The organism is Acaryochloris thomasi RCC1774 (genome assembly GCF_003231495.1).
Lineage (GTDB): Bacteria > Cyanobacteriota > Cyanobacteriia > Thermosynechococcales > Thermosynechococcaceae > RCC1774.
In genome coordinates this window covers 57,672-173,014 of the sequence record NZ_PQWO01000009.1, presented here as the reverse complement: position 1 = coordinate 173,014, position 115,343 = coordinate 57,672, and the positions used below count along the sequence as shown (strand labels likewise).

75 protein-coding genes and 3 pseudogenes (2 of these 78 cut by a window edge) are annotated in these 115,343 nt (G+C 50.2%); 54 read left to right on the top strand and 24 right to left on the bottom strand.

Annotated elements, in window-relative coordinates; all coding sequences use genetic code 11:
- The 3 genes from C1752_RS15250 to C1752_RS15240 form a co-directional block, all read right to left on the bottom strand.
- Positions 1-300, bottom strand: partial view of a DUF1501 domain-containing protein gene (locus C1752_RS15250; protein WP_110986979.1) — the beginning only. It extends 933 nt beyond the left edge of the window; 300 of the gene's 1,233 nt are visible here — the first part of the coding sequence; it begins with the start codon at positions 298-300; the stop codon falls past the left edge of the window.
- Positions 301-326: 26 nt separating this feature from the next.
- The gene (locus tag C1752_RS15245; protein WP_110986934.1) at positions 327-1,799 is read right to left on the bottom strand and encodes a DUF1800 domain-containing protein; all 1,473 of its coding nucleotides are present in this window, start codon (positions 1,797-1,799) and stop codon (positions 327-329) included.
- 95 nt (positions 1,800-1,894) lie between these two features.
- Complete coding sequence (locus tag C1752_RS15240) at positions 1,895-2,548, bottom strand: Fe2+-dependent dioxygenase (protein ID WP_110986933.1); 654 nt, start codon at positions 2,546-2,548, stop codon at positions 1,895-1,897.
- A gap of 223 nt (positions 2,549-2,771) precedes the next feature.
- Between C1752_RS15240 and C1752_RS15235 the strand changes: the two genes are divergently transcribed.
- Entirely contained in the window at positions 2,772-2,960 is a 189-nt protein-coding gene (locus C1752_RS15235; protein ID WP_110986932.1) for a hypothetical protein, read from the top strand.
- An 82-nt stretch (positions 2,961-3,042) separates the two neighbouring features.
- On the opposite strand, the gene C1752_RS15230 is transcribed toward C1752_RS15235, so the two are convergent.
- The 3 genes from C1752_RS15230 to C1752_RS15220 all read right to left on the bottom strand — a co-directional run bounded on the left by C1752_RS15230 (position 3,043) and on the right by C1752_RS15220 (position 7,853).
- The gene (locus C1752_RS15230; protein ID WP_233501620.1) at positions 3,043-4,413 is read right to left on the bottom strand and encodes a di-heme oxidoreductase family protein; all 1,371 of its coding nucleotides are present in this window, start codon (positions 4,411-4,413) and stop codon (positions 3,043-3,045) included.
- Between the two features lie 108 nt (positions 4,414-4,521).
- The gene (locus tag C1752_RS15225) at positions 4,522-5,682 is read right to left on the bottom strand and encodes an imelysin family protein (protein WP_233501619.1); all 1,161 of its coding nucleotides are present in this window, start codon (positions 5,680-5,682) and stop codon (positions 4,522-4,524) included.
- Between the two features lie 323 nt (positions 5,683-6,005).
- The gene (locus C1752_RS15220) at positions 6,006-7,853 is read right to left on the bottom strand and encodes a vanadium-dependent haloperoxidase (RefSeq protein ID WP_110986930.1); all 1,848 of its coding nucleotides are present in this window, start codon (positions 7,851-7,853) and stop codon (positions 6,006-6,008) included.
- A 292-nt stretch (positions 7,854-8,145) separates the two neighbouring features.
- On the opposite strand from C1752_RS15220, the gene sodN reads away from it, so the two are divergent.
- From sodN to C1752_RS15205, 3 genes are all read left to right on the top strand, one after another.
- Positions 8,146-8,616 carry a superoxide dismutase, Ni gene (gene sodN, locus C1752_RS15215; RefSeq protein WP_110986929.1) on the top strand — a complete coding sequence of 157 codons (471 nt, stop codon included), beginning with the start codon at positions 8,146-8,148 and terminating at the stop codon, positions 8,614-8,616.
- Positions 8,598-9,059, top strand: coding sequence for a S26 family signal peptidase (locus C1752_RS15210; RefSeq protein WP_110986928.1), 462 nt, complete (start codon positions 8,598-8,600; stop codon positions 9,057-9,059). Before sodN ends, C1752_RS15210 begins: the two co-directional genes overlap by 19 nt.
- A gap of 358 nt (positions 9,060-9,417) precedes the next feature.
- Positions 9,418-9,930 (top strand): hypothetical protein, encoded by a 513-nt coding sequence (locus C1752_RS15205; protein ID WP_110986927.1) that lies wholly within the window; start codon positions 9,418-9,420, stop codon positions 9,928-9,930.
- Positions 9,931-9,995: 65 nt separating this feature from the next.
- On the opposite strand, the gene C1752_RS15200 is transcribed toward C1752_RS15205, so the two are convergent.
- The 3 genes from C1752_RS15200 to C1752_RS15190 are packed head-to-tail and all read right to left on the bottom strand — an operon-like array spanning position 9,996 to position 14,938.
- On the bottom strand, positions 9,996-11,306 hold the full coding sequence (locus tag C1752_RS15200) for an MFS transporter (RefSeq protein ID WP_110986926.1): 1,311 nt from the start codon (positions 11,304-11,306) through the stop codon (positions 9,996-9,998).
- 2 nt (positions 11,307-11,308) lie between these two features.
- Positions 11,309-12,310 (bottom strand): ABC transporter substrate-binding protein, encoded by a 1,002-nt coding sequence (locus C1752_RS15195; protein WP_110986925.1) that lies wholly within the window; start codon positions 12,308-12,310, stop codon positions 11,309-11,311.
- 3 nt (positions 12,311-12,313) lie between these two features.
- The gene (locus C1752_RS15190) at positions 12,314-14,938 is read right to left on the bottom strand and encodes a TonB-dependent receptor domain-containing protein (RefSeq protein WP_233501618.1); all 2,625 of its coding nucleotides are present in this window, start codon (positions 14,936-14,938) and stop codon (positions 12,314-12,316) included.
- Positions 14,939-15,450: 512 nt separating this feature from the next.
- On the opposite strand from C1752_RS15190, the gene C1752_RS15185 reads away from it, so the two are divergent.
- The 11 genes and pseudogenes from C1752_RS15185 to C1752_RS15145 all read left to right on the top strand — a co-directional run bounded on the left by C1752_RS15185 (position 15,451) and on the right by C1752_RS15145 (position 55,601).
- Complete coding sequence (locus C1752_RS15185; RefSeq protein ID WP_110986977.1) at positions 15,451-20,550, top strand: type I polyketide synthase; 5,100 nt, start codon at positions 15,451-15,453, stop codon at positions 20,548-20,550.
- The gene (locus C1752_RS15180) at positions 20,547-25,412 is read left to right on the top strand and encodes a MupA/Atu3671 family FMN-dependent luciferase-like monooxygenase (RefSeq protein ID WP_110986923.1); all 4,866 of its coding nucleotides are present in this window, start codon (positions 20,547-20,549) and stop codon (positions 25,410-25,412) included. Before C1752_RS15185 ends, C1752_RS15180 begins: the two co-directional genes overlap by 4 nt.
- Positions 25,405-31,530, top strand: coding sequence for a hybrid non-ribosomal peptide synthetase/type I polyketide synthase (locus C1752_RS15175; protein ID WP_110986922.1), 6,126 nt, complete (start codon positions 25,405-25,407; stop codon positions 31,528-31,530). The genes C1752_RS15180 and C1752_RS15175 overlap by 8 nt, the downstream gene beginning before the upstream one ends.
- Positions 31,527-32,942 (top strand): annotated as a pseudogene (locus C1752_RS30625) (condensation domain-containing protein); the annotation flags it as partial. The gene C1752_RS15175 and the pseudogene C1752_RS30625, both read left to right, overlap by 4 nt.
- A pseudogene (locus C1752_RS30620) lies at positions 32,928-34,502 on the top strand (non-ribosomal peptide synthetase); the annotation flags it as partial. The pseudogenes C1752_RS30625 and C1752_RS30620, both read left to right, overlap by 15 nt.
- Positions 34,476-40,445 (top strand): non-ribosomal peptide synthetase, encoded by a 5,970-nt coding sequence (locus C1752_RS15170; protein ID WP_431193990.1) that lies wholly within the window; start codon positions 34,476-34,478, stop codon positions 40,443-40,445. The pseudogene C1752_RS30620 and the gene C1752_RS15170, both read left to right, overlap by 27 nt.
- Positions 40,446-40,448: 3 nt before the next feature.
- The gene (locus tag C1752_RS15165) at positions 40,449-43,553 is read left to right on the top strand and encodes a non-ribosomal peptide synthetase (RefSeq protein ID WP_110986920.1); all 3,105 of its coding nucleotides are present in this window, start codon (positions 40,449-40,451) and stop codon (positions 43,551-43,553) included.
- A complete protein-coding gene (locus C1752_RS15160) occupies positions 43,543-49,791 on the top strand; it encodes a non-ribosomal peptide synthetase (RefSeq protein ID WP_110986919.1) in 6,249 nt (2,082 codons plus the stop codon). Before C1752_RS15165 ends, C1752_RS15160 begins: the two co-directional genes overlap by 11 nt.
- Positions 49,788-50,843, top strand: a complete 1,056-nt coding sequence (locus tag C1752_RS15155) for a TauD/TfdA family dioxygenase (RefSeq protein ID WP_110986918.1) — start codon at positions 49,788-49,790, stop codon at positions 50,841-50,843. The genes C1752_RS15160 and C1752_RS15155 overlap by 4 nt, the downstream gene beginning before the upstream one ends.
- Entirely contained in the window at positions 50,843-55,300 is a 4,458-nt protein-coding gene (locus tag C1752_RS15150) for a non-ribosomal peptide synthetase (RefSeq protein WP_110986917.1), read from the top strand. Before C1752_RS15155 ends, C1752_RS15150 begins: the two co-directional genes overlap by 1 nt.
- Positions 55,301-55,367: 67 nt before the next feature.
- Entirely contained in the window at positions 55,368-55,601 is a 234-nt protein-coding gene (locus C1752_RS15145) for an MbtH family protein (protein WP_110986976.1), read from the top strand.
- Between the two features lie 12 nt (positions 55,602-55,613).
- Here C1752_RS15145 and C1752_RS15140 read toward each other — a convergent pair whose 3' ends face one another.
- Positions 55,614-55,880, bottom strand: coding sequence for a hypothetical protein (locus tag C1752_RS15140; RefSeq protein ID WP_110986916.1), 267 nt, complete (start codon positions 55,878-55,880; stop codon positions 55,614-55,616).
- A gap of 131 nt (positions 55,881-56,011) precedes the next feature.
- Between C1752_RS15140 and C1752_RS15135 the strand changes: the two genes are divergently transcribed.
- The 8 genes from C1752_RS15135 to C1752_RS15100 all read left to right on the top strand — a co-directional run bounded on the left by C1752_RS15135 (position 56,012) and on the right by C1752_RS15100 (position 66,718).
- Positions 56,012-56,788 (top strand): thioesterase II family protein, encoded by a 777-nt coding sequence (locus tag C1752_RS15135; protein WP_233501617.1) that lies wholly within the window; start codon positions 56,012-56,014, stop codon positions 56,786-56,788.
- 1 nt (position 56,789) lies between these two features.
- Positions 56,790-57,971 carry an HlyD family efflux transporter periplasmic adaptor subunit gene (locus C1752_RS15130; protein WP_110986915.1) on the top strand — a complete coding sequence of 394 codons (1,182 nt, stop codon included), beginning with the start codon at positions 56,790-56,792 and terminating at the stop codon, positions 57,969-57,971.
- The gene (devC, locus tag C1752_RS15125; protein ID WP_110986914.1) at positions 57,968-59,191 is read left to right on the top strand and encodes an ABC transporter permease DevC; all 1,224 of its coding nucleotides are present in this window, start codon (positions 57,968-57,970) and stop codon (positions 59,189-59,191) included. The genes C1752_RS15130 and devC overlap by 4 nt, the downstream gene beginning before the upstream one ends.
- Before the next feature lie 5 nt (positions 59,192-59,196).
- Entirely contained in the window at positions 59,197-59,628 is a 432-nt protein-coding gene (locus C1752_RS15120; protein ID WP_110986913.1) for a VOC family protein, read from the top strand.
- Between the two features lie 15 nt (positions 59,629-59,643).
- Entirely contained in the window at positions 59,644-60,222 is a 579-nt protein-coding gene (locus tag C1752_RS15115) for an Ntn hydrolase family protein (RefSeq protein ID WP_110986912.1), read from the top strand.
- A gap of 285 nt (positions 60,223-60,507) precedes the next feature.
- Positions 60,508-61,053, top strand: a complete 546-nt coding sequence (locus C1752_RS15110) for a PEP-CTERM sorting domain-containing protein (protein ID WP_158535108.1) — start codon at positions 60,508-60,510, stop codon at positions 61,051-61,053.
- Between the two features lie 30 nt (positions 61,054-61,083).
- A complete protein-coding gene (locus tag C1752_RS15105) occupies positions 61,084-62,331 on the top strand; it encodes a glycosyltransferase (protein WP_110986910.1) in 1,248 nt (415 codons plus the stop codon).
- 706 nt (positions 62,332-63,037) lie between these two features.
- Positions 63,038-66,718, top strand: coding sequence for an Ig-like domain-containing protein (locus tag C1752_RS15100; protein WP_110986909.1), 3,681 nt, complete (start codon positions 63,038-63,040; stop codon positions 66,716-66,718).
- 142 nt (positions 66,719-66,860) lie between these two features.
- Here C1752_RS15100 and C1752_RS15095 read toward each other — a convergent pair whose 3' ends face one another.
- A complete protein-coding gene (locus tag C1752_RS15095; protein WP_110986908.1) occupies positions 66,861-67,526 on the bottom strand; it encodes a Fe2+-dependent dioxygenase in 666 nt (221 codons plus the stop codon).
- A 504-nt stretch (positions 67,527-68,030) separates the two neighbouring features.
- On the opposite strand from C1752_RS15095, the gene C1752_RS15090 reads away from it, so the two are divergent.
- Complete coding sequence (locus tag C1752_RS15090) at positions 68,031-70,058, top strand: calcium-binding protein (RefSeq protein WP_110986907.1); 2,028 nt, start codon at positions 68,031-68,033, stop codon at positions 70,056-70,058.
- A gap of 173 nt (positions 70,059-70,231) precedes the next feature.
- Positions 70,232-71,323: a ferredoxin family protein gene (locus C1752_RS15085; RefSeq protein WP_110986906.1), complete on the top strand. Its 1,092-nt coding sequence runs from the start codon at positions 70,232-70,234 to the stop codon at positions 71,321-71,323.
- 498 nt (positions 71,324-71,821) lie between these two features.
- Here C1752_RS15085 and C1752_RS15080 read toward each other — a convergent pair whose 3' ends face one another.
- Positions 71,822-73,537: a hypothetical protein gene (locus C1752_RS15080; protein ID WP_233501616.1), complete on the bottom strand. Its 1,716-nt coding sequence runs from the start codon at positions 73,535-73,537 to the stop codon at positions 71,822-71,824.
- Positions 73,538-73,939: 402 nt separating this feature from the next.
- On the opposite strand from C1752_RS15080, the gene C1752_RS15075 reads away from it, so the two are divergent.
- The 6 genes from C1752_RS15075 (at position 73,940) to C1752_RS15050 (ending at position 81,118) form a co-directional block, all read left to right on the top strand.
- Complete coding sequence (locus tag C1752_RS15075; protein ID WP_110986904.1) at positions 73,940-74,593, top strand: MotA/TolQ/ExbB proton channel family protein; 654 nt, start codon at positions 73,940-73,942, stop codon at positions 74,591-74,593.
- Positions 74,577-74,978 (top strand): ExbD/TolR family protein, encoded by a 402-nt coding sequence (locus tag C1752_RS15070; protein WP_110986903.1) that lies wholly within the window; start codon positions 74,577-74,579, stop codon positions 74,976-74,978. The genes C1752_RS15075 and C1752_RS15070 overlap by 17 nt, the downstream gene beginning before the upstream one ends.
- 320 nt (positions 74,979-75,298) lie before the next feature.
- A complete protein-coding gene (locus C1752_RS15065) occupies positions 75,299-76,042 on the top strand; it encodes a histidine phosphatase family protein (RefSeq protein ID WP_110986902.1) in 744 nt (247 codons plus the stop codon).
- Positions 76,043-76,192: 150 nt separating this feature from the next.
- Positions 76,193-77,182 carry a helix-turn-helix transcriptional regulator gene (locus C1752_RS15060; RefSeq protein ID WP_110986901.1) on the top strand — a complete coding sequence of 330 codons (990 nt, stop codon included), beginning with the start codon at positions 76,193-76,195 and terminating at the stop codon, positions 77,180-77,182.
- 107 nt (positions 77,183-77,289) lie between these two features.
- Entirely contained in the window at positions 77,290-79,920 is a 2,631-nt protein-coding gene (locus C1752_RS15055; protein WP_110986900.1) for a TonB-dependent siderophore receptor, read from the top strand.
- Positions 79,921-80,002: 82 nt separating this feature from the next.
- Positions 80,003-81,118 (top strand): ABC transporter substrate-binding protein, encoded by a 1,116-nt coding sequence (locus tag C1752_RS15050; protein ID WP_110986899.1) that lies wholly within the window; start codon positions 80,003-80,005, stop codon positions 81,116-81,118.
- Positions 81,119-81,146: 28 nt separating this feature from the next.
- On the opposite strand, the gene C1752_RS15045 is transcribed toward C1752_RS15050, so the two are convergent.
- Complete coding sequence (locus C1752_RS15045; RefSeq protein WP_110986898.1) at positions 81,147-81,857, bottom strand: Uma2 family endonuclease; 711 nt, start codon at positions 81,855-81,857, stop codon at positions 81,147-81,149.
- Between the two features lie 112 nt (positions 81,858-81,969).
- On the opposite strand from C1752_RS15045, the gene C1752_RS15040 reads away from it, so the two are divergent.
- From C1752_RS15040 to C1752_RS15020, 6 genes and pseudogenes are all read left to right on the top strand, one after another.
- Positions 81,970-82,983 (top strand): helix-turn-helix transcriptional regulator, encoded by a 1,014-nt coding sequence (locus tag C1752_RS15040; protein WP_110986897.1) that lies wholly within the window; start codon positions 81,970-81,972, stop codon positions 82,981-82,983.
- 79 nt (positions 82,984-83,062) lie between these two features.
- Positions 83,063-83,266 (top strand): annotated as a pseudogene (locus tag C1752_RS30300) (DUF2887 domain-containing protein); the annotation flags it as partial.
- Between the two features lie 6 nt (positions 83,267-83,272).
- Positions 83,273-83,503, top strand: a complete 231-nt coding sequence (locus C1752_RS29325; protein WP_233501615.1) for a DUF4351 domain-containing protein — start codon at positions 83,273-83,275, stop codon at positions 83,501-83,503.
- 271 nt (positions 83,504-83,774) lie between these two features.
- A complete protein-coding gene (locus C1752_RS15030; protein ID WP_110986895.1) occupies positions 83,775-86,336 on the top strand; it encodes a TonB-dependent siderophore receptor in 2,562 nt (853 codons plus the stop codon).
- Between the two features lie 30 nt (positions 86,337-86,366).
- Positions 86,367-87,413 (top strand): ABC transporter substrate-binding protein, encoded by a 1,047-nt coding sequence (locus C1752_RS15025; RefSeq protein WP_110986894.1) that lies wholly within the window; start codon positions 86,367-86,369, stop codon positions 87,411-87,413.
- A 147-nt stretch (positions 87,414-87,560) separates the two neighbouring features.
- Positions 87,561-88,844 carry an MFS transporter gene (locus tag C1752_RS15020; RefSeq protein WP_110986893.1) on the top strand — a complete coding sequence of 428 codons (1,284 nt, stop codon included), beginning with the start codon at positions 87,561-87,563 and terminating at the stop codon, positions 88,842-88,844.
- 38 nt (positions 88,845-88,882) lie between these two features.
- Here the strand turns inward: C1752_RS15020 and C1752_RS15015 are convergent, their stop codons facing one another.
- From C1752_RS15015 to dpsA, 3 genes are all read right to left on the bottom strand, one after another.
- On the bottom strand, positions 88,883-89,182 hold the full coding sequence (locus tag C1752_RS15015) for a 2Fe-2S iron-sulfur cluster-binding protein (protein WP_110986892.1): 300 nt from the start codon (positions 89,180-89,182) through the stop codon (positions 88,883-88,885).
- A 45-nt stretch (positions 89,183-89,227) separates the two neighbouring features.
- The gene (locus tag C1752_RS15010) at positions 89,228-90,058 is read right to left on the bottom strand and encodes a YwiC-like family protein (protein ID WP_110986891.1); all 831 of its coding nucleotides are present in this window, start codon (positions 90,056-90,058) and stop codon (positions 89,228-89,230) included.
- 619 nt (positions 90,059-90,677) lie between these two features.
- Positions 90,678-91,205 carry a DNA starvation/stress protection protein DpsA gene (gene dpsA / locus C1752_RS15005; RefSeq protein WP_110986890.1) on the bottom strand — a complete coding sequence of 176 codons (528 nt, stop codon included), beginning with the start codon at positions 91,203-91,205 and terminating at the stop codon, positions 90,678-90,680.
- A 356-nt stretch (positions 91,206-91,561) separates the two neighbouring features.
- Between dpsA and C1752_RS15000 the strand changes: the two genes are divergently transcribed.
- The 5 genes from C1752_RS15000 to C1752_RS14985 all read left to right on the top strand — a co-directional run bounded on the left by C1752_RS15000 (position 91,562) and on the right by C1752_RS14985 (position 94,245).
- Entirely contained in the window at positions 91,562-91,825 is a 264-nt protein-coding gene (locus C1752_RS15000) for an Asr1405/Asl0597 family protein (RefSeq protein WP_110986889.1), read from the top strand.
- A gap of 128 nt (positions 91,826-91,953) precedes the next feature.
- On the top strand, positions 91,954-92,403 hold the full coding sequence (locus C1752_RS14995; RefSeq protein ID WP_110986974.1) for a hypothetical protein: 450 nt from the start codon (positions 91,954-91,956) through the stop codon (positions 92,401-92,403).
- A gap of 73 nt (positions 92,404-92,476) precedes the next feature.
- Positions 92,477-92,860 carry a class I SAM-dependent methyltransferase gene (locus tag C1752_RS29320; RefSeq protein WP_233501614.1) on the top strand — a complete coding sequence of 128 codons (384 nt, stop codon included), beginning with the start codon at positions 92,477-92,479 and terminating at the stop codon, positions 92,858-92,860.
- A 12-nt stretch (positions 92,861-92,872) separates the two neighbouring features.
- A complete protein-coding gene (locus C1752_RS29315; RefSeq protein ID WP_233501613.1) occupies positions 92,873-93,331 on the top strand; it encodes a class I SAM-dependent methyltransferase in 459 nt (152 codons plus the stop codon).
- Positions 93,328-94,245, top strand: coding sequence for an ABC transporter substrate-binding protein (locus tag C1752_RS14985; protein ID WP_110986888.1), 918 nt, complete (start codon positions 93,328-93,330; stop codon positions 94,243-94,245). The genes C1752_RS29315 and C1752_RS14985 overlap by 4 nt, the downstream gene beginning before the upstream one ends.
- A gap of 31 nt (positions 94,246-94,276) precedes the next feature.
- Here C1752_RS14985 and C1752_RS14980 read toward each other — a convergent pair whose 3' ends face one another.
- Positions 94,277-95,593 carry an MFS transporter gene (locus C1752_RS14980; RefSeq protein ID WP_110986887.1) on the bottom strand — a complete coding sequence of 439 codons (1,317 nt, stop codon included), beginning with the start codon at positions 95,591-95,593 and terminating at the stop codon, positions 94,277-94,279.
- Positions 95,594-95,721: 128 nt separating this feature from the next.
- On the opposite strand from C1752_RS14980, the gene C1752_RS14975 reads away from it, so the two are divergent.
- A complete protein-coding gene (locus tag C1752_RS14975) occupies positions 95,722-96,567 on the top strand; it encodes an Rpn family recombination-promoting nuclease/putative transposase (protein ID WP_110986886.1) in 846 nt (281 codons plus the stop codon).
- Between the two features lie 2 nt (positions 96,568-96,569).
- On the opposite strand, the gene C1752_RS14970 is transcribed toward C1752_RS14975, so the two are convergent.
- The 3 genes from C1752_RS14970 to C1752_RS14960 all read right to left on the bottom strand — a co-directional run bounded on the left by C1752_RS14970 (position 96,570) and on the right by C1752_RS14960 (position 101,460).
- Positions 96,570-97,541, bottom strand: coding sequence for an ABC transporter substrate-binding protein (locus C1752_RS14970; RefSeq protein WP_233501612.1), 972 nt, complete (start codon positions 97,539-97,541; stop codon positions 96,570-96,572).
- 174 nt (positions 97,542-97,715) lie between these two features.
- Positions 97,716-100,319 (bottom strand): TonB-dependent siderophore receptor, encoded by a 2,604-nt coding sequence (locus tag C1752_RS14965; RefSeq protein WP_199464412.1) that lies wholly within the window; start codon positions 100,317-100,319, stop codon positions 97,716-97,718.
- A gap of 133 nt (positions 100,320-100,452) precedes the next feature.
- The gene (locus tag C1752_RS14960) at positions 100,453-101,460 is read right to left on the bottom strand and encodes a helix-turn-helix transcriptional regulator (protein WP_110986883.1); all 1,008 of its coding nucleotides are present in this window, start codon (positions 101,458-101,460) and stop codon (positions 100,453-100,455) included.
- A 274-nt stretch (positions 101,461-101,734) separates the two neighbouring features.
- Here C1752_RS14960 and C1752_RS14955 point away from each other — a divergent pair, with 274 nt between their 5' ends.
- The 5 genes from C1752_RS14955 to C1752_RS14935 all read left to right on the top strand — a co-directional run bounded on the left by C1752_RS14955 (position 101,735) and on the right by C1752_RS14935 (position 105,967).
- Entirely contained in the window at positions 101,735-102,712 is a 978-nt protein-coding gene (locus tag C1752_RS14955) for a FecCD family ABC transporter permease (RefSeq protein WP_110986882.1), read from the top strand.
- Between the two features lies 1 nt (position 102,713).
- Positions 102,714-103,754 (top strand): FecCD family ABC transporter permease, encoded by a 1,041-nt coding sequence (locus C1752_RS14950; protein ID WP_110986881.1) that lies wholly within the window; start codon positions 102,714-102,716, stop codon positions 103,752-103,754.
- 67 nt (positions 103,755-103,821) lie between these two features.
- The gene (locus C1752_RS14945; protein ID WP_110986880.1) at positions 103,822-104,430 is read left to right on the top strand and encodes a TMEM165/GDT1 family protein; all 609 of its coding nucleotides are present in this window, start codon (positions 103,822-103,824) and stop codon (positions 104,428-104,430) included.
- 207 nt (positions 104,431-104,637) lie between these two features.
- Positions 104,638-105,072 (top strand): ferritin-like domain-containing protein, encoded by a 435-nt coding sequence (locus C1752_RS14940; RefSeq protein ID WP_110986879.1) that lies wholly within the window; start codon positions 104,638-104,640, stop codon positions 105,070-105,072.
- A 49-nt stretch (positions 105,073-105,121) separates the two neighbouring features.
- On the top strand, positions 105,122-105,967 hold the full coding sequence (locus C1752_RS14935) for an ABC transporter ATP-binding protein (protein WP_110986878.1): 846 nt from the start codon (positions 105,122-105,124) through the stop codon (positions 105,965-105,967).
- Positions 105,968-106,126: 159 nt separating this feature from the next.
- Here the strand turns inward: C1752_RS14935 and C1752_RS14930 are convergent.
- The 3 genes from C1752_RS14930 to C1752_RS14925 all read right to left on the bottom strand — a co-directional run bounded on the left by C1752_RS14930 (position 106,127) and on the right by C1752_RS14925 (position 107,923).
- Positions 106,127-106,920, bottom strand: a protein-coding gene (locus tag C1752_RS14930; protein WP_110986877.1) for an IS5 family transposase whose coding sequence is annotated in 2 segments (ribosomal slippage) — positions 106,127-106,581 and positions 106,581-106,920 — 795 coding nt in all. Because the reading frame shifts where the segments join, the coding sequence is not laid out codon by codon here.
- 259 nt (positions 106,921-107,179) lie between these two features.
- Positions 107,180-107,341: a hypothetical protein gene (locus C1752_RS30545; RefSeq protein ID WP_373276838.1), complete on the bottom strand. Its 162-nt coding sequence runs from the start codon at positions 107,339-107,341 to the stop codon at positions 107,180-107,182.
- 27 nt (positions 107,342-107,368) lie between these two features.
- A complete protein-coding gene (locus C1752_RS14925) occupies positions 107,369-107,923 on the bottom strand; it encodes a substrate-binding periplasmic protein (RefSeq protein ID WP_373276837.1) in 555 nt (184 codons plus the stop codon).
- Between the two features lie 116 nt (positions 107,924-108,039).
- Here C1752_RS14925 and C1752_RS28965 point away from each other — a divergent pair, with 116 nt between their 5' ends.
- From C1752_RS28965 to C1752_RS14910, 3 genes are all read left to right on the top strand, one after another.
- On the top strand, positions 108,040-108,294 hold the full coding sequence (locus C1752_RS28965) for a hypothetical protein (protein ID WP_199464411.1): 255 nt from the start codon (positions 108,040-108,042) through the stop codon (positions 108,292-108,294).
- Between the two features lie 630 nt (positions 108,295-108,924).
- Complete coding sequence (locus C1752_RS14915) at positions 108,925-110,328, top strand: ammonium transporter (RefSeq protein WP_110986876.1); 1,404 nt, start codon at positions 108,925-108,927, stop codon at positions 110,326-110,328.
- Between the two features lie 12 nt (positions 110,329-110,340).
- Positions 110,341-110,772 carry a hypothetical protein gene (locus C1752_RS14910; protein ID WP_110986875.1) on the top strand — a complete coding sequence of 144 codons (432 nt, stop codon included), beginning with the start codon at positions 110,341-110,343 and terminating at the stop codon, positions 110,770-110,772.
- 182 nt (positions 110,773-110,954) lie between these two features.
- Here C1752_RS14910 and C1752_RS14905 read toward each other — a convergent pair whose 3' ends face one another.
- Positions 110,955-111,665, bottom strand: a complete 711-nt coding sequence (locus C1752_RS14905) for a GntR family transcriptional regulator (protein WP_110986874.1) — start codon at positions 111,663-111,665, stop codon at positions 110,955-110,957.
- Between the two features lie 151 nt (positions 111,666-111,816).
- Here C1752_RS14905 and C1752_RS14900 point away from each other — a divergent pair, with 151 nt between their 5' ends.
- From C1752_RS14900 to polA, 3 genes are all read left to right on the top strand, one after another.
- Positions 111,817-112,755, top strand: coding sequence for a fatty acid desaturase (locus C1752_RS14900; RefSeq protein ID WP_110986973.1), 939 nt, complete (start codon positions 111,817-111,819; stop codon positions 112,753-112,755).
- Positions 112,756-112,778: 23 nt separating this feature from the next.
- On the top strand, positions 112,779-113,783 hold the full coding sequence (locus tag C1752_RS14895; RefSeq protein ID WP_110986873.1) for an alpha/beta fold hydrolase: 1,005 nt from the start codon (positions 112,779-112,781) through the stop codon (positions 113,781-113,783).
- 160 nt (positions 113,784-113,943) lie between these two features.
- Positions 113,944-115,343, top strand: partial view of a DNA polymerase I gene (gene polA / locus C1752_RS14890; RefSeq protein ID WP_233501610.1) — the 5' end (the start) only. 1,501 nt of this gene lie beyond the right edge of the window; only the first 1,400 of its 2,901 coding nucleotides appear in the window; the start codon lies at positions 113,944-113,946; its stop codon lies beyond the right edge, outside the window.

Below are 115,343 nucleotides of genomic sequence, written 5' to 3'. Positions count from 1 at the left end.
CATCAGTGCCTCAAGAGCTGGGTGCAGTCCAAACTGGTTGTTTAAGGGTAAAGCCCCCTGAGGCTGCCCAGGTTGAGGAATGGCTACGGAAGGACGGGCTTCATAGTAGGCCGACTCTCGATAAGGAACCACCACGTTAAGGCCATCAACGGCCCCGCGCAGCAAAATGACGATTAGACGCGGTGAGCGTCTAGACTGGCCCCACGCATGGTGCGGGAACCAGAGATCGCGGGTGCCGACGGCCAAAAGACTAGAGGCTCCCGCTAGGGTTCCGTATCGGAGAAAGTGACGACGGTTCATAGGGTTAAAAACAGGCATACAAATTGCTAGCGGTACATGAAGTCAGGGCTACCCAGCAGCAAAGCTGCACGCAGGCGCTCGGGGCTGGCATCAACCACGGTTTGGGTTGGGGACGAAATTTGATCTCCCAGCGTGTTGACTAACTGGGGCAGATCGGTCGGTCGGTTCTGAGATCCTCGATTTCTCGTGAGCGTCATTGCGAGACTAACGCGGCGAGTCACGGCCTCTGGATTTAACCATTCAGTCTGGGTATTCGGATAGCCATCGGGTGTCCGACAGCGATAGAGCGGCATACCAAGCTGGGCGAACATTCCTAGCATCTGCTGAGTGTTGAAATCTAGATCGCGCCCTTGGGCGCGTGTTGCTGAGAGAACATATTCATAGGGCGTTTTATATTTACGGCCTTTATACTTATCGTCCCAAAACTCAGGGCTGTGGAACAAAGTGTCCAGAACAGCCCGAATATCACCATCTGTCTTGAGGTAGCGTTGCGTGAGGCGCTTGACCAGTGCCTCTGGCGGCTGATCAGCAACAAAATATTGAGCCAGTTCATAGCTAATCTGCCGAGCGGTAGCGGGGTGACTTGCTAAAAGATCTAAGAGTTGTTCGCCAGCCACGATCCCCTGGCCCGTAATTTTTGTGCCCAGAACGGTCTTAGGACGAGGGTCATGTCGTTTTGCATTAAAGTAAAACCCCGTAGGATGCTGAGCCATCTGTCGGGGGGCTGGGATGCTCCAGCCGGTCAATAGTTCGGCGGTGGCAATGATATCTGCCTGAGTGTAGCCTCCATTCACGCCCAGAGTATGCAGTTCTAGCAGTTCACGGGCATAGTTTTCGTTAAGCCCCTGGAATCGCCCCCGAGCGCCTGGACTGTTGGGGGCAGTGTTGCGCCAGTTATCAAGATAAAACAACATTGCAGGGTGTTTAGCCGTGGCCCCCAACAGATCCCGAAAAGAACCCAGAGCATAGGGACGAATGGCATTCCGCTCGTAGTCTCCGATCCAGAATTTGACTCTGCCTTTTTCTGCCGAAACGTTGAAGTGATTAAACCAGAAGTTGACCATCACTTCTTCTAGCTGCCGAGGGCTAGCGATCGCCTGTATTATCCGGGCTTGCTCTGCTTGCTTCAAAGGCCGACGGGCTTTTTGGCGTGCGGCTTTCTGAGCTGCTGGCCTCTGTTGTTGTTGACGCTGAGGCTCGAAGCGCTGAATAACCTGAATGGGGGTAAGCTTCAATATCTTGAGCTGCTGTAGCTTTCGTTTGAGGTTTGACGGCGGCTGTAAAGATTTAGGGGAGAGCTGTTCTTTGATGTACCCTTCAACGCCGACGGCCTGAATGTGTTCCAGATCGCCTGGGCGAGGACCAAAGCTAAGACGGTTGAGAACGTAGATGGCTCGGGAGTCAGTGACGGCCTGCACGGGGACTGCTAACGGCCCCAGAAAGCTAATCACGCAAAGAAGGCTGATCAGAAGAGGGCGCCATAGGCCACGGTTAATCATGCTCACTTCCTAGAAACGAACGGCAATACGAAGAATTGCCGCATAACGCTTGAATGATGTATTGACCGATGCCTAAGAAGGGATGTTCCGAATCGTTAGTCAACCCACTGACGCAGCAGGTTGGCGTGACTTTTAGAGATCAGATCAAATTCGACGGTCTTACCTTCTCTAGCAAACAAGGATCGCCGTGCGGTGTCTAGATCAAAGAGCAGTTCTCGCTTTTGCGGATCGCGGATCAGGCTTTGTGCCCAGCCCACCGCGACTAATCGAGTGCCGTCCGTGACGGGTTCGACCCGATGAAGTGTGGAAGAAGGATATGCGATCGCATCCCCGACACCCAGCCGATACCGCCGTTCACCATCAGCATGCTCAATGACCAGCTCTCCGCCTTGATAGGCCGTCCCCAGAAATAGCGTGAACGAAACATCCGAGCGCCACTGCCCCATGAGCGCATTATCCACATGGCTACCGTAGGACATCCCTACTTCATAGCAGCTAAACAGGATGGAGTGAATTTTCTTGGGCCGCACCACAGCACTAAACAATGGATGTCGCCTGAGGGCTGACTCAACCACCTGCCGCAGGTCTGCTGCTTCTGGAGCATTCCGTTGCATCTGCAAGTTTTGCTTCACCTGCTTGGCATGCCAGCCTGCCGTGATCTTGCCGTCGACAAACTGAGCCTTTGAGAGCGCTGAGGTGAGGTATTCAAGCTCCTCAGACGCGAGCACATTTTCAACTTCAACAATCATGAGGATTTAACAGGTTACCGTAGAGAATCATAGTTTTAATATTTGATGGTCTAGCTTTTGATGCATTGCATGAGACGAGGCAACGTTTTCGCATCACTGCTATGGGCAGTGGTACCCTATATTTCAGTACCGTGCATGACAAATGCACCACTTCATGATTCTATTTTATGAAGAATCACTCTCATTTAATAAATGTGTTTCGGTAACAAACAGGAGAAAGTAAATGCGCTCAAAAGCAATTGAAGTCTTTTTGGCTCTGGGCCTAGCTGCAACGGTCACGGCCTGCGGAACCACTGGTGATGCAGGTGGCGAAGGTGGCGAAGCAGAGACAGCGCCCACAGATACAGAACAAACAACGCCAGCCGAGATTGAAGAAGAAGACGGTGAAGGCGGCGAAGGCGGCGAAGGTTAAGCCTAAGATTGAGTTCCTGATCGTTTAATAACGGCGTTGCTCTGCTAGGGCGACGCCGTTTAGCGTAGATAAGGCTCGAACACTATAGAGAGTGCAGGAACCGAACCAGAGCGTCTCGATCTTCTTCTGCCATTGCCATGAATGTTTGCTGAGCAGACTGGGCTTCACCCCCGTGCCAAAGAATGGCTTCCTCTAAGGTGCGAGCGCGACCGTCGTGGAGATAACTAGAGTAGGGTAAAACCGTCTGAGTAACCCCAATGCCCCATAGAGGTGAGGTCCGCCACTCACTACCCGTCGCCTCGAAATCAGGGCGATTATCCGCTAGCCCTGCTCCCATATCGTGCAGCAGCATATCTGTGTAGGGATGAATGGTTTGATTTTCTAGTTCAGCATATTCATGCTGACCCGTGCGCAATTCAGAAATGTGGCAGCTTGCACAGTTGGCCTTCGTAAAAAGCTGTTCACCTCGCTTGACCTTTTGATCTTTAATCAATGTTCGAGCTGGAACGGCCAAGGTCTGAGCATAAACCGCTGCTGCCTTCAGTGTCTGCGCATCAATATCGCTGGAGCCGTCCGCCTCTAAGAATAAGGGGTTGGTGACGCCCATATCGTTAAAGTAGGCCGCCGCGCTCTGCTGCAGGAGATTAGGCTGATTGGCCTTTAGCCCAAAGCGTCCAAGGGTTATTTTCTTCTGTTCCATGTCCCAAACTTGATTCGGGCGACCAGAGATGCCGTCGTTGTTGCTGTCTTTGGGATCAGCTAGGGCCAAAATATTTTTTTCGGGGACAGCCTCTAAGAGGCCTAAGCCAAACACTGGAGGTGGAATGCGGAGTGAGGTTAAGACTTCTGAGGGGAGTGGTTGCTCATTAGGAAGAGTGATTGTGGCCTGGGGCGATCGCAACTCATAACCCGTCCCATCCTGATACTGTCCTTTTTCCGCTTTCCAGCTAATCTCTACTCGAGCTTCAGGTGGATGTCCATAGATCGCCTGATCTTGAATCTGGGTACCAATACCAGGAACCGGAGGCGTATTCTCTGAAGGGGCTACCCTTTCAGCGTGGTAGTCGTCTTTGTCAGGGAGGTTTGAGGCATTCTCGGGATTGCTTACCCGAACCAAAAGCTGACCTTTCTCAGGCAGTCCACGCCCATTTCGCAGGTGACAGCCAGTACAGGAGGCATTGTTAAACTGTGGTCCTAACCCTGGATTGACGCGTGCGGGGGCCGTGACAAAGACGGCATCAAAGGCCAGATCACCTTCAAAATGCTCTTCATTACTTTTCTCGCTGAGGTTGGGAGCAGGATGTTCGTAGGCCCGTGAACTACGGCTAATCACGGTGGTGTCGCCCCCGGCCATCGCCGGAGGGACAGAGGAGGGGACGAAAAAGGTTGAGGCGAGGAAGGTTGAGATCGCAACCCCACCGGCAAGGACAAGAAATTTCGTCAGCTTACTCACTGACTTAAAACGGAACATAAGCGGCACGATGAACAATTATCTTGGACGAAGTCGACTCCTGGCCAAAACTGCCATTGACCAAGGAGAAAAGTGAATTGAACTGCAGGCTTAGCTGGACTCTACCAGCGGCAATACCTGCTCTTCGAAAGTCGAAAACGCAGTCAAAACAGCATCTTGGGCCGATTGCATTTGAGCCAACGCCGCCTCTTCTGAGATCTTGGGTTCAATGGGGGCCGGAATTGCGGCAACTGCATCAATTGCGGCCTGTAGTTCTTTCTGAATCTGAGCATCAAGATCGGCATCTTTTTCCGCAAGCCATGCGCTTAAGCTGGCACCACTTGTGCCCGCCTTCGACTTGCCTAGGTAAGCGTTCTGGGCGCCAATGAGGTTGTTTTTGAAATCAGTGGCAGAAGTGTGGCTAAACCGACTTTCTAGATCATCCGTTGTTTTAGCCTTGAGCGGTTCGCCAATTTTCTCATTCCCTACTTCATCTAGACAGCCAATAATGCCACCCACGATTTCCTCTAGAGCCGATTGAGACGTGGGATAGGCTGAGTTATCTTCGCTCCCCGCTGTTGCTAAAACAGTCTTGTAAGCTGGATTGCCGTCAATACCTTCAGACCAACTGGTCACCAAATCATTTGCCGTTTGGTCAAAAGCGGTGGCTAACTGCTGCACCAACTGCTTTTCACGGTCAGAAAAATCTGCTGCCGTTTTATTGTTGTCGGAGCCAAAAAGCAGTAGCTCAATAGTATGAAATCCTTTTTGTGTCGTTTGTAGCCCCTCAACCGTTTCTGCCGAGATGGGGGCCGCCCCCTTTAGCACGCCTTTAAGATCGGTCTCATTGACGGGCCAATCATCAAGATCGCCGTCATACCCCAAAGATTCAGCCGGGCCAAAGGCAAACGCTTCGCTCTGTTCCCAAGGTTCACGGGCCTCGGTCCAAGCGACTTGAGCAGCCTTGAGTGTCTCTACATTGGCATCGGCTGTGAAGGCATCAACTTTAGTCTTGAGAGTGTTTGACTTCTCTACTAACAGCTTGTACGTCGGAATGACAACTTGCTCTGGGAAATCACTTATCAGCTGTACGTTGCCGCCAGCGCTTGAGCTACTGCCGCCACTTTCCGAGGTTGTTGTCGTGGTTTCGCACCCGGTTCCCAAAAGCAGCACGGCGAGAACCGCACCCATTAGGGATAGTGTTTTTGGTGTACGACGCTGGACGACGGATACCTCTAGAGCTTGTGGATTAATCGTCTTCTTTGACAACACGTTTCAGTTAGCCTCCTAAAGGGAATAGATTGATTGAGCAATATGCGATCAAAAATACAGGTCGCTTTATCCTGAAGTACTTGTGTAGCAAGGGATTTACAAAATATCTTCTTTTTCGCAGTTGAGAAGTATTCCTTATTGTAGAGGAGAGTTGTCAAGCTATATTCTGAACGTTTGTAACAATGCCTCTCAATAAGTTGAGGGTAGAGCGTCGCAATCAGTGATGTATGGGCGGGAATGTACCCGTCAAACGTCTTTCAAGAGAAAAGGTCCCGACCCCAGAGCCGGAACCTTGTGAATTGTTTGTTCCCTGCAAATCGGCGTTACTCAATCGTTCCAATCACGACGGTCCCGCCATCATAAAGAGGGACGGTCATTGAAAATGGAAACTGGTGGCTGTTGTACGTCAGCGCCTGTTCTTCCAAAATGCCAAGGGCAATCAGCTCACCTAAGCGCAGAGACTCAATATAGTCCGAGAAATAGTGAACCCCAGCCATATTTCTACCAATGGAGATATTTGAAGCCAGTTTATTAAGTTCCCCTTCTACGGTTAGAGGCTTGCTGAGATGGACTGGGCATAGCGATCGCCCACCCGTACTAGGGTTAGCCTCATAGGCTTGATCCTGGAAGGGTTTGCCATTGTCATCCTTGCGACCTGGCTCGACAAGATTGTAGTCGTGTTTAAAGAAAGCCTTCAGTATTGTCACACAGGCCCCTGCTACAGTGGCATGACCGGCTCCATAGGAAGGATGCATGGGGGATCCTTCAGGAAAAGCCATTGGCAACAAATGGTTTTTCATGGGTAAAACGCCAGTATCTTGTAGCGTTGTCCAGAGTTGACGCACAGGTTCTAGTCTCGAATCGTTAGCGTTCTCTCGTAATCGATCCATCAAACCGCCCAGCGCCTCTGGTCTTGTGCGATTGTGGATATTAAATTTCTGAAAACGAACGGCTTTTAGCGCTCTTGTTGCGACTTCAGTGACCAGCGAGAGAATATGTGGGCCACCAAACTGAGCAAAGCCTTGTTGATTAAATCCATTATTGAATCGATTAAAACCTGGGTCTGTCGGCACACCCCGCTCCAGCATCAAAATACAGGCATTGAGATAGGCCTGGTAAAGTTGGTCGAAATGAACGTAGGTGGCTAAGTCCCGAGGAGTTGAAATAAAGCGATAGGCGGGACCATTGGGCTCATTTGGGTCGCCCGTCCTAGCGATGGGGGTATAGTCTGTTCGATTATAGTCAAAGCGGTATTGGCGATTGACGTTAACCCCATTTTGGACTGTTTTCCAATCGCAGAAGTCAGTCATGAAGTCAATGTTCTCTGTGGCGATGCGGACACGCTGATCAATGCTATGGGCGCCATAGGTAATCTTCCCTGCATTTTCTTGCCACTCGAACCGCGGCTCTGGTAGTGGGTTGGCCACCTCAGCGTCAGCACCACGGCTGGGATTTCCAATTAACAGAAATTGAGAAATGAAGGGACCGTTCTCGTCCCCCTCTGTGACGCCTCGAAATAGATTCCCTGGTGTAACTGATGCTCGCTCACGTCCGAGAAATCGCCCTGCTTGTTCACCGAAAATCTGCTCAACGTCGTACTGGCAAGTTGGCCGCTTTTGAAAGCCAGTGCCAAACCAACTGAATTTATTCAGCACGGTAATGCATTCAGAGACGGTGCCGCCTGCACCAAAACTAGAAAACCGAGTATCTCGTAGCTTCGCCATGGCATAAACTTCAGCCAGTTCTGCTGCTAGTTCTGCACTATCAAGCTTTGGGGCTGGCGGCATTGTGATCGCCTGAGCATCTGGGCCTTCGAGGTCAAAGACAAATCCTGTGCCAGGACTTTCCCATTTGCGACGCCCTTGCCCCATTGTGGGCGGGACCGGCACCGTGTCAAGCTCGTCAGGTAAGCCACTGCGAATGGCGCTGCGATAGGTCTGATAGTCTCTGGGATCTACCAGAAAACCATCTTCACTATGCTCTAGTCCTTTTCGGAAATTACCGGGCTGTCCGGCCAAGATTTCTTCCCCATTACTTTGATGCGTTGCATGGGGACGCTTGGCGGCTAAGACTGCAGCCTTCTTGCGCCGTAGCTTGGCTTCCGTTCTGCGATCAAACTGTAGATTTGAGTCATCGTGCCGATGCTGATCTTTATTTGGCTTGGGCCACATGGTTGATTGCTCCCGTTTTAATTAGACTAGATTCTTCGCAACCTGAAGGTTGGCGTATTTTTCAGAGGAATACGCCAAAAATCTTTTGATTACGTTGATTTACTAGATCTATCGCCCTGGGACCGCAGACTTATGCAAGAGCCCTCGACGTGTTTGTGCCAGAAGCTAGGCATAGCAGAGTTCAAACTGATTCTTAAGTTTCTTGATTGCGGGTCAAATTTGTTCCATGATCGCTAAAGACAGATACCATGCGGGTATACCCCAAATTGATCCATTCGAGGAACGATACGCTATGCTCAACGCAATTACAGCCAAAATTCAAGCTTGCTTCCCGGCTCCAGAGGTTCACGCCCACTGTGATGGCCCCTGTGGTGTCTACGATCCGGCTGCAGCCCGCATTACGGCTGAGGCTGTACTTTCGATGACGAAAAAGATTGTAGACCTGCAGCCTGCTGGACAAGATGCAGCGTCGATGGTGGCTTACAACAATACGCTGTCTCGCTACATCGCAATTAAGGAAGAGCAGGCCCAAAAGACCAAAGAAGACATTCTCATTCTTTGGACAGACTACTTCAAGCCTGTTCATTTAGAGAAGTATCCTGATCTGCATGATATTTTCTGGAAAGCTGCGAAGCTCTGTTCTGCCTGCAAGGTAGAAGTTAGTGTTGAGCATGCGACTGAACTGATGGCGGCAGTGGAGCAAATTCACGGCATTTTCTGGGCCACTAAGGACCGGGATGTCCAATGGGTCAAGGCCAGCTAGATCGGCCTTTGGCTGCTGTATTGAAGCCCAATCTCTTCGAGTTTGGGCTTTGGTTGTTTCGGCGGCGCTTTCGTTTCCGGGTGGTTGGGCTATCGATGATGCCGACACTCTATCCAGGAGATGAGGTTTTGGTTAACCACCACGCTTATCGGTCGAGTCTCCCTATTGTGGGAGATTTAGTTGTAGCGGAACATCCGGAGCGGCCTGGGTTGAAAATTGTGAAGCGGGTGGCTGCGATGACCGTCAGCGTACCTTTGAGTTCTTCGCAGGATTTATTGACTCCTGGATTGGTCTGTCGGTTATCGACCGCCGCCTCCCCTAATACCTATGTTCTCCTCGGCGATAATCTGGACGCTAGCACTGATAGCCGCTCTTTCGGTAACGTTCCTGCTCACAACATTTTAGGGAAAGTGACGAGTCTGTTTTACCGTATGCCTCGATAGTTGCAAAATCCTGCAGGAAGAGAAAGAAATGGACATCCTTTACAAACTGTTCTCAGATCCACGTCTATCGATTGTCCTTGCGCCACTTGTGATCTCTACTTTCGGTACCTTGTTCTTGCTAGATATTTTTGACCACCAAGATTAGGAGTCAGAAGGGGATTGTCAACTTAGCTGCAGAGTTCAAAATCTAGACGCTACTTTTCTGCGTTGGGCTCTGGGTGGATATTTACGCAGCAGTGATCAGACCTGTCAGCTCTAGCAGGTTCAATCGCTCTCAAAATTAGCATTCTGAAAGACTGCGTTTGAGATGCGGCAATTGTTTAGCTATTGTTAAACTACCTCTACAGAGATAAATGTGATGAGTAAAAAACTTTTTAGTCCTGGGGAAATTGTTGAGAATAGTGGACTATATCCAGTTGTCGGTCCCAGAGGTGGGGACAAAGGATACGAAGTTACTGTCGTGAAAGGCGAGCCATTTCCACCGCTTCCTGAGAAAGGGTGGGGATTTAGCGAACCTCGTTTGACCAAGACTGCTGCAGAGGATTCTGGCGAAGCGATGGTTGTGTACTCACCATCCGAACTGCCGGATCATCGTCCTGTTCATGGGGGCAATCCAACTCTAGTTCCGTCTGAGACACTCCCCAGTAGTCGCCCTATTCTTGTCGGAACCCGGCAGGTGACAAGCTTTGATCATTTACCTCAACATCGTCCCGTTTTTCAAAGTGATTTGGACATTGTTGCAATGTTTGGCAATCGCCCTGTTGTTCGTTTAAATTCGTCACTCACTCCTTCTGCATCTTTGCCGGGAAATCGTCCGATTGCAGATAATAGCTCTCTTTCAAGTGGAAACTTAATGGGTTACTTAGATTGATTCTGTGCCTCTTTGAAAAGCGCTTCAGACACAACTCATCATAGAGACAACACAAGCAGTTTTAATCACTCTCTTAGCGAAGGCTTAGAAACTTGCAATACGACCTCAGCATATCGAAGTCTGCGTATTCCATAGCCACTTAGGCCAATAACTAAGTTGCAGGTCGCAAAACACATTAGCTCTAAGGTGAGTCCCATGCCTTGTCCCGTTCCTAACCAAGACCCAACAAAACTCTTTGCTAGAATTCCTTGGTTCTGCATTGCAGGCTCAAAAATACGATCCGCAAGTGGACCTGAGATTACTGCGCCCAAAGGTGTTGATGCTTGAGCTAGTAGATAACGAGTTGCAAAAACCCTACCTTGTAGGGCTGGCTTCACCTTCGCTAACCAGATTGCTTGGTTTGATGCGCCAACGAGCGGTATGAAGCAAGCACTTAAGAAAGCCGCAACTATCCACAGCCCTTTAGCTTGCGTAACGCTCAAAATGAGCCAGCCTAATTGAGGTAAAGCAACACCTAAAAATAATCCATGAATACGTGGGGTAAAAACACCAAAGATTGCCAGTAGTAATGCCCCGAAGACACCTCCACAGCCCAATGCTGACTGGAACGTTGCTAATAGACCAATATCATTCTCGCTGCGAGCTAAAATCACGGCGGGTAAGATCGCAATACTGGCGCTCGTAAAAAAGTTAGCGCTAAATAAAAATATGAGAATGGCTTTGAGACCTGGTTGCTTAACAATATAGCGAAAGCCAAAGGTTAACTTTTGGCGAATCGTTTCTGGGCCGCTGATAGGCAAAGGCTGGGGAATATGGAGTACAAATAGGGAAACAGCCGCAAAACCGAAGGTTGCTAGATCAATCCCTAAAATGCCCAGTAAGCCAATGAATGGGTAGAGCGCCCCGGCGAAGGCGGGAGCAAAGACAAAGGCACCTGCACCTTTGAGTGAATCCATTGCACCGGCCCGTCCATAGTGATGCTCAGGTAATAGCAGCGACACCGAGGTCGAGAGTGCAAGGCTTTGAATATAGCTAAACAAGCCGTTGATAGCGCAGGAAAAGTAGAGATGCCAAAGGGCAAGTTGATGCGTCTGCAGCAGCACAAGAATGCAGATAGAGGATAGTCCTGCGATTGCGTTGCCCACGATCATCAATTTCTGGCGGCTATAGCGATCTACCAGCACACCAGAGAAAGTGGCCGCTGCAATTTTGGCGACTTGGGCAAAGAAAAATAGTAAAGATAGTGGTGTGGCCTGCCCTGTCTGCTCCCAGGCCCAGAGCGTGACGGCAAAGTTCGTCATGTTAGAGCCAAGCAGGGAAGCACATTGACCGGCCCAAAGCGTACCGTAGACTTTAACGCCAGGAACTGCCGACATCTTCAGGACTGATTCTCAGCAGAAAGAGCTGTCTCAAGATCCTTTAGGATCTCTTGGGCGGCGAGGATATTTCTACCCGCAGACCAAACCTGATTGCTGACTTCATAGATGCGATCGCGTTTCACAGCCTTCAGCTTTGCCCAGATAGGATCACTGACAAAGGCTTGCCGATCTAAGCTGGTATCAGAGCGCTGGTCTCGGACGAGAAAAATGATATCGCCATCAAGACTCTCTAAATCCTCTCGAGAAACAAAAGCTGCATGTCTTTTGGGTTTCTGCTGCGCTTTTGGTCGATCAACCCCTATATCTTGCAGGATGGAGCCGGCAAAGCTTTTGACGCTGAAAACGCCCACTTTCCCTTGGGCCGTTGCAACAATAGAAACGACCGTCTCACTGACATCTTTTGATTGGGTATTGAGAGCTGCAGCTTTATCTTTATAGTCCTGTAGAAGTTGCCAACCTTGCTGTTCTTTATTTAAAGCCTGGGCAAAAAGGATGAAGTTCTCTTGCCAATCGCCTGCTCTACCACTGCCCTCAGAAAAAACAGTCGGGGCAATTCGATTCAGATTCTTGTAAAGTCGCTTAGAGCCAACCTTGCTCCCTAAGATCAAGTCGGGGTTTAAGCGGAGGATTGTTTCTAGGTTAGGTTGATTTCCGTCTCCTACAGACTCAATCCCCTCGGTCTGCGACCCTAAATAATTAGGGAATTGCTCATAAATTACTGATCCCACAGGCTTTACGTCTAGTGCTAGAGATGCATCTAGAGCAGCCGTATCTACTACCACGACACGCTGGGGCTTTTGGGGAACTTGGCTCGTTCCCATTGCATGCTCAATGGTACGAGAACTGTTTTGAGGCAGTGGGGAACGCTGAGCCGCTAGATCTGGCAGGGGATCTTTTGTGCAGCTTGAAAGCAGAATAAATAAGAGTAGACCCACAACGAACCAAATTAGATGTCTATAAAGATTTACGGCATTTGAACTCAGGGCGTTATAGGTATTCATTGACTAAAACTCAAAGCTATAGCGAATACTGTAGGTTCGACCTTCGCCAGGGAAGCGACGGATTTCTTGAATGCCGGTTCGCTCTTGAGAGCTAACCGGCAAAAACTGGTTATCTAATAGGTTCTTAATTCCGAACTGAAGTTTGCCGGGGCCAAGCTTGACCGTGCTAAAGAGGTCAACGACGGTATAGCCAGTCACTTGAAACTGATCAACACCCGCATCAAAGGCGCGATCTCGTCCTCCAACAAACACAGCCTGGAGACGAGTACGCCAACCCGGTAGTGTTTCATTTTCGACATATACTGTTGCCTTGAAGGGCTGAATATCAATGGAACTGAGAGGAACAAAGCTGTCATCACCATCATCTTCAGGGTTGTTTTCACCTTCATTCCAGGAAAGAATGGTACCCAATCGCCAGCGATCGACCGGCTGCCAATCAGCCGTAAACTCAACCCCATAATTACGCTGAGGCGCTCTTACCTGACTTGTAATACCGGTCTGATCCACCTGGATTGTTGAGCCGAGGGAAGATGTACTTAAGAAACCCGCAAGGCTGAGCGTTAAATCGTCAAAGTTACCGCGTACGCCCAATTCGTAGTTGTTGACTTTCTGGGGTTCTAGCTGAGCGTTGTCCTCCAGGGTGCTGCCCTCCGCAACCAGACCTAAAGCAATTCCGACACTCGGTATGGAGAAACCCTGGGCAAAATTACCGTACAGACTAATCTGATCGGTGGCTTTGTAGACAATACCGGCATTAAACACAAAATCATCTACCGTTACCGATCCCCCTTCTACTTGAGCCGGGGGGAAGAAGCCAAAGAACCCCCCTGCAAAGGGACTGACTGTATAGTCATCAACGGAAAGACGAATATTCTCATACCGAGCGCCACCACTGAATGCAAGCTTGTCGGTTGCGTTCCACTGGAGTTGAGCAAAAGTACCCGCATTTCGCAGTCTGTACAGCGGAGACTGATTGAATTCTCGAAAGACATTGGCTTCTTGGTCATTATCAAAGGCGTCTGGATCAATGTCGAGAAAGAGCTGCTCATTCTCTTCATAGGAAACATCAGCGCCCCACAAAAGGCTCAACCGCTCTGTGATAGGTGTATCCACCTGCAGACGTCCCCCAAGCTCTAAAGCGTCTAGCTGTGTCTGAGACACAAGGGGCAAAAAGGGGTTGAATAACAAGGGGGCCAGAGCCGGATTCTGCCGAATATCAGTTATATTCTGGGTCAGGTCCGTCGTTCTCAAGAAAGCCTGCACATTGACTTCGGAATCAAAAACGTCTTGGTGGCGGTAGGTGATGTTGAAATTTTGCACCGTTTGAGAAGGCTCGTTATCACCAAATCGAATCTCACCAACCTCTAGGGCATCTACTTCTTGATTGCCTGGAGGGATGATGCTGGCTGTATCAGCAGTAAAGTCAGTCGCGAAGACATTATTGAAAAAGCTATAGGTAAACTGAACCCGCTGGTTTTCAGAAATATCGAAACCAGCCTTCGCTAAAACGTTGATGGCGCGATTGTCATTATTCAAACCATCTGTGGGAGGAATTCGATCGCCCTCGGCATCGAATGAGGGGTCATTGACATCAAAGGCCGCATTTAAAAGAAAATCAAACTTTCCTTCCTTGCCCGTGATGCCAGTATCGACTTTGAAACCCACGCCACCCTCTGAGAGATTATCAAAGTCGGGTCGAAGGGTGAGACCCAGACGCACTTGCTGGCCCTCTTCGGTGGGTGTGCGGGTGATGATGTTGATCACACCCCCTGTTGCGCCATCTCCGAAGATAGCGGTGGGTCCACGAACGACCTCAACACGCTCAATCGATGAGGGATCGATGGCCGATAGCTCTGTCCCGAAGGAGGCATTACCCGTCTGAGGAATACCATCAATTAAAATCTGAGCGGGACGACCCCGCAAATCAAAGACTCGAGTCCGACCATCGCTAGTCGGCGGTCCTAAGCCAGGAACTAGCTTACCGAGTGTGCTAGTGAGATCGCCCCCTGCAAGACCTTCTCGCTCAATGTCTTCGCGTTTGACGACAGTGACGGATCGAGGCACGTCTTCCGTTTCTTCTTCGGTGCGGGTCGCTGTGACGATAATCTCGAGATCATCATCCTCTTCGAACGGGACGTCAGCACTGGGTTCCTCGGTCCCCGGTTCTTCTGGGGAGTCTTCAGTTACGGGGACATCATCAGGCGTTTCCGTTGCAGGAGTCTCTAAGACAGTGGGGGCCTCAACCTGGAAGACCAATTGCTGCGCCTCTTGCTGCACCACACTGGTCAAACCGTCGGTCTCACCGACAACCGTGACGCGAACGCGACTGACATCTAGGGGGATCACAGAAACTGCGCGAATGCCGGGTGCTGGGTTTGCCTGCTCAAAGATTTCTCCACCTGGAAGATTCAACTGAGCGTTGCTGATATCAGCCGTGAAAGTTGATTCAGTACTAGATGTAGAAACCTCAAGATTTTCTCCATCTGGCACCGTCAGCACAATACTGAGACCTGTTTCGGTCTGCAGTAGCTCAACGGCACTAATGGAAACCGTCTGCGCCTGAGCTGGCTGGGCGATGAGAACAGCCGCAACCCCTAAAGCCCCACAAGGAAATAACCAATTTTGCACAATGACTCCTCACTTTGCTCTGTACTTTGATACAGGCGCGATCCCCACTTTATTCACAATAGATTCAATAGCCCTAGGCACTCAAAAGCCTTTTAGTTGAGAATAGTAGTATTTACTCACAACCATTACTATTCAGCCAAGCGAAGGATCATTTTGTCAAGTGGCAGTTAGATTATAGGCTGCAGAGAATTGGGAAATACTGTTTCTAGAGCTTTTCAGCCCCAAAACCTCGCGTAAAATCTCTGAAGTTCCTTCATAATAACAGGCACAGTTTTTTATCTTGGTCTCAAAACAAATTTATTTATTGAGAAGTAGTTGCAATTAATTTAAATGAGATATATTCTCAAAACAGATCAAATAGAGCGTCGCCCCATGTCCAGATTGAAGTCTAGGAGGGTGGCTCTCAGTTTTCATCGCATATTCTGTCTTTTTCTAATCGGAATTTCTGAAGCGTGGTAAACCACGTCACCCGCTTTTGCTGGCCCAATCTCTATTTTTTGCCAATTTTGAACATGCTCGAAGCTGAATCGTCAGAAAGAAAAGATATTCAGACACTTGTGGAGCTACTGATTTGGAGGGCGCAGTCGAAGCCTCAGCATCAGACCTATACCTTTCTGACCGATGGTGAGGCAGATGCGGTTCAGCTTTCTAACGAGAGTCTCGACCAGCAGGCTCGATGGATTTGCCAGCAGCTCCAGCAGTTTGAGGCCAAGAGGGAGCGGGTGTTGCTGGTGTTTCCGGCAGGGCTGTCTTACGTGGCAGCGTTTTTTGGTTGCTTGTATGCAGGTGCGATCGCAACACCTATCTACCCACCACGACCTAACCGCAGTCTAGAGCGTTTAAAGTCCATCGTTGACGACGCTCAACCCACGCTGGCGCTCACCACCACTGCCACCTTAAACCGTCTGCAACAGTTGCCCGATTTACCCTGGCTGCAAAAGCTAAAGTGGATCGTCACTGATGATGCGCAGAAGCCACAAGAACCCGTGCATATTGAGCCGATGGCTGGGGACGATGTTGCCTTTCTCCAGTACACATCAGGTTCAACCGCAGCCCCCAAAGGGGTGATGGTCACCCATAAGAACTTGCTGCACAATCTAGCCTGGATTGCTCGGCAGTTCAATCACACGTCTCAGATGAGCGTGGTTTCCTGGCTGCCGCCCTACCATGATATGGGGTTGATTGGGGGGATTCTTCAGCCTTTGTACTGCGGCGGTTCCGTTACGCTAATGGACCCAGCTCAGTTCTTGCAGAAGCCCCTTCGGTGGCTACAGGCTATTTCTCGATATCAGGTAACCACCAGCGGCGCTCCCAATTTTGCCTACGACCTCTGCGTCGAGCGAGCGACACCCCAGGATAAAGCCGAGTTAGACCTGAGCAGTTGGCGGGTCGCCTTCACAGGAGCCGAACCCATTCGAGCGGGAACGCTCTCAAACTTTGCCACAGCCTTTGCTGAATGCGGATTCCGACGGGAAGCCTTTTTACCCTGCTACGGCATGGCTGAAACAACCCTGATGACGACGGGAAAGCGGGCATCAGAACAACTCGTTTGCAAAACTGTTCAAGGCACTGCCCTAAGACTCAATCAAGTGCTTGAAGTTGATGCAACTGAGGAGGATGCCCAAACCCTTGTGAGCTGTGGATATTCAGCACTGGATCAAAGCGTCCAGATTGTTGATCCTGACCAGCTCACGCCTTGTTCCTCAGAACAAGTAGGAGAGATTTGGGTGTCTGGTCCCAGCGTGGCTAAGGGCTACTGGAATCAGCCGGAGCTGACGAAAGCGGCCTTCTGCGCCGATCTTGATGGCGATGGCCCTTTCTTGAGAACGGGCGATCTGGGCTTTCTCAGTGATGGTGAACTCTATATCACCGGACGCCGGAAAGACTTATTGATTTTTCGAGGGCAGAACCACTATCCCCAAGATATTGAGGCCACAGTTGCTCAGTGCCATCCAGCCTTGAAATCAGGCTGTGGCGCTGCCGTTTCTCAGTTTGTTGCAGGGGAAGAACGGCTGGTTATTGTCCAAGAAGTTGAGCGTAGCCATCGCCGCAGGCTCAATATCGAAGACATCATCATAACTGTTCAAAAGGCCGTTTCTCAACACCACGAGCTACAGATTCACGGTCTCTATCTGCTGAAGCCGGGGAGCATTCCTAAAACATCAAGCGGAAAGATTCAGCGGCAGGCTTGTAAGCAAGGCTTGTTGAACAACTCATTGACTGTACTGAGCGAATGGACTGCGGACAATCATCTACAACCCACTGATTTACAACCCAATGGGCAGTCTGGGAAGGCGAAGAGCAGTTTTCTCTCTCCTCACTCCAAAATTCAGGAGGCTCAGGCTGCTCGTGTAACGAGCGAGGCAATTGAAACTTGGCTAAGGAACCAAATTGCCCTGAAAGTCAGCGTTCCTTTTGCGGAGATTGATCCGCAGGTGGAATTTGTCAGCCTAGGCTTAAATTCTGCAACGGCGATTAGCCTTTCGGGTAAATTGGAAACCTGGCTCCAGCGTCGCCTGTCTCCCATCTTGCTCTACGACTACCCCACCATTCGTCAGCTTGCTCAGTATTTAGCGAACGAGACTACGACAACTGCGCCTTCAACAGCTCAAACGACGACAGACGGTATTGCCATTATTGGGATGGACTGTCGATTTCCGGGTGCAGAGAGTCCAGAAGCGTTTTGGCAGCTTCTGCAAGATGGCGCTGATGCAATTGGGGAAGTGCCTTGCGATCGCATCCAACCCATCAGCCCCACGTCCCAATATCCGGGCGGGTTTATCGAGGGCATCGATCAGTTTGATGCTGACCTGTTCGGGATTACTCCACGGGAAGCCGAAAAGATTGATCCCCAGCACCGATTACTGCTTGAGGTCGCATGGTCTGCCTTTGAGCGATCGGGACAGGCACAAAATATCAAAGATAGTCAGACGGGTGTGTTTGTTGGCATCAGCAACAGTGACTATGGTCGCAAACTAGCCCAATCTCAACAACACTGGGACACCTACGCCAGCACGGGTAATGCCTTGAGTATGGCGGCGAATCGACTCTCTTATCAGTTCAATTTGCAGGGGCCGAGTATTGCTGTTGATACTGCCTGTTCTTCTGCGCTCGTAGCAGTTCATCAAGCCTGTCAGAGTTTGCGGGTGGGGGACTGCGAACTTGCGATCGCAGGTGGCGTCAATGCCATTCTCTCTTCAGAACTAACGACAGCCTTCACGGAGGCTCAAATGATGGCCGCCGATGGTCGCTGTAAAACCTTTGATGCCGATGCCGATGGCTATGTCAGAGGAGAAGGCTGTGGACTGATTGTTCTCAAGCGATTGGCAGATGCCCAACGAGATGGCGATCCGATTCTGGCGATAATCATGGGATCGGCCATCAATCAAGATGGCCGCAGTAATGGAATTACAGCCCCCAATGGTTTAGCACAGCAACGGGTGATTGCTCAGGCGTTAGATCAAGCGGGTGTGGCTCCGGCAAAGATTCAATATGTCGAAACCCACGGCACGGGGACGCCATTAGGAGATCCGATTGAAGTGGCCTCTTTGCAAAAGGTTTTAGGGCAGGGTCGTGAACAGACCTGCTGGCTTGGGTCGGTGAAAACAAATATCGGTCACTTAGAGTCGGCTGCGGGTATCGCCGGATTAATGAAGGTTGTGTTGGCTCTACAGCATGGCTCTATTCCGGCACATCTGAACTGTCAGAAACTGAATCCCTATATTGAACTGGAGGGTTCAGGGTTTGCGATCGCATCCCAACCCCAACCCTGGCCCGCTTCTGATCAAAGGCGTTTAGCAGGCGTCAGTGCCTTTGGCTTCGGCGGTACCAATGCCCACGCCATTATTGCGGAAGCCCCGATCCAAACTTTTAAAGCTCCAGTCCCGAACGAGAGGCCGCAGCATTTATTGGCGTTATCGGCTCAGACTCCCGCAGCGCTGCAGGCACTGTGTGAACTGTATGTGCAGGAGGTCGCGGCCACCGTGAACCTTGCAGATCTTTGCTATTCATCTAATACAGGACGTTTTTCGCTTGGGTTTGGAGTTGCGATCGCATCCCACTCCACCCAGCACCTCAAAGAGCAGCTCCAAACCTTAATTTCTCAGGGTTACAAAAAGCATCCTCAAACACAATCTAAAACCATCGGCTTTCTGTTTACCGGGCAGGGATCTCAGTATGTGGGCATGGGGCGACAGCTTTACGACACTCAACCCACCTTCCGGCAGGCACTCAATGACTGTGCAGAGATTCTGCAATTAGAGCCTTCATTGCTAGATGTTCTCTATCCAGCTATCAGTACGACATCACTCATTGACGAAACTGCTCACACTCAACCTGCCCTCTTTGCCCTAGGATATGCCCTCGCAAAACTATGGCAGTCTTGGGGAATCGAGCCAGACGCACTCTTAGGGCACAGCGTTGGTGAATATGTTGCAGCCTGCATTGCCGGTGTCTTTAGTCTTGAAGACGGGTTAAAGCTAATTGCAGCCCGAGGTCGGCTCATGCAGGCTCTACCCGCCGAGGGTGAAATGGTCGCAGTTAGGGCTGCCCTTAAACAAGTAGAGCCGCTAGTAGCGGCGTATCAAAACGTCAGCATCGCCGTCATCAATGGCCCCCAAAACGTTGTGATATCTGGGCAGCGTTCAGAGGTCCGCAAGATTTCTGCTGAGCTAATGGCTCAAGGAATATCGCTCAAGGTGCTAACGGTATCCCATGCATTCCATTCGCCGCTGATGGAGCCAATCTTAGATGAGTTTCGACAGATTGCTGAATCGGTCAGCTTTCAACAGCCCCAGATCAAGCTAATCAGTAACCTGACCGGAGACCTGGCCCCCCCTGAGATTGCTACTGCCGATTATTGGGTGCAGCACGTTCGACAGCCCGTACAGTTTGCCGCAGGGATAAAAGCACTGGCAGATCAGGGATGTGAATTTTTCTTAGAGATTGGCCCTCAGCCAACCTTGCTAAGCCTCGGTCAACAGTGCCTAGGCAAATCATCTCACCAGTGGCTACCGAGCCTACGACCCAAACAGGATGACTGGACCTGCCTCTTAAAAAGTCTGGGGCGGCTGTACGAGTTTGGCTTTGAAGTGGACTGGCAAGGCTTCGATCAGGACTATCTTCGGCAGCGGATTGCTCTCCCGGCCTATCCATTTCAGCATCAGCGGTATTGGTTGCCGACGACAGAACCTTCGCTGAGGCTGGTTGACGAACAAGCCGATCATCCCCTTTTGGGTCATCGGTTAGCGTCACCTGCCCATCGAGCAACGGACTGGCTTTGGGAGGTTGCACTCGATCCAGAAACAATGCCTTACCTGAATGAGCATCGTGTGGGAGGAGCACCGGTTCTATTTATGGGAGCTTATTTAGAAATGGTGATGGCTGCAGCTCAAACGGCTTGGGGACAAGGGCAATATCCTATGCAGCAGCTCAAGCTACATATCCCGCTTTTTCTGACTCCCGGCCAGCCAAAAACAGTCCAGGTGTCGTTGGCGGCATCCAAACCCTCCGCCTGTTTTCAGGTTCATAGTCGGCAATCTGCAACAGCCCCTTGGACGCTGCACGCCTCTGCGATCGTCCTTCAGCCCAGTCGGGAAAGGATCGCAGCGTGACGAGTGCACTACAGACTCCCAGCCTTGCAACGGCTCAGATGGCTCAGACGGGAATGCAGTTTGGTCTGATGTTCTTTGCCAGTGGTGAAGATAACTTAGAGCAAGATCGCTATCGCCTCGTCATCGAAAGCGCCAAGTTTGCCGATCAAAATGGCTTCTCTAGCATCTGGATTCCTGAACGGCATTTCACGCCCTTGGGCTGTTTGTATCCTAATCCTGTGGTCTTACAGGCGGCGCTGGCCCGCGAAACCCAGAATATTCGCCTGCAGGCCGGGAGTGTCGTCCTGCCTTTGCACGACCCAATCCGAGTGGCAGAGGAATGGGCGATGGTGGATAACCTCTCCGATGGTCGCGTGGGCCTTTCTTTTGCCTCGGGCTGGAATCCGGGAGATTTTGCCTTCTTCCCTGAGCGCTACGATCAGCGGTGGCAGGTCATGGAAGAAGGGATTCAGACTGTCCAGAAGCTCTGGCGAGGCGACTCTATTTCGGTGCAGGGTGGTGATGGTCAGTTCCGTGAGATTAGAGTCTATCCGACACCGGTACAGAAGCAGCTCCCGCTATGGGTGACGGCGGCTAGCAACCCAAAAACTTTTGCTAAAGCAGGGGAGTTAGGTGCAAATTTACTCACGCATCTCTTTGATCAAGATTTAGCGACGCTAGCGCAGAATATTGCGCTGTATCGTCAAACGAGTGTGGAATATGGTCATTGCCCTGGCAAGGTAACGGTGACGCTGCACACCTACATGGGCCATGACTTGACTACAGTGCGGGAAGAAGTGCGGCATCCCTACTGCAGCTATCTGAAAGCCAATCTGCCGCTGCTGCAGGGGTTGAGCTACAGCCGAGGACAGTCTGTCGATCTGGGCTCTCTTTCTGAGACCGATCTTGATCAGATGACGGATCGGATTTTCGAGAAATTCTATAGCGAGGGCAGAGCCTTGCTGGGCACTTCTGAGAGCTGTCAGAGCCTCGTGGAGCAGCTTCATCATATCGGCGTTAACGAAATCGCCTGCCTCCTTGATTTTGGGCCGCATCCAGATTTAATTCTGCAAACCCTTCCCCATCTCAATCGGCTGCGCGCGGCCTGTAAAGAACTGACTGAAGCCTCTGTTAGCATTCCGGTTCACTTACCAGAGATGGCGGCAGATTCAGAAGACCCGGCTCAGGATGTTCAAGATCTAAAAAGGAACACGATTGCCGCTATTCAAGGACGCTGTGATGCGATCGCAAACAAGGCGTTCTACCAAACCTTAAAAGCGCGTGGGGTTGAGCTAGATTCAAGCTTTCAGGGGATTGAGCAGCTTTGGCGAACAGAAGGAGAAGCGATCGCAACGATCAAGCTCCCCGCTCATCTCAATGCCGACGACTACAGTACTCATCCCGCGCTGTTAGATGCCTGTCTACAGGTTCTTTGGGCAACGCTACCCGAAGCCGACACCGTTAGTTATTTACCCATTGGTCTCGGTGAACTCACCATTCTAGAGGCGCTTGACGGCCCACTTTATAGCCATGCAGTTCTCACCTCTCAGGCCGACGAACTGACAGGGGACGTGCGGGTTCTAGACGCTGACGGCACCGTCAAAATGACGCTTCAGGGCATTCGGCTGCAGCCGATGAGTATCCCTTGCTCCCAGATTGCAGACTGGTTCTATCAAGTGGAGTGGCGTCCTTGCTCTTTGCCGGAACTACAGGATACGACTCTAACCTTTGATTCTGTGTCCCAAATTGCTAATCAAGTGCGTCAGCAGACTCGTATAGAAAAGCTAGATGTCTATCGAGATCTATTGCCCCAGCTCAATACCTTGAGTCGAGATTTTATTCTCTGGGCTTTTTGGGATATGGATCTGAACTTGCAGCCTGGACAGCCGTTTCCTTTTGCTGCCCTACGGCAGCAGATCCAGCCCCAGCATCACCGGCTCCTGCATCGCCTGATTGAGGTTTTGACGGAGCAAGATATTCTCATTGCTCAAGGGGCAAACCAATGGCAGATCAAGAAGGTGCCCACCCTTGAAGCGCCAGCCCAGCGTCTTCAAGGTCTTCAAACTCATTATCCGGCTTGTCAGGCTGAGATCAGTTTGTTGGGGCGATGTGGACAGGGATTAGCGTCGGTTTTGCAGGGCCAAGATCCGCTCAATCTATTGTTCCCTGACGGATCGGTTGCCGATGTTGAGGCGCTGTATCAAGATTCTCCGGCGGCTCAGGTGGCGAATCAGTGGGTTGTCGATGCGATCGCAACCGCCATCCAAGATCTCCCTACAGATCGCACCATTCGAATTCTAGAAATTGGGGCAGGTACCGGCGGGACAACAGCCTACGTTTTGCCCCAGCTTCCCGGCTACAGGACTGAATATACCTTCACCGATGTCTCCTTTTTATTCACCGCCAAGGCAGAAGAGAAGTTTGCTGACTATCCGTTCATAGACTATCGGCTGCTGGATATTGAAAAGGCACCCAGTGAACAAGGATTTGAGTCTCAGTCGTTTGACATCATTTTGGCTGCCAACGTCCTTCATGCCACCGCCGATCTCCAGCAAACTGTGGAGCATATCCACCAACTCTTAGAACCGGGTGGTCTCTTGATTGCGCTAGAGGGAATGGAACCCCAGGCTTGGCTCGATCTGATTTTTGGTCTGACGCCGGGATGGTGGTCGTTTACCGATACTGATTTGAGACCCAGCTATCCGCTAATTAGTTCAGCACAATGGCAGCAACTGCTCCAGGCTAACCAGTTTGATGCTGAGATCATCGCAGCCAATCGTGACGGTCTATCTCAGCAAGCGGTGCTAGTGGCTTCTAGTCAACGCAGCCAACAGCCCGGAACTTGGCTTGTTTTTTGCGATCTCGCTGGTATCGGAAAAGCCTTTGCGGAATTGCTTCAATCTCGAGGGGAAATATGCCAAATCATTGAAACAGACTCAGCGGATCTGACCTCATTTCAGTCTCTGTTTACTTCATCGACCTCTGATGATTATCGAGGGGTGGTTTACCTATGGGGATTGAACGATCTGAATCAGTCACCCCTGGAAACGTCCTGGAATACAGCCACACCTGTAGCGTTAATTCAGGCGATGGAAGCTGCCAATGTTGAGACTCCACTCTGGCTAGTGACGCAGGGCAGTCAGTCAGTTGCGGAGAGTCAAACCAACGCCACGCAATCAATGCTGTGGGGCTTAGGCCAAGTGTTGGCGGTCGAGCAACCCCAGCGGTACGGCGGTCTCATTGATTTAGATCCAGCAGCGTCCGTCTCTCAAGCGGCAGCCGATCTGCTGCAAAGTATTCAGCCCCATCTTAGGAAAAAACCAACCAACTCCAGGCACTCTCCCCCCAGAATTGGAGGGCCGGGGGGGCCAACGCAGAGCGAAGTGCTTCCTGGGCAGAACTTAGAAATAGAGAACACACAAAGCAGAACGAATGATGCCTATCTAGATCGGGACACTTCCCGGCAGGATTTCACTGGCCCCCCTAGCCCCCCAATTCTGGGGGGAAAGCAGATGGACTCTCGGGTCTCTCCTTCCAAACCTGGAAGGACAATGCAGCATGGAAAAATCGCATTTCGCCAGAACCAAAGTTTTTCACCTCACCTCACCCCGTACCGAGCGGCTCTAGCCCAGAACTCAGCCCAGATCAAAGCTACCAGCTACCTAATCACAGGCGGTCTCGGCGATTTAGGTCTACGGGTCGCGACCTGGCTATCAGAACAAGGTGCTAAGCATCTGATCCTATTAGGTCGCACGTCTCTACCACCTCGTCATCAATGGCTGTCTCTCCCTAGCAAAGATACAGCTTTCCAGAAGATTCAAGCGATTCAGGCCATTGAAGCCCAAGGAACCCAGGTTCATCTCGCCACAGCAGATGTCGCGGACCCCGAGCAGCTAGCCCAAGAGATCGAGTCCGTCGATGTGCCACCTATTCAGGGCGTTTTTCACTTAGCAATGGAGCCACCCCAGCTTGCTCCAATAGAGCAGGTTGATTTAGAACAGCTAGACAAGATCCTGAGTCCCAAAGCTGCAGGAGCCTGGAATCTCCATCAGTATTTTGCAGAACAATCCCTCGATTACTTTGTTCTGTTTTCCTCTTGGGCAGGTTTACTGGGTTCCGTCGGGCAACAGCTCAGCGGCTACAGCATGGCGAATTCTTATTTAGATAGCCTTGCTCATCATCGACGGTCATTGGGTTTACCAGCCCTCAGTATTGACTGGGGAGATTGGTCTGAGATTGGGTTGCGATCGCGTTCCATCAAAGCCGGACAACGTCTCCTTCCCGAATCCTGGACTCTGACACCAGAGCAGGGACTTCAGGCATTAGGGCAACTCATGCACGAGCAGGGACAGATTGCATTCTTACCCGTGCCTTGGTCAGAGTTTTTTGATCTATTCCCTACTGCTAAATCACAACCCCTGCTTGCTGATGTTGCTAATCAAGCTTCAGCTTCAGACTCCCAACCCCCTCCAGCTCTACTTCAAGACTGGGAAGCCTTGCCCCCCGCAGCTCGACTACAGGCTCTCAAAAACCATGTCCAGGCAATTGTGGCTCAGGTGATGGGGATTTCGTCTCCGAGTGCCATCGATCCTGATCGCGGACTGTTTGAAAGCGGCATGGATTCGCTCATGGCCCTAGAAGTCAAAAATCACCTAGAAACCAGCCTGGGCGAAACGATTCCCGCCGTGGCCGCCTTTGAGCATCCCACCGTCAATGCTTTGGCGACCTATCTCGCCAAATCGACGCTGGGCTGGGAAGCACCGTCAGTTCCGGCAACCGCCCCCGTTGCGGAGACGACCTTAGACAAGATTTCACAGCTCTCAGACGACGACGTTGATCGGCTGTTTGACGAAAAATTTGCAAGGCAAGACCCCAGTGAGTGATTTTCTCAACCACATTAAAACCCTCTCTCCCAAACGGCTTGCGCTTTTAGCCTACGAGCTGCATGAGGAATTAGAGACTCTAAAGCAGCCTGAATCAATCGCGATTGTCGGCATGGGCTGTCGATTTCCTGGTGGCGTCAACGATCCAGAGGCTTATTGGCAATTACTCCAGTCGGGCCGTGACCCGATTACAGAAGTCCCTCAGCAGCGGTGGGATGTAGATGCTTATTTTGATGCCGATCCCAGCGTGCCTGGGAAAACCTACACCAGACATGGCGGTTTCTTAGATCAGGTGGATCAGTTTGACCCCGATTTTTTCGGCATTAGTCCTCGTGAAGCCACTGCAATGGATCCGCAGCAGCGCCTTTTGCTAGAGGTCAGTTGGGAGGCGCTTGAACGAGCAGGCTATGCACCACAGCAGCTCAAAGGGAGCCGAACAGGTGTATATGTTGCCATTGGCACCTCCGATTATGCGAATCTGCAGGCCAAGACCCCTGAAGGAATTGATGCTTACACGGGGACCGGAAGTGGTTTCTGTTTTGCTGCAGGACGGTTGTCCTATGTTTTAGGGCTGCAGGGCCCGAATATGGCCCTTGATGCGGCCTGTTCATCTTCATTGATGGCAGTCCATTTGGGTTGTCAGAGTTTGCGTAACGAAGAATGCGATTTGGTTTTAGCGGGGGGCGTGAATCTGCTGCTTTCGCCAGAATCAAATATCGTCTTCTCTGCAACCCGAATGATGGCGACAGACGGCCATTGCAAGACCTTTGATGCTGCTGCTGATGGCTATGTACGCTCTGAAGGCTGTGCGGTCGTGGCCCTCAAGCGCTTCAAAGATGCTCAAGCCGATGGCGACAATATCTTGGCCGTCATTAAAGGGACGGCCTGCAATCATGGCGGTGCCAGTGGAGGATTAACGATCCCCAATGGTGCAGCTCAGCAGACGGTGGTTCGAGCGGCGTTGGCACAGGCCAACGTGGCCGCTAGCGCGATTCAGTATGTCGAAGCACAAGGAACAGGGACGCCGCTGGGAGATGCCATTGAAGTTCGGGCGCTGAGTCAGGTGTTTAAAGAAGGGCGATCGCAACAAGACCCGCTCCACATCGCATCGGTAAAGACCAACATCGGCCACACCGAGACCGCTTCGGGGATGGCAAGCTTGCTCAAGGTCGTGCTATCGATGCAGCATCAGCAACTGCCGCCCCATCTAAATTTAAAGACCCTCAATCCTGAGATTGATCTAGGTGAAATTCCGGCCAAAATTCCCACTGAGCTAACGCCTTGGCCTCAGCATTCGGGGCCACAGCTTGCAGGTATCAACTCCTTTGGCATGAGTGGGACTAATGCCCATGCCGTTCTGGAATCTGCTCCAACTGTAACGGTTCAATCAGAAACACGACCTTTATATCTATTGCCTCTGTCTGCAAAGACTCCTGGGGCTTTGGTCGAGCTGATTCATCGATATCTTCAGTTTTTGCAGGCGCACCCTGAGACTGACTTGGGTCATCTTTGTTTTACAGCAGGGGTGGGGCGATCTCACTTCCTCCATCGATGTACATTTGTCGTTAACTCTATACCCCAACTACAGCAAGCGCTAGAGGAATATTTAGAAACTAATAATACAGCCCAGTACTCTAACGATGTATATAAATCACTAGAGGAAAACCAGTCAACCCTGCATTGCCCCCCTAGCTCCCCAATTCTGGGGGGAAAGCAAACCAACGTCAGCGACTCTCCCACTAAGGTTGGGGGGCCGGGGGGGCCAGCGCAAGCTCTTCAAGGTAGTTCCGAAACATCTTTATACACTGTAGATTCATCTTCTATACAACAAACAACACCCGACCTAATTTTCTTCTTCCCTTCAGAACAAAAGCAGAGCCTGACTTGGGGCCAACAACTCTATGAAACTTATCCGGTGTTCCGGGCCACCATTGACCAAGCCAACCAGATTTTGTCAGAGCTAAAAGCAGATCTGATTGATTTCAAATCCACGTCAGATCCAGACATTCTGAATTTTGTGTTGCCCTACGCCCTTGCTGAACTGTGGCAATCCTGGGGTTTTCAGCCGAGTGGATTGATGGGAAGCACAATCGCAGCCTGCCAAGCCGGATACTTCACCTTAGAGCAAGCCCTCCACTGGCTTATCAAAGCAACACCCATCGAACAACTGCAGCCTGCCACAGGCATTCTCTACAGCGATTCAACGGATACGCCCGTCGATACCGCCACCCTATTAGACTGGCTTCGATCTGGCGATCGGCAGACCATCGCACCCCCTCAAGGGCCAGAGCAGTTTCTGATTATGGGCAACCTGCCCCAAAGCTGGGGAACCTGCGACCACTGGACCATCGCAGCTCAGCCAGACAACATTCTGCTAAGCCTAAGAAAGCTCTATCAACAGGGGTTTACAGTTGATTGGGACAGTTTTTATCGCGGCTTTAAACATCAACGGATTCCATTGCCGACCTATCCATTTCAGCGGCAGCGGTATTGGAGCTATCTCGCCACCTCGGGTGCTAGGGTCAGCCCTACCCCATCTGCAAAAGTCACTGAGACCGCAATTTCGCGCGAAAGTTTTGCCTCTCTTAACCCTGAACAACGTCAAGCCGAATTAGAGCGCGATTTAAAGACACGGTTTGCCCGTGCCATTGGCATAAACCCAAAACAAATTACGGCCACGACACCGCTTAGTTCTTTGGCTGCCGATTCGATCATGACCACCGAGATCAAATTTGATCTAGAGAAGCAGTTCGGCTATTCAGTGCCCTTGGTTCAGTTCTTGACCAGTCCCACCATTGCCGACTTAGCGACTCAGATTCTAGCCAATTTAGATGGCATGGTCGAGACCTTACCCAACATTGAACTCAATCCCACGCAGCGTCACCAGCCGTTCCCGCTCAACGATATTCAGACTGCCTACTGGATTGGCCGAAGCGGTGCCTTTGAAATGGGGAACATTGCCGCCCATGTCTATGCAGAATTCGAGGGGCAGGAATTAGATTGCCACCGCCTGCAGCAAGCTTTCCAACAGGTGATTGATCGCCACCCCGTGTTGCGAACGGTGATTTTGCCTGACGGTCAGCAGCAGGTGCTCGCAGATCTGCCGCCCTACGAGATGAGCGTTCTAGACTGGCGTTCTCTATCTAGTGACCTGAAACAACAGCAACTTGAACAACTGCGCGATCGCCTTTCGCATCAAATGCTCGATCCCCACGCTTGGCCGCTGTTCGAGGTCTGCCTAGCCCGCTTGGATGAGCAGACCGTTCACGTTTTTCTCAGCATTGATAACCTGCTGGTAGACGGTGCCAGCCTCGGGATTATCTGTCGGGAATGGGGGCATTTTTATACATCGTTAGATAATGATTTACCCACGTTGAAGCTTTCATTTCGGGACTACGTGCTGGCGCTGCAGTCCTTTGAACCTTCAGAACGGTATTTACAGTCTAAAAACTATTGGCAGGCCCGACTCCAAGACTTACCTTCAGCTCCAGAACTTCCTCTAGCTGTAGCACCGGCACAAATAACTCGACCTCGATTTGTGCGCCGCACCGCAAGGCTATCTGCTGACCAGTGGCAGTTGTTGAAAGAGCAAGCAACACAACTGGGCCTCACACCCTCTGGGGCATTGCTGGCCGCCTATACCGAGATTTTAGCGATCTGGAGCAAGTCTCGACGATTCTGCGTTAACCTCACGACGTTTAATCGACTCCCTATTCACCCGCAGGTGCAGAGTCTTGTAGGTGATTTCACTTCACTGACTTTGCTAGCGGTTGACTATAGAGAAGTGGGGACTTTTGAGGTGCGATCGCAACAGCTCCAAAACCAGCTCTGGCAAGATCTCGAACACAGCCTCGTTAGTGGGGTCAGCGTTCTGCGAGAGATGATGGCGCAAACGCAAGAACAAGTTGCCATGCCTGTTGTGTTTACCAGCCTGTTAGCCAACCCACAGCTTCAAAACAGCTCTACCTTTAACACCGATTGGCTGGGCAAGCTTGTCCACAGCATTGCCCAAACGCCGCAGGTTTGGCTCGATCATCAAGTCTACGAAGAAGACGATGAACTGGTCTACAACTGGGACGTGGTTGAAGGTCTATTCCCCGACGGGATGGTGGATGCTATGTTCTCGGCCTATGGCCAACTGCTAGAAAAACTAGCACTCCATTCTCAGACTTGGCAGGAGACACAGCCGCTCCCCATCACTCACGTTCAGCCCCAAAGCACTCAAGCCCCCTTGACCACCGCGTTACTCCAGGACGGTTTAGTCTCCCAAGCACAACATCAGCCCCAGCATTTAGCTGTCATTACGCCCACGCTGCGGTTAACCTACGGTGAACTGTGCCAGCGCGCCCAGCAGGTCGGTCAGCGATTGCGTCGTTTGGGTGTGCAGGCCAACGAGCTAGTTGCTATCTCAATGGAAAAGGGATGGGAACAGGTCGTGGCAGTATACGGCATTTTAATGGCCGGTGCAGCCTATGTACCAATTGATCCGGCCCTACCGATGGAGCGACGTGATCACCTTTTGGATCAGGGCAATATCAAGTGGGTTCTCAGCCAAAATCATTTGCAGTCTGGAATGGCATGGCCGGTCCAAATTCAGATTATTGCGGTCGATTCTGAAGCGTTACGGCAAGAATACGATGCACCGCTCACGCCTCTGCAAAAGCCCACTGACTTGGCCTACGTAATTTATACCTCGGGTTCAACGGGCACCCCTAAGGGCGTGATGATCGATCATCAAGGAGCCATGAACACGATTGAAGATATCAATCATCGCTTTGAGATTACCCCTCAGGATCGAATCTTAGCCCTATCTTCCCTTAGCTTTGATCTGTCGGTCTACGATATTTTCGGCACTATTGCCGCTGGCGGAACATTGATCATTCCCGCTGCTCGGGATGTGAAAGATGCAGCCGTTTGGGTACGCCTGATTGAGAAACATCAGGTCACGATTTGGAATACGGTGCCTGCTTTGATGCAGATGCTGATTACCCGTGAGCCAGAGTCCCTGCAATCTTTGCGACTGATCCTAATGAGTGGCGACTGGATACCCCTGGCACTGCCAGAGAAGATTCGAGCGGTTTGCCCTGAGAGCCAAATCATCAGCCTCGGCGGTGCCACGGAAGCTTCAATTTGGTCTATTCTCTACCCGATTAACGAGATTGATCCAAGCTGGCGCAGCATTCCCTACGGTCGTGCCATGAGGAATCAGCAGTTCTATGTATTGAATGAGCACCTGAATCCCTGCCCAGTTTGGGTACCCGGACACTTGTATATTGGCGGTTCAGGTCTCGCTCAGGGGTATTGGGGTGAGCCAGAGAAAACCGCAGCCAGCTTTATTGCCCATCCTATTTCTGGAGAGTGCCTGTATCGAACAGGTGATTTGGGCTGCTATCGACCGGACGGTGAGATTGAATTTTTAGGCCGAGAAGATCAGCAGGTGAAGCTGCGCGGATATCGTATTGAGCTGGGTGAAATTGAGACGGCACTAGAGCAGCATCCTGATGTGAGTGCAGCGGCGGCCCTAGTGATTGGGGCTAGTCCACAAAAGCTAGTGGCCTGCATTGTCCTTAAAGAGTTGCCATCTGACCAGGAGCCTGGAGGACAGGACGGAGCCGGTGATCCAAGTTCGAGCGGGCAAGCCTCAGTGCTCACTCAATTTTTAGCTCAAAAACTTCCCGACTACATGGTGCCAGAAGGGTTCCTCTGTTTGGACGCTTTGCCCCTTAATGCCAATGGCAAAGTGGATCGCCGCCATTTACAAACGCTCTGGGTAGAGAGTCCCCTCGCTAGTTCTGTGGGCTATGTTGCTCCTCGAAATGCTTTAGAAACGGCGGTAGCGGACCTATGGGCTAATCTGCTCCAGCAGGACAAGGTGGGCGTTCTCGACAACTTCTTTGAGCTGGGGGGAGATTCCCTGCTCGCCACACAACTCATGGCTAGGGTCCGCCAAACATTTCAGGTGGAAGTGCCGTTGCGATTGCTTTTCCAAGACCCCACGGTAGCCACTATTGCGACCGCAATTGCTGAGGGGTTAGCAGCCCAAGTCAATGAGGAGCTGCTGGCGGAACTAGCCGATATTGCAGAGCCAGAAACGATCGCGCCAGGGAGCCAATCATGAGTAACTTAGCGAACCAGATTGCTGGACTATCTCCAGAGCAACTTGCTCAGCTCACTCAACGGCTGCAGCAAAAGCAAGCGTCGGGCGAGATTGCCCGCCAGCCCCGTGAGCAAACAGCATTTCCGCTCGCCTTTGCCCAGCAACGTCTCTGGCTTCTCCAGCAGCTACAGCCTGAGGGTCTGACGCTGCCAGCAGCGGTCAAAATTAAAGGACTATTAGAGATTGAACGCTTGCGCGACTGTTTTCAGCGGCTCTGTGAACGCCATGAATCCCTGCGAACTCAGTTCATCACAAATGAAGCAGGCGATCCAGTCCAAGATATTGTGGCGGCTCTAGATTGGCAGTTGCCGATGATTGAACTTCAGGACAATGGCTCACCGCAGGCGGTGGAGCGTCTGATCGTTGAAACCACAAAGCAGCCCTTTGATCTATCCCAAGCGCCGCTGCTGCGGACTACGATTCTCCGGTTGAGTGCTGAGGATCATGTCCTGCTCTTCAATGCTCATCACATCATTGCCGATGGCTGGTCGCTGGGCGTGTTGATTAGAGAATTGGCAACTCTTTACAGTGACTTAACAACCGATTTGCCATCTCTCTCAATCCAGTATGCAGACTATACTTTGTGGCAACGTCAGCAACTTCAAGGGCAGAAATTAAATACCCTTTTAGACTATTGGCGGCAGCAGCTTCAAGACGTGCCGACGCTATTTGAACTTCCTTCAGATCGCTCTCGTCCTGCAATTCAGTCGATGCAGAGCGGTAGAATCAGCGTCAGTTTATCGGCAGATCAGACTGCAAAGCTAAGGCACTTGGCACAGCAGTCCAACGCGACGCCGTTTATGGTGGGTCTCGCGGCTTTCTACACTTTGCTCTATCGCTATACAGGACGGACGGATTTGCTGGTGGGTTCTCCAGTGGCGAATCGTAACCAAGTGCAAACTGAAGGATTGATAGGGGTGTTTGTGAATACCCTCGCCCTTCGCGCCCAGTTGAAACCCACCTGGACCTTTCGCCAAGTCCTGCAGCAGGTTCGCTCTGTGGTGGCGGAAGCGAATGATCAACAGGATTTGCCTTTTGAGAAGTTGATTGAAGTTCTAGCGCCGGTGCGATCTCAAAGTTCAGCCCCCCTCCTGCAGGTGATGTTTGGCCTACAGGCCGATCCAAGCCAATCTTTTCGCTGCGCGGATCTGACCCTAAAGCCCGTCACCCTTGACCTACAGACCTCACCGTTTGATCTAGTCCTGCAGTTGTTTGAAGGGGATCAATCGATACAAGGATGGTTTGAACACAGCCGTGATTTGTTTGATAGGGCGACCATTGAACGACTCGTCGAGCACTGGAACATTCTGCTCTCAGATATTCTGGCTCAACCCGATCAGCCCATTGGTCAACTTGAGTTGCTCAGTTTCTCTGAACACCAGCAGTTTCAGGACTGGAATCAAACCCAAGGCCATTACCCACAATTTTGTATCCATGAGTTGATTGAGCGTCAGGCAGTGGAGAGGGGGAGGGAGGTTGCGATTTCATCCAAAAACCTACAGCTCACCTATCAAGACTTTAATCAGCAGGCCAACGATCTAGCGCGAGAGCTGCAAAATCACGGCGTCGGTCCAGAAACGCTGGTGGGCATCTGTTTAGACCGCTCTCCGCAATTGATGGTGGCGATTCTTGCGGTCTGGAAAGCGGGTGGAGCCTATATTCCCCTTGACCCGACCTATCCTGAACAGCGGTTGCAGATGATGGTGGCTGAGGCTGAGGTTTTGCTGACTCAGCCTGCCTATATTGATCTGTTTTCTAGTGATGGTCCTGCGTTGGCCCCCCCGGCCCCCCAATTCTGGGGGGAGAGTGCCGTTAATTTGTCTGTATCCACAGGGCTAGATTTGATTGTCCTGTCTAGAACAAAACAGAACTCAAAGTCCCCCACCAGTGGGGGGGTTAGGGGGCCAGCGCAGAATCCTCGCTCTCCTCAAACACTGGACCACTTAGCCTACGTCATCTATACCTCTGGCTCCACTGGCAAACCTAAAGGTGTCATGCTCACCCATCGCGGCCTTACCAATTTGAGTCAGGCTCAGCAAGATCTGTTTCAGCTCGATCCCGATAGTCAAGTCATTCAGTTTGCCTCAGCCAGCTTCGATGCCTCGGTCTGGGAAATGGTAATGACCTGGAGCGCTGGAGCCACCCTCCATATCGGAACGAGCGATCAGCTCTTACCCGGAAAGCCTTTACAGGAATTCTTGCTCAGTCGAAAGATTACCCATGCCACCCTGCCGCCGACGGCCCTAGCGCCCCTCGATCCGCAAGCGCTGCCGGACCTGACCACGATCATTACAGCAGGAGAAGCCTGCTCAGCAGAACTCGTCAAAAAATGGCGATCAGGACGGCGGTTTTTCAATGCCTACGGTCCCACGGAGACGACCATCTGCGCCACCGTGTACAACGCTGAAGACGATGCCCTACCCGCTATTGGGACGCCCATTTCTAATACTCAGATCTACATATTAGATCATCGATTTCAGCGACTCCCCGTGGGCGTTCCGGGAGAGCTATTTGTGAGCAGCGTTGGACTGGCGCGGGGCTATCTCAATCGTCCGGGGCAGACAGCGACTAGCTTCATTCCGAATCCCTTTAGTGCAGAACCAGGGGCACGGCTCTATCGGACAGGCGATCTGGCCTGTTATCGAAGTGATGGTGCGATCGCATTTCTAGGACGCCTTGATCATCAGGTCAAGCTGCGCGGTCTACGGATAGAACTCGGTGAAATAGAGACCCATCTTGTCCAGCATCCAGCCATTACAGATGCGATCGTTATTGCTGATGCTCAAGATAATGATGCTCAACTTTTGGCCTACTGTCTTTGTCCAAATGAACTGCAGATTCCAGCGGCAGAACTGCGGCAGTTCTTAACTGCTACATTACCCACCTACATGGTGCCCAGCCTGTTTGTGGTACTAGAGAAATTTCCTTTGCTCCCCAATGGCAAGGTGGATCGCAAAGCCCTTCCCCATCCTGAATACCAACCCCGAGAAAAACCAGTTGTAGCGCCTCGCAATCAAACGGAAACCGACCTTGTACAAATTTGGCAGCGTGTCCTCAATCGGCAAGACGTGGGAATCGAAGACTCTTTCTTCGAACTTGGGGGCCACTCCATGCTGGCAACCCAAGTGATCACCAATATCCAGACGCACTTTGGGATTGATCTGCCCCTTCGACAAATATTTGAAACCCCTACAATCTCTGGGTTGGCTGCTTCTCTAAATGTGCAGCACAGTCCTGCGGAAAGCAGGATTTCTCAAATCAATCGAGCGGGGGATTTACCTCTGTCTTTTGCCCAACAACGACTGTGGTTTCTTGAGCAACTCGAAACCACTGGAGCCACCTATCACATCACAACGAAGCTTCACCTACAGGGGCATCTGCAGCTCACGGCCCTCCAGCAAAGTCTAGACAAGATCGTAGAACGACACGAAATCCTGCGAACTCGGTTTATCGCCCACGAAGGTCAACCCACAGTGGTAATCGACCCAGCTAGACCTTTAGATTTACCGATCATTGATCTAGAGGGAGACTCTCGCCAGCAGCAGTCCGAACAGTTGAAGCAGCTCCTTGAGCAAGACACGCAAGCCTCTTTTGATTTAGCGCAAGGCCCACTGCTAAGAGTCAAAATTGTGCGGGTGGGTTTGGAGGATGCGATCGCAATTGTCACCCTCCATCACATCATCGCGGACGGCAGCTCCACTCAGATTTTCCTCAGAGAATTGACAGAGTTTTATCAGACATTTTCTCAAGGACAGGAGCTGGAAATTCCCCAGTTGCCCTTACAGTATGTGGACTACGCCCACTGGCAGCGGCAGAACCTTCAGGGTGAATTTTTAGCAACTCAATTAGAGTATTGGCAACAGCAGCTAACGCCTTTACCGGCATCACTGGACCTCCCTTTTGATCGTCCTCGTCCTCCCACGCAAACCTATGCCGGAGAGACCTTTAACTTTAAGCTGTCTTCCCCGACCGACCTTCGAGCGCTAGCTCCATCTGCAGGAACAACGCCTTATATGGTGTTGCTTGCCGTCTTCAAAGTGTTGCTCTATCGCTACACCGGGCAAACGGATATTGCGATCGGTTCCCCCATCGTGAATCGCAACAATGCCGACATTGAAGGATTAATCGGTCTATTTGCCAACACCTTAGTTCTGCGAACAGACCTTGCAGGCAATCCCAGCTTTTCAATGCTACTGCAGCGCGTTAAAGATGTAGCGCTAGATGCCTATGCTCACCCCGATCTTCCCTTAGAAAAACTAGTGGAAGAGCTGCAGCTCCCGAGAGATTTGAGCCACTCGCCGCTTTTTCAGGTCATGTTTGCTCACCAAACGGCTCCTGGACAAGTAACAGTGCCAGGATTAACGATTACACCGGATGCCCTTGCTACTCACACCGCTAAGTTTGACTTAACGCTGACCATCACAGAAACAGAAGCTGAGATCACTGGCGTTCTGGAATACAACACCGATCAATTTGATTTATCCACAATTGAGCGTCTTGCAGGGCATTATCAAACGCTTTTAGAAGCCATCATTAAGGAGCCGGAACAGAGCATTGGCAACTTACCGCTTTTGACGGCTCTAGAGCAGCAGCAATTTATCCAGGGAGCACAAACTCAGCTTCCGCAATGGTCGGGTTTACATCGTTGGTTTGAGCATCAAGTTGAGCAAACACCAGAGTCTATTGCGCTTGAATTTAAATCCCAAACGCTGACCTACGCAGAACTCAATGCTCAAGCCAATCAGCTTGCCCGATACCTACTCGTGAAAGGCATTGCCCCAGAAGATCGAGTCGGTCTACTGCTCAATCGCAGCCCTGAGATGGTGGTGGCTCTGTTGGCCGTTCTCAAAGCAGGAGGAACCTATCTCCCCCTCGATCCGGCCTACCCGATTGAACGATTGCGCTATATGGTCGCTGATGCTCAGGTAAAGGTTTTGATCACTGATGGTGAACCTTTGATTGAGTCAGAGGTTGTGATTAATGGGGCAATTGATAGAGTTGCGATCGCAAAACAAACAACCCAAAACTTAGGGCTGACAACCTTCCCTGAGCAACTGGCCTACGTGATCTATACATCAGGCTCCACAGGGAAGCCCAAGGGAGTCCAAATTACGCATCAGGCCGTCATCAATTTCCTGACAGCCCACGGTCAATCTCCTGGAATCACTGCAGACGATGTGATGTTCGCAGTGACTTCTTTATCGTTTGATATTGCAGTCCTAGAGCTGCTGCTGCCGCTGGTGAACGGAGCTAAAGTTCTGCTCGCTAGTCGTGAAATGGCTCTAGACGGGATTCAGCTAGGGCAGTCTTTGCAGCAGGCCACTTTGATGCAGGCCACACCCGCAACTTGGCGTTTGCTGCTCGCCTCGGGCTGGACAGGGCAGCAGCATCTCAAAATATTGAGCGGTGGCGAAGCGTTGTCGTCAGACTTAGCAGCGCAGCTCATTACCTGCGGGTCTGAGCTATGGAACCTCTATGGCCCCACCGAAACAACGATTTGGTCTACTCAGCAAGCCGTTTTAGCGAAGGAAGCCGTAGGGATTGGCTTTGCGATCGCAAATACGCAGGTTTATATCCTCGACTCTCACCTACAGCAGGTTCCCACTGGAGTGACAGGCGAACTGTATATCGGCGGTTTAGGTCTGGCACGGGGCTATCATCAGCGTCCGGGTTTGAGTGCCGAGCGGTTTATCCCCAATCCGTTTTCAAATAAGCCGGGAGCTAGGCTCTATCGAACTGGCGATCTGGCCTGCGTTCAAAAAGATGGTTCCATCCGGCATTTAGGGCGGATAGATGATCAGGTAAAGGTGCGCGGTTTCAGGATTGAACTGGGTGAAATTGAAACGTGTCTCAATCAGCATCCCCTCATTACTCAAGCGGTGGTCATCTCTGCAGAGGGTGCGGATACGCTAGTTGCTTACGGTCAGCTTCAAGAAGAAACAGAACCCAAGCTAAATGAGCTACAGCAGTGGTTGCGGATATCTCTGCCCGACTATATGATGCCAGCCCAATTCATCTGGGTGAGTGAGTTTCCGTTAACGCCCAACGGTAAGCTAGATCGTCGAGCCTTAGCCTCTACAGAGGGTTCGAATTCTAAACGCAGTCATGCCTTTGTCACGCCTCAAACACCGACAGAAAAGCAGCTCGCGCAAATCTGGATTGAGATTTTAGGGATTGAACAAGCAGGCGTTGATGACAACTTCTTTGAGCTAGGGGGTCACTCGCTACTCGCGACTCAAGTGGTGTCTCGAATTCGCAGTCATTTCTCCGTGGAGCTGCCGCTTCAGTTGCTGTTTAGCTCCCCTACGATAGCAACTCTAGCGACTCATATTGATTTAGCACCGCCGCTGCAGTCTGCTACTCGCCTTGTTCCGATCAGTCGTCAACAGCCGTTGCCCTTATCTTTTGCTCAGGAACGGCTGTGGTTTATGGATCAGCTCACTCCAGGAAACAGTGCCTATAACGAGCCTGCAATAGTGTTGCTTGAAGGCCGTTTAGATATTGCTGCTCTGCAGTCGAGTTTAAATGTAATTGTTGAGCGGCACGAAATTCTGCGGACGACCTTCTGCCTGGAGTCAGAGGTGTCTACTCAGATCTCGGAAATCCAGCACAGATATTTCACTGGCCCCCCTAGCCCCCCAATTCTGGGGGGAAACAAACTAACCTCTGAGACTCTCCCCCCAGAATTGGGGGGCCGGGGGGGCAATGCAGAAGGTCACGCATGCGTTGGTGGTCAACCTGTGCAGTTGATTGCTGAGTCGCTGACGCTCAATATTCCTGTCGTTGATTTACAGGATTTGACCTTAGACGAACAAGAGCTGGTATTGGAGAAACTTGCGATCGCAAACACTCAAACCCCTTTCACTCTCTCCCAAGGCCCCTTACTACGAACCAAGCTCCTAAAACTAGACCCAGAGAAACATGTGCTGCTGTTCACAATGCACCACATCATTGCCGATGGCTGGTCGAAGGGCGTCTTAATTCAAGACCTTTCGCAGCTCTACACCCAAATTGTTTCAAAGCGTGATGTCACTCTGCCCCCGCTCCCCATCCAATATGCAGATTTCGCCTTCTGGCAGCGTCAGCAAGACCTTGAACCACAGCTCACCTACTGGCGACAACAGCTAGGCGGAGACCTGCCAACCCTGGCGTTACCCCTGGATTCTCCCCGGCCTGCCCAGCGAAGCGATCAAGGCGTGACGGTCTCTTTGACGCTATCGCCCCACCTGTCTGAAGCGCTCGTGAAACTGAGTCAACAAGAAGACACGACTCTGTTTATGACCCTGATGGCAGGCTTCAAGATCTTGTTAAGCTGCCATACCCAGCAGCGAGACATCTGGGTGGGCACCGATGTTGCCAACCGCATTCGCAGTGAACTGGAAGGTCTGATTGGTTTCTTTGTGAATTTGTTGGTCTTGCGTACCGATCTCTCTGGTAATCCCAGCTTTAAAGCGCTACTGCAGCGAGTGAAGACCGTGGCGCTGGGTGCTTATGACCATCAAGATATTCCCTTTGCCCAGCTTGTCGATGTCCTACAGCCTGAGCGTCAGGAGGGTCTACTGCCTCTATTTCAGGTCTTGTTTGTACTCCAGAATGCACCGATGCCAGCGATAGAGCTGCCGGACCTGAAGATGACGCCCACCCAGCCCGAGGCTCAGGTAGCCAAATTTGACCTAGCGTTGTTTATTCAAGAGACACCTGAGGGGTTAGTGATCAACTGGAATTACAGCACCGATGTCTTTCAGGACACCACCATCAATCGGCTGGCGCAGCAATATACAGATCTTCTCCAAAAGTTAGTGGAAGCTCCAGAGACTTCGATTGAAGCCATCATTTCTCAGTTCACCGCGCCACCTCCTAAACGCAAGCGCTTTCAGCGGCAGAAAAACCGAGCCGTTTCCCCAACAGAAGTTGTAGGTTTCAGCACCCACCCCACTGGCGTTGGTCTCTATCAGCCCCAACTCCCGGCAGTGAATCTTGCCGCCTGGGCGCAGGAGCAACGACCACAGCTAGAGCAGCAGCTTCAGCAGTCTGGGGCGCTGTTGTTTAGAGGGTTTGATATCCCCGATGCTTCAGCCTTTGAAGATGTGGCAAAGGCCATGTGCCCTGAACTGTTTGGTGAGTATGGCGATCTGCCGCGCACAGAGGTTGGGGGCAAGGTCTATGGTTCTACACCCTATCCCGACGATCGGGCGATCTTGTTTCATAACGAAAGCTCTCACCTCGAACAGTGGCCGATGAAGATCTGGTTCTTTTGTGTTCAGCCTTCGGTATCAGGCGGAGAGACCCCGATTGTTGATTGTCGACAGCTCTATCAAAGGCTGCGTCCAGAGGTGCGCGATCGCTTTGCTCAAAAGAAGCTGATGTATGAGCGTAACTTTGTGCCGGGTCTAGATGTCAGTTGGCAAGACTTCTTTCAGACGGATGATCGCACCGTAGTGGAGTGGCGCTGTCAGAGCAAAGGGGTTGAGTGTATTTGGCTTGAGGATGGTGGGTTGAGAACTCGGCAGGTGAGAGATGCGATCGCAACCCATCCCCAGACCCAAGACCAAGTGTTCTTCAATCAGCTTCAGCTCCATCATTTCTCTTATATCGACCCCGAGACCCAAGCATCTCTGCGCTCTTTACTGGGCGGTGACTGCCTGCCGCGTCAGGTTTATTACGGCGACGGCTCTGAAATTGAACCAGAGGTCTTAGCCGAAGTCAACGCCGCCTATCAGGTCTGCGCCCAGCAGTTCACCTGGCAAAAAGGCGACGTGCTGATGCTGGACAACATGCTGATGGCCCACGGTCGCCAGCCCTACACAGGTACGCGCAAAATTGTCGTCGCCCTGGGACAAATGATCGACTCTCCATCTACTCAGTCAGCAACCTAACCCATGCAGTCTCAAACCCTCAGCGGATTTCAACTATCAACTCAGCAGCGCCAACTTTGGTCACTGCAGACAGAGCAGGCTCACTGCAATCAGATTCTTGTGTCATTGAAGGGAGACCTCGATAGAGGAAAACTTCGTCAAGCCTTGGAGACCGTTGTTAAACGTCACGAAAGCTTGAGGACGATCTTTCGCCAACCGGCCACGCTGACGATGCCTCTCCAAGTGGTGGAACCCCAAGCCCCTGTAAGTTTGCAGCGTGTTGAGGAAAACATCACTCTAGAGCAAGCCATTGCAGACATTCGCCAACAGCCCCACACCTTAGAACAGCTCCCGGTCATTAAAGCCGTTTTAGGAGGGCAAGCCAAAGAATATTGGCTACTTCTGACCGTACCCGCCCTCTGTGCAGACCATCACAGCCTGCATCTCTTAGTCACTGAGTTAGCGCAACATTATGGTGGACAGAGACTCACCGACTCTGAAGAGCTGGTTCAATTTTCTGAATTCGTAACTTGGCAGCAGTCCCTAGAGAATGATGAAGAAGCCAGCGCTGGACAAGATTTTTGGCAACGGCGAGTAGAGCTGCCATCGCTCTCGGCTCCTTTGAGTCGGAGGAATGCACCTTCTGACAATCAAACTGAAGTCCACAAAATTCAGCTATCAAAATCTGTGCAGGAACAGCTTAGTTCCTCGCCGAATTCTGGTGCAATTCTGCTTGCCAGTTGGCTAGTGATGCTGTGGCGGCAGACAGAACAACCCGATTTCACCATCGGAGTCATTCCCCAACATCGCTCTGACCCAGAACTTGAGTCAGGCATCGGAGCCTTTCAGCAACCTCTTCCTTTTCTGGGATGTCTCTCTGAATCGATATCCTTTGCAACCTTAGTTCAACACGTTCAACAAGAATGGGAGCAGCTTGAAGAATGGCAGGACTACTTCCCTGGCGTTGAGCAAAAGCATTCCGTGGGCTTTGAGTATCAGACAATTCCGCTTCTCTCTGCGGGAGATTTAGCGTTTGAGATTGACCGGATCTGGGGAAGTTGTAATATTCCTCTCCATTTAACCTGTACTGCCCAAGGTAATACCTTCAAGGCTGCACTCTATTACAGCTCCAGTTTGCTATCGCAAGAGGCCATCAAGATATTTACAAGTCAGTGGCAGGCAGTACTGACTCATGCGCTAGAGAATCCAGAACAATCACTTGGCAACATTCCTCTCACACTCAAGCAAGAGGAGCTGCCCAGCCCTATAAAAATTGATCCAGGAACCCAACTCCTCGACTGTTTCCATCAGCAATTTGCTCAGCAGGCTTTGCAGAAACCCAACCAAACTGCGGTCGTGTATGAAGAACAGCAGCTTACCTATCAGGCTCTAGAACAACGGGCCAACCAACTGGCCCATGCGCTGCAGCACTGTGGCGCTGGCCCCGATATCCCTGTAGCACTGTATTTAGAACGTTCGGTGGATGCCGTCGTCGCAATTCTAGCCATTCTCAAATCAGGCAGCGCTTATTTGCCCCTTGATCCGGCCTTACCAACAGCAGGACTAGCGTTTAGACTGGAGGATGCAAAAGTCCCCGTCATCATTACCCAAACGGAGCTGCTGCCCAATTTACCGTCTGATTCCCCCCCTATCTTTTGCTTAGAAGCAGAACAAGAACGGCTCCAGCAGTATCCAATCAAACCGCCGCAGAGTCAGGCCACGCCCGAAAATTTGGCCTATCTAATCTATACCTCAGGGTCCACAGGGCAACCCAAGCCTGTTGCAGTGGAACACCGTCAGTTAATGACCTATGTTTACGGCATCATTGAGCGCCTGCAGCTCCCTCCCTCCGCTAGCTATGCCTCTGTCTCTACGCTAGCGGCAGACCTTGGGCATACAATGCTGTTCCCGAGCCTCTGCCAGGGGGGAACGCTGCATCTACTGGCAACAGAGCGCGTCTGCGATAGCCAAGCTTTTGCCGATTACTGTCAACAACAACAGATTGCTTGCTTGAAAATAGTCCCCTCTCATTTACAGGCACTCTTAAAGGGGCCAAGTCCTTCTGGCGTTCTGCCGCAACAGCGACTGATTTTAGGGGGAGAAGTCTGCCGCTGGTCATTGATTGAGAGCATTATGGCGCTGCAACCCCACTGTCAGATTTTCAATCACTATGGCCCTACTGAAACAACGGTAGGGGTGATGACCGAGGCCGTAACGACCGAATCCATTGCAGAAGCCATCAGTGCCACCGTTCCCCTTGGCATTCCCCTTGATGGTGTTCAAGTTTATGTGCTAGATGCTCATCAAAAGCCCGTCCCCATCGGAGTGCCAGGAGAAGTTTATGTCGGAGGGCGAACGGTGGGGCGAGGGTATCTCAATCGCCCTCAGCTCACAACTGAGCGATTTATTACTCTTCCCGTTGGGATAAATAGTGCTGAAGAGCGACTCTATAAAACCGGAGATCGCGCTCGACTGCTGCCCGACGGTTCATATGAATTCTTGGGACGAATCGATCAGCAAGTCAAACTGCATGGTTTTCGGATTGAGTTAGGTGAAATTGAGGCCGTCTTGACCCAGCACGACGCCGTAAAAGAAACGGTGGTCGTGGTCCGTGAAGATCAGCGAGACAATCCGATGCTGGTTGCCTATGTTGTGAGGACCAAAACCGTGACGGATACGGCTGACCTGCGGCAGTATCTGCAGACCCAGCTCCCGGACTATATGATTCCGAGTTTGCTTGTAGTGCTGAAGATCTTGCCCTTGACCACTAACGGTAAGGTGAACCGTCAGGCGCTGCCGATCCCAGAGAAGGTACGGCCAGAGTTAAGTCAGAATTTTGTGGCCCCCAGGACTGAGACTGAGGTTGCGATCGCAACTATCTGGTGCGACATTCTCCAGCTCGAGACCGTCGGCGTCACCGACAACTTCTTTGACCTCGGCGGTCATTCCCTCCTCGCCACTCAAGTGCTGTCCCGCCTGCGGGAAACCTTTCAGATTGAGCTACCTCTAAGACGGCTGTTTGACGCCCATACTGTCGCAGAAATCGCCGACGTCATTGAAGAAGTCTTAATTGCGGAAATTGAAGCTCTCAGCGACGACGAAGCAGAGGAGCAGCTCAATGCCAGCTAATACAGCTCAGCTTTCAGCGGCCAAACGTGCCTTACTCGCAAAGCGACTCCGAGGAGAGAGGAAACCTCGCGCCATCATTCCGCAGCGGCCTTCAAAAACATCAGCACCGCTATCTTTTTCGCAACAGCGGCTCTGGTTTCTGACCCAGCTTGAACCCAATCATCCCTTCTACAACATTCCCACTGCTCTGCGATTAGAGGGAGATCTTGATATTGATGCCTTCCAGCAGGCACTCAATCAGATGGTGGACCGACACGAAATTCTGCGGACGACTTTTGCCACGGTGGACGAACAGCCTCAGCAGATTATTCATCCGCATCTAAATAATGATTTCAAAGGTGTTGCACTCGCCCCCCCGGCCCCCCAACTCTGGGGGGAGAGTACCGCAAGATGGGATTGCTTCCCTATTGAGCAGATCAATTTATCGAAGCTATCTCAAGCAGGCCAAGAACAAGAGATTGAGCGATTAGCCATTCTAGATGGTGCAAAAGCCTTTGATCTCAGTAAAGGACCATTGCTGCGCGTCACGCTGATCGGGCTTTCTGCCGCAGAATCAGTTCTGCTATTTACGCTCCATCACATCATTTCTGATGCCTGGTCAACAGGCATTTTTGTCCGGGAACTGGCGCTTCTCTACACCTCGGCTCTTCAGTCAAAACCTGTGGCTTTGCCTCCCTTACCGATGCAGTACGCCGACTTTGCCCACTGGCAGCGGCACCAAACAAAGCGTCTAGAAACACAGCTCGACTATTGGCGACAGCAGTTTGAAACCCTGCCGCCGGTTCTAGCTCTTGCAACAGATCGGCCTCGTCCCGCTCAGCAAACCTACCAAGGCGATTGCTGCACTATTGAGCTGCCTGAACCGTTGACAGCAGCCCTAGAGCAACTCGCTCAAGAGACAGACTGCACCCTATTTATGGTTTTGCTGGCAAGCTTTCAAGTCTTGCTGCACCGCTACACCCACCAGTCCGATATAACGGTGGGTACTCCCATTGCCAATCGCAACCAGATAGAAATCGAAGGGCTGATCGGCTTTTTTCTCAATACCCTGGCTCTGCGAGCCGATTTATCCGGCAATCCCACCTTCAAAGAATTGCTAGAGCAAGTTCGAGAGCGAACGCTAGGGGCCTACGGTCACCAGGATCTACCCTTCGAAAAACTCATAGACGAGCTGGATGTTCTGCGTAATCTTAGTCACTCGCCACTGTTTCAGGTGATGCTGATTTTACAAAATGTGCCCACCACCTCCTTAACCGTTCCAGGGCTGACCCTCACCCCCCTGCGCTACGACACCCACACCACCAAGTTTGATTTGACCTTGATTTGTATAGAGCAGAATAACGGCCTCACTGCTCTGATGGAGTTCAGCACCGATTTATATAGTTCCGCCACCATCAAGCGGATGTTGGCTCATTGGCATACTTTGCTGGAGGGAATTGTTGAGCATCCTCAAGCAAATCTTAGTGATCTGCCGCTGTTGACACCTTTCGATTTAGAACAGCGTCAGAAGTGGAACCAAACCCAGACCCGCTATCCACTTGATCAGCCGCTTCATGTTTGGATTGAACAGCAGGTTGATCGGACGCCGGATGCGATCGCAACCTCCCTCGCTTCTCTTGAAGAAAACGGAACCCAAAAATCCCTCACTTATAGAGAGTTAGATACTCGCGCCAATCAACTTGCCCACACCCTCAAAGAAAGGGGCATTGGCCCAGATATCCTGGTCGGGGTTTTCCTAGAGCGATCGCTAGATCTAGTGGTTGCGCTGCTCGGCATTCTCAAAGCAGGCGGTGCCTATGTCTCTCTCGACCCAGACTATCCGGCAGAAAGAATCGCCTATATGGTGGCCGATGCTCAGCCCGCGCTTGTCCTGACGCAGGAGACGTTGCGATCTCGTCTACCCGAGAATGTCCCCTGCTTGCCCCTTGAACAGGACCAGATTGCCACACAGCCCCAAACCCACCTCCACAGTTCAGTTCATTCAGCGAACCTAGCCTACGTCATCTACACATCAGGCTCCACCGGCAAGCCCAAGGGAGCCATGAATACCCATGCGGCCATCTGCAATCGATTGCTGTGGATGCAGGAGACCTTTGCTCTAGATGCAACCGATCATGTCTTGCAGAAAACCCCTTTCAGTTTCGATGTGTCGGTATGGGAATTTTTCTGGCCTTTAATGACCGGAGCCAAGTTAGTGGTGGCTAAGCCAGGAGGCCATCGGGATAGCACCTACCTGATCAACTGTATTAAGGCTGAGCAGATCTCTACAATCCACTTTGTTCCGGCGATGCTCTCCGCCTTTTTAGAAACGCCTGATGTTGAACAATGCTCCTGTCTCAAAACCGTGATTGCCAGTGGCGAAGCGCTACCCGTCGCTCTGCAAGAGAAGCTTCAACAGCATCTACCAGCCCAACTTCATAACCTCTATGGCCCTACGGAAGCAGCCATTGACGTTAGCCATTGGCACTGCCAAGCCAGCGATCAACAGCTCAGTATTCCGCTGGGATATCCGATCGCTAATATTCAGCTTCACGTTTTAGATCAGTTTCTCCATCCCGTCCCTATTGGTGTGCCGGGAGAGCTGCATATTGGGGGCATTGGTTTGGCGCGGGGGTACCTCAATCGTCCGGGTCTCACAGCAGAGAAATTCATCCCCGACCCCTATTGCGATCAATCGGGGGCACGGCTGTATAAAACCGGCGACCTAGTGCGTTATCTACCCACAGGGGTGCTGGAGTTTTTGGGCCGTATTGATCATCAAGTCAAGATTCGGGGGTTACGGATAGAGCTAGGCGAGATTGAAGCAACCCTACAGCAGCACCCACAGATTAAAGAAGTTGCGGTCAAGGTCCACACCGCGCCCTCCGGGGCAAAACAGCTTGTGGCCTATGGCGTTTTAGAGCGTGAACTGAAGATAGCGGAACTACAGAAGTGGCTAGCGCCCAAGTTGCCAGACTACATGGTGCCTGGGATTTTTGTGCCTTTGCTACAGCTTCCTCTCTCTCCCAATGGGAAGATCGACCGTCGGGCATTAGTACCGCCTCACTTTGAGTCAGACAAACGTGAGCAGCAGCCTCCTCAGACAACTGCGGAGCAATTGTTAGCTGATATCTGGTCACAGCTCCTGAACGTGTCCTCTATTGGCATTGATGATAATTTTTTTGAGCTGGGTGGAGACTCTATTCTGAGCTTGCAGGTGGTGTCGAGGGCAACCCAAGCTGGCCTGCAGCTCACGCCGAAACAACTATTTCAACATCAGACGATTCGCTCCCTCGCGCAGGTGGCAGGTACGGTTCCCGTGATTAAAGCCGAGCAAGCGGTTGCTGGAAACAGTTCACTTTTGCCGATTCAGCACTGGTTCTTTGAGCAGGCACTCCCAAATCCTGACCATTGGAATCAAGCGGTTCTATTGAAGGTGCCTTCGTCGCTGACGTTTGTTGAACTGCAGCGGTGTGTTGAGCGGTTAGTGCAGCATCATGATGGGTTGCGATCGCAATTCTCTCCGACACAATTTTCCCCGACCCAATCCCACTGGACCCAAACGATTCCAGAGTCCACAAACGAAATCCTCTGCCAGGAGATCAGCCTTACCTCGCTTCCTCCTGAACAGCAGTCCCTCGCCATCACAGAGACAGCCGCTCAAGTACAGTCCAGCCTTAACATCACAGTTGGCCCCCTCCTTCAAATTGCTCTATTCCGCACGGCCCCTCAAGAAGCAGATCGCCTTTTAATCACGATCCATCATCTCGTTGTCGATGGTATCTCTTGGCGCATCTTGCTCGACGACTTTCAAGCCTTACTCAAGCAGCAGAACCTTCCCCCTAAAACCTGCTCCGCTCGACAATGGAATCAACAGCTTAAGGGTTATGATGCCCTTGCTCAAAAGGACTTTTGGCTACAGCAAGGAGTAGAGGCAACTCCATTGCCCATTGATTTTTCCGACGGCAGCAATACCTACGCCACTCGAAGAACGCACGAAATCCAGCTTTCAACTGCAGAGACCACAACGTTATTACAACGAGTCCCCAAAGCTTACTCCGCGACTATTAATGATTTGCTGGTGGCGGCGCTGGTTCGCGCCATCACCCAATGGTCAAAACAGCCAACTCTCCGCATCGACTTTGAGGGGCACGGACGGGCAGACCTAGGGATAGATATTTCCCGGACGGTGGGCTGGTTTACGACGCTCTATCCTGTTCAGTTTGATTTATCAGATGCAGCGGAACTTAGCACTGCGCTAAAGACTATTAAAGAACAACTGCGGCAGGTTCCTGATCAGGGGTTAGGTTATGGGGTCTTGCGCTACCTAGCGAGAGACGCAGAACTCCAATCCCAAGCCCCTGCGCCTATTCGATTCAACTATCTGGGACAGTTTGAGCTAGGAACGGATGCTCTCTTTTCTGTTGCTCCTGAGTCGATGGGGCCATTGAAAGGGTTAGACAATCCCTGCACACACGCACTAACGGTTGATGCTGAAATCACAGCAGGACAACTAACTCTTCGGTTTGGGTATAGTCAAGCCCAGTACCGGGCTGCCACGATTGAAACGATGGCGATGTCTTTTTGTGGAGAGTTGCGATCGCAACTCTCCCACTGCCTTGATCCAAACAACTGCGGCTTTACCCCCTCAGATTTCCCCCTCGCGCCCATCCAGCAGCGGCAGCTAGATCACCTAATCACAGCAAAAGGAAAAATTGCAGATCTGTACCCCCTCTCGCCAGCTCAGCAGGGCATTCTATTCCACACCCTCTACGCTCCTAACAGCGGCCTTTACATCACCCAGTTTTCCTACAAGCTCAAAGGGAATCTGAACGTTAACGCACTCCAACAGGCTTGGCAGGCAGTGATTGATCAGCATCCTGCATTGAGGACAGCCTTTGTCTGGGAAGGATTAGACCAACCGCTGCAATATGTAGAGCCTCAGGTCAGTCTCCCTTGGACCACAATCGACCTAGTTCCTTCTGACGCTTCGAGTCGAGACGATCAAAATCCTCCAATTTTGGGAGATTTAGGCTTCGATATGAGTTCAGCCGAACGGGGCCAACGCAGCAATATTGCATCCCAGCAGCACTCTCTAGAACAGTCTCTAGGAAAAATTCTTTACGACGACCGAGTTGAAGGCTTTGCGCTCGACCAAGCTCCGCTCATGCGTGTGCAGCTTGTCCGCCTGAGCGAAGACACCCACGAATTAATCTGGAGCTTCCACCATCTAATTCTGGATGGCTGGTCACTTCCGTTGGTGCTGCAAACGGTCTTTCAGCATTACGGTGCGTTAGAGAAGAGCCAATCCTTTGCAGCCCTAACCCCATGCCCCTACCGCGATTACATTCACTGGTTATCAAAGCAGGACCAAGACCAAGCCACTCAATTTTGGCGTCAGTACCTCCAGGGCTTTTCAAGTCCCACCTCCCTCGGCGGAAAGACAAACCCCATTCTGGGCAGTCGTGCAGATCGCGAACAGGGTTATACCTGCCTTGAGTACGTTGTCAGTGAAGAGGTCTCAATCACCCTCCAGGAATTCAGCCAGCGGCACCGCCTAACCACCAATACCCTCGCTCAAGGAGCCTGGGGCATCTTACTGAGTCATATCAGCGCTCAGCAAGACGTTGTCTTTGGAGCCACCACTGCAGGTCGCCCCCCTGAACTCGTCGGTGCAGAGCAGATGGTCGGAGTGTTCATCAATACGTTGCCTGTGCGAATACAAATTGAGCCGGAGCTAGAAATCCTTTCTTGGTTAATGGCTCTGCAGCAGCAGCAAATCACGGTTCGCCAGTACGAATACTCTTCTTTAACTCAAGTTCAGCAACTCACTGCCGTTTCCAAGGGAACTTCACTTTTTGAGAGTCTTCTGGTGTTTGAGAATTATCCCGTTGATGCCTCAGCCTTTCAAAATATGCCAGCTTCCGTTAGGTTGCAGGACTTTCGCTCGACCTCTAACAACAGCTACCCGCTTACCGTCCGAGTGCTACCGGGTGCCTCTCTCAAACTAGAAATGATGGTGGATTTAACGAGATTCCAAACCTCACAGATTGAACGTTGGCTACAGCAGTTCGCCACAGTTCTTCGGCAGATGACAGATTCTCAAACGACGGTGGGGCATCTACTCAACAATTTGCAAGTAGAGCAGCAACAGAATCAGAATCAACAGATGCAAACGCTAGAAACCTCTAGCTTAAGTAAGCTCAAGCGAGTTCGACGCAAAGCGGTTGCCCCCGACAATCAGGAGGTGTCGTCATGATTGCAAAACCCTCTCTCAAATTATTAAAGACTCGCCGTCGTCTAGTGCAGGTCTCTAGCGAAGAACTAGTGCAGGAATCGTTTTTCTCTGAAACGCAGTCACTGCCTTTGATTTTCCAGCCTGCTGTGAGTGGGCTGAGCTTAAAGACTTGGGCGGGGCAGAATCGCGATCGCATCTCCCCTCTCCTCAAAACCCACGGCGGCATTTTATTCCGTAATTTCCTGATCAACGGAGCCTCAGACTTCGGAGAGTTCATAGAAGCGATCTCCCAAACCCCAATGACCTACAGCTATCGCTCTACCCCTCGCACCCAAGTAGAAGGGAAAGTCTATACCTCCACGGAATATCCTGCAGATCGGGCTATCCCACTGCATAACGAAATGGCCTATGCGCGCCAGTGGCCGATGACGCTAGCGTTCTACTGTGAACAGCCTGCGACGGAACAAGGCGAAACTCCGATTGCCGATAGTCGGCGCGTTTTAGCTCATATTCCTGCCGAGATTCAAGAGAAGTTTTCAAGGTTAGGCATTCTGTACATTCGCAATTATGGCGGCGGTTTAGATCTCCCTTGGCAAGAAGTCTTTCAAACAGAAAATCATCAGGATGTTGAGGTTTATTGCCAGCAGGCAGCGATTGAGTTCGAGTGGTGGGGGCAAGATCAGCTTCGGACTCGACAGATTTGTGATGAGATCGCAACCCATCCCCACACCCACGAAACCGTCTGGTTTAACCAAGCCCATCTCTTCCACGTCTCAAACCTAGGGGCCGCTCAAGAACAGCTACAAACCAGCCTTAGCCAAAAACAGTGGCCCCGCAACGCCTACTTCGGTGACGGCAGCGAAATCCCTGAAGAGGCTCTAGCGACCATTCGAGCTGCCTACGCCCAAGAAACAATTCTGTTCCCCTGGCAGGCCGGAGACGTTTTGCTGCTAGATAACATGCTCACCGCCCACGGTCGCCGCCCCTTCAAAGGCTCCCGCCGCGTCCTAGCAGGCATGGCCGACCCCTATAGCACTCATCAATTGAAGCCGTCGCCGCAGGAGAGTCCCTAATGTCTCAACAAATCGCAGGCTTTAGACTCTCGCCACAGCAGCAGCATTATCTATCACTGCGCCAAGCAAACCCCCAGTTCCCGCACTGGAGTCATTGTGTCCTGCTTTGCCAAGGTGAACTTAAAACGCAGCAGCTTGTCAAAGCACTCAATGCCCTCGTGGAACGCCACGAAATTCTGCACACCAGCTTTCAATCTTTGGACGGCATGAACGTCCCGCTAATGGTGATCGAAGAAGTCACCCCACTGCCCCTAAAGCATTGGCAAGCGAAGGGCGTCTCCACCGATCGCACAGAACTGCATCAATTTTTAAAGACTTGGCCCTCTGCTCTACCCGATCTCTCTTCAGGAGCCTGTTTGCAAGCCATATTGCTTCCCTACCACGAGCAAGCCTTCTTAGTGTTAGCACTCCCCGCACTGTGTACAGATGCCGCAACTTGGCAACAGCTCAGCCAAGAATTAGCCGATCTCTATGGCTGTGAGCAATTGACTCTAGCCACCGAACCCATGCAGTATGCAGACCTCGCGGAATGGCAAAACGAGTTACTAGAATCAGAAGAGACTGCTGCAGGCCGTCAGTATTGGGAGAGGCAATCCCCGGCTAAGAGTCTTAAATTACCCTTCGCCATCCAGCCATCCAGAGAAGTGGGGTTTACCCCTCAATGCATTTCGCGTACCTTAGCCCCGCATATCGTAGCTAAGGTCACTCAGTTCGTCCAGAATCAAGGAATTTCTACTCGGAGCATCTACCTTGCCACCTTTCAGCTCTTGATCTCGCGGTTAACCGATGCCGCCGACTTCAAACTAGCCCTTATCTTAGATGGGCGGAAGTACGCAGAACTAGAAGAAGTTGCAGGTTTGATTGCCAAAGCGTTACCTGTGCAGATCAATCTCACCGCCGGACAGTCTTTTACTCATGTGCTTAAGGATGTTGAAAGCCGCACTCAAGAACTAAAGCAGTACCAAGAATATTTCAGTCCTGGTGATTCTCTACCTCGCATCAGTTTTGAGTACACGCAATGGCCCACTGAAATCAAGACCTCTGAGCTATCGTTGCAGCCGCTCTTGCAGGCCAGCTACCTCCATCCCTTTGAGCTTCAGCTTCACTGTATTCAGCAGGGTGAGGCTCTGTATCTAGAATGGCATAACGATTTGCAGCAGTTCACAGAGCAAGGCATTGAGCAAATTGCCGTCTTGTTTGAGGCGCTTCTAGACGTTGCGATCGCAACACCTAATCAAGCCGTGGAACATTTGACCTTACCAGGTCTAATCCCGAAGCATTCATCCCAGACATCACCTGCACCTTTTCCAACGGTCCATGACTGGTTTGCATCCCAGGCTGCATTGACCCCCAATCAAACTGCGCTTGTCGATGTTGCCCAGCAGTTGACCTATCAGCAACTCGACGAACGATCGAACCAGCTCGCCCACTATTTGCAAAGTCTTGGGATTGGCCCTGAACATCGGGTGATCGTGTATGGCGATCGCAACGCGGATCTAATCATCGCCATCTTCAGCATCTTAAAAGCAGGAGCGGCCTATGTCCCTGTCGATGCTGGGGTTCCGGCAGTGGCCCTTCAGCAGCGCATTGAGATTGTGGAGCCGACATTGATTCTGACGCTGGAACAGTTTTGCGATGGCCTAAGGCCGGTGGTCGACCATCGCATCCCCCCAAACACACCCGTTTTCTATCTTGATCAAGATATTGCCTCCCTGGCAGAGCAACCCACCACACCTCCAAACACCAGCGCAACAGCAGAGAATCTGGCCTACATCATGTTCACCTCCGGTTCCACGGGGCAACCCAAGGGCGTCGGCGTTGAACATCGCCAGCTCACAAATTACATCCACGGTATTTCTGAACGCATCAACAGTCCCAAGGCCGGACATTGGGGATTAGCTTCTACCTTAGCCGCTGACTTAGGCCATACCATCTTGTTTCCCTGCCTTTGCCACGGTCACAGCCTGCATATTCTGGCCCCCGAACGCTGCTTAGATGCCGTGACCTTTGCCGAAGATATCCAGGACATTGACGTTTTGAAAATTGTCCCTGCTCATCTAAGGAGTCTCTTGGCCGGATCACAGCCCGTTCTCCCCCATCAGCAAATCATTTTAGGCGGCGAAGCTCTGAACTGGCGTCTGGTGGATCAGATTCATGCGCTGTCACCGAACTGCCAGATTCTCAATCACTACGGCCCCACTGAAACCACCGTCGGCGTTCTCACCCACATTGAAGACGATCACCCCCGTGATACTTTGACGATGCCGTTGGGGCGTCCCCTCGCCAACACCCAAGCCTACGTCTTAGATCAAGAACTCCAGCCGCTCCCTCCGGGCATTGCTGGAACGCTTTATATCGGCGGGCAAGGCGTAACCCGAGGCTATTGGCAGCAGCCTCAACTGACCGCCACAGCATTTATCCCTGATCCTTTTAGTGAGCAACCGGGGGCAAGGCTCTACTGCACTGGCGACCGCGCTCGCTACAGCTACGACGGCTCCATCGAATTTTTGGGGCGACAGGATCTGCAGGTCAAGGTTCGGGGCTTTCGGGTGGAGGTCGCTGAGATTGAAGCGGTGCTGCTCAATCATGAACAGATTCAAGAGGCCGCAGTGGTTTTAACCGCCCATGAACAGGGCCATACTCAGTTAGTGGCCTACGTCGTTCCGCAGGTTTGGCCGGGGGCAACCAGTGCAAATCTGAGACTCTATCTACAGAATCAGCTCCCGGAGCAGATGATACCAACGCAGATAGCCGTCGTCAGAACGCTGCCGAAATTGGCGAATGGAAAGTGCGATCGCAACACCCTAGCAACTCAACCCATCGCCTCCGAAACGCAAGAGTTCACAGCTCCCCGTACCAAAGAAGAACAAACCCTCGCGCAGTTGTGGAGCCAGGTCTTAGGGCAAGACTCGATCAGCATTCACGATAACTTCTTTGAGCTTGGCGGAGACTCCATCCTCTGCATACAAATGGTAGGCCGCGCCACCCAACTGGGCCTGAGGTTTACCCCCAAGCAGCTCTTTGAAAATCCCACCATTGCTGAATTAGCAACGGTCGTAGAGACCACCGTTGAGATTACCGCCGAGCAGGGACTTGTGACAGGAGCCGTTCCCTTTACCCCCATTCAGCATTGGTTCTTGGCCCAACAGAACCCCGATCTGCACCATTGGAACCAGGCCACTTTCTTACAGAGTGATCAGCCGTTAGTCATTCAACATCTAGAGACCTCACTCGATACAGTCCTGACGCACCATGATGGGTTACGAGCCAGCTATACGCTGACCAGTGAAGGGTGGCAACAGGAGATCAGAGCAGCGTCTCTTAAGCCAATTTTGTCGGTGGTGGAACTCCCTGACTTACCCCCAGAAGAGCACGGCCCCACCTTGAGCGATCAGGCCAGCAAAATCCAGGCTAGTCTTGACATCACCAAAGGGCCATTAATTCGAGCGGTCCTGTTCAAGCTTGGCCCTCAATACCCAGAGTATTTGCTTTTGGTTTGCCATCACCTGATTATTGATGGGGTCTCTTGGCGCATTTTTCTAGAGGATTTACTCCGCCTCTATCAACAGCTTCAGCAAGGGCAGCCGATTAGTCTGCCGCCAAAAACCACGTCATTCCAGACCTGGGCCACTCGCCTTCAGGACTATGCACAATCTTCAGCGCTACGGCAGGAACTCGGTTATTGGCTAAACCCACTCCCTTCTCCTCCACTATCTCAGGATTTTGACCAGGTAGATACCGATTTATCTCATCAATGCACCCAAGCGTGTTCTCTCTCAGCAGAATTGACCCAAGCCCTACTCAATAAGGCACCGGCAACCTATCAAACTCAGATTAACGACTTACTCCTAACGGCGCTGGTGCTGACCCTTGGGCAATGGACGGGCCACTCTCACCTCCGCCTAGATTTAGAAGGACATGGTCGTCAAGATATATTCTCTGATTTGGATGTCTCTCGAACGATAGGTTGGTTCACGACGCTTTACCCAATCACCTTCAGTCTCAATACACCTGATGATTTAGGAGCCTCCATCCAAGAGGTAAGAACAACGCTCAGGCAATTGCCACAGCAGGGACTGGGGTTTGGGCTGCTGCGCTATCTCTGTGCAGATGCCCAAATCCATCGGCAGTTTCAAGCTCTGCCCCCTGCACAAGTTCGATTCAACTATCTCGGACAAACGGATCCTCTTCTCTCTGAAACCGATACATTGGCAGCCGCTCCCTTCCTCCCTGGGCGAGGTCATGCGTCGTCGAGTCGGCGCATGTATCTCCTTGATATCAGCGGCATTGTTCAATCGGGTCAGCTCATGTTGCAATGGCGCTACAGCGACCGGCTTTATTGTAGTCATACCGTTGAGAGGCTAGCTCAAAATTATCTTCAGCAATTGGAAACGTTAATTGTGCATTGCCAGTCGCCTGAGGCAACTCTCGATCTGCTAACGCCTCAGTTGTCCTAATTCGCCTATCAAATCAGATGATTTTGCACATTTTGATCACCTATTGATGTACACCAAGGAACGTTTCATGTATTCAGAGGAAGCCAACGAGACTCAACGCTATAAGGTTGTCATTAACCATGAAGAACAATATTCAATTTGGCCCGAAGAGCGAGAAAACGCTCTGGGCTGGAAAGATGCAGGCTTCAGCGGCAATAAACAAGCCTGTCTCGACCATATCGAAAAAACCTGGACCGATATGCGCCCTTTGAGCCTGCGGAAAAAAATGAAAGCTCAGACCTCTGAGCGATCTATTCAGTAGTGTAATTTCAGTCTACAAATACTTAAGTGCAACGTTAGCCGCAACAATGATCACAATTCCAAGTAATGCTTTCCAGCCTAATCCATCGAATCTCTGTGCCAGGGCATCGACTTTATCAGAGAGGGATTTGAGTTCTTCTCGAACGTCTTTAAATTCCGCCTGTGTTTCAGCTCGGAATGCTTTGAGGTCAACTTTTACCTCATCAATGGCTTTCTCGTTATGGCGAACGTTCTCTCTAATTGCACCAAACTCTTCTTGACTGACAGTCGCTTGAGGCATGTGTAGCTGCTCCGTTAATCAACACCGCTTGCAAAGTACCGTGGTATGGCCTTTTTATCTTAGCCTGCACAAACAGCAAAAACTCAACGATAAAGACATCCGATTCTATGTAGGCATCTCCCAAAAACCCCATGACAACCATGATTAAAGCAGAACCGAAGAAGCTGCAGCCCTGGTTTCCTGAAATGCTCCGCCCAGGAGTTGCTCATCTCTTTTGCTTCCCCTATGCCGGGGGAAGTTCTGCAATGTATCGATCCTGGCAGACTCATTTATCACCTCAAATCCAGCTTTGTCCTGTTGAACTGCCGGGGCGAGGACAGCGGTTTAATGAAAGTCCGTTCCAAACTCTACCGTCCCTCATTGCAGACCTAGGCGCAGCACTTTTGCCCCACTTAAATCGGCCTTTTGCTTTCTTTGGGCACAGTATGGGGGCTTTGATTAGTTTTGAGTTAGCGCGGTGGTTGCGATCGCATCAGTCCCCTCTACCGCAACACCTCTTCGTCTCAGGTCGCTCTGCCCCCAGCCTGCCGCCAACGGCTCCCGCCATTCACACTGTATCTGACGAACAATTTATTGCTGAACTTCGTCATTATGCAGGGACGCCAGAAGCAATACTACAGCATCCAGAACTCATGCAGATTCTATTGCCTACGCTTCGAGCAGACTTTAAGCTACTAGAAACATACGAGTACCACCCTCAAGCTCCTCTTCCCTTTCCCATTACTGCACTAGGCAGCTTCGCCGATTCGGTTGCACCTCCTGCAACGCTGGAGGATTGGCAGATTGAAACCAGCGAACAATTCAACCTCCGCATGTTTCCTGGCGACCACTTTTTCCTACAGGGAGCTGAACCACCGCTTGCTGAACTTTGTGCCCAAGCCCTGTGCCCCGAGGGTCTGAAACATTAGCATGTTGCCTTTGTCCTTCTTACCCATCCCTCTCAAAGCCATCGGATTGTTGACCATTGGCTTAAGTCCTCTTATCTTTAGCTGTGGTCAACTCAAAGAGCCGCCCACTAAGGCCCAAGAGGTCAAAGCTCCTACAGCAGTTGTAGCGCGGGGCAAGATTATTCCTCAGTGGGATGTGATTAAGCTCTCTGTTCCCAATGCTGAAGACAGCCGCGTTAACCGGATTATGGTGAAAGAAGGAGATCGCGTCCAGGCCAATCAGGTGATTGCTATCCTGCAGGGGGCTGACCGTCGTTTAGCAGACCTCAAGGCTGCTCGCGCCAACGTCTCACTTCTGCAGGCCCGATTAAAGAAAGCAAAGCAGACAGATGCAAAACCGGGGGCGATCTCAGCTCAGCAGGCCGTTATTGAACGACTTAACGTGCAGCTTCCGGCAGAGCGCAAACAGCTACAGGCAGAGCTTGCCAGTGCCCAATCAACGCTTCAAGAAGCCTCTTTAGCCTACGGGCGACGCCAGATGCTTTTGCAAGAAGGAGCCATTAACAAAGCAGAGCTGGAAGCAGCCCGACAGGATTTTGAAACGGCTCAGGCGACCGTGGCCGCTCGACAGGCTGCCCTAGAGAAAATCGACACGACGCTCAATGCTCAAATCAGAGAAGAAAAGGCTCGACTCGCCGATCTGCAGCAGGTGCGCCCCGTCGATGTTTCCATTGCCCAAGCTGAACTACAGCAGGCTTTGATTGAGGTGGAACAGCGCCAAGCGGATCTAGAAGACACTCAGGTCAGAGCGCCCATCGGGGGCCAGATTCTGCGGATTAATACGAAGGTTGGTGAGCAGGTCAACACGCAGCTCGGGATTGTTGAGTTGGGTCGCACCCAGCAAATGTACGTGCAGGCCGAGGTCTATGAGACGGATTTAGCCAAGGTGAGCGAAGGTCAACAGGCCACGATGATTAGTGAATATGGTGGCTTTGCGGGTGAGATTCAAGGGCAGATAGAAACGGTTGCTCTCCAGATTGGCCAGCCCACCATTGCGGCAGATGAGACTAATCCCACCACTGATGATAATGCCAGGGTTGTCAACGTCAGCATTCGTATTGATCCTGACGATAATGAGAAGGTCTCTGGCCTAACGAATATGCAAGTTCGCGTCACGATTGCTTTAGCGTCAGATCGCCCATGAAGCCGAAGCGGCGCTTTTCCCTGCCATTCAAGCTAGCATCCTCTAGAGTCAATCTAGCCTGGGCGCAGTTGACCCACCAAAAAGTCAAGCTGGTGATTGCGATCACGGGGGTTGGCTTTGCCAATATTCTCATGTTCACTCAACTGGGTTTGAGGGCGGTCCTCTTTGACGGGATTACGCTGATCCACGAACAGCTAGAGGGTGAGCTGTTTATGATTTCGACCTATACTCGCGCCCTAGGACGTTCCACCTTCCCGCGTGTTTACCTGTATCAAGCGAATGCAGTTGCTGGGGTTCGCTCAGCCAGACCGCTATATATCGCTGAGGCCAACTGGGTCAGTCCAGAGAAAATCGGCAAATCAACAACTGACCCAGCCGACGACTCTATTTTCCCTGATGAGGTCAAAATACTGGCCTTTAATCCAGCACAGCCAGTCTTTAAATTACCGGGAGTGAATCAACAGCTCAATCGTCTAAGCGAACCGGATACCGTTCTTTTTGATCGGTTATCGCAGCCCTCCCTCGGACCGATTTCAGAACGACTGGCCCAGCAGGATCAGGTCCGCACGGTCATGGATCAGCGTCGAGTCTCAGTGATCGGTGACTTTCAGCTTGGCAGCACCTTGTTCACCAAGGGGCACGTGATCATGAGTGACTGGAACTATGCCCAGCGCTACGGTCAAGATCGCCTCCGTGACGTGAGCTTAGGGTTGCTGGTACTTGCGCCTGGTTCTGACCCAATCCAGGTGCAGCGACAGTTGCAGGCGAATTTGCCTGCATCGGTTTCAGTGTTTACCCGCGAAGAGCTAATCATAAAGGAGAAGACCTACTGGGAGTCTGACCCTAGCGGCATTGTCCTTAATTTCGGGGCGTTGATGGGGTTCATTGTCGGGGTGATTGTTGTATACCAAGTTTTATACACCGATGTTGCCGAACATCTGCCCGAATATGCCACGCTCAAAGCGATGGGCTATGCTGATCGCGCCTTGTTGATGGTGGTTCTGCAGGAAGCAATGCTGCTGGCAGTTCTAGGCTTCATTCCTGGCACAGCCGCTTCGGTGGGCGTCTATAGTTTGCTCAGCTACCTGACAAAGATTCCGCTGGTGCTGCGCCCTGATGTGATGCTGCAGGTTTTCTTGTTGACCTTTCTAATGTGCAGCTCGGCAGGTGCGATCGCAGTTCGCAAACTCAAAAAAGCTGATCCTGCCGATATTTTCTAACCCCAATGCACGAACTCCGTCCCTTTCATATCGCTTTCCCTGTCCACGATCTTAAGACCGCCCGAGATTTTTATGGCGGCCTCCTAAACTGCCCCGAAGGCCGTAGTGCCAAAAACTGGGTTGATTTCAATCTCTACGGCCACCAAATTGTGGCTCATTTAAGTCCCAAGGCTGAGGCTCACTCGAACCCCGTCGATGGCCACGCTGTCCCGGTTCCTCACTTTGGGGTGGTACTGACGCTAGAGGACTGGAAACAATTACGAGATCGCCTCCTTCAGGCCGGAGTGCAGTTTGAAATCGAACCCTACATTCGTTTTGAAGGGCAGCCAGGGGAACAGGCCACGATGTTTTTCCGCGATCCTTCCGGCAATGCCCTTGAGTTCAAAGCCTTTAGAGATATGGCCCAACTCTTTGCGACTGAAAAATCTCACTCATGATCAGGAGAACTATATATGTCGGTTGTTTGCGCTGCGATTAAGAATGGAGAGGTTGCGATCGCATGTGATACCCAAATCAGTTTTGGCTCCACCATCGCTACATCAACCCACATCGCCAATGCCAACAAACTGCACAAAGTTAACGACAGCATCATCGGCATTGTCGGCTGGAATACCCTCTCTGACATGGTGGATCACCTCATTCTCAAGCATCCCGACCGGTTTCAACTCTCAAATCGCATGGAGATTTACTCAACCCTGCTCGAACTCCATTCGATCATGAAAAAAGACTACTTCCTCAACACCAAGACCAGTGATAATAAGCAGCCCGTCGAATCCAGCCAGTTCAACGCCATCATCGTGAATCCTCACGGTCTCTTTGAAATCAGCAAGCTCAGAGAAGTCAACGAGTATCGGCAGTACTGGAGCGTCGGCAGTGGCCGCCAATATGCCCTTGGGGCCATGCATGCAGCCTATGCACAAAACGCCTCAGCTTCGCAGATTGTGACCGCAGGCATCGCAGCAGGTTGCGAGTTTGATCAAGGCTGCTCACTGCCTATTTGTATAGAAGTTCTCTATATGCATGATCATTAGTATGCCGACTTAGGCAGTAGTGACACACATACTCTCATCGACATGATCCTCAAATACTCTCGGCAGAAGAATCCTAGAACGCCAGGAGTCTTCCATTATAAAAAAAGCATTAATGTCTTATAGAAAACGATTGTCAATAACTTTTTCCTGTACACTGTTCAAAGATTCTTAGATTTTTACGGGCAAAGCCCTAACTGATAAATAGCTGAATTTGCGGTTTTCCCGTTCATCGGTGCCCAGCAAGCTTGGATTGATACAGTAAATCGCTCTGACATGGATATCTCTATGAACCCTACATTCTCCCTTGCCATTGGCTTAGCCATTTCTGCCACAGCCCTTGCGGCTCCTGCGGCTCGCGCAGCTTCTCTCTCCTTTAGTATTGATAACGTCACGGGCGATCTATCCGGCGAGAGTTTCTCTGGTTCCTTCGATTTTGACGACTCTGGACTCACCGGCTCGGGAGATGAATTTGCACCCGTATCCAATCTGTCCTTCGACTTCCTCGGCACAAATTTTTCTGAAGCCAATGCAGTCGCGGGTCCAGAAGCGGTTTTCTCTGACAACCAGCTCCTCGGGCTAAATTATGCCGCAGAAACAACAGGTCCGACCGATTTCACCTTCCTGTCCTTTGCGCCAGCTCCCTCCAGTGGAGAGCTGTCCCTATTTACCTATGACACAACGACCGTCAGCGATGGTTCCGTGACTCAGCTTGAAGGAACAGGAGAGATCAGCTATACCTCTGTCCCTGAACCCAGCACAGTTCTAGGTTCTGCTGCAATTTTAGGTTTGATGTTTCTGGTCCGCAGGCAAAGGCAAAAGTACGCTGCCTAACGCACTCTTTCAGATGTTTGCAAGGCATTCATGAAAGTCACAATTTTAGCCACTGGAACACGAGGGGATGTGCAGCCCTACGTTGCTCTGGGACTAGGCTTAAAAGCTGCCGGTCATCAGGTCCGAGTTGCCAGCAGTAAGACGTTCTCTGAATTTGTGGGTGCCCATGCTCTGGAGTTCCACCCTCTAGAGGTAGATGTTAAGCAGGTGCTGGGCAGCGAAGTTGGCGCAGACATTATGAAAAAAGGGTCAAACCCCGTTCAGTTTATCCGCCTCTACGGGAAACTGATGCGACCCTTTATTGAGCAGCAGCTTCATGACTCATGGCAAGCCTGTCAGGGGGCAGACGCCTTGATTTATTCGCCTCTCAGCTTTGGCGGCGCTTCATTTGGCGAAAAGCTACAAATTCCTCACTTCCTCGCCAAAATTCAGCCGGTTGGCATCACACGCGAGTTCCCTAGCCCCGTCATCCCGCCTGGCATCAAGCTCGGAGGGATGTACAACTTATTGACGTATAAAGTTGTCAAGCAGATTTCAAGACAAACGCTGACTCCTCCGGTTAAAGATTGGCTGCAGGCAAATCTACAAATTTCACCCGCTCGCTCATGGCGTCAGTTGCAGTATCAAAAAGCTCAGTTGTTTGGCTTCAGTGATGCCGTTGTCCCCAAACCCCATGACTGGCCCGACTCCTGGTATGTGACTGGGTACTGGGTTTTAGAGCAGTCGAACTGGCAACCTCCTGCAGAGCTGATAGAGTTTCTTGCCGCAGGACCACCGCCTGTTTACATCGGCTTTGGCAGCATGAAAAGCCAAAGCCCCGCAGCACTGACCCAGTTGGCAATCAAAGCACTATCTTTATCAAACCAACGCGGCATTTTGCTCACAGGTTGGGGTAGCTTGCGTCAAACAGACCTACCGAAAGATGTATACATAGTTGATTCGGTTTCCCATGATTGGTTATTCCCACAGATGGCCGCAGTTGTTCATCACGGCGGCTCAGGGACAACGGCAGCGAGCTTAAGGGCAGGCGTGCCAACGATTATCACCCCATTTGTTGCCGATCAGCCTTTTTGGGGCGATCGCATCCAAAAGCTCGGCATTGGCCCTGCTCCAATCCGACAGAATAAACTAACGGCTGACGCCCTATCTAAATCTATTTCTGCAGCGATTAACCATCAACCATTTAAAGAACGAGCCGTTCGCCTTAGTCAAAGAATTAAAGCTGAGAATGGCGTAGCCCAGGCCGTCGATATATTCAATCAACTTATCAAAGACTGAATGTTGGTATTGGCACATAGAAAGCCAATGAAATCAACATAAATTACGATCAAGAAAAAGCTTTGATTAAGCCACCGGATCAGATGCCCGTATTCTGAAATTCATGCTCGCAGTAAGATGCAATTTATTTGTCGGGTGTTATTCCATAAGCAGAAGCTATCTTTTTGATGAAAATAATAGGCAGCGCCTGTATTACTAAGAAATTTTTCAACTAAATAATAAAATCTTCTGATAATAGGCCGACCTCTATATCTTCTGCAGTCCTTTATTCAAAGTATTTTTGGGGAAAACGTGATCTAGGCTACCTGAATTTAAATGAGAATACTATTCAATAGTCTGGTATAAGAATATACAGGTGCAAATTAAAAACCGTGCCAATCGCTAAGCTAAATCTTTGTGGATTTACTCAATAGTAAGAGGCCTCATTGAGTGAGTTTTCCTATAAAGAATGGTTAGTGCTAGTCATCTGAATTGGACGCTAACTTCTCTTAAAGATAAACATTCACTAGAGATATTTATTTGCTTGGAGATGCTCCCTCTTCTAAAGGAATTACTCTAGTCTCTGCTATTAATTTCTGGATTTTCGCTTTAGGTAAGCATGGAATATCTGCATTTCAAGAGGCAGAATTTCTGATGCTCATTAATATTTTCTCTGTTTTTTTGTTCAATTCTCCAATTGGAAATAGTTTGAGGTCAAAATCATAAGATGCATTCAACTACTTTGCTTCAATCGTGCGATCGCAACGATCTGCAACGCCCAGCCCTCAAACAGACGCTGGTTATCGTAGACTCCAACGTTGATCAGCTTCAGATGCTGTTAGACGACGTAAGCCCCCATTCTCACGTTGTTGTTCTCAGGCCAGACCAAGACGGTATCTCACAAATTTCTGCAGCCCTAGAACATTACGACCGCCCCATTGACTTGCACCTTGTTTCCCACGGCTCAGCCGGGCGTCTTCAGCTCGGGAACACCGAGCTTAGTTTCGAGACTCTTGAGCAACATCTTGAGCAGATAAAAAGCTGGTCGCAAGTGCTCAAGGGAGCTGACCTGCACATATATGGCTGTCAAGTTGCAAAGGGAGCCACGGGCCATCTGTTTCTACAGCAGTTGCATCAACTCACTGGGGCGAATATCTCAGCCTCTAGTCAAAGTATTGGTCGGACTAACTTAGAAGCTCATTGGGAGTTAGACGTTCAAGTAGGAACGCCTCAAGCTGCATTCATCTTCTCCCAGGAACTGCAGCAAAATTACACAGGTCATTTTGTGATTACCGTTAGCGTCAATACAACTGACCTTGTTGAGAGTGAAGAAACACCCTTTGTCATCACCTTTACCTCTGACGACCCTATCGATCCAACGGATCCGCCCATTATTCGATTTACAAGTTCTGAAGGAGTCGCTGGTCTAACGCGCTTCAGTCTTTTAGGTAATGTACCGAGTGGTGTCACGATTAACCCCGCCAGCATCTTCGGCTCAGAATTTGAGTTCGTAGAATTCGGCGTCACCGGAAGTGGAGCCAATATCACCATTCCCACAGCGAATGTGGATGATAACGAAGGACGAGCAGAAGCATTCCCTCAAGATGTTGAAGGCGAAAATGAGACCCTCTCATTCTCATTTGAGATTATCGACGGAGGAGCAAACGACGCCACCCTGGCACCAGGTTCTGACAGTGTGACAGTCACCTTCTTTGAAGAGCCTGTGCCTGTTAATACTCCCCCCGATGCTGTAAATGACACGGCCACAACAGACGCCGGTGCCGCAGTGGGGATCAACGTGCTCGCCAACGACACCGATGCGGATGCCGGCGATGTCCTTTCCGTCAATGCAGTCGGTGATGCCACCAGCGGTACAACGGCTCTCAACGATGATGGCACCGTTACCTACACGCCAGACGATGGCTTTGTTGGTGATGATAGCTTCACCTATGACGTTACCGATGGTAATGGTGGCACAGATACCGCCACAGTGAACGTCACCGTCAACGAAGTAGTTGTTCCCAACGTCGATCCTGATGCAGTTAATGATTCTGCCACCATTGACGCTGGCGGAGTTGCAACTATTAATGTGCTCGCAAATGACACCGATTCAGATGGCGGAACGGTTGTTGTTGATGCCGTCGGTGATGCCGCTAACGGTACAACAGCCATCACGGTTAATGGCAATGTCACCTACACGCCCAATGACGGCTTTGTTGGCGATGATAGCTTTACCTATGACATCAGTGATGGACAAGGTGGTACTGATACTGCCACAGTCACCGTTACTGTCAATGAAGTAATTGTTCCCAACGTCGACCCTGACGCGGTGAACGATACTGCCACCACTGACGCCGGTGTTGCAGCAACTATTAACGTACTCGCCAATGACACCGATTCAGATGGCGGCACGGTTGTTGTTGATGCCGTCGGTGATGCCACCAGCGGTACAACGGCTCTCAACGATGACGGTACTGTAACCTACACGCCCGATGATGGTTTTGTTGGTGACGACAGCTTTACCTATGACGTTAGCGATGGCCAAGGTGGTACTGATACCGCCACGGTGAACGTCACGGTCAATGAAGTAATTGTTCCTAACATTGATCCTGACGCGGTGAACGATACCGCCACGACGAATGCTGGTGAAGCGGCAACTATTAACGTCCTCGCCAATGACACCGACTCCGATGGTGGCACCGTTGTTGTCGATGCCGTCGGTGATCCCACTAGTGGCACAACGGCTCTCAATGATGACGGTACCGTAACCTACACGCCCGATGATGGTTTTGTTGGTGACGACAGCTTTACCTATGACGTTAGCGATGGCCAAGGTGGTACCGATACCGCCACGGTCAACGTCACGGTCAATGAAGTGGTTGTTCCCAACGTTGATCCTGACGCGGTGAACGATACTGCCACTACTGACGCCGGTGTTGCAGCGACCATCAATGTGCTTGCTAATGACACCGACTCCGATGGTGGCACCGTTGTTGTCGATGCCGTCGGTGATGCCACCAGCGGTACAACGGCTCTCAACGACGACGGCACCGTTACTTACACGCCCAATGACGGATTTGTTGGTGACGATAGCTTTACCTATGACGTTAGCGATGGTCAAGGTGGTACCGATACCGCCACGGTCAACGTCACGGTCAATGAAGTGGTTGTTCCCAACATTCCTCCTGACGCGGTCGATGATTCAGCCACCACTGATGCGGGTGTTGCAGCAATCATCGATGTTCTTGCCAATGACACCGACTCTGATGGCGGCGCGGTTGTTGTTGATGCTGTCGGTGACGCCACTAGTGGCATAGCGGCCCTCAACGATGACGGCACTGTGACCTACACGCCTAATGACGGCTTTGTTGGTGATGATAGCTTCACCTATGACGTTAGTGATGGCCAAGGTGGCACTGATACCGCCACAGTCAATGTCACCGTCAGTGATGTGATTGCCCCCAACGGCAACCCTGATGCGGTTGATGATTCAGTTACGACTGATGCGGGTGTTGCAGCAATCGTCAATGTTCTTGCCAATGACACCGATCCTGACGGAGATCCGATTACGGTTGATGCCGTCGGTGATGCCACTAGCGGCACAACCGCTCTCAATGACGATGGCACTGTGACCTACACGCCCAATGATGGCTTTGTCGGTGATGATAGCTTCACCTACGATGTCAGCGATGGTAATGGCGGGACAGATACGGCGGTGGTTTCAGTCAGTGTTCTTGACGATGGCGGAGCTGCACCTGACATTGTAGGAACAGGGGGTAGAGATTTCCTTAGAGGAACTGATGGAGACGATACGATCAAAGGCCTAGGAAGCAAAGACCTGATCATCGCTAAGGGAGGCAGCGATCAGATTCATGGTGGAGCTGGTAGCGACCGAGTCTTCGGTGGCTCAGGCAATGATCTGATTTATGGCAATCGTGGCCGAGATGTATTGCTGGGACAAAACGGGAACGATCGCATCTCTGGCGGAGAAAATAATGACACTCTAATCGGAGGTAAAGGCAACGATGTTCTCAGTGGCGATGCCAATCGTGATGTCATTATCGGAGGACGTGGCAATGATGTGCTGATGGGTGTGACCGGCGACGATATTCTCATCGGTGGTCGAGGCCAAGATACCTTTGTCTTTGGCAACGGCGACGGCACAGACACTGTCTTTGACTTCACCACTGGCACCGACTTTATTGGCCTAGTTGACGGAGAATTAGCCTTCTCTGATCTCGATATTTCTCAAAATGGGTTTATCACAACGCTAGGCGTCACAGAAACAGGTGAAACTCTCGCCCGCTTGATTGGAGTTGATGCTGAGAATCTGACGGCAGATCAGTTTGTTACTGTGCCTGATGTCTCAGACGTTGCTACCTTGCCCGACGACTTCTCCGTCATTTAGCTATCTAGCTGTGAAGCCGTCTTGCTTTAGGTAGTAGTAGAACTCTTCTACTGCCTAGAAAACAAAGCAGAGATAGATATCTATCTCTGCTTTGCCAGAACTAATCAGAGATTTGATTTAAGTTGCTAACTGCCTATCTTCATTACATATCAGACCATTGCCGCATCAGGTTTGACATTGATTTCGCAATCCAGTCAAATTCTTGAGACTTGCCACTGGTTTTAAAGATAGAGCGACGAGCGCGATCGAGATCATAGAGAATTTCTCTCTGGGCCGGATCGCGGAATAGACTCTGAACCCATCCCACAGCGACAAGTCGAACGCCCGTTTTCACTTCAGCAACTCTATGTAGAGTCGAAGATGGATAAACAATCACCGAGCCAGCCTCAAGCTTAATGGCACGATCTTGCTCAGCCTCTTGAATGATCAGTTCTCCGCCCTCATAGCCTTTGGGTGAGTTAAGGAAAATAGTAAAGGAAAGATCAGAGCGTAAATGGTTCCCCATCAGCGCGTTATCAACGTGTGCCCCGTAAGACATACCTGCTTCGTAGCGGCTGATGAGCATGGAATGCACGGTCTTGGGTCGCGCTGCAGACTGAAATTTTTGATGCTTGATCAAAGCTTGCTTCAGCTTCTCTTTAATCTCATTACCGTAGCTGACCTTACTCCCCAGTTGCGTGTTCTCTTTTACTCTCTTGGCAGCCCATCCAGCCGTCAGCTTTCCATCGATAAAATCCTCTGGATCTAAGCGGTTAACAATTGAGGTAACTTCCTCCGGTGGTAGCAGGTTAGTAAGAGTAAATATCATCAGTGCAAACAATCCTCATTCATAAATCAACGCAAGTTCGGAACTAATACCCGTCATCCCCTGCGATATGTAGTCATTGACCTTACAGCTATCGGTTCACAGAGAGCCATAATCTATAAGGATATTTTATCAATAAAGTGCAAATGGAATTGAATTTGCTTTCATTAATGCCGCTGCCCCACTAGTCCTAGCACCAATCCTCTTCTCAAATAGACTTCTGTTTCTAGAGTGCAGGCACCGAGAACACTGGCGATAGAGCTCTAGATTTATTGGCTAGAATGCTTTGTATACAACAGATGTATCAATGAATTGCTGACTGCCTCTGAATCAACTCTTCCAAGTCAAAAGGCATCAATAGCTCGACAGAGTCATCCTGCTTTTTATATTGCTAGAAGAAAAATAAAAAATTATTGAAATCAATTGTCAATAAGGCGCGATCGACTGTACGATTCTCGTGGGGAAAAGAATTTAGCCTCAAATGTAAATTTATCGAGCATTGAAGCGATGACGATTAATGGAACTGTATTAGACGACATCCTCAACGGTACTGAGGGCAACGATCTCATCAATGGTCTTGGTGGGAATGATATTTTGGCTGGCAATGAGGGGGATGACACGCTTGTTGGTGGAAATGGTGATGACATCCTTAATGGCGGCAGAGGCGATGACCGAATTCGTGGCGGCAGAGGGAACGACATTGTTGAAGGAGGACGTGGTCAAGATACAATCACGACCGGAGCAGGTGATGATGTGATTTTTGGCGGCAGGCGTTCTTCTGGGTCTGGTGGCAGTGATCGCCCTGGAGATACGATTAATGCAGGCGCTGGCGACGACGTTGTCACTGGTGGTGGTAGAAATGATTTCATCCAGGGTGGAAGTGGCAACGATACCATTGAAGGCTCTCGTGGAAATGACACCTTGAGAGGTGGTAGTGGCGATGATGTGATCGCGATTGACAGTATAGAGCTAGGCGGTGAAGGCGGCGAAGGCGGCGAAGGCGGTGAAGGCGGTGAAGGCGGTGAAGGCGGTGAAGGCGGCGAAGGCGGTGAAGGCGGCGAAGGCGGCGAAGCTGGTCCGGTAGTTGGAATCACCGCCGATATTGCCGAGGTTACGGAAGGTGAAGAAGTCACTTTTACTTTCAATGTTGAAGGCGATATTCCCCCAGAAGGTCTCCCCATTGCTATTGGAAGTTCTAATATTGCTCAGGATACATTGGACTTTGATCCGGCAATTCTCTCCGAAACTCCGGAAGGCTTCGCTGGACCACCTGGCTTCTCTTCTAGCAACATCGAACTGACTCTAACAGAGCCTGGCGCTAGCCTCACTCTCAGGCTGTTAGAAGATGGAATTGACGAGGGTACTGAAACCATAGATTTCTTTATTGAGGATGGTGAGCTTTACGACGTCGATCCGGCAAACAGTACCGTTGAACTGTCAGTTTCGGATAGCGAAGGCGGCGAAGCTGGTGAAGGCGGTGAAGCTGGTGAAGGCGGTGAAGCTGGTGAAGGCGGTGAAGCTGGTGAAGGCGGTGAAGCTGGCGAAGGCGGTGAAGCTGGTGAAGGCGGTCCCGTTAGTACTGAAGGTGGTGAGGCCTTTGGTGGTCGCGGCGACGATACTCTTTTGGGAAGTACCCGAGACGATCTCTTAGACGGTGGTCGCGGTGATGATGTTATTGCTGGCGCTGGAGGTAATGACACTATCAGAGGTGGTAGTGGTGATGATCTCTTACTCGCTGGTGAGCTAGATCTCTTCGGTGGCTTTGGCGGCGAAGGCGGTGAAGGTGGTGAAGGTGGTGAAGGTGGTGAAGGTGGCGAAGGCGTCATTCTTGAAGGCGGCAATGGAAATGACATCGCAGCCGGTGCTGAAGGTGATGATCAGATTTCTGGCGGCAATGGTGACGACTCCCTCCAAGGTAATGCTGGCAATGACAGTATTACTGGCGGTAACGGCGACGATGTTGTCCTAGCCGGTGCTGGTGATGATGTCATTCAAACTGGAAATGGTGCCGATATCGTTAATGGTTCTGACGGCCTAGACGTTATCAGCGCTGGTGCTGGGAATGATATTCTCCTGTTCGGTGGTGCTGATGATGACACCATCTTGGGGGGCGCTGGTGATGATCGCATCATTGGCAATACTGGTGATGATCTGGTCATCGGTGGTGCAGATAGCGATACGATTGGTTTCTTCACTTTTGGTGAGCAGACGTTTGCGGACCTAGGTGTAGATATCGTTAGCGGGTTCTCTGTAGCAGAAGACACTATCTCACTAGGAGCGGAAACTTTTGCTGCTTTGACAAGTGATGTAGGTGTAGGCTTCAGCGATGCCACCGATTTCACTGTTGTAGATTCATTTGGTGATGCCGACACCACCGGAGCACGCATCATCTTTGGTGCTGACTCTACGACTCTGTTTTATGACACAAATGGTGCAGAAGCTGGTTTTGGTGATGGGGGTGCATTTGCTATCCTCAACGGCAGCGATCCGCTGACAGCCGACAACTTTGTGATTGAAGAGTCAATCTTCGGCTAAGGCTCCAGGTTGTGCACTAGGTTAGTTAGTTTAAGGGTGTCGCTCAGCTTTTAGAATTGAGCGATACCCTTAACTGTATCTGCGGCTTTAGCTTTTAATCGGCTGCGACGAAAGGGAGCGTTGGCGAAACGGGCATCGAAACACTGCTTTCTTCTTATCAGTAGCGAGATCAAATGGGCACAACAGAATTATTCAATGATTGCCGATACTGTTCCTTGGTCTCTAAGGCGAATGGTGAAGATCCCATTGGCACGGCGGGGACTGCAGATCACTGGCTGGTCATGGAAATTCCGCAGCCTTGGCCCCGTGAGATGTTTGCCACGCATCCATTGATTAGTCAGCTATTGCCTCTGTTAAAGAAACTGATTCTGCGGCACGGGATTAAGTTGAGGCCAGTTGCGATCTCATCTGACCCCGAATATTCCTGCCCTGGCTATACCCGCATCATTTACTATCGGCGACCCCAGACGTACTTTGCTCAATACGAGAAGCAGGACTACCTAGTCCCAGATTCTGAGACCCCACACTTAGCCATAGCCCTTCTCGATCATTTAATGGGGAAAGCGAATACGCTACCTGAATTTGATCAATATCTGCAGCCCACCCAACATCTCCGGGATATTCTGATCTGCACCCACACTCAGGTTGATTTGGCCTGTGGTCGATTTGGGACTCCACTATACCGGAAGCTTCGTCAAAACTTTGCAAATAGTGAGTCATTGCGAGTTTGGAAAAGCACTCACTTCGGCGGCCATAAATTCGCGCCAACCCTATTAGACTTACCCACAGGACAGCTCTGGGGACACCTCGAAGATGAAATTCTGCCCTCCCTAATCCACCGAGAAGGTCCAATTCATAACATGCGTCCCTTCTATCGGGGCTGGTCAGGTTTAGGCAAATTTGAGCAAATTGCTGAGCGTGAAGTCTGGATGCAGGAAGGATGGCAGTGGTTAACCTATCCCAGAACAGGCCGACTCCAGCGAAAAGGGTTGCCGGGCATAAAGCGACCTTTATATTCACTTCTGCGCTATCTTCCGATTCAGCTTCTACAAATGTGGTTGGAGAAATGGACCGACGATGCAAAGTGGGCTGATGTAAAGATTCAGTATCAAGATGCTGACGGTATTGAGCGACAGTACAGGGTCAGAGTTGAAGAGTATGGGACTGTTCTCACCGCTTCTAAATCAGCAAAGGAACGAAACGTACAAATAGAGATGATTCCTGTACCGCAATATCGCGTCTGCGAGCTTGTCAAACAAAACTGACTGAGAGCGTAACAGGCCTGCCGATACTGACAACTTAACGGAGATAGCACCACACCAAAGGCAATACCATAGCGGATCTCAAACATCACTCCTTTGGGTTTACCATGGGTCACTTTTCATTTCGATATCCGCCGTTACACAGTTCTAAGGCCGTCGTCGAAACGCTGGGGGTAAAACGGCTCCTGGAGGATCGGTCTCAAATAGAGTCGTTGCCTCTAGACACGGTTCTGCTTCAAGCATTGGCTTGAGTTCCTTTTTCCATAAACTATCCAGTGGACCTGGGCGTGTTTGCCAATTATGAGAACGTCCCCAGCGGGGACGATGTATACGCTTCGATGCGACGAGCCGTACGAGTGAAGATTCCAGCTTTGGCTGAGGCAATTTGTTGACTCAGACTTTCCCTTTGTATCCGAATCGCTGCAGTGGCATTGATACCTCAACGAGTAAGTTGCTTTCTTTTTTCTCAAAGGATGCTCAACGCAAGATTTAGATCTAGGACTATTCCCCCACCGGTGCTGCAATCGGAGAAACTGGTTTAGGCTTTGGGGCTGGGGCTACCGGCTTAGGTTTTGGGGCCACTGGCTTTGGAGCTACTGGCTTAGGTCTTGGAGCCGCCGGTTTTGGCTTAGGAGCGATCGATTTTGGAGCCACAGGTTTCGGTACCACAGGTTTTGGCGCTGCAGGTTTTGGCTTGGGTGCAACTGGCTTCGGCGCTGCAGGCTTGGACTGCTGTGCAGGTGGTTTAGCCTTGGGAGCAGGCTGAGACTTCGGAGGAGAAGAAGCCGGTTGAGATTTTGGAGCAGGCTGAGACTTTTGAGTAGAAGAAGGTGGAATAAATTTCTCAAGGGAAGGCTTAGATTTTGGCACCGTGGGTTGAGACTTCGGTGCAGGCTGAGACTTTTGTTGTAAGGGTGTAGATGGTGAAGCCGCAGGTTTCGCTTTGGGAGCAGACTGAGATTTTGGAGCAGGCTGAGACTGCTGGGCAGATGGCTTCGGCTTAGCCGGAGAAGTAGATGACGAAGCCGAAGGCTTAACATCGACACCTCTCTGAATTGGATTGAGCCTCTGAGTCTTGGCTCGCTGCTGTTGCGACGCCCTCCGCAGATTGCGCTCTTGTTGCCTTTGTGCAGATAGAGCCTCATTCTTGGCTTTCTGGGCCTTTTCTTTGGCATTAAGTTTATAGCCGGCTTCATGCTTTAGCTTAATCGTCTTCGGCTGCTGTCCTGCAGGTAAAGACTTCATCTTCTTTTGAATCTGCTTCAGGTATTTCTTACGATCTTTCTCGAGCGCTTTATCGAGTTCTGCATCTCCTGTTGATCCTTGCGCTTTGATATCAACGACTTTGCCTTTGTCGTTGTATATCAGCTCAACTCGTTCAGTCATGCCAGCGGTGGTCTTAGTCTTGGCACTTTTTTCATAGCCAATTCCTCCCAGCCGTCCACGCCCAGACCCACGGGACTTGGCTGGTTTACCGCTAGGCTCCTTGATTGTTTTGGGAGCAACGGCTTGCGTCGTTTTGCCCGATTGATTCTGAGTGGCTGTCTTGGATTTACCTTTCCCCTTAGAGGCAGGAATCGCTGTATTCCCTGTATTGCTGCTACCAGAGTCAGCGGCTTGACCTGTACTTTTCGATGGAGAAGTGAACGGACTCAGAAGATTGCCCAACTTAGAGGTCAGAGTCTGTGCAGAATCATCTGCAGACTCGGCTCCGCCTGTTTGGGGAGACACTTCCGGCTCTAGCTTTTCGCTATTATCAGACTGCGATTGGCTTTCCTGTGGCTCTATTTTGGCTTGCTTCGCATCTTCTGGCTTCGGTTCTGCTTCTGCTTGCTCTTCTAGCTCTGGCGCTACTTCTGCTTTCTCTTCTAGCTTTGGCTCTGCTTCTTCTAGCGCTTCTGGCTCGGGTGACGGCTTAACCTCAGGCTCTTCTAGCTTCGGTTCTGGTTCAATAGGCTTTATTTTTTCAGGGGGAGGATTGATGGCAACTGACTGAGGCAATAGCTCGGTTTCGTTGACCTCCTGCTCTGCCTCTGGCTCTACCTCTTGCACTTCTTCTGCAGGAGGCTCAATGAGATCAGGTTCCTCAACAAATTCTGGATCTTCAATCAGCGTGATTTCAATGGCATCATCTTCGCTCAAATCTTCTTCAACGTAGCTAGGTAATGCGAAGCCTACACCCAAAACCAGCAGGTGTAGGGCAATGGAACCTGGCAAACTGAAAGCCAAAAACTTTCTCAACAAGCGAGTTTCAGACGCTCTCTGAGCAATTGAGATGCCATTAAGACTCATATTCTGTTAGCAAATATTATTAGTACAGATCATACAAAGTTCAGCACTAAATGACAATCGAATAAATTGTATCAGTACTCAACGCTGATGCAAGCAGCTCCTTTCAAGCCTTTGTTTTAAAGGTTTTATGCGACTGTGGAGCCGAGCGTCAGTGAAAAATATCATGAATTCTAGTCAATGCATATTTCTCTTGTTGTTGATAAGTAGTATCATTTACCGATAGTTTGCGCCCTGCTCAGGCTGCCCTAAAATCTTCAGTTGGCGGGCTGTTGTTGCTTATGTAAGACGGGCGTGAGCTGATTTGATATGGATTCTAGGAGTGCAGGTATGACAATCAGCCGCTTTTTCCTTGCGGGTGGGGTAGTGATGATACCCCTGATGCTACTTTCGGTGGTTGCGATCGCACTCATCGCAGAGCGTCTATTTTTCTGGCTAAAGACCAATCGTCAGCAAGAGCAGCTCGTTCAAAGGGTCTTCAAGCTCTACAGATTAGACAATGTCTACGAAGCAATGGGTGTTATCAAAGACAACATCAAGCTACCGATTGCTCGCATATTTCTAGCAGCATTGAACTTGGATGCACCAACGCCGGAAGAGTTCCGGCTGGCGTTAGAGAGTGAAGCACAAGCTGAAATCCCGACACTGAAACGATTTAGTACAGCGTTTGAAACCATTATTAGCGTGTCACCACTTCTGGGTCTTCTGGGGACGGTGACGGGTTTAATCACTTCATTTGCGTCCCTGACGCTGGGTAATATTGGCGGAAGTGAAACGGCCGGCGTAACTGGAGGCATCAGCGAGGCTCTAATCTCGACTGCCACGGGTTTGGTGGTTGCGATTGTCACGCTGATGTTTGCCAATACATTTCGGGGAATGTACCAGAAGGAGCTAGCTTTAATTCAGGAATATGGCGGTCAGCTAGAGCTGCTCTATCGTCACCAATATGAACGAGGGAGGTTAACCCATGCGGCTACCCGATGAGCCCGATTTGCCCGCTCAGATCAATATTGTCCCCATGATTGATGTGATCTTTGCGATTTTGACCTTCTTTATTGTGGCGACGCTGTTTCTGAATAAGAGCGAGGGATTGCCCGTTAATTTGCCTCAGGCCAGCACGGCTAAACCTCAGATTTCAACAAAAGTAACGGTCTCTATCGAACCAGATGGAGAAATTGCGCTTAACCGGAAGCCGCTAGAGCTGGATGCTCTAGAAGGTCAGATCAGGGACATGGTCACTGATGAGCAGAAGGTCACGGTGATTATCAATGCCGACCAGCAAGTGGGGCATGGTCAGGTGGTTGCTGTAATGGACCGGATCCGCAAGATTGATGGGGCTAAACTTGCGATCGCAACACGTCGCCCTTAACCCCTAAATTAGATATAGGGACAGAATACCCAACACCGTGCCCTGCATTTTTGACCTTGAGTAGAAGACTTATCTTGCGTCTGTCCTGCTCTTACCTCAGATGACTGTCCTGTCGTCTGCTCAATACGTTGACGTTTTTAGGCTTCTTAAGCTCTTAAGATTCTCAGTAACTGATTCCTAAAAAAAGTCAAAAGAACCCTCTACTTCTCTGCTAGAAGAGTTTTGGCGGATTTCAAAGGATATTTTTTGCTGTAAGCAGCCCATCTTGGGTGATAATAACTCTCATTAACGAAATAAAATCGTCAAAAATGTGAGGACCAATGATTAAGAAGTCTAAAACTGTAGAGCTATTTCTAGCTCTAGGACTAGCAGTTAGCGTGGCAGCCTGTAGTAGTGATGTTTCATCTACCGGAGGAGGTGAAGCAGGTTCTAGTGAAACACCTGTTGTGGCTGAGGTTCCTGAAGGCGGCGAGGGTGAAGAGTACAGTGAGGGCGAGCAAGCAAACGCAGACTTTGAAGACAAGCTGAGTGGCCCAGAACTTTTGAGCGCACTTAAAGAAGGGGGGCATGTCATCTACTTCCGCCACGCTCAGACAGAAAAAGATTATGCCGACCAGGCTGATCCCAATCTCAATCTCACAGATTGCGAGACCCAGCGTAAGCTCAACGATGTGGGCGAAAAGCAGGCAAAAGATATTGGCGCAGCATTTAAAGAGAAAAATATCCCCGTCGGTGAAGTCATTACCAGCGAGTACTGTCGCGCTTGGAAAACAGCAGACCTAGCCTTCGGTCAACACACAAAAAATTCAAAACTCAACTTCTTGCCCTTTGAAGACTACACTGACGCGCAAGTGGAAGAGATGAAGGCCAACGTAACCCCCCTACTGACGGCAACACCTGCAGATGGTAAAAACACGATCCTCGTGGGTCATGACGATATTTTTGAGGCCGCAACCGGCATCTATCCAGACCCTCAAGGAATAGCTTACGTGCTGACGCCTGACGGTAGCGGTGCCTTCGAGCTACAGGCCAATGTCCTGCCTGACGAGTGGGCAACACTGTAGGCCATACCAAGATGACAGCGATCCCTTGATTGGAGCGCCGTCACTTGGATAAATGCAGTGGGGCATTTTTGCTAGTTGAGGTTACTGTCTGTTTTTACAAGAATGCACCTCATAGGTAGCTGATGTACGCGCACTGGAAGATACCTTGGCATGACGATTTCCCTCACTGCAGCAGAATTTACAGAACTATGTGAGACCTCCGATGATCAGCCGTCCGTTCAAGAGGCGGGGTGGGGGCGTTCTGCCGTTTTACCCAAACGCCTCGGCAAAGGGATTAGGCAATCGTTTCATCTGCGAGGTGGACTGACAGTTGAGATCACAGAAGGTCGCCTACAGCAGACACTTCGAGTCAAGCAAGTCCACGAATTAAGCTTCCCAGTCACGGCTAAATTCATCCTGTCTGGGTTGTCATCGGTCGAGACACCAGGGGTCAAAGAGGTTTGCCCTCACTATATTGAGCAGAAAGGGCATAGCTACCTATACCATCTTCCTGACTTAAAAGAGGTCGAAGAATGGTATGCAGATGAACCGATCAAAGTGGTGATGATTTATGCCGATCCTGGCTACTTTCACTTTTTGGATCAAGATAGTGCTCTCCCCCAGCCCTTGCAGCAGAGTTTGCGAGGCCAGCGGTTTCACCAATCCTTAGGGCCCATTTCTTCAGCAATGCGGTCGCTTCTGCAGCAAATCTTGCACTGTCCTTATATGGGTATGACCCAAGCGCTTTACCTCGAAAGTAAAGCACTGGAACTCCTGGCGCTCCAGTTGGATCAGTGGCCTCAGCAGGCTCTCTCTGCTTCACAGTTACCTATCGATGAGGTTGAGCGGCTGCATCAGGCCCAAGAGTTGCTGATCCGCAATGCTGATAACCCTCCTCTTTTAGTTGAACTAGCGCGTCAGGTGGGCCTAAACGATCGCAAGCTGAAGCAGGGCTTTCGCCAACTCTTTGGTACTACAGTTTTTGGCTATCTGCAGGACTATCGGATGAAGCAGGCAAAGCAGCTTTTAGAGGAAGAAAGGCTGACCGTTGCTGCGATCGCAACCTCAGTGGGCTACCGAAATCCAGAAGCATTTAGTACCGCATTTCGACGTAAATTCTCTGTCAGTCCCAAGGCCTATCAACTGAGCATCCGGGGCTAGAGATTGCAAAAAGTCCGTTTGACAAAGAAAAAAGTCCGGTTCACAAAGGTGCTGCAACTGTAATTCTTTTACTATGCCTGTACATTTCAAGTTGTGGGTAAAGTGATATGGGTCAGAAGTATCAGGGGGGACTGGTAGTTGCGATGGCCTACGGCCTACCTTCAATAATCGCAACCTTAGGTTTGTTGCCCCCCTCCCCAGCCAAGGCAAACGAAGGGCAAGCCATTCAAGACCTGCAGCTAACAAAAACGACGCTTCTCCTGCAAGGTGAACAGCCGTTACAAAATAAGCCTGCAACAAGCGTGACGGAGTGGAGGGCACAAGTTGAAGCATCTCTAACTCAAATTACGGGTATTCGTCTAGAGTCCGGAGCTGAGAACCTAAGCATCATTTTAGAAACTGAAGCCGGAATACTTGGCCTTCCCACCCCCATTGCAGAGGGGAATCAACTCACTACGCTGATCCCAAATGCAGTATTAGCGCTACCAGAAGGCACTGGTTTTATCCAGGACAACCCGGTCGCTGGGATCGCTCAAGTCAGCGTCCTCGAGGCTGAGGGGGATCAGGTACAGGTTGTGATCACGGGAACTGACGCTGCACCTACCGCAACAGTAGGTACTGAGGCGCAAAATCTTGTGTTCTCAGTGGCGGCGGGAACCGCTGTTGCCCCCGCCGAACCCGAACCGGGCGATCAAGAAGAACTTGAAATCACGGTCACTGCAGAGAAGGCTTTAGAGGGCTTTTTTATCCCGGAAGCCAGTACCGCCACCCGCACCGATACACCGCTACGCGATACGCCTCAGTCAGTGCAGGTGCTTCCGCGTGAGTTACTTGACTCTCAGCAGGTGGTTCGCTTAGATGAAGCCCTTCAGAATCTTAGTGGTGTCGTCTCGGGCGGCAGAGATCTCGGGCGGCAATCTGTCTTTAGCATTCGCGGATTTCAGGGTGTGCCCATCCTACGTAACGGCATCCGCCAGTTTGGAGCAGGAGGAACCTTCCCGGAGACCGCCAATTTGGAAAAAGTTGAAGTCTTGCGGGGACCCTCTTCAATTCTGTTTGGGGATGTCGCGCCGGGTGGATTGATCAATATCGTTACCAAGCAGCCCACCGAAGAACCTTTCTATAACTTCGAGGTTCAGGGGGGGACTCAAGGCTTGTTTCGACCTCGACTCGATATTTCTGGCCCTGTCACCAAGGACGGCAATCTGAGCTACCGACTCAACGCGGTCTATCAGTCCGGCGGAGATTTTCAAGACACCAACGTTAATCAGAGACGCTTCTTCATTTCGCCCGTTCTTAAATGGAACATCAGCAAGCAAACGGATCTGACCTTTGAGCTGGAATACCTGGATGAACGACGGCCTCCCTTTTTCGGCATTCCGGCGGTGGGCGATGGGATCGCTGATATCCCGTTTGATCAGATTAGCAATGAGCCGGACGACATCAGCACGGAAGAGTCGCTGAATGTGGGCTACGACTTTGAACACCGCTTCAGCGATCAATGGAAGGTCCGCAACAAATTTCGCTACACGAAGCAGAATGCGCTTTTAGAGGTGGCCTTCCCGTTTGCTATTGATGAGACCACCAATACAATTACTCGCTTTTTTGCAGCTCAACCACAGGAGGCAGAAAACTTTGCGCTGCAGACCAATATCGTCGGTGAAGTGTCCACCGGACCCGTCGATCATAAGTTGCTGTTTGGCGTTGATCTGAACCGCTCTAGCGATAACTTCAATTCTCTGACGCAGATCGATCTTGCAAATCCACTCCCGCTCGATATCTTTGCGCCCGTGTTTGGTGCTTCACCCCGGCCTGATTTTGATACGCTCCCGATCTTGACGGATCAGAGTACTGAGACCGATCGGCTCGGTGTCTTTTTTCAGGATCAGGTGAAGCTGTTGCCCAACCTGATTTTTCTGGCCGGGGGACGCTTTGATCTGTTCCGGCAGAAAACGTTTATCAACCCCAATGCCTTCGACCCTTCCAGTGCTGAGCTGGTGCAAAACGAAGAAGCTTTTACCCCCCGAGTGGGGCTTGTCTATCAGCCGATTCCTGAAATATCTCTCTATGGCAGCTATTCGGAGGTGTTTGCGCCCAGCATTGCAGATACAACGACGGTGGATGGCGACCCTTTACCCTTTGAGTCTGGCAGTGGATTTGAAGTGGGGGTCAAGGGTGAATTTTTACAGGGGGCGCTGTCGGCTACGCTGGCTTATTTCGACATCACGCGCCGCAATGTGGCTAGCACAGATCCTGATAATCCGTTTTTCTTTATTGCGACAGGTAAGCAGAAGAGTCGCGGTGTGGAGCTAGATGTGGTGGGAGAGATTTTACCGGGCTGGAATATTTTGGGTTCCTATGCCTATATTGATGCGGAGATTAGTGAAGACACTGTCTTTCCGGTGGGGAATCAGCTCCCTAGTGCGCCAGCCCACAGCGCAAATTTGTGGACAACCTACGAGATTCAAACGGGTGCTTTGCAGGGGTTAGGTTTTGGTGCGGGCTTTAACTTTGTCGATCGCAGGGCAGGTGATCTCGCGAATTCCTTTGAGCTAGACAGCTATTTTTTGACGAATGCGGCTCTTTTCTATAAGCGAGACAAGTGGAAGTTTGCGCTCAATTTTCGCAATATTTTTAATATTGACTATATTGCTGATACGTCGTCGCCTGTGCGCGTGCGGGGAAATGATCCGGGCGCTCCGTTTACGGTGATTGGCTCGGTCTCAGTGGAGTTTTAGAGTCGTGGGCTGAGCAATTGGAGAGGATATTTTGGACCGTAGGCTCCAGTGATCTGCTATTAACGTATATGTACATCTTGAGATGAAACGCATTCAATCCTGCATTGGCCCCCCCGGCCCCCCAATTCTGGGGGGAGAGCGGCGAAGGCTTTGCTCAATCGCACTGAGTCATTTTATCCAAATCGGGAAATCTGCGTTCTTTGCCGCCTTCGTTGCTTTGACTGCAGGCTGTCAGCGACCGAATCAAGTATCTTCTGATAGCAGTGCGTCAGGCGGAGACTGCCGAATGATTACTCATGAGGCTGGTGAGACTCAAGTTTGTGGCCGACCGCAAAAGGTGGCGACTCTGGGGCCAAGTTTGCTGGAGCTGTCATTAACTCTTGAAACCCAGCCGATTGGCCATGCTGAATATTTTCCGTTTCCGACCGAGCGCTTTGATCAGCCCAGTGAGCAAATTCCGTATTTGGGGCAGCGGATGACGGGGCAGCCCTTCAATGTTGGCACAGCGGAGAGTCCTTCTTTAGATGCGATCGCAAAGCTCAAACCAGACCTAATTCTTGGAGACATCACTAAAAACAAAGATGAATACGCCCTCCTCTCAAAAATTGCTCCCACCCTACTATTCGACTACAGCGGAGCCGAAACCACTTGGCAATCTGATCTAAAAGCCCTCGGTCAAGCGCTCCAGAAATCTCAGAAGGCAGAAGCAGTAATTGCTGAATCTGAGCAGCGCTTAGCAAAACTGAAGCAAGACTTTAAGCCCCTTGTAACCCGACAACCCAACGTTCTGCTGCTGCTCTCAGAACAAATCAATCAAGGGGTTCGCATTGAAACCCCCAATAGTTCCTGTGGTGCCCTTTTAGAGGAAGTCGGCTTTCAGGTGCTGGTGCCCTCTGAACTGGCCCAGTCAGACCAGGATAGTCATGTGATTTCGCTGGAAGCTCTCCCGGAGCTGAAGGCGGACTGGATTTTGATTGAAGGGTTTAACAGCGATATTACAGCTAAGGCGAGAAGTCCTGAAGAACGGCAGTTGCAGACTGTTAGAAAGACCTGGGAGGGAGATGCGATCGCACAATCTCTACCCGCCAGCAAAGAAGGGAAAGTCTACTTCACCACCGTCTATCTCTGTCATGCTCTGTTGGGTCCGCTGGGTACTGACCTTTTTCTGAGTGACCTACGCCAACAACTTTCACGCTGAGTTTTTAAAACTATGGCTCAACTCATTTTTAGTCCTGAATATATCCCGACAGGGAATCAACAAACGTTCCATGTTCAGAATCATTTAATCCTTGCTGTAAGACCACCAAAACCTTTGCCATTTCTCCTGCCAGCAAATCAGGTACTGCCAGCCACAATCCTGAAAACACTTGAGAGCGAATCACGCCCTTCTCATCAGCTAGTAGAGGAACGTATTCCCCATTCTGCAGGCTAAACCAATCTAGCTTCTGATCTAATACCTGCCAGACAATATATTCCTGCACCCCATTGCGTCGATAGGCTGCTTTTTTATCATATGAATCATAGGCCGCAGTACTCGCCGCGACTTCCGCGACTAATTCTGGAGCGCCCTCTAAATAGCCATCTGTACTGAGTTGGCAGTTTCCCCCAGCGGGTGTATCGATAAGCAGGACCGCATCGGGTTGAGGTTCGTTGTCTAGATCTAAGCGGACGGTGGCATTGTCCCCCACCTCTACATGAGGTGTCGATGCTTCGTAAACCCCCAGCCACGTCATTAAATGACCGTGAGGTCTAGCATGGACTTTAAATCTAAGCGGTGAGGGCAAGTAGACAACTCCTTCGATCAGTTCGGCTTTTTTTTTGTGAGGCATCGCATGGTAGCGACGCTCGAATTCTGGCCGCGTTAGGTGATCTCCGTTCTCCAACGGCAGAATCTGCGCTTGTTCGCCCAGAGTCTGTTGCCGAGTTAAGGGTGTCATAATCGAGAGTCCCCAATGTTGCCTCTATTCTATCGCTCCAAGCTAGGGGCTTCTGTTAAACTGCCATTAATGAGAAATACTCTCACCTATCGCAATTGAACCTTCAGCACATATGGCGATCACGCTGACCAATGCCGATTTTCAGGATTTGTATGAACAAGCCAAGCATCGGGGTGAACAAGTTCATCAGCCCATAGATTCTGGTTTTCAGCACAATTTGCCGGAACAGCTAGGGCAAGGCGGAGATCGCATCCTCCAGCTCCGTCAGGGACTTGAAATATATATCCGTCAGGGTAGACTCAGGCAGACGATTCGCCACGTTATCGAACATGAATCTAATTTCCCGTTGGTCGCTAAGTTCTATTTGTCAGGGACATCTCGAGTGCAAACGCCGGATGCCCTAGATATCAGTCGTGACTATCGGGAAGTCTCGGACTGCCACTACCTCTATCATCTCCCCAGCCACACAGAAATTGAAGAATGGCCCGCCGATCAGTCCATCCATGTGCTCATGATTGTCGTAGATCCAAGCTACTTTGGTACCTTCAACCTGGGAATAAAAGGACTGCCCGCACCCTTACAACATCTACTAGAGGGGGACAGAACTCAGCGATTTCATCAATCACTGGGACAAATCTCTCGATCTATACAGCAACAGATTCGGCAAATCCTACACTGTCCCTATACAGGGTTAATGCAGCAGCTCTACTTAGAAAGTAAGGCGTTGGAATTACTCACTACCCAATTTTCCGTCTGGCAAGACGAACAACCTTATGCAACTCCGATGTTTTTGTGTAGTCAGGATGTTGAACAGCTCCATCAGGCAAAGGAGATCTTGATCCAGCGAGCAAAACAGCCCCCCACTTTGATCGATCTGGCTCGTCAGGTGGGTCTCAACGATCGCAAGCTCAATCAGGGTTTCCGGCAACTGTTTGGCACCACGGTGTTTGGCTATCTGCAACAGCATCGAATGCAGCAGGCCCAATCACTACTGCACAACTCTGAACTCACTATTGCCAAGGTTGCGGCCACAGTAGGCTATCGAAGCCCAGAAGCGTTTAGCACTGCCTTCCGACGACAGTTTGCGGTTAGCCCAAAGGCATATCAACTGGGTCAGCGAGCCTAGGGAGAGGCGTCATTTTGCAGTACACTCGCTCCAGTTTATGACGTGAAAACTGGATGCGGCGCGACCTAATTTTTTACCATTGGGTGATGTAATATCGCTGCCTCTTCCTGTTGCTGCTACGGTGTTGACGATCCTTGAAAAAGATGAAGCGCCAGCCGCTGCGAGATGGTTGCTAGAGCACACTGAGCAAGAGGCGTTCACAACGACAGAACGCGCAAACTTGATCGATATCGTGACCTCTATAATGGTATATAAGTTTGCTAGTTTAAGCCGGTCGGAGATTAGAGCCATGTTAGGACTTGACTTGACGCAGGAGCCACGTGCTATTCAGGAAGCCAAGGAAGAGGGGGAACGATCGCTGATCCTGCACCTGCTTACAAAAAAAATGGGCACATTAGATGAATCAATGTGCGATCGCATCTCCACCTTATCGTCTGCACAACTGACGGCATTAGGAGAAGCTCTGTTAGATTTCAATCATTTGAACGATATACATAATTGGCTCGCAACGCAGGAATGAACCAGGTACAAGTTTTATACAAGGTTGCCCAATGACCTGATGCGATGGCCGTTGGCGTACCTTTAGATCGTCCGAAGGACTTAGCCTGTCAGAAAGATATAGGTCGGTCTTCGACTGTCGCAACGCTTTGTCCGTTTCGCGAAGAAAAAAGTCGGTTTCGCAAAGATTTTGCTCTCAACCACCCGCTACGATGCTCTCACTGACCAAGTAAGAATAATTTTCATTAGCTAGGTTTTAATCTAGCTGCTGTAAGTGGTGTGGGTGAGACGCAATGAAACAAAGGTTTGGCAAGTTTTTGCCGCTGTGGGCAATCGCGCTGGCAGGTTTGGGAGCAACCCAATCGGTTTTGGCCACCGAGAAGCCTGCGACAACTGACGAATTGGCTGAACTTTTAGAAATTTTGGAGCCGGAAGACCGTCAGCCCGCCGCTAGCGTCACTGAATGGCTGGCCCAGATCGAAGCAACGCAAATTCAGGTGACGGGCATACAGATTAACCCGACGGAGCAGGGGCTCTCAATTGTTCTAGAAACTACAGCGGATGACCTAGCGATTCCCGCCGCTACAACTGAGGGGAACCGACTTACGGCCATTATTCCCAACGCAGTGCTGGCTTTGCCGGGCGGTCCAGAATATCAGCAAGATAATCCCGTCGAAGGTATCTCTCAGGTTAGCGTCATACCTCTGTCAGGAGATCAGGTACAGGTTGAGATTGTGGGGATAGAAGGCCCCCCAACAGTCACGATTCAGAGTGAAATATCGGGATTGGTGTTTGCGGTGGATGCAGTTTCACCAGTTGCTTCAGAAGAGGAAGAATTAGAACTCACGGTGACTGCAGAGAGAGGCCCAGAGGGCTACGCGGTCCCGGAGGTAAGTCCTACAACGCGCACCGATACGCCTATTTTGGATACACCGACATCCATTCAAGTCGTGCCGAAGCAGGTCTTAGAAGATCAGCAGGTCACCCGTATTGATGAAGCGCTCAGGAACGTGAGTGGTGTCACTTTTGGGGATACCTTTGGCGGGGTCAGCATAGACTTCAACGTTCGGGGGTTTGATGCTCCCACTCTGCGAGATGGATTCAGAGAATTTGGCGGCTTCACAGGGGCCAACCCAGCCCTTGGGAATGTAGAACGAGTTGAAGTGCTTAAGGGACCGGCCTCCATTTTGTATGGAGAGCTACAGCCAGGAGGCATCATCAATATCGTCACGGAGCAGCCGCTGGATCAACCGGCCTATGAGATCGGTCTGGAGTTGGGCAACCGAGGCTTCGTGCAGCCTCAAATCGATCTAACCGGCCCCTTGACCCCAAAAAAAGATTTACTGTATCGGCTCAACGTGTCTTACTCTCGCGACAGTGACTTCATAGACTCTGATGTAGACATTGAACGCTTCCTCGTTGCCCCTGTCTTATCCTGGCGAATTAGCGATCGCACCAATCTCACCCTAAAAGCTGAGTATGCGACTGATTCACAACCCTTTGATATTGGCTTGCCGGCCATCGGCAATGGCGTAGCCGATGTTCCCTTTAGCAGCATCATTGTTGAACCCGAAAACTTCGTAAACAGCACCCTGTTTCGGGTGGGCTATAGTTTTGAGCATCAGTTTAACGATCGGTGGGAGATACGGAATGCTTTTGAATATTCAAGACGAGATCTATTGAATACGGCCGTGCTGCCTCTCGCGTTCGATGAAGCCACAGGTCTCGTCATGCGGTTCCCTGGAAGCGCAGACATCGACGCAACCAATTTTTCTCTCCAAACCAGCGTGGTCGGAGCGTTTGCCACTGGTCCCATTGACCATAAGCTATTGGTGGGAGTTGATTTGAATCGAACCGATGAGCAAAATCTTTCTCGCTTTGACTTCGCCTCACCCTCTTTCTTAGACATTTTCAACCCGGTCTTTGGTCTCGCACCGATTGATAGTGGCAGCCTACCGATTTCCTTCAATGAAAAGGTACAAACCAATCGCTTAGGCCTTTTTCTCCAGGATCAAATCAAGGTATTGGACAACCTAATCTTGGTCGCTGGTGTTCGTTATGACACCGTCGATCAGAACATCACGAATGGGCCGACTGCTTCTGATCCCGTTGGCTCTGAAGCGGACCAAAATGATGATGCTGTGACCCCGCGTTTTGGCATCGTTTACCAGCCCCTCGAATTTCTGTCCTTATTTGCCAGCTATTCCCAGTCCTTCACGCCCAACACGGAGACCACCAGCAGCGGTGAGCTACTCCCTCCAGAGCGGGGCGAAGGGTTTGAGGTGGGTGTAAAGGCGGCTCTTTTGAATGAACGGCTCTTTGCCACCTTGAGTTATTTCGACATCAGCCGCAGAAATGTGGCGACCCCCGATCCCCTCGATCCCTTTTCATCCGTTGCCACGGGTGCCCAAAACAGTCGAGGTGTCGAGCTTGATGTTACAGGTGAGATTCTACCGGGCTGGAACGTGATCGCCTCCTACGCCTACACTGACGCAGAAGTCTCTGCAGATAATACGATTCCTGAAGGCAATCGCCTCGTCAATATCCCTGAGCACAGCGGCAGTGTGTGGAGCACCTATGAGATTCAATCGGGCGATCTACAGGGCTTAGGGTTTGGGCTTGGATTCAACTTTTTAGGAGAACGAGAAGGTGACCTCGCCAATAGTTTCGAGCTAGACAGCTACTTCCTAGCCAATGCAGCGATGTTTTATCGCCGTGATAACTGGCGACTGGCCCTCAACTTTAAAAACATTTTTGACGTTGATTACATTGTCGGCAGCAACAACAGTCGTACATTTGGTTCAGAAGTCGGTGAACCGTTTACGGTCATTGGTTCAGTCACAGTCAATTTTTAAAGTGAGTTGTCCCTCAGAAAGGAATGGTCTGTGAAAGTTTTGGCAGTAACGAAATGGCTCATCTTTGTGGTTTTGCTGGGACATTCAATCTCAGCCTGCCAACCTACCCCAGAGCAGGATACCCCCCGCAATGCTGCATCATCTGCAGATTGCCGTGTCGTCCAGCATGAATTAGGCGAAACTAAAATATGCGGACAGCCTCAACGAATCGTAGTGCTGGGGCCCTATGTCTTAGAACCTCTATTAGCTCTCAAGGTGCAGCCTATCGGTTTCGCTGACCACATCACGGTGCATCAGGGAGCCTATGACAATCCCGAGCAGCAAATTCCCTACTTAGGACGCTACATTACTCAGCCCCTCATGAATGTGGGACAGGCTTACACGCCCTCTATTGAAGCCTTGCTCAAAGCGAAGCCAGATCTTATTTTAGGCACGGTTGATGGTAATACTGACCAGTATGAGACTTTATCGAAAGTCGCCCCAACGGTGCTGCTCGAGTGGTCAGAGACGGAAGAGAGTTTGCAGACCATTGCTGAAGCCGTTGATCGTTCTGAGCAAGCAGAACAACTTTTAACGGAGACAGAACGGCGTGTGACAACAGCCCGTGAGCGTTTTGCCTCTTTAGTGGCAACCCACCCTAAACTGCTCTTGCTCAGTTCCTCTGATCTTAGAGAAATAAATTTAGGTAATTCTGGTCACGGTCTTTGTCGTTCCCTAGTTAGCAAGCTGGGCTTTCAATTAATCTCCCCACCAGAATTTGACAACAAAAAAGAAGATGCACGAGTGCAGATCTCTCTGGAAGGGTTGACGCAGTTGGATGAGGCTGACTCTATGGTTTTGTTGGGCAGCAACTTCAGTCCGCCTAAAGCAACCGGCAGTACAACAGAATTTGAAGCTAGCCAAATCACAGATTTGAAGCAGATGTGGCAGAAAAATGCGATCGCACAATCTCTCAAAGCCAGCAAAACCGGACGCGTCTACTTCATCCCCGCTTACCTTTGTTTAGGCTTACCCGGCCCCATCGGCACCGAACTTTATTTAGAAGAACTGAAACAACAAATGCTATCCCCTCTGTAGAGAACGGATATCCAAAAACTGCGTTTCGGGCGCAAAAAAATACGTTTTAGATTCAAAATCTCTAAGGAAACCCCCGTCTCTGCATTTAAGCTAGTTGAGCATCTTGTCTTAAGTGCATGCAAAAGCATCGGATCAGGAGCCAAACTATTGCGAACTTTTCTAATTATCTGGCTCGGTCAATTTGCCTCCCTACTTGGCTCCGAGCTAACCAACTTTGCCATCACGCTTTGGGCTTGGGAAATCACTGGACAAGCCACGCCTCTCTCTCTAATTCTGGTGTTTACCCAAGTCCCCAGACTGCTGGTTTCACCCTTTGCAGGCATCTGGGTCGATCGCTACCCGCGCAAGTATCTAATGCTGCTGGGCGACCTGATCGCCGGACTCTCTACGATCGCTCTACTGCTCCTGTTTTTAACCCAGAATCTGCAGGTGTGGCACCTCTACATAACCGGCGCGATTAACGGCTTATTTGGCTATATCCAAGGACTGGCTTACGCTGCCTCTCTGACGCTGATTGTCCCTAAACAGCACTACGCTCGCGCTACAGCTCTCGGCTCTGTTCAAATGTCAGGCACCTATATTTTGGCCCCAGCTTTGGCAGGAGCCATCTATGCAGCAACAGGTCTGACGGGTATTCTCTGCATTGATATTTCTACCTTTGCGATCGCAATATGCAGCTTAGCACTGGTTAGCATTCCCCAGTCTCAAGCAATCCCCCTAGCAAAGGAAAAAAACTCATTTAGAACATCGCTGACTTTTGGACTGAAATATCTCTGGCGACGGCCCAGTCTGATGGCCCTTCTCAGCTTTTTGATCCTCAATAGTTTTATTGATAGCGCTACTTTTGCCATTCTGCCTGCGATGGTTTTAGCTCGAAGTGACAACAATCCTGTCGTTTGGGGAACGCTGCTGGCTTTTTTTGGGATGGGTGGTCTCTTGGGCGGGGTAACCATGAGTATCTGGGGTGGTGCCAAACGTCGGATTCATAGTGTCTTGATTGCTAGCGCCCTATGGAAACTAGGTATTGTGATTCTGGCTTTGGCTCAGCGAAATGCAACGAAGATTGGTACGGCTTTATTTTCAGGCTTCTGTTCTCCGTTCCCAGAAAGCGCCAACCAAGCGATTTGGATGTCTAAGGTGGAGCCAGAGGTGCAGGGACGGGTGTTTGCCACGCGATTTTTGCTGACACAGTTGAGTAGTCCTGTAGGGTTTGCGATCGCAGGTCCCCTCGCCGACCAATTTTTTGAACCCGCCATGCAGCCAGGAGGACCGTTAGCCCAACTCTTTGGACCAATCTTCGGCACTGGATTAGGCGCAGGTATGGCACTACAGATTTCGATCTTTGCCATCTGCGGAATGTTGATTGCGATCGGTGGGTACAGTGTGAGGCGGCTGAGAACAGTAGAGACAACCTTGCCTGACCATGGCTAAGTCTTCCTAACGGGATATTCTCATATCTTGGGCCCCATCTAGAAAAGTTCTTCTTCTGAGTGGGTTTCAATAGTGCAGTCTGAAAGAGCATAGGCGACACACAATAGCGCATAGCCTGCGTCTGTTTGTCCATCATCAAGAAAAGATTGATCCTTTTGGTCAACCTCTCCCGATAGAACTTTGCCAGCGCAGGTTGAACAAGCCCCGGCTCGACAGGAGAAAGGCAGATCAATATCCTGATCTTCGGCTGCATCTAGAATGTATTCATCATCAGGAACTTCAATGGTTTGATTGAGATCTAGCTCTTCGTTAATGAAGGTAACTTTATACATATTGATTCCTTTGGTTCCAAAGAGACGGGCAAGTGACTGCGCGATTAGAGGCTAACTCGTTGGCAAATGTGGGGGTAAGAGGGTCAGCGCCACAAGACAAATGTAAGAAAGGGCAAAGTAGGTCTCAAATCTTGCGATCGCACCAAACCAACAGGTCCGATACCAATCCTGGAAGCAGACCACCGCACCAAACTTCAAAATTGCGATACCGAAGGTGAGAGCGGTCAGCATCTTCAACCAGCCAAGGAAATAGAGTCCAGCAATCATCACGACAGCCACGGCCAGATACGTTACCCCAGACCAGACATCGGCTTTGCCCTTACGAAACTTGATCGTGAACACCGCAGTGGCGAAAAAGAGTGAGTTCAAGATCCAGAGGCCAATAGCTTCAGGGGTAATGGCTCCCACTGTCGCTCCGTAGGCTAAGGGCGTAGATAAGCAAATGGCTGCGAACATTGTGATCTCGTTGGCAATCGATTTGTGTTGCTTGCGAGTGACGGCCACAAGGTCGATGAGGAGAGATGCGATCGCAACCCCAAAGATCCACAGCAGCTCTGGTGTTGACCAAGACAGCCACAATGCAACGGCAAGCGCAATCAAACCGTACAGCCCGCCCCACAAGACAAATCGAGTTTTCCAGCACTTGAGCTTCAACAAAACCACCAGCGGATGCTCGACCTGTAGGGCAAAAAAGGTACAGAGACAAACCAGCGTTGTTGCCGATGTCCAGGCTTGGGCCAATGAAGCACCGGAAACAATTGCCCCGCCCAGCACCAGTATGCTTCCCTGTTCGGGTGCAAAAATAGGCCGAGACCAAAACTGTGGCTTCGGCTTAGCTTCAACCGATAGCGTAGAGACAGGGGAATCGAGAGCCAAAACCATAAATACTTACAAATGAGAGAGCAATAGCAAAGGAAAAAAGTCAAAACTCAATCTAGAATGCTGTCAAGGCGAAATATTCCTCAAAACCATCAATATCTATTGCATCCACATCGGAGATAAAGGCACTCTGAGGACGCTGTCACTGACCTGCAGCTCAAGACCTTACTAACAATAGAAATTGATAAAGCAAAAGGAAGAGACAATGTTAGTGCCCGAAACCTTCTGCTGGCAAAGGCTCTAAATACTTGTTGCTGCTCTAGTTATAGATTTATTAAAAATCTGTTGAATTAAAATATCAATAATCTGCACAGGTCAATGATGATCAAACCAAAATTATGATCACTAAGACGACTCGAAAGCTTTACCTATAAAGACTTTGACGTCTAAGAAAAACAGAAGCCTAAGTTTCTTTAGCTTGTCACTATTGCAAGTATATATCAATAAGGCTATAATCGTGAGCAACATCAGCCAACAAAAATAGAGCCTCAACTCAGTCAAGGCTCTATTCATAAGTAAAACTTCAGTCGCTAGAGAAGCGTGTCCGGCCTACTCGCAGTAGCTCATTTCGAAGATGCCAGCATGATGCAGACGATATTGATCAATGCACCGCACCAGCAAGCTACTTCTGTACCAGAGTATCTGGGGCTAAAAAGTGAGCGAGGTGATAGGCCCGCTCTTCTGTCTCCACTAACATTTTCTCGTAGACAAAACGAGTGGCGCGATCGCCTAAGCTCTCTGCCTGAGATGCCTGTCGGCGCAGTACATCAATTACAGACTGCTCAGCCGCTAGATCATGTTCCACCATAGTGCGGCAGTCAAAAGCGTCATCGGCTTCTGGGGTAAAGCAGCATAGCTCTGCGAGCTTCGTGAAGCTCGCAGCCGGGACGCCACCCAGGCCATTGAGGCGCTCTCCGAGTTCATGAACATAGCCTTTGGCTTCACCTGCACTCTCATGAAAAAACTCATGCAGACTATAAAATTCAGCGCCCTCAACCACAAAGTGATGCTTTTGATACTGCAGATATAAAGCCTGAAAGCTAGCGAGTAGGGCATTCATTCCTTCGCAAACTGGCTCGGTGATTGATGATTCAAGCCGCAGGACATTATCTGTAACTTGACTAAAGGGTTGTGCAATAACTTCTGGCATGGTGTTCTCCTATCCAAAGCGAAATGATTGAATGTATCGGGCAAAAGCCCAGAGCTAACGGAGAAGCTGACGATTGGGTGAGTGGCCCAAAAAGCAGCGTTATGTCCCTGTCAGTTAAGTGGTTGTCTGTTGACTTACTTTTGACTGAATTATCAATTGAATCAGTCAGACGTTTTCACCCTAACAAACAATGAGAAGTCCATAGTCCAGGTCTTCAAAGCGATTTGAGCAATATATTTTTGTCGGCAAAAATTATTGAGAATTTATTTCATCTTGTATTTAATATCAGTGACCTACTAAGTAGAGGTTATAGAAATCACGGTGTTTTGCATTCCAGTATGAAGATTAGGAAGAAAATGGACTCTAAAAATCAGGCTTCGAAGATCGGCACTGCGATTGAAATCAACGGTCAAAACCGATGGGCAATTTATCGTCGTCTCCAGGAACTTGATATTCCCTGTGACTGCGGGGCCTATCAACCGCTAACGGTTCAGGTGGATAATCCTGAGATTGCCATTCAAGTCTGGAGCGTTTCAAGACGAGCAATGCAACCTCGTCTACAGCTCATCCTGGCACTTGAAAGATGCTGGCAGCTCTACTCCTATCGGTCGAAGGGGTAAATTACGAAACCTACGACAAAACTATTGATTCTTTGACTTTAGACGTTCCCTCTCAACACAGTCAAACTCACCTGGGGGATAGGCATATTCTCCAGGGTTTTCTTTTGCAGCGTATGGATAGCCGTTTCATGAGTAACTCGATTGGACTTTTATTTGGATTTTTAGGTGGCTCGATCATGGCCGTGGAAGGAGGATATAAGGTCTTACCCCAAACTCAATCGGAGCGTGTTTTTAACCGTCTAGCAGATGCAAAATGGTTCCTAGCGCTGCGCTGGTGTGAGCAGTTTGAGACGCCTGCCGGAATTCTGAACAATACCGGACAGCTCTCTTTTCATAATCAGCCCGCTTTAAACATGGGGGGTGAGGGGTTTATCCCTGCGGCCTATAGGTCCACTATCTTTAAGTTATGCCTGCCACTCAAAGCACTAGAGACAGAATTTTACAGCATTCCGATCGCGAGTAGCACAAGCTGTCGCTCCCTAGAGATTCAGGGAATTGAGATTGATCCGCGTTATGGCAAGGTCGCTCTAGTGCGGGACTATCACCAATATTTTTCACTGACCCCGGTTGCAGCATAGCTGGCATCAATTTCGTTCCTGAATTTGACTTGATGTGATCACAGCCCCCTGTTCTCTATCCCTAGACGCTCCTATGTCAGCCACTTCTGATATCTCATTGCAGCTTGCGGGTGTACCTGAAACGCTACTCATTACACTCTATGCACGAGCGGCTGAAAGCCAAAAGTCTGATGCCATTTTACAGGATGAAAAGGCGATTGAAATCGCTCAGCGGCTCGACTATGACTTTGCGAAATTCGAGCCAGGATGGTCATCTCAGTTGGGCTGTGTGATTCGGGCTTGGCACATCGATATGCTAGTCCAAACCTTCATTGACACCCACCCTGAAGCAATAATTGTTAATTTGGGGGCAGGGCTTTGCACGCGCTATTTGCGCCTAGAGACAGCCCAAGTCCGCTGGTACGATATCGACTTTCCCGAGGTGATTGAGCTACGGCGGCAGTTGTTTGAGGGATGAGATCGCAACACTGTGATCGCGTCTTCTATCTTAGACTTTGCCTGGATAGATGCAGTTGATCATCAGCCGAACCAACCCGTGATGATTATCTATGAAGGGGTTTCAATGTACCTCAGCGAAGCAGACAACCGAGCGTTATTAGAACAGCTTGAGCGTCGTTTCGGCTTTGCCCACGTTGTATTTGATGTTCTCAACCGCAAGGTTGCCAATCGTACTCGTCGCCACGACACAGTTTCTAAAACCTCAGCTCAGTTTCAATGGGGCATTGATCGCTCCCGCGAGCTGGAAACCTGGAATCCTAATTTTGTTCTGAAAGAAGAACAATTTTATCTCCAGCATTTTCTCGACTATCCCCAGCGTTTACCCACGACGTGGCGGGTAATCAGTCAGCTACTCCCAGCGCTCCCAATGGCGCTCTTCAAAAACTCAGGCCGAATTGTGCGATTGCAACTGGGACCAGAACCGATATGACAAAGGGAAAGAGTGCGTTTAAAGCGACTCCAATTCAGGAAAGTAATGACCTTAGTGCTGAAATTCGGTTAGATCAGCCTGCTCAACGGATTGTTTGCCTGACGGCAACCGGGCTTGATTGCTTGGTTGAACTGGGGCTAGAGCCAGTGGGCTATCTTAATCAGGGCGTCGCTGACCGACCGGAGTTTTACGGCGATCGCGCTCGATCATTCATGAACGCCGGATCGTGGATTTTTCCAAACTGGAAAGCTATTCGCCAAAGCCATCCCGATTTGATTTTAGGCTGGCATTTCCCCCACCGTTTTTATAAGCAACTCAACCGTATTGCGCCGCTCTTGCTGGTGGAAGGAGCGGGTTATGATGCCGCTGTCGCTAGACTGCAGCGGGTCGGTCGTTGGACGGGGCGAGAGAGACAGGGGAAGGATGCGATCGCAACCCTCACCCAACAGATTCGAGATATGCAACGGCTGCTACAGCACCAATCTCAACCGACTGTAATAGTCATGGGCGGTGCAACCATCAATCGCAGGTTGAACTGCTATCCCGTAGAAACGGATACGGGGACGGTCGGTAGTGTTCTGCAGCAATTTACAAATTTCCCTTGGTCAAAGCCAAAGCCTGAGCGCAGAGAAGTTGGACTGATCTACCTCTCGCTGCAGCGAATTTTGACGGTTGATCCTGATATTATTTTTGTGCAATCTTTTAGTCCTAAAAATAAACCGCTCTCTGAGCAGCTTCATCAGCATCCGACCTGGAGGCAGCTTAAGGCTGTGCAGACTCAACAGGTCTATGAAATTGAGCCATTTTGGCACTGGGGCAACGGCACTCGTTTGATCGGGTTAATGTTAGAGCGGCTTCTGCCCCTTATCTATCCTCAATCTTTTGCAGAGACTAATGTACAGGGAGTGAGATAGCGAGAACTCTGCGTTCTTAAATGAATGATCGCTATTCATCTGCGTGCGATTCCTGGCTGTCAATCAGTGCTGGATCGTTTGCCTGAGACAAAGGCGGTAAGCAATATCCACCCACCCCAACTAACACAAGTGCCAAAGATGTGAGGATATAAAGTAGAGCAGTGCCTGCACCGAGTTGAGTTCCCAGTATTGGTTCAACGACCCAGGCCACTTTTTTTGAATGCACTGCAGGTTCAAAAATACGCTCAGCCAGAGGACCGGCAATCAGGGTTGCGATTGTGCTTACTCCTTGCAACACCAGTGAGTTCGCGGCAAACACTCGACCTTGAATCTCAGGTGTAGTGCTCTCCATCCAGATTGCTGTTTCTGAGCTACCCAACAGCGGAAAGTTAAGGGATGAAAAAAACTGAGCAGGCACCCAGACCTTGAGATTTTGGCCCAGTCCAAAAAATGTTTTGGCGAGTCCTGCCCCCATAAAACCAATGAGTAGTCCATGAATACGCTGTTTAGGGCCGCCCCAAGCAGTCAACACGATCGCACCTGTGACGCCCCCGATACCTGCAGCCGTTCCAATAGCACCCAAAACCTGAGCGTTGCTGCCGGAACGAGCAAGAATCATGGGGTCATCAATGGCGCTGCCGAGATCATGGAAGAACCAAAACAAGGCTGTAATGATTAGCAAGCGCAGTAGGTGCGGATGCTGCCAGATATAACGAATGCCAAATGTGGTTTCTTGCCAGAGTCGAGAGAGTTTTCCTGTCTGCTTGGCAGAGCCTGTTTTTTCTGGAGGGGGCTGAGGAATGTGGGAGAGGAGCAGGGTTGCGATCGCAACGCCAAAGGTCGCCAAATCAATCATCAAAACCCCCGCTAAACCAATGACAGGGTAGAGCAGGCCCGCTGCGGCCGGAGCAATAATAATAGAGCCATAATGCACAACAGAGTTCATGCTGTTGGCACGGGTATAGTGCTGGACCGGAACCAGTGTCGTTATGGAAGTGGAATAGGCCAGCTGCTGAATTTGACCGAAGCCGCCAATGGCAGCCGAAGTCAGGTAAAGATGCCAGAGGTGGAGCTGTCCGGTTAAGTGGAGCAGCAGCAGAATTAGGGTAGAGAGGGCTGAAATTGCATCCCCCAAAATCATCAGATATTTGCGATTAAAGCGATCCACAATGATGCCCGCAAAGAGGGCAACCGGAATCTGAGGTAACTCGTAAAAGAATCCCACTAGCGCCAGAGCCGTTGCGGAGCCTGTAAGCTGCCATGCCCAAAGCGTTAGAGCAAAGCTGGTCATATAGCTGCCAATGGTAGAGACCAGTTGACCCAGCCAAATTAGAGTGAAGGTATGCACGGTAGTGGTTTATCGCTTAGAGAATGCATTAGGGACCGTGATGTTCTGAGACGTTATGAAATACGGTCGTGTTTTTCTATGCGTGAGGCGGGGACTGTAAACTGAGCCTTATTTTCGATGGATGTGCAATGCGGCGTGACCCTCTGTTCTACAAGCTGTTTCAGCAATCGCCCGAGCTGCTGTTCGATCTGCTGGGGGAAAGACCGAATAATGCGGCTGGCTATCGATTCGATTCAGTTGCCGTCAAGGAACCCAAGTTCGAAATTGACGGGGTGTTCCTGCCGCCAGAGGGAGATGAACCAGGTGTCGTTTTCTTCTGCGAAGTCCAGATGCAAAAGGATGAAGAACTCTACGAGCGATTGTTTAGTGAATCGGCGCTGTACTTTTACCGCAACAGCGCTCGTTTTTCAGATTGGCAGGCGGTGATCATTTATCCTTCTCGCGCGGCTGAACAGAGTAAGCTTCATCCCCATCGATCGCTGCTCAATGGCAACCAGGTTCATCGCGTATATCTGAATGAGGCGGGAGAGATCGACTCTCTTCCGATTGCTGTAGGGGCAATGGTGTTGACGATTGTGAAAGAGAATGAAGCGCCTGAAGCTGCGAGGGATCTGATCGCACGTACTGAGCAGGCGGGATTCACTTTGGAGAAAAGACGAGACATAATAGACATAGTGACTTCAATTATGGTGTACAAACTAAAGAACGCGAGTCGAGCGGAGGTCAAGGCAATGTTAGGTCTAGATTTAACAGAGGAACCTCGTGCTATTCGAGAGGCCAAGGCAGAGGGAAAAGAGGAGGGGATTTTATCTGTGGTGATGCGCCAGTTGACTTATCGCCTAGGACAAATGCTGCCGGAAGAAATGCGATCGCACCTTGCCTCTCTTTCTTTGCCTGAACTTGAAGATTTGAGTGAGGCACTGCTAGATTTCACGAGTTTGGCAGATTTACAGAGCTGGCTGGAGGAGCGGTAGATTTATCGAGTAGGAGCATTCTCGGCCATCGTATTTTTGTGATCTGACTTCGAGCCTTGTGAATCTGGAACTTTTACCAAATATTTGAAAAGGTCATCGATTACGGCATCAGCAGCTAAGGGATTTCCGCCCCGCCATGTTGCAAGATTGACGGGATAGACTTTCCCTTGCTGTACAGCTTTCAGTTTGTGCCAAAGGGGTTTCTGCTTAAGCTGCTCTAAGGCATCTGCAGAATCTTGATCTGCATCGACAACCAGAAAAATAATGTCGCCATCAAACTGAGTGAGGGCCTCTTCAGAGAGAAAAACAAGTCCATTTTCAACTTCAATATCCTGAGCAGGGGGACGACTTAGGCCGACATCTTCAAGAATCATGCCGCTAAAAGAGTTTTTGACATCCGTGGCCCAATTGCCGCAGCAGACCCTCACAAATGAGATTTCAAGATCCGAGTAAGCTGGACCAAGGGCTGTTCTCAACTCTTGAATACGTTGATCGTACTGCGACCATATTTGTTGGGCTGCTTCGGTTTTACCTAAAGCTTGAGCCACAAAATCAAAGTGTTCTTTCCAAGAAGGGTAGCCCTTCCAATCATCTAAAACGGTTGGAGAAATTTGTGAGAGTTTGTCATAGACTGGCTCAGAGTCATATTGCAGGCCAATAATAAGATCGGGTTTAAGCGATAGAATTTTTTCTAGGTCAGGCTGCTCTTCTTTGCCTACAATTTCAATGCCCTGTAGTCGTCCTTCTAGATAGGGCGGAGCTTTTTGAAAATCAAAGTCTTGTAAAACTGTACCAATCGGCCGTACGCCTAGTGCGATCGCATCTGCCATTGTGGGCGAACTCAGGGCCACTAAGCGCTGGGGGGTAGTAGGAACACAGCTTTCTCCCATTGCATGTTGAATCGTTCGACAATCAGTGGGGGAAGTGACAGCCGGATTTGAGGCGTGATTACAAGCGATGATCAAGGCGGTCATTGCGAATAAGAGAAACATTCGGAAACTGCGATTGCAATGGATTGAAATCCAATTAATCGTAGATTTTCCATAGAGTACTGTTTTCTTTAACTGTATTTTTTTCACAACTTGACTGAACTTATTCTACTGAAATATAAAAGATCTAGGTCATTGTTTAAGAACTCAGCCCCAATCCTAAAACTCATAAGAAACTGACAATTGGACAGTAAGGGGGTCAGCGACGTTAACTCTGAGAATGTCGTCACTAGATTCTATATAGTCAATGTCAAACAGATTTTTCACATTCAACCCAATTTTGAATCTATCGCGTTTATAGTAAATAGCTGCATCGGTTCTGAAATAGCTCGGTATTTGAAAAGAATTCTCTAAATCTCCCTGCCGCTCTCCGACATAGAATAGCCCTAGACCAAAACCCAATCCTGCCAAGCTACCGCTAGGTATGGTGTAAGTCGTCCATAGGCTAGCAGAGTGCTCCGGCACATTTGCAAAGCGATTGCCCACGGGAATATTATTGTCTTCCGTCACTTTTGCATCTGTGTAGGCATAGGACGCAATCACGTTCCAATTGGGTAGAATTTCTCCCTGGGCCGATAGCTCAACTCCACGACTGTGCTGCTCTCCTGTTTGAATTTCAAAGGCAGGATTATTAGGATCGGTTGTCAGAACATTCGATTGAGTGATGTCGAAAAAAGCAAGTGTGGTCGAGAGTCTTTTATCGAGCCAGTCCGCTTTGACACCAACTTCGTATTGAGTTCCGCGAGAGGGTGAAAATAGTTCGCCAGTCGCACTAATGCCCGTGACTTGTTGAAAGGAGCGGCTAAAGCTGCCGTATAGAGAAACATTTTCAATGGGCTTGAAAAGAATTCCGACTCTGGGGCTAAAAGCTGTATCACTTTGAGATTCTTCCGGGGTGCCGTCACTAAAACTCTCAGTGGAAGAACGTATAAAATCAATTCGCCCACCTAGCACAAAGATGAGGCGATCATCCAATAAGCTTAGCTGATCTTGAAGATAAAGTCCTATCCCTCTATTTGTATCTCTACCTTGAATTTCAGCAACAGGAATCGGCCCCTCAATACCGGTAAATACTGGCTCAAAAATGTCAATGTTTCCAGCATCAACAGAGCCAAAGGTAAAATTAAAAAAGTCTTCTTCAAAGCTATAATCAATACCCGTTGATAGCTTGTGGGTAAAAGGTCCTGTCTCAAACTGACCTGTTATATAGGCAGTTGCTTGAAAATTATTAAAATTATCTTGACCGAAAAATACAGATCGCTCTAACGTTCGCAAGTCATCCTGTAGCGCATCGGCAAAGGCTTCTCTTTGCTCAATTTGAAAATTATTGTAGCGAAATGTATGGTGCAGCTTCCAGTTATCGCTCAATTGATGCTCTAAGTTATAGCCAACTTGAATAATTTGTCGATCATTACCGTCAAAATCAGGTTCTCCCACAAACTGATCTCTCGGGACTTCGCCGTTGGGGTTATCTAAAACAGTACCAACAGCAGGTAACCCAGTTCGCTGAGGAGTTTTTGAGTTGAGGTACAGTCCTTCAAAGGTTAGCTTTGTTTGGTCGCTGATATCCCATCTCAGTACAGGTGCGATTGAGATACGATCAACATCAACATTATCTACATCAACACGTGTATCTGAATGCAGGTACGAAGCATTGAAACGGTAGCTCAATGTCTGATCGCTGTTGAGAGGACCGGAAAGATCTACCCCTCCGTCAAAGGTATTGAAACTGCCATAGCTGGCCGATAGCTCATAGAAAGGGGATGAAAGAGGCTGTTTCGTGACGATATTGATGATGCCACCGGGAGAAATTTGACCACCAACAATAGATGCAGGGCCAGAGAGAACTTCCAGTCGCTCTACATTACTCAAGTCTCTGGGCAGAGAGAACGAAAAGGCTTCAGGGACGCCATTTCTCAAACTGGGAGAAGAGACATCAAAGCCTCGAATATTCACATTGTTAAAGTTAGCGTTAGGCGCTGACGTTTGTGATACACCGGGTGTCGTTCTCAGTGCATCAGAAAACTTGGTGATTCCCTGGTCTTCAAACACCTGACGCGGAACCACAAACACACTGGCAGGGGTATCGAGAATAGGAGTATCAGTGCGGGTGACACCTGCTTCAGGCACAAAATATTCAGATCCGCTCTGCTCTGCCGTAACGGTAATCTCAAGCTCCTCTTCTTCAGTGCCTTCAGTACTGACGGTTCCTGGCAAAACGGCAAAGGCTAAACCCGATGCAGAGGCTGTAATTTCAGCCGTAGGCGGAGCGTCTGTGCCCGTAATCGCCACCCGCACCTGATCATTCGGTAAACTCGTCACGCTCACTAGAGCAATCCCCAGCACTGGGTTAACTTGCTCAAACGTCTCTTCCTCCGGCAGTGATAAAACTGCATTCGGAATTTCAGCAACTAGAGTGTTCTCCGATACCGTTGTTGCTGGAGTTTCTAAAGTCCCGTCAGTTGTATCCAGCGTCATCTGTAAACCGGCTTCAGTTTGTTCTAGATTGACGCTGATAATTTGCACTTGTGATGCTTTAATTTGAGCTATCCAATCTTTGACTGTAGAAGCTGGGGGTTGCTGAGAAAGGCTTTTTCCCGTCTTAATGGTCTGATCTGCAGCAACAAGTCCTTCTACAGGCTGATTAGCTAAATGCTTGGTCTTTCCTAAATTTTCTGCATTAGACTGCTCGGCCCAAGCCACAGGTGTCATCCCTAGCCAACCTATCGCTAACAGCCCAAGTCGTACCGTTTTGGTAACCATCATTTCCCACACCACTCAACCATCAGATCCACCGATAATATGCAAACAAGAATTATTTGCAATTAAATTCTATGGGGCGTGGAGCGTGTGTTTCTCTTTGAAGCGGACTATTTTTCTCTTTAAAACGGACTATTTACGAATATCTTCTACGTTTTGCCACCTGGTACCCTTTGGGGGACATCCCAAACCGTCGCCGGAACGTGCCACTAAAGGCTGTGGGGCTAGCATAGCCAACGGCTATCGCGACCGCCGCCACTGATTGTTGCTGCCTAAGAAGCTGGCAGGCTTTTTCCATCCGATACTGGGTTAAGTAGCCAAAAACAGTTGTACCGAACACCTGCCGAAAGCCTTCTTTGAGCTTGCGATCATTGAGTCCTGCTAGCTGCGCTAGTTGCTCAAGAGAAGGCGGATCAACCAAGTGTTTAAGTAAAATACTGCTAGCGTAATGGATACGATCCACATCGTCTGTAGACCAATTGGGGGTCATCAATGGAGCGCTTGATTGGCTCATCTGATCTAGCCGTAACGCGATCAGCTCTAAGACTTTGCTTTCCCAAAAGAGCCAGCGGGTTAAGCCTTGGTAAGGACAATGCAAAATTTGATGAAGAGCCGTTTGCATGGTGGCCGTCGTCGGAGCAACCTGCCTGAATTTTTTATGACTGAACTGCGGATTTCGCATTAGCTCACAGAAGGTGCAGGGGAGCGCCTCAAGCTGTTCACCCACAAGGGTCTCGAATAGATAAGGTTCGATATGAATATCAAGCTTCAAGATCCGTTCTCCAGCTTGCCAGTCAAACTGTCCACCATCTGAACTATCCCAACTGACATCGAGAAAATTATGGTGGACTTGAACCCCTTCAGCTCGGTTATGACCCGAGAGGAGAAAGCTCATCTCTAATCCCAGTCGAGCAGGTTCATAACCTTGACTACTGCTCAATTCGACAATCAAATCGTCCTGGAGCGTATAGTCATCAATTAAGACGGATAACCCTGGTCGCAGGTTGACATCCTGACGGTAGCCATAACTACGTCCCGTAGCATCGTTGAGAGGAATACTCCACGGCTGCCGAATAGCTTGCTGCAATTCCGCTGCGTCAGGATACTGGCTCAAATATTCAGGGATAGAGAGAAACAGAGTCATGCAATCTAAAGATCTATTGCCTACGGCAGGGAAAGAGCTTATCAGGAAATTGTATCATTAAGACAAGAGGCATAGCCCTTTACCCCGTTGAGCGAAAGGTCAGGTAGAGGTTTATTCAGGGTGAGGAGACTTTGGTAGCTCAAATTCTCTCAGCGGATCTGTCGCTGAATATTTAACGAATGAATGTAACCTTAATTAGGAACAATTTTTAATTAGTTTTCTATCTGTGGCTACTATTGCGCCTAAAAGTCGATCTTCTAGACCTGCCCTTTCTATGGGTTTGGGGATACTTGTGGGGTTAGGGCTGCTTTGCATCTGTTTTATGGCCAGTGTGGCTTTGGGTGTTGCGGATATCAGCCTGCAGACGGTTTTCCATTCTCTAACTGCATTTGATGGCTCGACAGAACAACTTATTATCCGCACCGTTAGGCTACCGCGCTCCTTCACCGCTGTGCTTGTGGGGGGATCCGTTGCCGTCGCCGGAGCCATGATGCAGGGATTGACCCGGAATCCTCTGGCAGATCCCGGTATCTTGGGGATTAATGCTGGGGCTTCACTCGCCGTTGTCGGGTCGGTCTTTTGGCTCGGCACAACCTCACTGAGCATCTATGCCGGATTCGCTCTTCTAGGGGCAGGAATTGCAGCCGTCACCGTCTACTTCCTGGGCTCATTGGGGCGCGGCGGATTGACGCCGCTCAATCTCACTATTGCGGGGGCCGCTTTCACTGCGCTGGTCTCCTCGATTACGACAGGCGTCTTAATTTTGAGCCAGCGCACTCTAGAAGAAATCCGCTTTTGGTTAGCTGGATCGGTGGCGGGTCGAGACCTCGATTTGGTGGTGCAGGTTCTACCTTTTCTAGCCGTTGGTATGATTATTGCCTTGTTAATGGGGAAACAGCTCACGACCCTGAGCCTGGGTGAGGACATCGCTCAGGGGCTGGGCCAAAATACACTCTGGATTAAGGTCGCTGCTGCAGTGAGTATTGTATTGTTGGCCGGTGGCTCAGTTGCGATCGCAGGTCCAATTGGTTTTGTCGGTCTGATCATTCCTCACATCGTCCGATTTTGGGTAGGCGTTGATTACCGCTGGATCTTGCCCTACTCCGCAATTACCGGAGCTATTCTTTTACTGATTGCCGATATTGGGGCAAGGCTGATTATTCAGCCCCAAGAGCTACCGGTCGGTCTGGTAATGCCGCTGGTGGGCGCACCATTTTTCATCTATCTGACTCGCTGGCAAGTAAGGCGTTGATATGAAACAGCAATGGCTCATTTTGCGTCCCTCAAGTTTGCCGATCTCGATGCACTTAGATCGACGAGTTCCAGCGATCATATTGGGATTAGTCTTAGTTACGTTGGCGGCAATGGTTCTGAGCGTGGGGCAAGGTGAATATTTTGTTCCGCCGCTGGATGTGATTAAAACGGTGCTGGGTCTTGAGACAGATAATCCAGACTATGCCTTTATTGTGATGACTCTGCGGCTACCGAGAACTTTAGTTGCCTGGGGTGTAGGAATGGGACTTGCGATCGCAGGCACAATCACCCAAGGAATTACTCGAAATCCCCTCGCATCACCCGGCATCATCGGCGTTAACGCTGGAGCCTCCCTAGCCGCCGTCACCCTAATTGTGCTCTACCCAGAATTGCCCATCGCTTTTATCCCCCTCGCGGCTTTCGGTGGCGCACTAACCGTCGCCATTCTCATTTATCTACTGGCCTGGAAAGGTGGTAGCTCACCCGTGCGTTTGGTTCTGGTTGGCGTTGGCTTCAGCTTGATTGCGGGTGCCTTAACTAACTTGATGGTTACCTTTGGCAATATCTATAACGTGAGTCAGGCATTGGTGTGGCTAGCCGGTAGCGTCTACGGTCGCAGTTGGGAGCAGTTGACGGTGTTTGCCCCCTGGCTACTGGTGTTTGGGTTCCTTAGCCTACTCATGAGCCGAGAACTCAATGCTCTGCAGCTTGGAGACGATATTGCTCGAAGCTTGGGCAGTCGTCTAGAAGTGCAGCGAGGGTTACTGTTGCTAAGCAGCGTGGCCCTGGCCGGATCTTCAGTGGCAACGGCAGGCAGTATTAGCTTTGTGGGCTTGATGGCTCCTCATATTGGACGGCAAATGGTAGGACCGTCCCATGAAGGACTGTTGCCGGTGGCGGCGTTGACGGGTGGGTTAGTGGTAGTTGTCGCTGATTTATGCGGACGCTTACTGTTTGCCCCCATTGAACTACCCTGTGGGATTATCACTGCCGTGATTGGTGCGCCTTACTTTTTATATTTGTTGATTCGCGATGGCTGAAGGCCGGTCGGAGACCATCGCAACTCATAATCCCTAAGACCTAACCAAAGAGAAGTGGATTGAGAAGATGTTAACCGCATTTACAGCCAGCCTTGTATTAATCACCGTTTCTGAGCTAGGCGACAAAACCTTCTTTATTTCCGTGATTCTGGCAATGCGCCATCGTCGTCGCTGGGTTTTTGTTGGGGCCGTCACAGCTCTGGCCTTAATGACAGCGCTATCAGTACTCGTCGGGCAAGCTGCTACCCTAATGCCTCAGCACATCTTGAAATGGATCGAGATAAGTTTATTTATCATCTTCGGTCTGAAGCTGCTTTACCAAGCCAGCAGAATGCCTAAAACAGGCTGTGCTTCTGAAGAACAAGAAGCCGCGGCAGCCGTGGAAAAAGCTGAACAAACACGGAACAGCACGCCTTTTGCAGTCATTGCGGAAACCTTCGGGCTAACCTTCATTGCCGAGTGGGGCGATCGCACTCAAATTGCCACCATAGCCCTCGCAGCAGCTAATCCCCCCATTGGGGTTGTATTAGGAGCCGTACTGGGTCATGCAATCTGTGCCGCAATTGCGGTGAGCAGCGGTCGATTCATCTGCGGACGGATCTCAGAACGGACCCTTACGGCGGCAGGGGGTGGGCTCTTTTTACTGTTTGCAGTTGTGGCCCTGCGGTCTTCCTGACCTAGAGTGGTTAACTTGCTTGATTTGCGGGTCTCATCAAGCGTATGATTAGCGAGAATATTTCTTGTTAAGATGTATTTCGCTGAGGCGTGTTTGCTCTCAAGCAGCACAGTCTCGATAAAAGTGATAAAGCACACGTTAGTTCTAGCTTTACCCAGAAACAAGCCTCATATTTTCTGATAAACTTGCGGATTCTTCTACACCTGAATGAAAGATCTTGATATCAAGAGCACCACTGAGCTACTCAATCAAATCATGGAATTTGAGCTAGCTGGCGTAGTTCGTTACACCCACTACTCTCTAATGGTGACTGGACCAAACCGCATCCCGATTGTGGCCTTCTTCAAGGCGCAGGCTGAAGAGTCATTGCTTCATGCTCAAGAAGCGGGGGAGATCATTACCGGCTTAGAGGGGCATCCCAGCCAGCGCATCTCTACCATTGAAGAAACTCATCAACATTCGGTCACAGATCTTTTGCAAGAAAGCCTCAACCATGAACAAACTGCATTGGAGATGTATAAGAAGCTCTTAGATGTGGTGGAGGACGCTAGCATTTATCTGAAAGAATATGTTCGCACCAAAATAGGCCAAGAGGAGATGCATAATCTCGAAATCAAGAAAATGCTCCGTGATTTTAGTTAAACCTCTTCGCGCTCTGGCAATGGTTTCCTCGTAAATATTTCAAGTCTTCATGGTTAACTCTATTTCCTCAGTAGCCTTGACAACTCGTAATCTAACACTGGCTTACGAAGGTAAGACCATTATTGAGTCTCTTAATTTGGCGATTCCAACCGGTAAGATTACGATGTTGGTGGGGCCAAATGGCTGCGGCAAATCTACCTTACTGAAGGGACTTGGACGCTTATTGAAGCCTAGGCAAGGGACGGTGTACTTAGGCGAGGATGCGATCACAAAACTTTCAACAAAAGAGATTGCAAAACGCCTAGGCTTGCTGCCCCAAGGCCCCACTGCACCCGAGGGTTTGACAGTGAAAGATCTGGTCGCTCAGGGTCGCTACCCTCATCAAAGCTGGTTGCAGCAATGGTCTAAAGAAGACGAGCAAAAGGTGAATTGGGCTTTGTCTATTACTCAAATGCAGGAATTTACCCACTGTGCTCTGGACAATCTATCTGGTGGACAACGCCAGCGAGCCTGGATCGCTATGACTTTAGCTCAGGATACCGAAATTTTACTATTAGATGAACCCACAACCTATCTTGATCTTGCGCACCAGATAGAGATTTTAGATTTGCTCTATGACTTAAACCAACAGCAGAACCGAACGATTTTGATGGTGCTGCACGATCTGAATCAGGCGTGCCGGTATGCCGATCATCTAGTGGTGGTAAAAGCAGGCAAAATTTGCAGCCAAGGCAATCCCAAACAGGTGATGACTGAAGCAATGATGCGAGCAGTATTCGGCTTAGAGAGCCAGATTATTAGCGATCCAGTTTCTAGAACTCCCTTATGCATCCCAATAGGACGAAAAGGAGCAATAAAACCGAAACTGTCAGCCCTGAGTATCCAGCCTGAATAAGTGGAGCCGTTCTGATACGATCAGAATCTGGGCTGTGTCGCAAATACTAAGCTATAGCTACCTTGTCATCCCTAAAAAGAGACCACACAACCGATGAATGACTTGCTCAGCAATCAACAAGTTTTGCATTTGCTCAGAGGGCATTTATAAAGTGAATCTTTAGGCCGCTAATCGTTTCAGCATGATTCTCGTCATCACCGCATAGATAGCCGCCTCACTCATGTCTGGTAAGCGCTCGTAATCCTTACTCAAACGCCGATACCAGTTGAGCCACTCAAAGGTGCGTTCAACGACCCACCGCTTAGGTAAAAGTTCAAACTCTGGCCCCATGCGTTGAATCACTTCGACCTTTGCTTGAATCATCAGCCATACCGCCAATGCAAGCTTGTCGCCGCTATAGCCGCCATCAACCCACAATACCTTGACGTAATTGAGACATTTTCGGTACTCATCCCATAACTCCATCAGGGCATAGGCGCTAGCTAATCGTTCACTGGTGTTGGCCGCAGTGACCACCACCTTCAACAGCAGATCTAAGCTATCGACGAGGACATGACGCTTTCTGCCTTTGACTTTCTTGCCGCCATCAAAGCCATACACCTCTTCCCTTTTTCAGTCGTTTTGACCGACTGACTATCTGTTGCAAGTGCGCTGGGATGGGCATCTCTGCCTAGCTTTTGGCGTAGTTGCTCACGCAGTCTATGGTTCATCTGTTCCCAGTGGCCATGGCGCTGCCATCTGCGGTGGTAGAAATAGACTGTTGAGCTGGGCGGAAAATCATGGGGAAGTAGGTGCCATTGACAGCCTGTTTTGAGTTGGTAGTAGATCGCATTACAAACTGAGCGCATATCTACTGTGCGGGGATGACCGCCTGTTTTAGCTTTAGGAATCAAAGGCGACAAGATAGACCACTCTGCATCGGTCAGGTCAGTGGCGTAGGGTTTATCAGACATAGAGTGCAAAACAACGCGACACTTGAAATCTATGATCAATAGACAACTAACTACCCTCACTTCAGCTTTCCTTTATAAATAGCCTCTAAAACTAATACTGCAAAAACATCTTAGCAATCACTCCTTAAAGGAGCAGTGCCAGTCAAGTGTGGAAGACAATTAGATTTTCTGGATTACACCGACGACTGATCGCACCAACTTTTTACGACACAGCCCAAGCAATTATGAAGTCCGCGTCCCTGCGATTCTTCTGATCTGCCTATTGGAGATTGAACGGAAACGGTTTCCAGGGAATCCATTGCTCCCAGAGCTGCGCCATTGTGCCATCAGCCTGTAAGGCTGAAAGTGCATCATCCAATTTTTCAACTAACAGAGGCCGATCTTTGGAAACACCGATCGCAAACTGAGCCTGAGTTGGCAAGCTAAAGGCCAGGCGAAGATTGGGATCTTACTCTGCAGCGACCATCAACACCAGTTCATCATCAATGAGGGCATCAATCTCCCCAGCCCTCAATGCTGCCAACATCTCAGGCAGAACCTTATCGCTGCCGGGGTAGGGAACTGCGATCGCATCCGCAAAACCCCCAACCAAGACAATATTAGTACTGTCTGCTAAGCCCCCAACTCGCTGCCCCCTCAGCTCATCCGGCGAGGAGATAATATTAGTCTGCCGCACCAACACAGCCTCATCAAATAAACCGTAGGGCTGGGTGAACGTCACCCACTGCTGTCGCTCAGGTGTGATCGCCTGATTGAACCACACAACATCATAGGGACTGGTTCTGGGGCTAGTAAACTGCAGACAGGCATAGAAATCCTGCATCGGCAGATTGTGCCACACGGGGGTGAGACCAAGATGCTTGCAGACCGCGTGGGCCAAGCTGGGTTCATATCCAATGCGGTGGCCTCCGGGCGTCATCGAACTCATGGGACGGGCATCGAAGTTGCTAGCCACGATGTTCAGATAACCAGACTGAACCGTCAGTGAGGTTTGAGATTGCATAAAGGGTAACGAAGCACACTAATTTTTAAAGCAGAAAACTTATTATGACAAGTAGAAAATGTTGGCGTTGATATATCAACTACATTTTTCTCTTGCTGAAGACAGAGGATACCGTGATGACCTATCAGCCTATCCGTCTTTCTCCAACTCAGATTGAGCAACCTAAAGCCGATGGATTTCTGATTCTTGAAAATTTTCTACCCCCCGATTTTTTTACTGAATACATCTATGGTCGCTACAAACGGGTCGGCAATATCGAGATGGACGAAAGCTTTTGCCCGGTGCTTTGGCAAAAAGATAGTTGTAGAAGTCCTCATCTATCTGATTACTGTACAGATTCTTTGAGCAACGCTTCTATCTCCGTTGTATAGATCCTTTTTATACATAGAGCCCTTTTATACAGGGTTGGCTGCGTAATCTTCCTTAGCCTCTTAGAAGGAGAGACTTAGGAAGATTCCAGAATTTACCACCCATTACAACGCGCTACATACAGCCTCGTTCATCTAACTTCTCCGTTATTTTGGGAAGCATCCGATGGCTATTGCTCAAGAAAGAGTTACATCGATTAGCACCAGCCCTTCCCTCCTAAATATCATTTCTGCTGCCGCTAATTCCACTATTCAAAATCAGGTTTTATAGCAATACACGTATTGATTAGGACATAAAAATGGCTGAAACCCATCTGTATCAAAGAAAGGCTGTCCCAACTCAGCCGGGTACAGCTATAAGTAGTGCTTAATACAGTCTGTTTGTGGCAATCGCTGCATACTCTTGACATAACAAGTTGGCTGAGATCACCTCAGAATAAAAACCAAGAAAAATATTTTGACGACCGTCCAAAGTCTATGACGCGGGCCTATTTTATAGAACTTGAGCCGGTTGTATAAGTACACCTGGAAGCTTTTTGTACTGACGCAATTTGCACATAGTTTCACATTTACTGGGCAGGCAAATGGTTCGCCATTGCCTCATTCCTGGCAATCTCAAGGAGTGATTAAGTTATGACCCCCGAATCGCAAGAGTTTTTGGCAACGTTCGTCTCGGAGTCCTATTACTATTGGGCATCCGTCTTTATGCTAGTCATTCACGTTGGCTTTCTAGCCTACGAAGGTGGAGCCTCTCGGGCTAAGAATGTACTGGCAACGATGACTAAAAATCTGCTGACGCTTTCTATTGTGGGCCTCACCTTTTTCTTCTTTGGCTGGTGGGTCTACAATGCCTTCCCCCTCTTCCCGCTGACAGGCGGCATTGTTGGTCCCTGGACGGATCCAAATGCGGAAGGCACCGTTGGCGAAGTACTGGCACTGGTTCAGGCCTCCTATCCTTGGTCCCCGGCCTTAGGGCCGAACGTTTCCGATAATTTGACCGGCGTTTTCTGGTTTGCTTTTGCCCTCTTTGCCATGACCACCGCCTCAATTCTGTCCGGGGCAGTCATCGAAAGAATAAAGGTGGGAGCCTATGCGATCCTGGCCGTTGTGCTGGGTTCCTTTACCTGGGTTGTCGCTGCGTCTTGGGGCTGGAGTCCCTTCGGCTGGTTTTTTACCCAGTTTGGCTATCACGACTTTGGCTGTTCAGCCGTTGTTCACGGGGTTTCTGGCTTTTTTGCACTGGGAGTATTAATCAACCTTGGTCCTCGGATTGGTAAGTTTGACCCAACGGGAAAACCCAGAACAATCCTGCCCCACAATCTCCCCTTGACGATGGTGGGTCTGATGCTGATTTTTGTCGGTTTCTACGCCTTCTTGGCCGCCTGCGTTATTTTTGTACCCGGTCAGACTGTAGAAGCAACCATCTACGATACGCCGATGACACTGGCCTCCATTGGGGTAAATACGACCCTTGCCCTCGCCTCTGGCATAGTCGGTGCCTACATCAGCTCCAAAGCAGATCCGTTCTTTACGATTTCAGGAGGGCTGGCTGGCATCATCTCGGTGGGAGCGGGTCTTGACTTGTACAGTCCCGTGCTCGTCATTCTCATTGCCTTCATCGGAGCCTACACCATGCCCTTTGTAGGCAAAGCCATTGAGCAAGCTGGAATTGATGATGCCGTAGGTGCTTTTGCAGTCCACGGCTACTGCGGCATGCTTGGTGCGATGGCGGTGGGTGTGATAGCGACTGGCTACCCTCAGGGCGACGGCATTCCCCTGACAGGCTTTGTCGGACAGTTGATAGGGACGGCAGTCTGTACGATCCTTCTGGGCTTCATTCCTGGCTATGGGGTCAGCTTTGTACTCAAGAAACTCAATATGCTGCGCGTGCCTGAAGCGGAAGAAATTACAGGTTTAGACCTAGCTGATTTCAGCTTGAGAGGCTACCCCGAGTACTCAATCATTGAACAAGAAGAACACAACGGTCGGGTTTCCTCGCCCATGGCTCCTGTCTCTTCAGGAACTCCGCAACGTTAAGGAGATTGACTCATGTCCACTAGTCCATTTAGCACGATTGAAGAGTTTAAAGGCGCTGCAGACGGTCCCACTGAAGGGGCAATCTATACCTTTGCTCAAAATCCGACCCTAAATAACATTGGCTTAGTGATTGCGGTCGGGTTGTTTGTTTGGTTCATCGTCAGTACCTATGCCACCAACCACAGGACACCTCCCATAGACAAATCACTCAGTCGTCTAAGCTCATTTATCATTATCGGTTTTCTGTCCTTTGTTTCTGCTGATTACCGTTCCCCATCTCGCCCTGGGCAACCGGCTCAGACGAAACAAACCACAATTCTCCGTAAGGCACCTTCCCAGCTGGGCTTTTTAGGAGGGTTGGGGTTAGGGCTGCCAATACTCTGGAGAAGACGGTCTAAGCGACGGCAAAGACGATATCAGAAGGCCAAATCTTCTAAATTCTAAGGACTTCTCTTCTTCGTTCACATCGCGGCACGCCCATGCAGTTGAAGGACAGAGAGAGCGTACATCCCTTCCCTGCGACGTACTCTTGCACCGAGCCAAGAGACACTAGACAGCAACAGGTCTCCAGATACCACTATCTCAAGGGGAGCTGCGCTGGGAACTAGAGTCAGTACTGGAGCCAGCTACCGTTTGGTACTAAGGGAATAGCAGAAACGGTCTGCCCGCGAGATGGTTTCACCGTGCAGAATGGGCTTGTTGCGATCGCAACAAGCAGTATATCGATAAACAATCAGCGGCTGTCCGAGGGGAACCTCAAGGTGTTCGCTCATTTCGTAATCAGCATGGGTGCATTCGATCAGAGCATCGACACGCTCAATGGAGATACCGTTCTCTTCTAAAGTAGGAAAGGTCATTTTCTTCTTTAGCTGAGGAGCCAATTTCTGGCCTAACTCAGGCAGAATATAGCTGACGTCAATGGCCCCGACAGCCCCATCCATTCGCAACAACTTTTTCTGCAGATAAACACTGGCCTGAGGACTGAGCTGTAAAACTTCTCGGACTTGATTAGAAGGACGCACCTTACGGAAGGTCAAACTTTTGAACGTCAGTTGTATGCCATCATCTGCTAGATCCTGCTCCATAAAAACCAGAGGACTCGACAGTGAATAGGCCACTTTCTGCTGAGGCGTGACAAAAACGCCTTTGCCTCGCTGCGCCTTCACCAATCCCTGATTGACGAGGTTAGCAATAGCCTGTCTAACGGTAATTCGGCTGACGTGAAAAGTCTCCATCAACTGATGCTCACTGGGCAATTTCTCCCCAGGCAGATAGTCACCTGCCTCGATTTGGTGACGAAGTTTTTCAGAGATCGCGATATGCAGGGGAATGGACATAGAAATTTGGTGAACCGCTCAAGCTCTTGTATGGTCGCATACCACCTTGCTAGACATTGCAAGAGCATGCTAGATTCAACTTGTCATAACAAGTGACCTACTAGGTCATCTTTGCTAGCATCAGTTCACCTCTATGCAAACTGCAAAAACAATGGTCTCTGAAGTTTTCCAGCCCCCCAGCCCAGCGGCAGTTCCTGTTGCGAATCCCCGTCAGATTTTAGCGACCCGCGACCTTGCGGCATTGAATGAGCGCTCTAACCTCGAAGGTAGCGTGAGGCTAACGGCCCACTTAGCCATCATTGGTCTTAGCGGTTATCTGTGGGGAACTGGCTCTACTTGGCTAGCCCTACCGTCTCTTTTCCTGTACGGCATCAGCCTAGCGTTCATGTTTTGCGCGATGCACGAATGTGCGCATCGGACAGCTTTCGCCAACGCTAAGCTCAATGACGGAGCGGCTTGGTTTGCAGGTCTGCTATCGTTCTACAACAGCACCTTCTATCGGCGCTATCACAAGTGGCACCATCGCTACACCCGGATTGCAGGCAAAGATCCTGAGTTGGGTGATCTAGAACCTGAAAATGTATTGCAATACCTATGGCAGCTCAGTGGGATTCCTTGGTGGCAAGGGAAGATTGTCGGTCATCTTAAAACAGCGTTCGGGCAACTGGATAATTGTTACTTTTTGCCTGAAGCAACCCATGCAGAGGTGATTCGCTCCACTCGGCTACAGTTGGGTATAGGGGTTGCGATCGCACTTATCTCAACCACCCTTGGTCATCCTTGGTTCCTAGCAAAATACTGGCTTCTGCCATTAGCCGTAGGCCAACCCTTTCTCCGCTTCATTCTCCTTGCCGAGCATACAGGCTGCAGCAGTGATGACAATCCCCTCACCAACACCCGCACAACCCTAACCCTATCGCCGCTCCAGCTCCTAATGTGGAACATGTCTTATCACACAGAGCACCACCTGTACCCCTCCATTCCCTTTCACAGGCTACCGAAAGCACACCAGCAGTTAAAAACGCACTTTGCCCATATTGAACCAGGCTACTTGAACGTCAATCAAAAGATAGTTGCAGCATTCAAGTAAAGCTGACGAATGGGTAATGGGTAATGGGTGACGCGAAGCTTTTTTCGATCAGAGACTTTTCGCTGCAGTGTGGGACTGTGCTACCAGAAGCGCAGCTCGTCTATCAAACCTATGGAGAGCTGAACGCAGAGCACTCCAACGCCATTCTTTATCCAACATCCTATGGGGCGCAGCATAAAGATGTAGATTGGTTGGTCCGACCTGAGGGTATTTTAGACCCGACGGACTGGTTCGTGATCATGCCTAATATGTTTGGCAATGGTCTCTCTACGTCGCCCAGTAACTGCGAAGCAGCGAAAAAACCGGGATTTTACTTCACCCACTACGACAATATTTGCGCACAGTCTGAACTGTTAAAAAGTCTTGGTATTGAGCAGTTGGCACTGATCTACGGCTGGTCAATGGGTGCACAGCAAGGGTATCACTGGGGAGCCATTTATCCTGAGCGAGTGCAGCGGATTGCAGCGCTGTGTGGAACGGCAAGAACCACTGACCACAATCGTGTTTTTCTCTACAGCCTCAGGGCCGCTCTCAAAACCGATCCAGCCTGGAATGGTGAACGGTTTGAGGGTATACCAGAACGCGGATTTCACACCTTTACTCAGATCTATGCAAGTTGGGCTGCATCGCAGGCTTATTATCGAGCTAAGCCTTATCTAGATTGGGGCTACAGCTCTTTGGAAGACTATCTATTGCAGAGCTGGGAAGCAGGCTATCGTAAACGCGATCCGCACAACTTATTAGCCATGATTGAAACTTGGCTGCACTGTAACGTCAGTGATAATCCCATCCACCACGGTGACTATGTTCAAGCAATGGCATCTATCTCAGCGCAAACGCTGGTGATGCCTGCCACAACCGATTTGTACTTCACAACCGAAGACTGTCAAGCAGAAGCCCAACTTATCCCCAACAGTCAATATTGCCCAATCCCATCAATTTGGGGGCACCGGGCTGGAAATCCCTATCAAAACCCTGAGGATGAGGCGTTTATTAAACAAGCAGTTCACCAATTGATGAGCCATTAATTCTTGACAAGATGTTGACTTATTTTCGGCTGCCACAAGGCAAGGGGTTGAATAGCTAGAATTCTAAGTCCCGCTCTTGCATTCAATTCAGAGACCTCATTCAAGAGATTCAATAAACCCGCTATGCTGACAACATCCATGACTGATAGGGAATACATCAGTGTCAGCAACCACATCTCCTTCGACCTCTAGCGCTGAATCCACCTTTATTCTGATCGATGGTCATTCCTTGGCCTTCCGGGCCTACTATGCTTTTTCCAAAGGGCGCGAAGGGGGGCTACGAACCTCCACAGGCATTCCCACCAGCGTTTGCTTCGGATTCCTGAAAAACATTTTAGAAATTCTCAAGACGCAAAAGCCTGAGTATCTGGCAGTCGCCTTTGATTTGGGTGGTCCCACATTTCGCCATGAAGCCGATGATACCTACAAGGCCGGTCGATCTGAAACGCCTGAAGACTTCATCCCAGATTTAGAAAACCTGCAGGAGTTGCTGACGGCGATGAATTTACCCATTGTCGTCGCTCCCGGCTATGAAGCTGACGACGTGATTGGTACGCTGGCAACCCAGGGGAGAGAAGCGGGTTTTAGAGTCAAGATTTTAAGCGGCGATCGCGACTTATTCCAGCTCGTTGACGATGATCATCGGGTCACGGTTCTCTACCTCAGCAACATTTTCAGTCCAGCCGCCCGCAGCGGCGCGGCCCCCAACGAATTTGGCCCTGAAGAAGTGATCAAAAAGTTAGAGGTCACTCCCCAGCAGGTCGTCGATTACAAAGCCCTCTGTGGAGACTCCTCTGATAATATTCCGGGCGTTAAAGGCATCGGCCACAAAACTGCCGTCAAGCTAATTAGCGAGTACGAGACACTGGACAAAATTTATGCTGCCGTCGATCAGGTCAAGGGAGCCGTGCAAAAGAAGCTGATCGAAGGGAAGGAATCGGCCTATCACTCTCAATTCATGGCCCAGATTGCCCTAGAGGTGCCGCTAGAGATCAAGCCCGCAGACTGCAAGCTACAGGGGTTCGAGCGAACTGCGATCGTTCCCGTCCTAGAGAAGCTAGAGTTTCAGTCTTTCCTCAGTCAGATCAACGATCTTCTACAGCAGTTCGGGGGTAAGGACACTCCAATTAAATCTGAAATCGATAGCGACCCCGATACTTGGTTCTTCAGCGCAGAAGAAACCGCTGTGGCTCAAACACCGGTAGAACCCGTTATTTTTCCCCAGATTATTGATACGACAGAAAAGCTGACGGCACTGGTACAAAGGCTGCAGAAATGCAAAACACCCGTAGCGTGGGACACAGAGACAAATAGCCTCTCGCCTCGAGATGCGGAGCTGGTGGGGATTGGCTGCTGCTGGCAGGATGATCCAAAGGAAATCGCATATATCCCCATCAGCCACGTTGAAGGGCAAAACCTAGAAAAATCGACGGCTCTAGAAGCGCTGCGGCCTGTTCTTGAAAGCGAAAATCATCCAAAGGTGCTGCAAAATGCCAAGTTTGATCGCCTCGTCCTTCGGCATCAAGGCATTGCGCTGGCAGGGGTCACTTTCGATACAAT

What these genes read in the sequence shown, in the direction of transcription:
- C1752_RS14960 (WP_110986883.1), bottom strand. Translation starts at nt 101,460, where the DNA reads ATGACTCTGTTTCTCTCTATCCCTGAATATTTGAGCCAGTATCCTGAC.
- C1752_RS15075 (WP_110986904.1), top strand. Translation starts at nt 73,940, where the DNA reads ATGACAATCAGCCGCTTTTTCCTTGCGGGTGGGGTAGTGATGATACCC.
- C1752_RS15030 (WP_110986895.1), top strand. Translation starts at nt 83,775, where the DNA reads ATGAAACAAAGGTTTGGCAAGTTTTTGCCGCTGTGGGCAATCGCGCTG.
- C1752_RS14975 (WP_110986886.1), top strand. Translation starts at nt 95,722, where the DNA reads ATGCGGCGTGACCCTCTGTTCTACAAGCTGTTTCAGCAATCGCCCGAG.
- C1752_RS15070 (WP_110986903.1), top strand. Translation starts at nt 74,577, where the DNA reads ATGCGGCTACCCGATGAGCCCGATTTGCCCGCTCAGATCAATATTGTC.
- C1752_RS15165 (WP_110986920.1), top strand. Translation starts at nt 40,449, where the DNA reads ATGCAGTCTCAAACCCTCAGCGGATTTCAACTATCAACTCAGCAGCGC.
- C1752_RS15050 (WP_110986899.1), top strand. Translation starts at nt 80,003, where the DNA reads ATGAAACGCATTCAATCCTGCATTGGCCCCCCCGGCCCCCCAATTCTG.
- C1752_RS14900 (WP_110986973.1), top strand. Translation starts at nt 111,817, where the DNA reads ATGGTCTCTGAAGTTTTCCAGCCCCCCAGCCCAGCGGCAGTTCCTGTT.
- C1752_RS15110 (WP_158535108.1), top strand. Translation starts at nt 60,508, where the DNA reads ATGAACCCTACATTCTCCCTTGCCATTGGCTTAGCCATTTCTGCCACA.
- C1752_RS15195 (WP_110986925.1), bottom strand. Translation starts at nt 12,310, where the DNA reads ATGAATACCTATAACGCCCTGAGTTCAAATGCCGTAAATCTTTATAGA.
- C1752_RS15085 (WP_110986906.1), top strand. Translation starts at nt 70,232, where the DNA reads ATGGGCACAACAGAATTATTCAATGATTGCCGATACTGTTCCTTGGTC.
- C1752_RS15130 (WP_110986915.1), top strand. Translation starts at nt 56,790, where the DNA reads ATGTTGCCTTTGTCCTTCTTACCCATCCCTCTCAAAGCCATCGGATTG.
- C1752_RS15120 (WP_110986913.1), top strand. Translation starts at nt 59,197, where the DNA reads ATGCACGAACTCCGTCCCTTTCATATCGCTTTCCCTGTCCACGATCTT.
- C1752_RS15155 (WP_110986918.1), top strand. Translation starts at nt 49,788, where the DNA reads ATGATTGCAAAACCCTCTCTCAAATTATTAAAGACTCGCCGTCGTCTA.
- C1752_RS15095 (WP_110986908.1), bottom strand. Translation starts at nt 67,526, where the DNA reads ATGATATTTACTCTTACTAACCTGCTACCACCGGAGGAAGTTACCTCA.
- C1752_RS15210 (WP_110986928.1), top strand. Translation starts at nt 8,598, where the DNA reads ATGGGTCAAGGCCAGCTAGATCGGCCTTTGGCTGCTGTATTGAAGCCC.
- C1752_RS14955 (WP_110986882.1), top strand. Translation starts at nt 101,735, where the DNA reads ATGGGTTTGGGGATACTTGTGGGGTTAGGGCTGCTTTGCATCTGTTTT.
- C1752_RS15240 (WP_110986933.1), bottom strand. Translation starts at nt 2,548, where the DNA reads ATGATTGTTGAAGTTGAAAATGTGCTCGCGTCTGAGGAGCTTGAATAC.
- C1752_RS14970 (WP_233501612.1), bottom strand. Translation starts at nt 97,541, where the DNA reads ATGACCGCCTTGATCATCGCTTGTAATCACGCCTCAAATCCGGCTGTC.
- C1752_RS15060 (WP_110986901.1), top strand. Translation starts at nt 76,193, where the DNA reads ATGACGATTTCCCTCACTGCAGCAGAATTTACAGAACTATGTGAGACC.
- C1752_RS15040 (WP_110986897.1), top strand. Translation starts at nt 81,970, where the DNA reads ATGGCGATCACGCTGACCAATGCCGATTTTCAGGATTTGTATGAACAA.
- C1752_RS14905 (WP_110986874.1), bottom strand. Translation starts at nt 111,665, where the DNA reads ATGTCCATTCCCCTGCATATCGCGATCTCTGAAAAACTTCGTCACCAA.
- C1752_RS15245 (WP_110986934.1), bottom strand. Translation starts at nt 1,799, where the DNA reads ATGATTAACCGTGGCCTATGGCGCCCTCTTCTGATCAGCCTTCTTTGC.
- C1752_RS15105 (WP_110986910.1), top strand. Translation starts at nt 61,084, where the DNA reads ATGAAAGTCACAATTTTAGCCACTGGAACACGAGGGGATGTGCAGCCC.
- C1752_RS14910 (WP_110986875.1), top strand. Translation starts at nt 110,341, where the DNA reads ATGTCCACTAGTCCATTTAGCACGATTGAAGAGTTTAAAGGCGCTGCA.
- dpsA (WP_110986890.1), bottom strand. Translation starts at nt 91,205, where the DNA reads ATGCCAGAAGTTATTGCACAACCCTTTAGTCAAGTTACAGATAATGTC.
- C1752_RS15000 (WP_110986889.1), top strand. Translation starts at nt 91,562, where the DNA reads ATGGACTCTAAAAATCAGGCTTCGAAGATCGGCACTGCGATTGAAATC.
- sodN (WP_110986929.1), top strand. Translation starts at nt 8,146, where the DNA reads ATGCTCAACGCAATTACAGCCAAAATTCAAGCTTGCTTCCCGGCTCCA.
- C1752_RS14925 (WP_373276837.1), bottom strand. Translation starts at nt 107,923, where the DNA reads ATGCAATCTCAAACCTCACTGACGGTTCAGTCTGGTTATCTGAACATC.
- C1752_RS14940 (WP_110986879.1), top strand. Translation starts at nt 104,638, where the DNA reads ATGAAAGATCTTGATATCAAGAGCACCACTGAGCTACTCAATCAAATC.
- C1752_RS14965 (WP_199464412.1), bottom strand. Translation starts at nt 100,319, where the DNA reads ATGGTTACCAAAACGGTACGACTTGGGCTGTTAGCGATAGGTTGGCTA.
- C1752_RS15145 (WP_110986976.1), top strand. Translation starts at nt 55,368, where the DNA reads ATGTATTCAGAGGAAGCCAACGAGACTCAACGCTATAAGGTTGTCATT.
- C1752_RS15045 (WP_110986898.1), bottom strand. Translation starts at nt 81,857, where the DNA reads ATGACACCCTTAACTCGGCAACAGACTCTGGGCGAACAAGCGCAGATT.
- C1752_RS15010 (WP_110986891.1), bottom strand. Translation starts at nt 90,058, where the DNA reads ATGGTTTTGGCTCTCGATTCCCCTGTCTCTACGCTATCGGTTGAAGCT.
- C1752_RS15205 (WP_110986927.1), top strand. Translation starts at nt 9,418, where the DNA reads ATGAGTAAAAAACTTTTTAGTCCTGGGGAAATTGTTGAGAATAGTGGA.
- C1752_RS15100 (WP_110986909.1), top strand. Translation starts at nt 63,038, where the DNA reads ATGCATTCAACTACTTTGCTTCAATCGTGCGATCGCAACGATCTGCAA.
- C1752_RS14895 (WP_110986873.1), top strand. Translation starts at nt 112,779, where the DNA reads ATGGGTGACGCGAAGCTTTTTTCGATCAGAGACTTTTCGCTGCAGTGT.
- C1752_RS15140 (WP_110986916.1), bottom strand. Translation starts at nt 55,880, where the DNA reads ATGCCTCAAGCGACTGTCAGTCAAGAAGAGTTTGGTGCAATTAGAGAG.
- C1752_RS15065 (WP_110986902.1), top strand. Translation starts at nt 75,299, where the DNA reads ATGATTAAGAAGTCTAAAACTGTAGAGCTATTTCTAGCTCTAGGACTA.
- C1752_RS14950 (WP_110986881.1), top strand. Translation starts at nt 102,714, where the DNA reads ATGAAACAGCAATGGCTCATTTTGCGTCCCTCAAGTTTGCCGATCTCG.
- C1752_RS14985 (WP_110986888.1), top strand. Translation starts at nt 93,328, where the DNA reads ATGACAAAGGGAAAGAGTGCGTTTAAAGCGACTCCAATTCAGGAAAGT.
- C1752_RS15220 (WP_110986930.1), bottom strand. Translation starts at nt 7,853, where the DNA reads ATGTGGCCCAAGCCAAATAAAGATCAGCATCGGCACGATGACTCAAAT.
- C1752_RS15200 (WP_110986926.1), bottom strand. Translation starts at nt 11,306, where the DNA reads ATGTCGGCAGTTCCTGGCGTTAAAGTCTACGGTACGCTTTGGGCCGGT.
- C1752_RS14995 (WP_110986974.1), top strand. Translation starts at nt 91,954, where the DNA reads ATGAGTAACTCGATTGGACTTTTATTTGGATTTTTAGGTGGCTCGATC.
- C1752_RS15185 (WP_110986977.1), top strand. Translation starts at nt 15,451, where the DNA reads ATGCTCGAAGCTGAATCGTCAGAAAGAAAAGATATTCAGACACTTGTG.
- C1752_RS15235 (WP_110986932.1), top strand. Translation starts at nt 2,772, where the DNA reads ATGCGCTCAAAAGCAATTGAAGTCTTTTTGGCTCTGGGCCTAGCTGCA.
- C1752_RS15115 (WP_110986912.1), top strand. Translation starts at nt 59,644, where the DNA reads ATGTCGGTTGTTTGCGCTGCGATTAAGAATGGAGAGGTTGCGATCGCA.
- C1752_RS29320 (WP_233501614.1), top strand. Translation starts at nt 92,477, where the DNA reads ATGTCAGCCACTTCTGATATCTCATTGCAGCTTGCGGGTGTACCTGAA.
- C1752_RS15160 (WP_110986919.1), top strand. Translation starts at nt 43,543, where the DNA reads ATGCCAGCTAATACAGCTCAGCTTTCAGCGGCCAAACGTGCCTTACTC.
- C1752_RS28965 (WP_199464411.1), top strand. Translation starts at nt 108,040, where the DNA reads ATGACCTATCAGCCTATCCGTCTTTCTCCAACTCAGATTGAGCAACCT.
- C1752_RS15055 (WP_110986900.1), top strand. Translation starts at nt 77,290, where the DNA reads ATGGGTCAGAAGTATCAGGGGGGACTGGTAGTTGCGATGGCCTACGGC.
- C1752_RS14935 (WP_110986878.1), top strand. Translation starts at nt 105,122, where the DNA reads ATGGTTAACTCTATTTCCTCAGTAGCCTTGACAACTCGTAATCTAACA.
- C1752_RS14945 (WP_110986880.1), top strand. Translation starts at nt 103,822, where the DNA reads ATGTTAACCGCATTTACAGCCAGCCTTGTATTAATCACCGTTTCTGAG.
- C1752_RS14915 (WP_110986876.1), top strand. Translation starts at nt 108,925, where the DNA reads ATGACCCCCGAATCGCAAGAGTTTTTGGCAACGTTCGTCTCGGAGTCC.
- C1752_RS15090 (WP_110986907.1), top strand. Translation starts at nt 68,031, where the DNA reads ATGACGATTAATGGAACTGTATTAGACGACATCCTCAACGGTACTGAG.
- C1752_RS15150 (WP_110986917.1), top strand. Translation starts at nt 50,843, where the DNA reads ATGTCTCAACAAATCGCAGGCTTTAGACTCTCGCCACAGCAGCAGCAT.
- C1752_RS29325 (WP_233501615.1), top strand. Translation starts at nt 83,273, where the DNA reads ATGTTAGGACTTGACTTGACGCAGGAGCCACGTGCTATTCAGGAAGCC.
- C1752_RS15135 (WP_233501617.1), top strand. Translation starts at nt 56,012, where the DNA reads ATGACAACCATGATTAAAGCAGAACCGAAGAAGCTGCAGCCCTGGTTT.
- devC (WP_110986914.1), top strand. Translation starts at nt 57,968, where the DNA reads ATGAAGCCGAAGCGGCGCTTTTCCCTGCCATTCAAGCTAGCATCCTCT.